Annotated in this window: 99 protein-coding genes, 3 tRNA genes and 1 pseudogene (1 of these 103 running past the window's edge); 93 read left to right on the top strand and 10 right to left on the bottom strand. The window is 47.1% G+C overall.

All coding sequences use genetic code 11. From position 1 onward, the window contains the following. Positions 1 to 4 precede the first annotated feature (4 nt). Both DWY63_RS10065 and DWY63_RS10070 read left to right on the top strand, forming a co-directional pair. Positions 5 to 78 (top strand) — tRNA-Ile (locus tag DWY63_RS10065). Positions 79 to 112: 34 nt separating this feature from the next. Continuing rightward, a tRNA-Asp gene (locus tag DWY63_RS10070) sits at positions 113 to 186 on the top strand. Positions 187 to 306: 120 nt separating this feature from the next. On the opposite strand, the gene DWY63_RS10075 is transcribed toward DWY63_RS10070, so the two are convergent. Further along, on the bottom strand, positions 307 to 924 hold the full coding sequence (locus tag DWY63_RS10075; RefSeq protein WP_022461984.1) for a flavodoxin family protein: 618 nt from the start codon (positions 922 to 924) through the stop codon (positions 307 to 309). Positions 925 to 1083: 159 nt separating this feature from the next. On the opposite strand from DWY63_RS10075, the gene DWY63_RS10080 reads away from it, so the two are divergent. After that, entirely contained in the window at positions 1084 to 4416 is a 3333-nt protein-coding gene (locus DWY63_RS10080) for an alpha-L-rhamnosidase (RefSeq protein ID WP_158568344.1), read from the top strand. A gap of 104 nt (positions 4417 to 4520) precedes the next feature. Here DWY63_RS10080 and DWY63_RS10085 read toward each other — a convergent pair whose 3' ends face one another. Next, a complete protein-coding gene (locus tag DWY63_RS10085) occupies positions 4521 to 4895 on the bottom strand; it encodes a metal-dependent transcriptional regulator (RefSeq protein WP_055221737.1) in 375 nt (124 codons plus the stop codon). Positions 4896 to 5113: 218 nt separating this feature from the next. Here DWY63_RS10085 and DWY63_RS10090 point away from each other — a divergent pair, with 218 nt between their 5' ends. From DWY63_RS10090 to DWY63_RS10125, 8 genes are all read left to right on the top strand, one after another. Next, the gene (locus tag DWY63_RS10090) at positions 5114 to 6322 is read left to right on the top strand and encodes a serine hydrolase domain-containing protein (protein WP_242856668.1); all 1209 of its coding nucleotides are present in this window, start codon (positions 5114 to 5116) and stop codon (positions 6320 to 6322) included. Between the two features lie 332 nt (positions 6323 to 6654). Then, complete coding sequence (locus tag DWY63_RS10095; protein WP_147326098.1) at positions 6655 to 6882, top strand: HPr family phosphocarrier protein; 228 nt, start codon at positions 6655 to 6657, stop codon at positions 6880 to 6882. 186 nt (positions 6883 to 7068) lie between these two features. Then, positions 7069 to 10335 carry a 3'-5' exonuclease gene (locus DWY63_RS10100; RefSeq protein WP_243001875.1) on the top strand — a complete coding sequence of 1089 codons (3267 nt, stop codon included), beginning with the start codon at positions 7069 to 7071 and terminating at the stop codon, positions 10333 to 10335. A gap of 16 nt (positions 10336 to 10351) precedes the next feature. Beyond that, complete coding sequence (locus DWY63_RS10105; RefSeq protein WP_117802013.1) at positions 10352 to 12541, top strand: DNA topoisomerase III; 2190 nt, start codon at positions 10352 to 10354, stop codon at positions 12539 to 12541. Positions 12542 to 12717: 176 nt separating this feature from the next. Beyond that, the gene (gene bglX, locus DWY63_RS10110) at positions 12718 to 14928 is read left to right on the top strand and encodes a beta-glucosidase BglX (protein WP_117802014.1); all 2211 of its coding nucleotides are present in this window, start codon (positions 12718 to 12720) and stop codon (positions 14926 to 14928) included. A gap of 26 nt (positions 14929 to 14954) precedes the next feature. After that, entirely contained in the window at positions 14955 to 17204 is a 2250-nt protein-coding gene (locus DWY63_RS10115) for a glycoside hydrolase family 3 protein (RefSeq protein WP_117802015.1), read from the top strand. 94 nt (positions 17205 to 17298) lie between these two features. Next, the gene (locus DWY63_RS10120) at positions 17299 to 20352 is read left to right on the top strand and encodes a glycoside hydrolase family 2 TIM barrel-domain containing protein (RefSeq protein ID WP_117802016.1); all 3054 of its coding nucleotides are present in this window, start codon (positions 17299 to 17301) and stop codon (positions 20350 to 20352) included. Positions 20353 to 20508: 156 nt separating this feature from the next. After that, the gene (locus DWY63_RS10125; protein ID WP_117802017.1) at positions 20509 to 21117 is read left to right on the top strand and encodes a hydrolase; all 609 of its coding nucleotides are present in this window, start codon (positions 20509 to 20511) and stop codon (positions 21115 to 21117) included. Positions 21118 to 21164: 47 nt separating this feature from the next. On the opposite strand, the gene DWY63_RS10130 is transcribed toward DWY63_RS10125, so the two are convergent. Next, positions 21165 to 21854: a DUF6198 family protein gene (locus DWY63_RS10130; RefSeq protein ID WP_117802018.1), complete on the bottom strand. Its 690-nt coding sequence runs from the start codon at positions 21852 to 21854 to the stop codon at positions 21165 to 21167. Between the two features lie 166 nt (positions 21855 to 22020). Here DWY63_RS10130 and DWY63_RS10135 point away from each other — a divergent pair, with 166 nt between their 5' ends. From DWY63_RS10135 to DWY63_RS10285, 31 genes are all read left to right on the top strand, one after another. Next, complete coding sequence (locus tag DWY63_RS10135; RefSeq protein WP_117802019.1) at positions 22021 to 22875, top strand: LysR family transcriptional regulator; 855 nt, start codon at positions 22021 to 22023, stop codon at positions 22873 to 22875. Between the two features lie 60 nt (positions 22876 to 22935). After that, positions 22936 to 23268 (top strand): helix-turn-helix domain-containing protein, encoded by a 333-nt coding sequence (locus DWY63_RS10140; protein ID WP_055221741.1) that lies wholly within the window; start codon positions 22936 to 22938, stop codon positions 23266 to 23268. Position 23269: 1 nt separating this feature from the next. Beyond that, a complete protein-coding gene (locus tag DWY63_RS18440; protein ID WP_022462416.1) occupies positions 23270 to 24358 on the top strand; it encodes a hypothetical protein in 1089 nt (362 codons plus the stop codon). Between the two features lie 179 nt (positions 24359 to 24537). Beyond that, entirely contained in the window at positions 24538 to 25527 is a 990-nt protein-coding gene (locus DWY63_RS10150) for a helix-turn-helix domain-containing protein (RefSeq protein ID WP_117802020.1), read from the top strand. A 93-nt stretch (positions 25528 to 25620) separates the two neighbouring features. Then, positions 25621 to 26907, top strand: coding sequence for an amidohydrolase family protein (locus DWY63_RS10155; protein WP_117802021.1), 1287 nt, complete (start codon positions 25621 to 25623; stop codon positions 26905 to 26907). A 26-nt stretch (positions 26908 to 26933) separates the two neighbouring features. Further along, a complete protein-coding gene (locus DWY63_RS10160; RefSeq protein WP_243001876.1) occupies positions 26934 to 27383 on the top strand; it encodes a hypothetical protein in 450 nt (149 codons plus the stop codon). Positions 27384 to 27780: 397 nt separating this feature from the next. Beyond that, positions 27781 to 29718: a threonine--tRNA ligase gene (gene thrS, locus DWY63_RS10165; RefSeq protein WP_022461745.1), complete on the top strand. Its 1938-nt coding sequence runs from the start codon at positions 27781 to 27783 to the stop codon at positions 29716 to 29718. Positions 29719 to 30011: 293 nt separating this feature from the next. Beyond that, positions 30012 to 30335 carry a DUF1540 domain-containing protein gene (locus tag DWY63_RS10170; protein WP_055221693.1) on the top strand — a complete coding sequence of 108 codons (324 nt, stop codon included), beginning with the start codon at positions 30012 to 30014 and terminating at the stop codon, positions 30333 to 30335. Between the two features lie 308 nt (positions 30336 to 30643). Continuing rightward, the gene (infC, locus tag DWY63_RS10175; protein WP_022461743.1) at positions 30644 to 31138 is read left to right on the top strand and encodes a translation initiation factor IF-3; all 495 of its coding nucleotides are present in this window, start codon (positions 30644 to 30646) and stop codon (positions 31136 to 31138) included. A 35-nt stretch (positions 31139 to 31173) separates the two neighbouring features. Next, a complete protein-coding gene (gene rpmI / locus DWY63_RS10180) occupies positions 31174 to 31371 on the top strand; it encodes a 50S ribosomal protein L35 (protein WP_022461742.1) in 198 nt (65 codons plus the stop codon). 49 nt (positions 31372 to 31420) lie between these two features. Continuing rightward, positions 31421 to 31777 (top strand): 50S ribosomal protein L20, encoded by a 357-nt coding sequence (gene rplT / locus DWY63_RS10185; RefSeq protein WP_022461741.1) that lies wholly within the window; start codon positions 31421 to 31423, stop codon positions 31775 to 31777. 95 nt (positions 31778 to 31872) lie between these two features. Then, the gene (locus DWY63_RS10190) at positions 31873 to 33024 is read left to right on the top strand and encodes a DUF362 domain-containing protein (protein ID WP_022461740.1); all 1152 of its coding nucleotides are present in this window, start codon (positions 31873 to 31875) and stop codon (positions 33022 to 33024) included. Positions 33025 to 33113: 89 nt separating this feature from the next. Further along, positions 33114 to 33551: a GatB/YqeY domain-containing protein gene (locus DWY63_RS10195; RefSeq protein WP_022461739.1), complete on the top strand. Its 438-nt coding sequence runs from the start codon at positions 33114 to 33116 to the stop codon at positions 33549 to 33551. Continuing rightward, entirely contained in the window at positions 33548 to 35362 is a 1815-nt protein-coding gene (locus DWY63_RS10200) for an ABC-F family ATP-binding cassette domain-containing protein (protein WP_117509409.1), read from the top strand. The genes DWY63_RS10195 and DWY63_RS10200 overlap by 4 nt, the downstream gene beginning before the upstream one ends. 305 nt (positions 35363 to 35667) lie before the next feature. After that, positions 35668 to 39219 carry a pyruvate:ferredoxin (flavodoxin) oxidoreductase gene (nifJ, locus tag DWY63_RS10205; RefSeq protein WP_117802022.1) on the top strand — a complete coding sequence of 1184 codons (3552 nt, stop codon included), beginning with the start codon at positions 35668 to 35670 and terminating at the stop codon, positions 39217 to 39219. Positions 39220 to 39457: 238 nt separating this feature from the next. Continuing rightward, on the top strand, positions 39458 to 39898 hold the full coding sequence (locus DWY63_RS10210) for a DUF4869 domain-containing protein (protein WP_055227895.1): 441 nt from the start codon (positions 39458 to 39460) through the stop codon (positions 39896 to 39898). 8 nt (positions 39899 to 39906) lie between these two features. Continuing rightward, on the top strand, positions 39907 to 40884 hold the full coding sequence (locus tag DWY63_RS10215) for a hypothetical protein (RefSeq protein ID WP_055227896.1): 978 nt from the start codon (positions 39907 to 39909) through the stop codon (positions 40882 to 40884). Between the two features lie 30 nt (positions 40885 to 40914). Then, a complete protein-coding gene (locus tag DWY63_RS10220) occupies positions 40915 to 42222 on the top strand; it encodes a putative ABC transporter permease (RefSeq protein ID WP_117802023.1) in 1308 nt (435 codons plus the stop codon). Positions 42223 to 42448: 226 nt separating this feature from the next. Continuing rightward, entirely contained in the window at positions 42449 to 43414 is a 966-nt protein-coding gene (locus DWY63_RS10225; RefSeq protein ID WP_158568345.1) for an SseB family protein, read from the top strand. A gap of 104 nt (positions 43415 to 43518) precedes the next feature. Then, positions 43519 to 46434 (top strand): insulinase family protein, encoded by a 2916-nt coding sequence (locus DWY63_RS10230; RefSeq protein ID WP_117802025.1) that lies wholly within the window; start codon positions 43519 to 43521, stop codon positions 46432 to 46434. A 19-nt stretch (positions 46435 to 46453) separates the two neighbouring features. Then, on the top strand, positions 46454 to 47371 hold the full coding sequence (era, locus tag DWY63_RS10235) for a GTPase Era (protein WP_055227900.1): 918 nt from the start codon (positions 46454 to 46456) through the stop codon (positions 47369 to 47371). 25 nt (positions 47372 to 47396) lie between these two features. Beyond that, on the top strand, positions 47397 to 48140 hold the full coding sequence (recO, locus tag DWY63_RS10240) for a DNA repair protein RecO (RefSeq protein ID WP_117802026.1): 744 nt from the start codon (positions 47397 to 47399) through the stop codon (positions 48138 to 48140). A 263-nt stretch (positions 48141 to 48403) separates the two neighbouring features. Continuing rightward, positions 48404 to 49846 (top strand): sugar transferase, encoded by a 1443-nt coding sequence (locus tag DWY63_RS10245; protein ID WP_117509402.1) that lies wholly within the window; start codon positions 48404 to 48406, stop codon positions 49844 to 49846. Positions 49847 to 50255: 409 nt separating this feature from the next. Next, entirely contained in the window at positions 50256 to 52034 is a 1779-nt protein-coding gene (locus DWY63_RS10250; RefSeq protein WP_117802027.1) for a phosphotransferase, read from the top strand. Then, positions 52022 to 52753 (top strand): NTP transferase domain-containing protein, encoded by a 732-nt coding sequence (locus tag DWY63_RS10255; RefSeq protein WP_117802028.1) that lies wholly within the window; start codon positions 52022 to 52024, stop codon positions 52751 to 52753. The genes DWY63_RS10250 and DWY63_RS10255 overlap by 13 nt, the downstream gene beginning before the upstream one ends. Then, positions 52743 to 54311, top strand: a complete 1569-nt coding sequence (locus DWY63_RS10260; RefSeq protein WP_199607218.1) for a BCCT family transporter — start codon at positions 52743 to 52745, stop codon at positions 54309 to 54311. The genes DWY63_RS10255 and DWY63_RS10260 overlap by 11 nt, the downstream gene beginning before the upstream one ends. After that, positions 54283 to 54630, top strand: a complete 348-nt coding sequence (locus DWY63_RS10265) for a hypothetical protein (RefSeq protein ID WP_117802030.1) — start codon at positions 54283 to 54285, stop codon at positions 54628 to 54630. Before DWY63_RS10260 ends, DWY63_RS10265 begins: the two co-directional genes overlap by 29 nt. A 128-nt stretch (positions 54631 to 54758) precedes the next feature. Next, positions 54759 to 56195 carry a lipopolysaccharide biosynthesis protein gene (locus DWY63_RS10270; protein ID WP_055220423.1) on the top strand — a complete coding sequence of 479 codons (1437 nt, stop codon included), beginning with the start codon at positions 54759 to 54761 and terminating at the stop codon, positions 56193 to 56195. Positions 56196 to 56333: 138 nt separating this feature from the next. Further along, complete coding sequence (locus tag DWY63_RS10275) at positions 56334 to 57533, top strand: ATP-binding protein (protein WP_117802032.1); 1200 nt, start codon at positions 56334 to 56336, stop codon at positions 57531 to 57533. Beyond that, entirely contained in the window at positions 57533 to 57787 is a 255-nt protein-coding gene (locus DWY63_RS10280) for a helix-turn-helix domain-containing protein (RefSeq protein WP_242991123.1), read from the top strand. The genes DWY63_RS10275 and DWY63_RS10280 overlap by 1 nt, the downstream gene beginning before the upstream one ends. Positions 57788 to 57792: 5 nt before the next feature. Beyond that, positions 57793 to 58365 (top strand): VanZ family protein, encoded by a 573-nt coding sequence (locus tag DWY63_RS10285; RefSeq protein WP_055220427.1) that lies wholly within the window; start codon positions 57793 to 57795, stop codon positions 58363 to 58365. A gap of 233 nt (positions 58366 to 58598) precedes the next feature. On the opposite strand, the gene DWY63_RS10290 is transcribed toward DWY63_RS10285, so the two are convergent. Further along, entirely contained in the window at positions 58599 to 59486 is an 888-nt protein-coding gene (locus DWY63_RS10290; protein WP_117802033.1) for a DegV family protein, read from the bottom strand. A 206-nt stretch (positions 59487 to 59692) separates the two neighbouring features. Here DWY63_RS10290 and udp point away from each other — a divergent pair, with 206 nt between their 5' ends. Both udp and DWY63_RS10300 read left to right on the top strand, forming a co-directional pair. Continuing rightward, the gene (udp, locus tag DWY63_RS10295; RefSeq protein WP_055220432.1) at positions 59693 to 60469 is read left to right on the top strand and encodes a uridine phosphorylase; all 777 of its coding nucleotides are present in this window, start codon (positions 59693 to 59695) and stop codon (positions 60467 to 60469) included. A gap of 41 nt (positions 60470 to 60510) precedes the next feature. Continuing rightward, positions 60511 to 60942 (top strand): cytidine deaminase, encoded by a 432-nt coding sequence (locus tag DWY63_RS10300; protein ID WP_117760908.1) that lies wholly within the window; start codon positions 60511 to 60513, stop codon positions 60940 to 60942. Between the two features lie 85 nt (positions 60943 to 61027). On the opposite strand, the gene DWY63_RS10305 is transcribed toward DWY63_RS10300, so the two are convergent. Next, positions 61028 to 62488: a DUF1846 domain-containing protein gene (locus DWY63_RS10305; RefSeq protein WP_117802108.1), complete on the bottom strand. Its 1461-nt coding sequence runs from the start codon at positions 62486 to 62488 to the stop codon at positions 61028 to 61030. Positions 62489 to 63062: 574 nt separating this feature from the next. Here DWY63_RS10305 and DWY63_RS10315 point away from each other — a divergent pair. From DWY63_RS10315 to DWY63_RS10330, 4 genes are all read left to right on the top strand, one after another. Further along, positions 63063 to 63797, top strand: a complete 735-nt coding sequence (locus DWY63_RS10315) for a DedA family protein (protein WP_319638341.1) — start codon at positions 63063 to 63065, stop codon at positions 63795 to 63797. A 307-nt stretch (positions 63798 to 64104) separates the two neighbouring features. Continuing rightward, positions 64105 to 64524: a hypothetical protein gene (locus tag DWY63_RS10320; protein ID WP_117509394.1), complete on the top strand. Its 420-nt coding sequence runs from the start codon at positions 64105 to 64107 to the stop codon at positions 64522 to 64524. A gap of 178 nt (positions 64525 to 64702) precedes the next feature. After that, complete coding sequence (tsaA, locus tag DWY63_RS10325) at positions 64703 to 65389, top strand: tRNA (N6-threonylcarbamoyladenosine(37)-N6)-methyltransferase TrmO (protein WP_117509440.1); 687 nt, start codon at positions 64703 to 64705, stop codon at positions 65387 to 65389. Positions 65390 to 65545: 156 nt separating this feature from the next. Beyond that, positions 65546 to 66208: a YkgJ family cysteine cluster protein gene (locus DWY63_RS10330; RefSeq protein ID WP_117802034.1), complete on the top strand. Its 663-nt coding sequence runs from the start codon at positions 65546 to 65548 to the stop codon at positions 66206 to 66208. A 103-nt stretch (positions 66209 to 66311) separates the two neighbouring features. On the opposite strand, the gene DWY63_RS10335 is transcribed toward DWY63_RS10330, so the two are convergent. Further along, positions 66312 to 66719 (bottom strand): LytTR family DNA-binding domain-containing protein, encoded by a 408-nt coding sequence (locus DWY63_RS10335; protein WP_022461016.1) that lies wholly within the window; start codon positions 66717 to 66719, stop codon positions 66312 to 66314. A 416-nt stretch (positions 66720 to 67135) separates the two neighbouring features. On the opposite strand from DWY63_RS10335, the gene DWY63_RS10340 reads away from it, so the two are divergent. The 27 genes and pseudogenes from DWY63_RS10340 to DWY63_RS10470 all read left to right on the top strand — a co-directional run bounded on the left by DWY63_RS10340 (position 67136) and on the right by DWY63_RS10470 (position 96407). Then, positions 67136 to 67588: a hypothetical protein gene (locus tag DWY63_RS10340; protein WP_022461015.1), complete on the top strand. Its 453-nt coding sequence runs from the start codon at positions 67136 to 67138 to the stop codon at positions 67586 to 67588. Between the two features lie 62 nt (positions 67589 to 67650). Next, positions 67651 to 68730, top strand: a pseudogene (locus tag DWY63_RS10345) (UDP-N-acetylglucosamine 4,6-dehydratase family protein); the annotation flags it as partial. Beyond that, positions 68727 to 69488 (top strand): tyrosine-protein phosphatase, encoded by a 762-nt coding sequence (locus DWY63_RS10350; RefSeq protein WP_117802036.1) that lies wholly within the window; start codon positions 68727 to 68729, stop codon positions 69486 to 69488. The pseudogene DWY63_RS10345 and the gene DWY63_RS10350, both read left to right, overlap by 4 nt. Positions 69489 to 69560: 72 nt before the next feature. Further along, the gene (locus DWY63_RS10355) at positions 69561 to 70436 is read left to right on the top strand and encodes a hypothetical protein (RefSeq protein ID WP_022461012.1); all 876 of its coding nucleotides are present in this window, start codon (positions 69561 to 69563) and stop codon (positions 70434 to 70436) included. Positions 70437 to 70448: 12 nt separating this feature from the next. Then, on the top strand, positions 70449 to 71852 hold the full coding sequence (locus DWY63_RS10360) for a polysaccharide biosynthesis tyrosine autokinase (RefSeq protein WP_022461011.1): 1404 nt from the start codon (positions 70449 to 70451) through the stop codon (positions 71850 to 71852). Between the two features lie 15 nt (positions 71853 to 71867). Further along, positions 71868 to 73349: a polysaccharide biosynthesis tyrosine autokinase gene (locus tag DWY63_RS10365; RefSeq protein WP_022461010.1), complete on the top strand. Its 1482-nt coding sequence runs from the start codon at positions 71868 to 71870 to the stop codon at positions 73347 to 73349. 12 nt (positions 73350 to 73361) lie between these two features. Continuing rightward, positions 73362 to 74012: a sugar transferase gene (locus tag DWY63_RS10370; protein ID WP_227093694.1), complete on the top strand. Its 651-nt coding sequence runs from the start codon at positions 73362 to 73364 to the stop codon at positions 74010 to 74012. Positions 74013 to 74303: 291 nt separating this feature from the next. Continuing rightward, complete coding sequence (locus tag DWY63_RS10375) at positions 74304 to 75383, top strand: glycosyltransferase family 4 protein (RefSeq protein ID WP_117509438.1); 1080 nt, start codon at positions 74304 to 74306, stop codon at positions 75381 to 75383. Positions 75384 to 75677: 294 nt separating this feature from the next. Continuing rightward, the gene (locus DWY63_RS10380; protein ID WP_117802037.1) at positions 75678 to 76769 is read left to right on the top strand and encodes an EpsG family protein; all 1092 of its coding nucleotides are present in this window, start codon (positions 75678 to 75680) and stop codon (positions 76767 to 76769) included. 33 nt (positions 76770 to 76802) lie between these two features. After that, positions 76803 to 77795 carry a glycosyltransferase family 2 protein gene (locus DWY63_RS10385; protein WP_158568346.1) on the top strand — a complete coding sequence of 331 codons (993 nt, stop codon included), beginning with the start codon at positions 76803 to 76805 and terminating at the stop codon, positions 77793 to 77795. Further along, complete coding sequence (locus tag DWY63_RS10390; protein WP_117802039.1) at positions 77792 to 78724, top strand: glycosyltransferase family 2 protein; 933 nt, start codon at positions 77792 to 77794, stop codon at positions 78722 to 78724. Before DWY63_RS10385 ends, DWY63_RS10390 begins: the two co-directional genes overlap by 4 nt. Then, a complete protein-coding gene (locus DWY63_RS10395; protein WP_117802040.1) occupies positions 78721 to 79692 on the top strand; it encodes a DUF6625 family protein in 972 nt (323 codons plus the stop codon). Before DWY63_RS10390 ends, DWY63_RS10395 begins: the two co-directional genes overlap by 4 nt. Positions 79693 to 79939: 247 nt before the next feature. Then, positions 79940 to 81082: a glycosyltransferase gene (locus DWY63_RS10400; protein ID WP_117802041.1), complete on the top strand. Its 1143-nt coding sequence runs from the start codon at positions 79940 to 79942 to the stop codon at positions 81080 to 81082. Position 81083: 1 nt separating this feature from the next. Beyond that, on the top strand, positions 81084 to 81626 hold the full coding sequence (locus DWY63_RS10405) for an acyltransferase (protein ID WP_117802042.1): 543 nt from the start codon (positions 81084 to 81086) through the stop codon (positions 81624 to 81626). Further along, positions 81626 to 82639, top strand: a complete 1014-nt coding sequence (locus DWY63_RS10410) for a glycosyltransferase family 2 protein (RefSeq protein ID WP_117802043.1) — start codon at positions 81626 to 81628, stop codon at positions 82637 to 82639. Before DWY63_RS10405 ends, DWY63_RS10410 begins: the two co-directional genes overlap by 1 nt. A 10-nt stretch (positions 82640 to 82649) precedes the next feature. After that, positions 82650 to 83618, top strand: a complete 969-nt coding sequence (locus tag DWY63_RS10415) for a glycosyltransferase family 2 protein (protein WP_117802044.1) — start codon at positions 82650 to 82652, stop codon at positions 83616 to 83618. Then, entirely contained in the window at positions 83615 to 84595 is a 981-nt protein-coding gene (locus DWY63_RS10420) for a capsular polysaccharide synthesis protein (protein WP_117802045.1), read from the top strand. The genes DWY63_RS10415 and DWY63_RS10420 overlap by 4 nt, the downstream gene beginning before the upstream one ends. Before the next feature lie 18 nt (positions 84596 to 84613). Continuing rightward, positions 84614 to 85417 carry a glycosyltransferase family 32 protein gene (locus DWY63_RS10425; protein WP_117802046.1) on the top strand — a complete coding sequence of 268 codons (804 nt, stop codon included), beginning with the start codon at positions 84614 to 84616 and terminating at the stop codon, positions 85415 to 85417. A 5-nt stretch (positions 85418 to 85422) separates the two neighbouring features. Next, positions 85423 to 86307 carry a glycosyltransferase family A protein gene (locus DWY63_RS10430; RefSeq protein ID WP_158568347.1) on the top strand — a complete coding sequence of 295 codons (885 nt, stop codon included), beginning with the start codon at positions 85423 to 85425 and terminating at the stop codon, positions 86305 to 86307. 75 nt (positions 86308 to 86382) lie between these two features. Next, the gene (locus tag DWY63_RS10435) at positions 86383 to 86727 is read left to right on the top strand and encodes a transposase (protein WP_117802048.1); all 345 of its coding nucleotides are present in this window, start codon (positions 86383 to 86385) and stop codon (positions 86725 to 86727) included. Positions 86728 to 87264: 537 nt separating this feature from the next. Further along, positions 87265 to 88422: a polysaccharide pyruvyl transferase family protein gene (locus DWY63_RS10440; RefSeq protein WP_117802049.1), complete on the top strand. Its 1158-nt coding sequence runs from the start codon at positions 87265 to 87267 to the stop codon at positions 88420 to 88422. 10 nt (positions 88423 to 88432) lie between these two features. After that, positions 88433 to 89956 carry an oligosaccharide flippase family protein gene (locus DWY63_RS10445; protein ID WP_117802050.1) on the top strand — a complete coding sequence of 508 codons (1524 nt, stop codon included), beginning with the start codon at positions 88433 to 88435 and terminating at the stop codon, positions 89954 to 89956. Positions 89957 to 89969: 13 nt separating this feature from the next. Then, a complete protein-coding gene (locus DWY63_RS10450; RefSeq protein WP_022461042.1) occupies positions 89970 to 91148 on the top strand; it encodes a Coenzyme F420 hydrogenase/dehydrogenase, beta subunit C-terminal domain in 1179 nt (392 codons plus the stop codon). A gap of 25 nt (positions 91149 to 91173) precedes the next feature. Next, positions 91174 to 92058: a metallophosphoesterase gene (locus DWY63_RS10455; protein ID WP_022461043.1), complete on the top strand. Its 885-nt coding sequence runs from the start codon at positions 91174 to 91176 to the stop codon at positions 92056 to 92058. A gap of 166 nt (positions 92059 to 92224) precedes the next feature. Then, complete coding sequence (locus DWY63_RS10460; protein ID WP_117760631.1) at positions 92225 to 93997, top strand: NTP transferase domain-containing protein; 1773 nt, start codon at positions 92225 to 92227, stop codon at positions 93995 to 93997. A 12-nt stretch (positions 93998 to 94009) separates the two neighbouring features. Further along, entirely contained in the window at positions 94010 to 94798 is a 789-nt protein-coding gene (locus DWY63_RS10465) for an NTP transferase domain-containing protein (RefSeq protein WP_243001878.1), read from the top strand. 37 nt (positions 94799 to 94835) lie between these two features. After that, positions 94836 to 96407, top strand: coding sequence for a BCCT family transporter (locus DWY63_RS10470; protein ID WP_022461560.1), 1572 nt, complete (start codon positions 94836 to 94838; stop codon positions 96405 to 96407). Positions 96408 to 96485: 78 nt separating this feature from the next. Here the strand turns inward: DWY63_RS10470 and DWY63_RS10475 are convergent, their stop codons facing one another. Together DWY63_RS10475 and DWY63_RS10480 are read right to left on the bottom strand one after the other, a co-directional pair. Then, complete coding sequence (locus tag DWY63_RS10475) at positions 96486 to 96677, bottom strand: hypothetical protein (protein ID WP_022461561.1); 192 nt, start codon at positions 96675 to 96677, stop codon at positions 96486 to 96488. After that, a complete protein-coding gene (locus DWY63_RS10480) occupies positions 96677 to 97807 on the bottom strand; it encodes a glycoside hydrolase family 27 protein (protein WP_117802051.1) in 1131 nt (376 codons plus the stop codon). Before DWY63_RS10480 ends, DWY63_RS10475 begins: the two co-directional genes overlap by 1 nt. Positions 97808 to 97937: 130 nt before the next feature. Between DWY63_RS10480 and DWY63_RS10485 the strand changes: the two genes are divergently transcribed. Next, complete coding sequence (locus DWY63_RS10485) at positions 97938 to 98741, top strand: AraC family transcriptional regulator (RefSeq protein WP_117509373.1); 804 nt, start codon at positions 97938 to 97940, stop codon at positions 98739 to 98741. Between the two features lie 10 nt (positions 98742 to 98751). Here the strand turns inward: DWY63_RS10485 and sigG are convergent, their stop codons facing one another. Then, a complete protein-coding gene (sigG, locus tag DWY63_RS10490; RefSeq protein WP_055220491.1) occupies positions 98752 to 99537 on the bottom strand; it encodes an RNA polymerase sporulation sigma factor SigG in 786 nt (261 codons plus the stop codon). 220 nt (positions 99538 to 99757) lie between these two features. Between sigG and DWY63_RS10495 the strand changes: the two genes are divergently transcribed. The 4 genes from DWY63_RS10495 (at position 99758) to DWY63_RS10510 (ending at position 102518) form a co-directional block, all read left to right on the top strand. Next, entirely contained in the window at positions 99758 to 100273 is a 516-nt protein-coding gene (locus DWY63_RS10495; RefSeq protein WP_055220692.1) for a transcription repressor NadR, read from the top strand. A gap of 153 nt (positions 100274 to 100426) precedes the next feature. Next, positions 100427 to 100500 (top strand) — tRNA-Arg (locus DWY63_RS10500). 200 nt (positions 100501 to 100700) lie between these two features. Next, a complete protein-coding gene (locus DWY63_RS10505) occupies positions 100701 to 102203 on the top strand; it encodes an alpha-N-arabinofuranosidase (protein WP_117802052.1) in 1503 nt (500 codons plus the stop codon). 60 nt (positions 102204 to 102263) lie between these two features. Further along, positions 102264 to 102518, top strand: a complete 255-nt coding sequence (locus DWY63_RS10510) for a DUF6171 family protein (protein ID WP_055220495.1) — start codon at positions 102264 to 102266, stop codon at positions 102516 to 102518. 83 nt (positions 102519 to 102601) lie between these two features. Here DWY63_RS10510 and DWY63_RS10515 read toward each other — a convergent pair whose 3' ends face one another. After that, a complete protein-coding gene (locus tag DWY63_RS10515; RefSeq protein WP_117802053.1) occupies positions 102602 to 103954 on the bottom strand; it encodes an MATE family efflux transporter in 1353 nt (450 codons plus the stop codon). A 184-nt stretch (positions 103955 to 104138) separates the two neighbouring features. Here DWY63_RS10515 and DWY63_RS10520 point away from each other — a divergent pair, with 184 nt between their 5' ends. The 13 genes from DWY63_RS10520 to DWY63_RS10580 form a co-directional block, all read left to right on the top strand. Then, complete coding sequence (locus DWY63_RS10520; RefSeq protein WP_117802054.1) at positions 104139 to 104978, top strand: MerR family transcriptional regulator; 840 nt, start codon at positions 104139 to 104141, stop codon at positions 104976 to 104978. Positions 104979 to 105126: 148 nt separating this feature from the next. Then, the gene (rfbB, locus tag DWY63_RS10525) at positions 105127 to 106149 is read left to right on the top strand and encodes a dTDP-glucose 4,6-dehydratase (protein ID WP_022461570.1); all 1023 of its coding nucleotides are present in this window, start codon (positions 105127 to 105129) and stop codon (positions 106147 to 106149) included. Positions 106150 to 106208: 59 nt separating this feature from the next. After that, positions 106209 to 107390, top strand: a complete 1182-nt coding sequence (locus DWY63_RS10530) for a MerR family transcriptional regulator (protein WP_117802055.1) — start codon at positions 106209 to 106211, stop codon at positions 107388 to 107390. 189 nt (positions 107391 to 107579) lie between these two features. Beyond that, on the top strand, positions 107580 to 108308 hold the full coding sequence (locus DWY63_RS10535; RefSeq protein ID WP_055227942.1) for a CpsB/CapC family capsule biosynthesis tyrosine phosphatase: 729 nt from the start codon (positions 107580 to 107582) through the stop codon (positions 108306 to 108308). Between the two features lie 19 nt (positions 108309 to 108327). After that, positions 108328 to 109071 (top strand): YveK family protein, encoded by a 744-nt coding sequence (locus DWY63_RS10540; protein ID WP_055228010.1) that lies wholly within the window; start codon positions 108328 to 108330, stop codon positions 109069 to 109071. 15 nt (positions 109072 to 109086) lie between these two features. Further along, positions 109087 to 109788, top strand: coding sequence for a polysaccharide biosynthesis tyrosine autokinase (locus DWY63_RS10545; protein ID WP_055227943.1), 702 nt, complete (start codon positions 109087 to 109089; stop codon positions 109786 to 109788). A gap of 5 nt (positions 109789 to 109793) precedes the next feature. Next, positions 109794 to 110528 carry an immunoglobulin-like domain-containing protein gene (locus tag DWY63_RS10550; protein WP_117802056.1) on the top strand — a complete coding sequence of 245 codons (735 nt, stop codon included), beginning with the start codon at positions 109794 to 109796 and terminating at the stop codon, positions 110526 to 110528. A 138-nt stretch (positions 110529 to 110666) separates the two neighbouring features. Continuing rightward, the gene (gene yqeC / locus DWY63_RS10555) at positions 110667 to 111503 is read left to right on the top strand and encodes a selenium cofactor biosynthesis protein YqeC (RefSeq protein WP_117802057.1); all 837 of its coding nucleotides are present in this window, start codon (positions 110667 to 110669) and stop codon (positions 111501 to 111503) included. A 25-nt stretch (positions 111504 to 111528) separates the two neighbouring features. Beyond that, entirely contained in the window at positions 111529 to 112017 is a 489-nt protein-coding gene (gene moaC / locus DWY63_RS10560; protein WP_117802058.1) for a cyclic pyranopterin monophosphate synthase MoaC, read from the top strand. Positions 112018 to 112020: 3 nt separating this feature from the next. Next, entirely contained in the window at positions 112021 to 112536 is a 516-nt protein-coding gene (locus tag DWY63_RS10565; protein ID WP_022462470.1) for a MogA/MoaB family molybdenum cofactor biosynthesis protein, read from the top strand. A gap of 21 nt (positions 112537 to 112557) precedes the next feature. Further along, positions 112558 to 113601: a selenide, water dikinase SelD gene (selD, locus tag DWY63_RS10570; protein WP_117802059.1), complete on the top strand. Its 1044-nt coding sequence runs from the start codon at positions 112558 to 112560 to the stop codon at positions 113599 to 113601. A 26-nt stretch (positions 113602 to 113627) separates the two neighbouring features. Further along, positions 113628 to 114242 (top strand): sulfurtransferase-like selenium metabolism protein YedF, encoded by a 615-nt coding sequence (gene yedF / locus DWY63_RS10575; RefSeq protein ID WP_082424948.1) that lies wholly within the window; start codon positions 113628 to 113630, stop codon positions 114240 to 114242. Further along, positions 114239 to 115343, top strand: the 5' portion of a protein-coding gene (locus tag DWY63_RS10580) for an aminotransferase class V-fold PLP-dependent enzyme (protein WP_117802060.1). Its footprint extends 44 nt past the window's final position; the window shows 1105 of its 1149 coding nt (coding positions 1–1105); the start codon lies at positions 114239 to 114241; its stop codon lies off the right edge, out of view. The genes yedF and DWY63_RS10580 overlap by 4 nt, the downstream gene beginning before the upstream one ends.

Genomic DNA, 115343 nt, shown 5'->3' on the forward strand with positions numbered 1-115343 from the left:
CTTTGGACCTTTAGCTCAGTTGGTTAGAGCAACCGGCTCATAACCGGTCGGTCCCGGGTTCGAGTCCCTGAAGGTCCACTTTAGTTCTATATTTTATATTCTGTATATGTCTGGCCCGGTGGCTCAGCTGGTTAGAGCGCCGCCCTGTCACGGCGGAGGTCGTCGGTTCGATCCCGATCCGGGTCGCTTTAAAAAGTCTGCGGAAGCAGGCTTTTTTCGTGTATAAAATTTTTTCCAGCTATAAAAGATGCCGTATTCCAGACATAGAAAAAAGTCTGAAAGACGGCATCTTGCTTAACAGATAAATTAACGGATAAAGTTTGTGCCGACGCGCGGTTCCTTTTCCGGAAGACCAAAGGATTCTTTTCCGAGCTGGATGCTCTTCATCAGAAAACTCATATTCCGTGCAAGGGTACGCATGATCTGCAGGCCTTCGAGATCTTGCTGCGCCTCGTCCGCATTATTTCCATGGATACTGTTCCAATACTGGCCGGAAGCAACCGGCATGCCGGAGATGGTGAAGTATTTGTTCAGCTCATCAAAGGTAGCGGAAAGACCGCCGCGGCGTGCAGAGACAACCGAAGCGCCGACTTTCATGGTCTTGTCAAAGTGTGTGCTGTAGAACAGACGGTCAAGAAAAGCAATAAGTGTTGCATTTGCAGATGCATAATAAACCGGACTTCCGACAACAAGGCCGTCAGCCTCTTCAAATTTCGGAGCAACCTCATTTACCATATCGGAAAAAGCACATTTTCCGAGCTTGGAACAGGCACCGCAGGCAACACAGCCGCGGATATCTTTATTTCCGATATGTACGATTTCCGCCTCAATACCATTTTCTGTAAAGACTTTTTCCATTTCGTGCAGGGCAGTATAAGTGCTGCCTTTTGCGTGAGGACTTCCGTTGATTAATAATACTTTCATTTGATGGTACCTCTCTTTCGTAATTTCCTTTATTATAACACCGGAAAAGATGCAAATAAAGACGCTTTTTTGGGCAAAAACTGATCTTAACAGAAATAGCTGCTGGACGGTATAATACAATCAGCAAAGAAGGCAAAACTTGCAATGGGAGGTTACCAAATGAAGATAGAGAGAATTCTGATTGAAGATCAGATGGCACCGATCGGGCTGGATGAGAAAAAACCGGCATTTTCCTGGCTGCTGACGGCAGAAGAAGGAGAACAGAATCTGATGCAGAGCGCATGCCGGATCGTTGTGCGCACCGGAGAAGATACTGTGTGGGACAGCGGAAAAATGGAAACCGGCGTATCAACAGGGATTGGTTATGAAGGAGAAGCACTGCAGCCCTGTACCAAATATGAGGTAAAAGCAGAGGTGTGGGATAACCACGGCGGAAAGGCAGAAGCAGAAAGTTCCTTCGAGACAGGCCTTATGGATTCTTTGTATGCAGCATGGGAGGGAGCTGAGTGGATCGGCGCACCGCATGCGACGGTATGCGCGGAAAACCGCGGTGTTTTTACGATCGAGAGTGAATTTCGGATGGAAGGCGGGAAGGGAGAAGCGGGTATCGTCTTTGGAGCCAATGACTTCCGTCTGAACGATCATACGAAAAATGAGCTTGGCATGGAGGGGGAGAACTATATCCGTTATGCTGTGTGCCTTGAGGATGGAGATGCACGCCTCGAAATTTACCGCGTGGGCTATGCGCCGGAGGATACAGCGGAAAAACCGTTTGCCGTTACGAAACTGGTCAACTGGAAAGAGAAAACACAGGAAATCCTGACACCAGAGAATGCCGATGCCTTTCATAAGCTGACCGTAGAGGTTGACGGCAATGTGGCATACGCCTATGTCGACGGCATCCTCGTGGATGCCATTGAAGAGCATGGATTTTTTGGAACGAAAGTATCAGGCCGCCAGCTGAATCCGAGAGGAAATAACGATGTGCTGCCGTATCCGAGACTGAATGAGATCGGGTTTTATGCAGGAAAAGGGACGACAGGATATTTTAAGAATCTGACCGTAAGAAACGTAAGAAAACCATCCGCGGAAATTGTTCGTGAGACGCCGGAAGGACGGCTGGATGGGGGAAAAAGTATCTTTGCGGACCAGATTCCGGTGGAAAACGGATACTTTAAAGTAGAAGACAGCCAGATTACGGCAGATCCGTCCCATCATTCAATTCCAATGCTGCGGTCGTGTATTTCCTGCCAGAAAGAGAAAAAACTGGTATCAGCACGCCTTTATATTACTGCGCGCGGTATCTACGACTGCCGGATCAACGGACAGGAGATCACGGAAGATCTGCTGCGTCCGGGTCTGACACAGTATGACCACAGAATGAACTATCAGACATACGATATCACAGGGCTGATGAAATCGGGCCGAAACGGAATCGGCGTGACGCTGGCATCGGGCTGGTGGAGCGAGGCACAGACCTTTGTGGTGAAGAACTTCAATTACTTTGGAGACAAGGAGAGTCTGCTTGCCAAGGTTGTCATGAAGTACGAGGACGGCAGCCGCGAGGTCTTTGGAACAAATACCGAGGATTGGAAGTATTTCGGAGAAGGTCCTTACCTGTTTTCCAGCTACTTTGCCGGAGAGCAGTACGATGCGCGCCGGGCAGAGGTTTACGAAACTTATTCTCTGCCGGAGTTTGATGACAGCACCTGGGAAAAGCCAGTTGTTGTGGATACCGTCATGATCGAAGAGTTCTGCACGATGCCGGGCTTTGGACGGTCCTGGCCGGCGGTTCATGAGCAGAAGCCGGAATATATCGGTGAGTACGATGCGCCGGTGCGGATTGTGGACCGGAGAACGGCAAAGACGAGAAAAGAGCTGTTCCCGGGTGTGTATCTCTACGATCTGGAACAGGAGATGGCTGGTGTACCGCGGATTACACTGCATGAGAAGGCGGGCACAAAGATCATCATCCGCTATGCGGAGGTGCTTTATCCGGATCTGCCGGAGTATGCCGGAAAAGAAGGCACGATGATGCTGGAAAATTACCGGGATGCGACGAGTACGGATGTTTATATCTGCCGCGGCGGGGAAGAGGTGTTCCAGCCGAAGTTTACCTTCCACGGCTACCGCTATATTGAGATCAGCGGTGTGGAGCATGCGCCGGAGCTGGAAGAAGTAGAGAGTCTTCAGTATTCTTCTGTGACGGAATTCCATGGAAGCCTTACGAGTAGCCATAAACTGCTGAACCGGTTTGCCGAGAATGTTTCCTGGTCACAGAAATGCAACTTTATCAACATTCCGACCGACTGCCCGCAGAGAAATGAGCGCATGGGCTGGGCGGGCGATACGCATATTTTTTGCCATACGGCGCTCAACAACAGCAGCCTGAAGAAATTCTATGAGCGGAACCTGCAGGCGATGTGTGATCTGCAGACACCGGAAGGCCAGTACCCGGAGATTGCACCGGTGGGCGGCGGATTCGGCGGCATTACGTATGAGTGTGCGAGTATTTTTATGGCGTGGGAACTGTATGGGCAGTATGGGGATATCCGCACACTGGAGAAATTTTATCCTGGCATGCAGAAATATATGGACTATATGAAGGATAAGGGTCTGCCGGGAACGAAGGTAAATCCGGCGATCGGACCGCTTGGCGACTGGCTGGCACCGGAAGAGACGGATCTGCTGCTTTTATGGAATGCATTCTATTATAAAGAAGCCGATCTGATGAGCCGGATTGCCGGTGCGCTCGGAAGAACAGAGGAGCAGCATCAGTATGAGGCGCTTGCTGCGAAGGTGAAGAAATTCTGGAATGAGACATTTGTACTTCCGGATTCCGGAAAGACCTGCAATGCGGACGGAACGCTGTGTGATACGCAGTGCTCGTATGCAATTGCACTGTCTTATGGTGTGGCAGAAGACAGAAAGAGAATAGGAGAGCATCTGATCCGAAAGACGAGAGCGATCGGCCATACGGTCGGAACGGGATTCTTTGGAACGGGTATTCTGAACCAGATGCTGACCGAGCAGGGCGCTGCGGAGGATGCCTGGAAGATGATGCTGCAGACGGCATTCCCGTCGTGGCTGTATCCGGTGACCCAGGGAGCGACGACGATCTGGGAGCACTGGGATTCCTACACGAAGGAAAAAGGCTTCGGCGGACAGAATGCGATGAACTCGTTCAATCATTATTCTCTCGGAAGCGTTCTTTCCTGGCTGTATCACACGGGACTTGGTATCCAGAGAGACGAGACAAAACCGGGTTATCAGCACATTCTGCTGAAACCGCAGCCGGGCCCGCTCGAGTTTATGAAAGGTTCCGTAGACAGCCCGTACGGCGTGATTTCTGCCGGATGGGAGCGGAAAGGTGACAAAATAGAGTATCAGGTTACGATTCCGGTCAATACAACGGCAACCCTGTTTAAAAACACGCAGGATCCGGCGGATACCGTGGAACTGGGAAGCGGAACGTATACTTTTATGCTGTAAAAAGAAAACCCGAAAGGCTCCGGCAAAGAAATGGGAGACTTTAGGGCGGAAAGAGAAACGCTGTCGGAGAGAAGAGAACTCCGGCAGCGTTTTCTTTGTCATGTTTATTTTTCGGCAGTCATGTGCAGATGACGTTTGATCGCTTCAAAGCTTTCCTGGCTGATGACATGCTCGATGCGGCAGGCATCTTCCGTGGCGGTCTGCTCATCAACACCAAGGCTCATCAGGCCGCGGGAGAGGAGCTGGTGGCGCTCATAGATCATCTCTGCGATCGCGCGTCCGCTGTCGGTCAGGTAGATGTAGCCTTCCGGCGTTACGCGGATCTGCTCTTTTTCTCTTAAGTTTTTCATGGCAACGCTGACACTTGATTTTTTAAAGCCAAGTTCTTCTGCAATATCAACACCGCGTACAACGGGTTTTTTCTGACTTAAGACTAAAATGGTTTCCAAATAATTTTCTGCGGATTCATTCGTTTTCAGCAAGATGTTCACCTCGTTTTTCTAAATAGCTGAAGATTCATAAATATATATACATATAGAATAGCATATTTTTCGGAATAGGGCAATGATGGTTTTTGATGGTTTTTCTTAATTTCAGAAAAGTTGTAAGATTTCAGAAAAAAAAGACAATGAGGATAGAAGAAAAGCAAGATAAAAGATGACGGGGGGCAAAAAGAGAGGTAAAATAGGAAAAAACAATGAAATTTAGATGGAGGTTAGAGCATACCATGGAACAGGTGATAAAGAAAAGACTGCAGCAGGTGATGGATGCGTCTGTTGCAAAAGGAGAGACACCGGGCTGTCTTCTGATGGTGATCAAAGACGGAGAGGAGCAGGTTTATCTGGAGAGCGGATATGCGGATATCGAAGCGAAAAAGCCGGTTTCCCGCGATAATATTTTCCGTCTCTACTCCATGAGCAAGCCGATTACCGCGACGGCCATGATGATTCTGGTAGAGCGCGGAATCGTCGATCTGGCGGATCCGGTCAGCAAGTATCTGCCGGGCTTCCGGAACCCGGTTGTATGTACAGCGGATGGGAAGATAGAAAAAGCGGAGCGGGAGATCCTTCTGGAGGATATTATGAATATGACATCCGGGCTGACGTACGGCGGAACGGATGAGACGGGACGGCAGACCGATGCACTTTTTCAGGAGGTGATCCACGGACTTAAGGAAGAAAACGGCGGAACGATCAGTACAGTAGAATTTGCAAACCGTCTTGGAAAAGTCCCGCTTCTGTATCAGCCGGGCCAGTCCTGGAGTTATGGAACGTCGGCGGATGTCGTAGGTGCGGTGATTGAGGTGGCAAGCGGCATGCGCTTTGGGGATTTTCTGAAAAAAGAAATTTTCGAGCCGCTCGGCATGAACGATACCGATTTCTGGGTTCCGGCAGAAAAGCAGGATCGTCTGGCGAAGGTGTATGACTGCAGGGAGGGACAGCCGTCCGTCCGTTATCTGGACAATAACCTTGGCATTCAGAACGATATGGCGTACCGCCCGGCATATGAGGCAGGCGGAGCAGGCCTTGCATCTACCATCGACGATTATGCGAAATTTACGCAGATGCTGCTGAACGGCGGCACCTACAACGGTGTACAGATTCTCCGTCCGGCGACGGTAAAATTTCTGGGAGGCCACACATTAAGCGCGGTACAGCAGGCAGGCTTTGATAACTGGATCGGTCTGGAAGGATTTTCCTACGGAAATCTGATGCGTGTTCTGGTAGATCCGACGCGTGCGGTAACGCTGGGAAGCAAGGGTGAGTTCGGCTGGGACGGCTGGCTTGGATGCTACATGGAAGTCGTGCCGGAGCAGAATATGACATTTCTGATGATGACCCAGAAAAAAGATGCCGGAACGTACACCCTGTCCCGGAAGATCCGAAATATTATTTTCAGCGAATAACTTTTCATGAGAGTGATTCTCAAGTAAGGCCTTCCGGCCCGTCAGATCAGACGAAAAAAGTGCCGGAAAAGAAACAACTTAACGAATCAGACGGAACATATGAGCAAATTGCTGTAAAACTACGTCGAATTTTGTCCAAAACGGATATTTGCAGTGAGACAGATGTATGCTATTTTAGTGTCAGTCGAAAAGGAAGGCGATTTCATTACTACTTTCAGAAAAAACAGCAAAAAAGGGATATCGTGTAAGTTTTTGACCGATTTTGAAGGAAATAAAAGAAAGAATTCAAAATCATGAAAAGAAGACTAAAAAGCAGAAAGGATGCAGAAAATATGATTTCGTTACCGTTAAAGTTTGATGAAGTAGAGAGTGTAGAAGAATTTGTAAATATGGTGAAACGCCTGGATTACGACGTTGACGTAAAAATAGGACGATGCGTCTTTGATGCGAAATCCCTGATGAGTGTCCTGATGATCGCCGGAAACCCGGATGCGGTTGTGGAAGCCCATACGAACGATATCGAAGCATTTAAAAAGAAATTTAAGGATTACCTTCAGTAAGAAAAAAAGTCGGAAAGGCACTGTGTGTAAGATGCATGGTGTCTTTTTTGATGCACGAAAAAGCGGGTGAAGTATCTTGCCGGGGAGACGTGTGCATGGTAAAATAAAGTCTATTGGGATGGAAATAAGAGAATCAAAAGAACGGGCTGATGTAGAAGAAGTTTTTCGTAAAAAAGGAGGTACAAAGTGGAAGAAGAGAAACTGGAAAGAAGCATCAGAAAATCAGAGATTCCCGGACTTACGAGGGAAGAGGAGGAAGCACAGCTTGCGAAGGTGATCGGGATTGCCGAGCAGAATCTGGAACAGGCGAAGGCAGATATCCGGTCGGCCAATGAGGACCTGGCGGATCTGATGGAGACGTACGACGCAAAAGAGGCGGAAGGCCTGGCGCTCTGGAACAACGCGACGGCGAAGCTGAATGCGTACCAGCACGGCATGGCGCGGCTGGAAAAAGCGAGAAAGAAGCCGTATTTCGGGCGGATTGATTTTCAGGATCCGCGGCTTTCGTTTTTAGAGTCCTATTACATCGGGCGCGTCGGCATTTCCGATGAGAAGGCGGAGCCGGTTGTGCTGGACTGGCGGGCGCCGATTTCCTCCGTCTATTATGAGAACAGCACCGGGCCGTGCAGCTATACGGTGAGTTCAGAGGGTACTTTTTCGATTGATCTGAAAAGAAAGCGGACGTATGAGATTGAAAATGACCATCTGAAAGACTTTTTTGATTCCGATGTGGTAGCGAACGATGAGCTGCTGACAAAGTATCTGGCGAAGAACAAAAAAGCGGTGCTCGGTGAGATCATTGCGACGATCCAGCAGGAGCAGAACCTCATTATCCGCAGATCCCCGAAGACGAATCTGATCGTACAGGGCGTGGCTGGCTCCGGAAAGACGACGGTGGCGATGCACAGGATTTCGTACATCCTCTATAATTACGAGGAGGACTTCCGGCCGGAGGATTTCTATATCATTGGAAGCAACCGTATTCTGCTGAACTACATTACCAGCGTTCTGCCGGAACTCGATGTATACGGCATCCGTCAGATGACGATGGAGCAGCTTTTCATCCGGCTTCTGTATGAGGACTGGGACGAAGAAAAGTACATGGTACACACCATCGACCGCGCGGATGAGAAAAACAGCATAAAGGGCGGAAGCGGCTGGTTTTTCGATCTGGAAAATTTCTGCCGTACGTACGAGGCAGAGCAGATTCCGCGGGAGCCGGTGCGGCTGGAAAAAACGGGAACATTGCTTCTGAACGCCGAGTATATTGATAACTATTGCAGGGAGCAGTCCACACTTTCCATGGAAGGAAAGATGTGCATGCTGAACGAGATCCTGCTGGCAAAATTTGAGAATGAGGTTTCGGGAAAAGAAGTGACGTTTCCGGCGCGCGAAAAAAAGGCGCTGAAGCGGAAATACGAGAAATATTTTGGAGATGGAAAATGGCGGGGATCCATTTTTGATCTCTATTTACAGTTTCTGGAGCAGCAGGCGGAGAAAGGAAAAGCGGTGGAAGTGCCGGAAAACTCCTTTGATGTCTATGATCTGGCGGCGCTGGCATACCTCTATAAGCGGATCAAGGAAAACGATCCCGTGCGCGAGGCGAGCCATGTGGTCATCGACGAGGCGCAGGATTTCGGGATGATGGCGTACCAGGTGCTTCATTACTGTCTGCGTGACTGTACGTATACCATTATGGGAGATACGTCGCAGAATATCCATTTTTTCTACGGCCTGAACGACTGGGAGGAGCTGAAAAAGCTGATTCTGACCGGTACGTACGATGCGTTCGGCGTTCTGCGGAAGAGTTACCGGAACACGGTGGAGATCTCCGATTTTGCAAATGAAATCATGCGGCACGGGGATTTTGCGATTTATCCGGTGGAGCCGGTGCTGCGGCATGGAACGGCGGTGCAAAAGGAAGCGTTTGTGGATGAGGCTGCGCTTCTGGCAGCTGGAGTGCAGAAGATCAAAGCGTGGCAGGAGCAGGGATATGAGACAATTGCCGTTGTATGCCGGGATGAGGCAGAAGCGGCTGCGACGGCGCGGAAGCTGAAAAAATATGTGCCGGTTGTGGAGGAGGATCTCGAGACGGCAGAATTTGGCGAGGGCGTGATGGTGCTTCCGGTTGCGTATACGAAGGGACTCGAGTTTGACGCGGTGCTGCTTCTTGATCCGACAGAAGAAAAATATCCGGAGAATGACGGACAGGTAAAGCTGCTTTATGTAGCGGCAACGCGTGCGCTGCATGAGCTGGCAGTGCTGTATACGGGAAAACTCACAGGAATCCTTGCAAAGAAAGCGCCAAAGGGCCGTCACAACCAGGAATTTGCCATGGAGACGCTGACGAAGGCGAAGGAGTATGAGAAGGTTTCGCTGACGCAAAAAGAGACGCGTGAGGAGAACCGCGCGATCGGCATCCAGGAGATGGACGAGCGGAACAGCCACGGACCAAAAAGGATTGTAATTAAGCCGGAGCAGATACCGGGAAGGGCGCCTGGAAATACAAGCACGACGGGAACAGCGGTGATGCCAAAAAGCAGTACGGGCATGCGGAAAGCAGCGGCAGAAACAGGAAAAGAAATTGCCGCAAAGACGATGCAGCAGCGTGCGCCGGAAGGAGTTTCTGCTGTCTTTGCCGGTGCCGCCTACCGTGGAAAGACAGGCGGCAAAGCACCGGGCAGCAGACCGGCGACTGCAGGAATACAGTCAGAAAAAGCTGAACAGCCAGAGCACATGAATACATCGCCCTACGCTTTTGGGGCAATTCCGGAAAATGAACTGCTGCGCATGAAGGGGCATTCGAGGATCAAGTGCGCGGTGAAATGGGCAAAGAAAGGAAAAGCAGCGGTTGAGATGGCGAGCATGTACGGCATTCTGCGCATCACGCCGATTACGCCGGAGGTCATCCGCATCAGCTTCGTAAAAGGTGTGACGGCAAAAGTCCAGGACACGTACTGGAAGCCAAAGGCGGATACCTTGTTCCCCTGGAGTGCAAAGGAATCGAAGACGGCGGTTCTTGTCGAGACAGAGAAGCTGCGTGTCATGGTGGAAAAAAAGGACGGCGCGGTGCAGTTCTTTACGCCGGATCACAAACTGGTTCTTTCCGAGAAACGAGACGAGCCGCGCATGATCGACGGCGGCATGACATGGACATTTTTTGACTGGAGCGGTTCCGAAAAGCTGAAAGCCAAGGGCATTCTCTCGACAGAGTGGCTGGATCTGACCGCGAAGGCGCGCTACGTCTCGTTTGGCGGAAAGCAGGCGCGGATGCCGCTTGTCGTCTCAAACCGCGGCTATGGTATTGCAGCCGCCGCTTCCAGAACGGCACTGCTGTGCAATGTGCGGACGTTTGGAACGTATCTTCATACCGCCGGGGACGGACAGATTGATTATTACTTTATTCTCGGAAAAGACCGGGATGAAATTATAAAACAGTATAAAGAGCTATAAAAGGAGCAGACATTTCATGAAAACTCTGGTAATTGCAGAAAAACCATCTGTGGCACGCGATATTGCACGCGTGCTCGGATGTGCGAAAAAAGAAAACGGAGCACTGGAAGGAAACCAGTACATTGTGACCTGGGCGCTCGGCCACCTTGTGACCTTAAAAGACCCGGAGGACTATGATAAAAAGTATAAGGAATGGAATATGGCAGTTCTGCCGATGATGCCGGAGAAACTGCAGATCAAGGTCATTCCGCAGACGGGAAAACAGTATCACGCTGTGACGACACAGCTTGCGCGGAAAGATGTCGGTGAGGTGGTCATTGCGACAGATGCCGGCCGTGAAGGCGAGCTGGTGGCGCGGTGGATTCTTGACAAGGCGCACAATCAGAAGCCGTGTAAGCGTCTCTGGATTTCGTCCGTTACCGACAAGGCAATCCGTGAGGGATTTGCCAGCCTGAAAGATGCGAAAGAGTACGATAATCTCTACCGGGCTGCTGTTTCCCGTGCAGAGGCGGACTGGCTTGTCGGCATTAACGCAACGCGGGCACTGACATGCAAATACAATGCACAGCTTTCCTGCGGCCGTGTGCAGACACCGACGCTCGCCATGATTGCACAGCGCGAGCAGGAAATCCGAGAATTTGTCCCGAAGCCGTACTACACCGTAATGGCAGCAGCAGGCGGCGCAGTATACACCTGGAAGGACGAAAAATCGGGCGGGACACGGATTTCTGATCCGGAAAAGGCAAAGCAGATCGCAGAAAAAGCAAAACGGTATCCGCTTATCCTGCAAAAAGTAGAAAAGAAGAAAAAACAGAAAGAGGCGCCGCTGCTCTACGATCTGACGGAGCTGCAGCGCGATGCCAGTGCACGGTTCGGTTATTCGGCAAAACAGACCCTGAATCTGATGCAGAGCCTCTATGAGACGCACAAAGTCCTCACGTATCCGCGGACGGATTCGCGGTATCTGACAAAGGATATTGTACCGACTTTAAAAGAGCGCCTCGATGCCGTGAGTATCGGACCGTACAAGACGCTGGCACAGCAGGCGAAGCGCCGTCCGCTGAAGGAAAAGCCAGGTTTTGTGAATGATGCAAAGGTTTCCGATCACCACGCCATTATCCCGACGGAGCAGTATGTGCAGCTTTCTGCACTTTCCAATGAGGAACGCCGCATTTATGATCTCGTGGTGCGCCGTTTTCTTGCGGTGCTGCTGCCGCCCTGCGTATACGAGGAGACTGTGATCCAGGCTTCCATCGAAAAAGAATGCTTTACGGCGCGTGGAAAGCGCATGGTCGAGAAAGGCTGGCAGGAGGCGTACGAGGATAACCGGTATGACGACGAGGACGAGGCGAAAGAAGAGGTGCGGGAGCAGAATCTGCCGCTTTTGCAGGCAGGCATGAAGTTCGACCAGCCAAAGATCAGCCTCCGGGAGGGAAAGACAAAGCCGCCGGCACGCTTTACGGAAGGAACGCTGCTTTCCGCGATGGAGAATCCGGTCCGTTACATGGAAAACCGCGACAGCAGTCTTGTGAAAACGATCGGCGAGGCGGGCGGCCTTGGAACGGTTGCGACCCGCGCAGATATCATTGAGAAGCTGTTCCGCAGCTTTCTGCTGGAGAAAAAGGGGAATGAGATCTATCTGACCTCGAAAGCACGCCAGCTTCTGAAGCTGGTGCCGGCGGATCTCAAAAAGCCGGAGCTGACGGCAAGCTGGGAGATGCAGTTAAACGAAATCGCAAAGGGAAAGAAGCGGCGCGATGCCTTTATGAAAGAGATCCGGAGCTACACGGTGGAACTGATTGAGGAAATCAAAACGGAAGAGGGAACATTCCGCCATGATAACCTGACAAACAAGAAGTGCCCGAACTGCGGAAAACGGCTGCTGGCAGTCAATGGAAAGAATGCAAAGATGCTCGTCTGCCAGGACAGAGAGTGCGGCTACCGTGAAACGGTTTCCCGTACGACGAATGCGAGATGCCCGGTCTGCCATAAGCGCATGGAGATGATCGGAAAAGGCGAGGATGCGACGTTTGTCTGCTCCTGCGGGCACAAGGAGCGCATGACAAAATTCCAGGAGCGCCGCAAAAAAGAGGGCGGAGGCGTGACGAAGCGGGATGTGGCAGCCTACCTGAAAAAACAGAAAAAAGAGGCCGAAGAGCCGGTAAACAATGCATTTGCCGCGGCATTAAAAGGAATCAAATTATAAAAAACGGAGCGTGTCTGCCAGAATGGAAAAAGCGATGGCAGGCGCGCTTCTTTTGTTAAAATCGTAGAGAAAAGAGTCAAAAAAATAGATTGTTTTATGCAGAGTTATGCCGTAAAATAGAAACAAATGGGATAGAAAACCAAAAATTCTGAAAATAAAAAACAGGAGGTTTTTCAATGAAACAGACAGATTTGGAAAAGCTGCTGGCGGATATGTCGCTGAAAGAGAAAGTGGACCAGATGCTTCAGTTAAGCGGAGCATTTTATCTGGGAGATGAAAACAGCGTTCTGACCGGTCCGGCAAACGATATGGGAATCGGAAAAGAGGATCTGGAGATGGCAGGCTCCATTCTGGGAGCAGCAGGCGCCGATACGATGAAAAAACTGCAGGACGACTATATGGCAAAACAGCCGCATCACATCCCGATGCTGTTTATGATGGATGTCATTCACGGCATGAAGACCATTTTCCCGGCGCCGCTGGCGCAGGGAGCCACTTTTGATCCGGAACTCTCCGGCGAGTGCGCGTCTGCAGCCGCAAAAGAAGCATCCGCGGCCGGACTTCACGTTACCTTTTCTCCGATGGTTGACCTTGTGCGCGATGCGAGATGGGGCCGCGTTGTGGAATCCACAGGCGAAGATCCGTACCTGAACAGCCGCTTTTCCGAGGCGATCGTAAAAGGCTTCCAGGGCGATGATTTAAAAACACCGGGAAAAGTTGCCTCCTGCATCAAACACTTTGCAGGCTACGGCGGAGCAGTCGCAGGAAGAGATTACAACACCGTAGAGCTCTCAGAGCATACCTTCCGTGAATTCTATCTTCCGGCATACAAAGCAGGCATTGATGCGGGCGCAGCGATGGTGATGACATCATTCAACACGATCAACGGCGTTCCGGCGAGCACCAACAAATGGCTGATGCGCGATATCCTGCGCGGCGAGATGGGATTTGACGGCGTGCTGATTTCTGACTTTGCAGCCATTCTGGAAACCGTTGCCCACAGAAGCTCGGAAGATGCCGCCGATGCAGCGAAAAAAGCGCTGGAGGCAGGCGTGGATATTGATATGATGACATCCGTTTACGCCGCAAACCTCTGCCGTCTCGTAGAAGAAGGTGAAGTGGACGAGCATCTGATTGACGAGTGCTGCCTGCGGATTCTGGAGCTGAAAAACAAACTGGGACTGTTTGAAAATCCATATAAAGATGCGGATGCCGAGAAAGAGAAAGCATACAACCTCTGCCCGGAGCATCGTGCACTGGCGAAAAAAGCAGCGGAGGAATCCTTCGTCCTGCTGAAAAACGACGGTGTACTGCCGCTCGACACTGCGAAAAAGATCGCATTTGTCGGCCCGTATACCAACAATCATGAAATCAAGAGCAGTTGGTCCTTCACCGGCGACAGCAAGGACTGCGTGACGATTCAGGAAGCAGCCGAGAAAGTATTCGACGCATCACGCACCACGTATGCGGAAGGATGCCCGGTTATCGGAAACGATGTGGAGCTGATCGGATTTACCGAGACGACACCGAAAAAATACAGTGAGGAAGAGCTTGCTGCCATGGAGCAGAGCGCACTACAGGCAGCAAAAGAGGCCGATCTCGTGGTCATGCCGATGGGTGAGCATTATCTGCAGAGCGGCGAGGCGACCAGCCGTGCCATGATCGATGTGCCGGAGATTCAGATGGAGCTGTTCCGAAAAGTGATGGCCGTTAACCCGAATGTTGTTGTTGTTCTGTTCAATGGCCGTCCGCTTGATCTGCGTGAGATCAGTGCAAAAGCAAAAGCCGTTCTCGAGGTATGGTTCCCGGGAACAGAGGGCGGAAGTGCCGTTGTGGATGTTCTGACCGGAAAGAAAAATCCATCCGGCCATCTGCCGATGAGCTTCCCGTACTGCGTGGGCCAGGCGCCGGTCAGCTACAACGAGTATTCCACCGGAAGACCGAATCTGCCGGGCATGAAAGAGCGGTTCCGCTCCAAATATCTCGATATTCCGAACGCACCGCTGTATCCGTTTGGTTACGGACTTTCCTATACCACGTTTGATATTTCCGCGGTAACACTGGATCAGAACGAGATGGATAAAAACGGCAGAATTGCAGCGCATGTGACCGTGAAAAATACAGGTGATACGGCTGGCTGTGATGTTGTACAGCTGTACATCCGTGATGATTATTCCGATGTGGTTCGTCCGGTGCGAGAGCTGAAAGGCTTCCGAAGAGTAGAGCTTGCTCCGGGCAAAGAGCAGGAAGTGACCTTCTATATTACCGAAGAAGATCTGCGCTACTACCGTCTCGACGGAACCTTTGGAAGCGAGCCTGGAACGTTTACCGTATTTGTCGGTGACAGCAGCACGACGGAAAACAGTGCGGTATTTACACTGAAATAAATGCAGCAGGAAAAAGGAGAAAACTTATGGAGAAAACAACGAAAAACGGAATCCACCGCATCACACAGGCAGACGGAAAAACGATTGCCTGGGCGGAGGAGTCCGGTGTAAAGGTATTGGAAAAAGATGGATATTACTTTAAAGATCTTGCAAAAACCGGCGAACTGCTGCCGTACGAGGACTGGCGTCTTTCCGATGAGGAGAGAGCGGCAGACCTTGCGGGTCGTCTTTCGATTGAAGAGATTGCAGGCCTTATGCTGTACTCGCCGCACCAGGCGGTACCGCCGATGCCGGGCGGACCATTCCAGGGAACGTTTGACGGAAAAACGTATCTCGAATCCGGCAAAGAGCCGTATGCCATTTCTGACCAGCAGAAGGAATTTCTGGAGGACGAGCACATCCGCCATATCCTGCTGACGAACGTAGAAAGCCCGGAGATTTCCGCAAAATGGAGCAATGAGCTGCAGAAACGGGCGGAGACACTGCCGTATGGTATTCCGATCAACCTCTCCTCTGATCCGCGGAACGGAGCAAAGGATTCCGGCGCAGAGTTCAAGAGCGGCGGAAGCGAGATCAGCAAATGGCCGGAGGGTGTCGGCTTTGCAGCATGCTTTGACCCGGAAGTAGCCGGACAGTTTGCAAAGGATGCCTCCCGTGAATACCGGGCACTCGGCATCACAACGGCACTCGGACCGCAGATCGACCTCTGCACCGAGCCGAGATGGATGCGCTTTGTCGATACGTTAGGCGAAGAAGTGGAGATGTCCAAAAAGCTTACCAAAGCGTACTGTGACGGTATGCAGACAACGGAAGGGGAAGCAGACGGCTGGGGAAAAGACAGCGTCAACACGATGGTCAAACACTGGCCGGGCGGCGGCACCGGAGAGGCCGGACGCGATGCACACTATGCATTCGGACAGTTTGCCGTTTATCCGACCGGAAATTTTGAGGAGCATTTAAAACCGTTTACCGAGGCAGCCTTCCACCTGGACGGACCGACCGACTGCGCATCCGCGGTTATGCCGTACTACACCGTATCCTACGGCGTGGACAAGAAAAACGGCAAGAACGTCGGAAACTCCTACAGCGAGTACCTGATCAAGGATCTGCTGCGCGGAAAATATGAATTCAAAGGCATTGTCTGCACCGACTGGGGCATCACCCAGGATCCGGAGAAGACGATTGAGGGATTTGGAAGCCGCTGCTACGGCGTGCAGGATATGACCGAGGCAGAACGGTGTCTGCTGGCGATCACAAACGGCGTTGACCAGTTCGGCGGAAACAGCGAGTCCGGTCCGATTGTCGAGGCGTATAAGATCGGCTGTGAGAAATACGGCGAGAAAGCGATGCGTGAGCGCATGGAGCTGTCCGCCAAACGTCTTCTGATCAACATTTTCCACTGCGGTTTGTTTGAGGACCCGTATCTTGATCCGGAAGAATCCGCAAAGATTGTAGGATGCGAAGAGTTCTGCCGCCATGGCTATGAGGCACAGCAGAAATCCATCGTCCTGCTGAAAAACAGTGCGAAACGCGCACCGGAAGGACAGAAGGGTGTGCTGCCGCTGAAGAAAGGTTTGAAGGTTTATATTCCGGAGAGAAAGATCGGACCGTCCAAAGCGTTCTTCCGCATCGATCTGCCGGCAAAAACCGAAGATCCGCTGCCGGATGGACTGCCGTCCAAGTACGGTACACGCGTGGCATCACCGGAGGAGGCCGATGTGGCGCTGGTATTTATCGAAAGCCCGGCATGCAACCCGTATTCCACCGAAGATCTTGCGAACGGCGGCAACGGCTATCTGCCGATTACACTGCAGTACCGCCCGTATACGGCGAAAAAAGCGCGTGAGGTGAGCATTGCCGGCGGTGATTTCCGCGAGAATTTCACGAATCGCAGCTATCTTGGAAAGACAAACACTGCCTACAACGAGGCTGATCTCGACAATATTCTCGAATGCCGCCGCGCGATGGGCGACAAGCCGGTGATCGTCTGCGCAACCGTCAACAACCCGATGGTGATGCATGAATTTGAAGCCGAAGCCGATGCGATCGTCGCAGAGTTCGGTGTTTCGAGAGCCGCTGTGCTCGACGTTGTCTTCGGCGGTTACAACCCGACCGGCCGTCTGCCGATCCAGATGCCGAAGGATATGGATGCGGTTGAGGAGCAGAGCGAGGACCGTGCGTTGGATATGGAAACCTATATTGACAGCGAAGGACATAACTATGACTACGGTTATGGCATGAATTACGAAGGCGTTCTTCCTGCATGGAAAAAGTAAAAGAATAACAGAAAACCTGATCGGCACCGGGACCGCGTGTGTTTCGGTGCTGATATTGGAAACAAAAGACAGAATAAGGAGGACTTAAAAAGAGATGATTGTTCCAAAATATTTCGAAGATTTCGATCACCTGCATGTGAATACCATGCCGAACCGTGCCTACTACATTCCGGCATCCCGCCGCATGGAGGATCTGGTGGAGAACCGGGAGGCGTCGGACCGCTTTTTTCTGCTTTCCGGTGACTGGAAATTCCGCTATTTTACCAGTGTTTACGATGTAAAAGAGGAGTTTTTCGCAGAAGGATACGACACTTCTGCATTCGAGACGATTCCGGTGCCGTCCGTCTGGCAGAATTATGGCCATGACCACCATCAGTATACGAACGTCCGCTACCCGTTCCCGGTGGATCCGCCGTATGTGCCGTATGAGAACCCGTGCGGTGCGTACGTGAGAACGTTCGAGTGGAAAAAACAGGAGGAAGCACCGAGGGCATTCCTGAATTTTGAGGGCGTGGATTCCTGTTTCTACGTGTGGATGAACGGCAGCTTCGTCGGCTACAGCCAGGTGTCTCATTCTACGAGTGAATTTGATGTAACAGACTTCTTAAAAGATGGCACCAACACCATCGCCGTACTGGTGCTGAAATGGTGCGATGGAAGCTATCTCGAGGATCAGGACAAATTCCGCATGAGCGGCATTTTCCGCGATGTCTATCTGCTTGCAAGACCAGAAAAAGGCATCCGCGATTACTTTGTAAAGGCAGCGCCGGACGCATCGTACCAGAATGGAGAAGTTTCGATTGCGATTACCTGGAATGACGGGGAACCGCAGGAAGGAACGGCAAAGCTGTTTGATACAGAAAATCATCTTGTGGCAGAGGCAGCGTTTGGCGGCGATACGGTTCAGATGCATGTAAAAGATGCACATCTGTGGAATGCCGAGGAGCCGTATCTGTATACGCTGGTGCTGGAGACGGCGGGTGAGGTGATCACGGATCATGTCGGCATCCGTGAGATCCACGCGAAGGACGGTGTGCTGTACCTGAACGGCGTGAAGATCAAATTCCACGGAACAAACCGCCACGACAGCGATCCGGTGACGGGATTTGCAATCAGCCTTGCACAGATCAAAAAAGATCTGAAGGTAATGAAAGAGCACAACATCAATGCGATCCGGACCAGCCATTACCCGAATGCGCCGTACTGTTATCAGCTTTATGACCGTCTCGGTTTTTATGTCATCGATGAGGCGGACAATGAGAGTCACGGCACAGAGGAAATTTATGCGAATTACACGAGCTGGGAAGAGTATGCGAAGAACTGGAATAAACTAATTGCGAACAATCCGGTATTTACCGAGGCAACCGTAGACCGCACACAGCGTTGCGTAGAGCGCGATAAAAACCGCCCGAGCGTTGTCATCTGGTCGATGGGAAATGAGTGCGCATACGGCTGTACCTTCGAGGCGGCCTTAAAGTGGACGAAGGAATTTGATCCGACGCGACTGACGCACTATGAGTCGGCACGGTATGTGGATGATCCGAAGAAATACGATTACAGCAACCTCGATCTCTACAGCCGCATGTATCCATCACTCGAGGAGATCAAAAAAGAGCTGGTGGAGTACGGGGATAAGCCGTATATCATGTGCGAATACTGCCATGCGATGGGCAACGGCCCGGGAGATCTTGAAGACTACTTTGAACTGATCCACAGCGAGGAGAAGATGTGCGGCGGCTTTATCTGGGAGTGGTGCGACCACGCGATTGATATGGGAAAAACGATCGAGGGAAAGAAGATGTACGCGTACGGCGGCGACCACAACGAGTATCCGCACGACGGCAACTTCTGCATGGACGGACTTGTTTATCCGGACCGCACACCGCATACGGGACTGATGGAATTTAAAAACGTGTATCGTCCGGTGCGCGTGACGGGATATGATGCCGAAAAGGGTACACTGACCATCAAAAACTATATGAATTTTGTGAATCTGAAAGATTACGCTGTGCTCGGCTATGAGGTGCTTGTGGACGGCGAAGTGACGGAGAGCGGCAAGATTACAGATGAAGCACTGCTGGAGCTTGCGGCAGGCTGTGAGAAGACGATTCCGCTTGCCATTTCCGTGCCGGAGCAGGGAAAATGTGCGCTGAAGGTTACCTGGTATCAGAAACAGGCCACTGAGGTGCTGCCGGAGCAGTTCGAACTGGGATTTGAAGAAGTTCCGGTGAAAACGAAAGACAATCAGAACCAGAAGGCAAAAGAGATGATGAAGCGCCCGGAGGGAACGGTTTCGTTTGGATGGAAAGAGGACGATCATTATCTGACGGTATCGACGGAACAGTTCAGCTATACCTATAATAAGTTCACCGGCCTGTTCGAGAAAATGTGCTATGCCAACCAGAATCTGCTCGACCGCCCGATGGAGCTGAACATCTGGCGTGCGCCGACAGACAATGACCGCAATATCAAGAATACCTGGATGCGTGCGCAGTATGACCGCACCGTGACGCGGGCGTATGAGACAACGGCAAAAGAAGAAAACGGCTGCGTGGAGATCGAGACAAGCTATTCGATTTCGTCTCCGGCTCTGCAGCGGATCCTTGCAGGTGTGATCAAATGGACAATTTACAGCGACGGAACGACCGATGTCCATGTGGAAGCAAAGAAAGACCCGGTATTCCCGGTTCTGCCGCGTTTTGGCCTGCGCCTGTTCCTGCCGGAATCGTTTGCAGAACTGACCTACTGCGGCCTCGGTCCGGTGGAGAGCTACGTGGATAAGCACCAGGCAAGCTATCACGGCGTTTTCCACAGCACACCGGCAGAACAGCAGGAAGACTATATCCGCCCGCAGGAGAACGGCAGCCACTACGACTGCGATTATGCAAGTCTTGCCAGTGATCGTGCGGTATTGACGGCAGTGGGCGAGAAAACCTTCTCATTCCAGGCATCTATTTACACGCAGGAGGAGCTGACCGCGAAAGCCCACAACTATGAGCTTCGGCCGTGCGGAAGCACTGTTTTCTGCATCGACTACCGCCAGGCCGGGATCGGATCGGCAAGCTGCGGACCGATGCTGCTGGAAAAATATCAGCTGAAAGAAACCGAAATCAGCTTCGATGTGCGGCTGAAACCGGAACTTCTGTAAAGTGTAGAATTTGAAAAATAAGAAAAGCGCTGTGCCCTCTCTCTGAAAGGTGAGGGAACGGCGCCTTTTTAAATACAGGATTATAATGGACGAAATTATAATTCAAATCCAATCCAGGTGATTCTGGAAAGAGAAAAGGGAAGGAGAAAATTAAGCATGAGTGAAATTACAAGAGATGAGGCATTTACTTTATTAAAAAAATACAACAAAGATCCCTTCCATATTCAGCATGCGCTTACCGTAGAGGCCGTGATGAAATGGTATGCAAGAGAGCTTGGATATGGGGCAGAAGAGGAGCACTGGGGTATTGTCGGACTGCTGCATGACATTGATTTTGAGCTGTATCCGGCAGAGCACTGCCTGAAAGCACCGGAGCTTCTGCGGGAAGGCGGCGTGTCGGAAGATATCATTCATGGTGTCGTTTCCCATGGCTGCGGCATTACCATTGAGTGCGGCGTCACACTGGATGTGGAGCCGGTGCATGAGATGGAAAAAGTTCTGTTTGCAGCAGATGAGCTGGCGGGACTGATCTGGGCAGCTGCGCTGATGCGGCCTTCGAAGAGCACAAAAGACATGGAACTGAAATCCCTGAAGAAAAAATATAAGAGCAAAGGCTTTGCGGCTGGATGTTCGCGGGAAGTCATTGAGCGGGGCGCCGAGCAGCTTGACTGGCCGCTGGAAAAACTGCTGACTATGACAATGCAGGCCATGGCTGACAGCGAGGATGAGATCAACCGGGAAGTAGAAGCGGAGCAGAACGCATAAAAAACTGCCCGAATTTCAACAGAAAAACTGGAATTCGGGCAGTTTTTTTATGCATGGCGCATCTTTTTCCCAGGCATTACCATTTCTTTTTTCGTCAGACGGTAAAATTCTACATGATTTCCAATGAATTTTTGAACCAGAGATACGGTTCGTCCCGTCATAAAAGCACAGAAGAAAGTTCCGATGCCGATTCCGTAAAGATGGTGAAGGATTACAAGGGACAGGATTACGGTCGTTGTCAGACAGGTGAGATCAAAGGTTGTCTTGATCTGGTTATACTTTTTATGCAGAAGTTCCGACAGATCCCGCGGAAAAATATCGGTCGGGACAATCGGCAGCAGGCAGTTGTTGGCGAGGCAGATGCCGAAGCACATCAGAAGAAATCCGGTGAAAAAGCAGACCACATTCAGCGACAGAACATTTGGCAGCAGGGTAACCCAGGTATTGTGTACATCGATCATTTTTCCGAATCCGATGCCGACAACAAAAGAAAACAGACAGCCGGGACAGAACGAACGCTTCAGGACCATCAGGGTGATGACAAGCAGCGTTTGAAAGATATAGTTCCACGTTCCGAAACTGAAAACTGGAAACGCTGTGCTGAGGATGAGCGGCACGGAGGAAATTGTTGAAATTCCAAATACGCTTTTTGACATCAGATCAATGGCAAGAGGGTTGATCAGAAGCACGATCAGAAGCGCCGCTTCGCCTGGAAGATGAAATTTTCTGGTATTCATGAGTAAAAATCCTTCTTTCCTGAGAATGAAATTACGTTAAGGTCTTGAAACTATGCTTATTATAGACACAGAAACCGATAAAAACAAATGATTATTTTGAATGAATTGATTCTAAAATTAAATGAAAAGTGGTATGATAGATGCAGAACAGGAAAAGAGGCTATCTATGAATATCGAGTATTTAAAATATTTTGCAGAGCTGGCAAAACTGCAGCACTACGGAAAAGCGGCAAAAGCGCTGAATATTTCCCAGCCGGGGCTCAGCCATGCGATCAAGACACTGGAGGACGAGTACGGTGTTCCGCTCTTCCAGAAAGAAGGACGAAACGTGAGCCTGAGCCGCTACGGAAAAGAATTGATGCAGGATGTCGAGGAGATTCTGGACGCATATCTTCGAATGGAGGAGCGGGCGGCAGGCCTTCGGACGGAAGAAAAGACAGTGCGGATCGGAACCGTATATCCGCTCGCGGCAGGAACAATACCACATATGCTGCGGGAATTCGGCGCGACCTTCCCGTTTATCATCTACAACCGCCTGACCCCAGAGATCGAGGAGGGTCTGCTGGATGGAAAATACGATATCGGCTTCTGCTCAGAACTGCTGAAATCCGAAGAACTCGAATATTATCCCCTCCGGGAATCTTACATCGCGGCCGCCGTCCCGGAAGGTCATCCGCTGGAGGGGAAAGAGAACATCACACTAAAAGAAGCAGCCAAGTATCCGCAGGTCATGTTTTCCAGGACGAGCGGCTTCCGCAGCCTCCAAGAGCAGATCTTCGCCGAACAGGGCATCCAGGTAAAACCCGTGTGTGAGGCCGAAGAAATCGAAGTCATCACCGGCCTTGTGGAAAATGGTTTTGGAATATCTATCCTCCCCTACATGGACATCGTCCGCCTCCATCACATCACCGCAATCCCGGTGCGGACCTCAAGCTGGAAATCAAAATTCTACATCGCCAGAAGAAAATACGGAATCCGCACAGCGCAGGAAGAGGCGTTTTTTCAGCATTGGAGGAAATGACGGGCAGGAAATTTTATGGTATAGTAAAACAAAATCTAAGTGAAAAAGGTGAGATACAAAATGATCAGTGAAAAAATTTTTGAGCTAATTCTTCGAAACGGCATGACCCAGAAAGAATTCTCCGAAGAAACCGGAATTTCCCAGAGCACCATCAGCGACTGGAAAAGAAAGGGCACGAATCCGTCGGCGGATAAAATACTGAAAATCTGCGAAGTGCTGAAGGTTACGCCGTATGAACTTCTGGGGGAGAATGAGACAGAGCGAAATGCGGGAAATCCGGAAATGAGCGCAGGAAATGAAACAGAAAAAATCATTCTGGAAGGCTTTCGGAATCTGTCAGACAGAAAAAAAGAACGAATCCTGGGATATCTGGCAGCATTGCAGGAGGATTAAGATGAAACAGAAACCATCATATCTGCCAAAGAAATATAAGTATTCTGCCCGTTCCGGCAATCTGAAAGCGGAGGCAGTGGGGGTTGTGAAAGGGGAGAAGCATTTTCCGGTTTTTGAAGGAGATGTTGTTTTTAAACCGCTTACAAAATCTAAACCGCTGTCTACGCCGCTGTTCGCCTATGCTGAGGTTTTCTGGTCATGGGTGATTGATGCGTATTTTATGCCGGCGCCGCAGTATCAGCTTGCGTTTTGCGAAGGGTATGAGGCGGAGGTGGAGAAATATTACGATTATGGAACAGTTTCACCGATGATTTACGGGGAAGGAGAACATCTGCTGAATCTGCTGGAGTTCTTTCGAAAATATCCTGACGACAAAGTCCATATTGATGACTACGTCAATTACTGCCAGATGTTCTACGACTACACCGAAATCCTCGAATCCGACTATTTCCAGACCCACCCGGCGATGGCGGAGGAGCTGGTACTGCAGATTCTCGTTTCGATTTTGAAAGGCGATCAGAACTACCATTACGAAAACATCGCATTTGTCTGCCGTGAAGACGATAAGATTCTGCGTCTGGCGCCGATGATTGATCATGAGTTTTCAACATATTTCATGTTCCCGGACAGTATGCCGCGGCAGATGTACTGGTTTGAACAGCTTGCGCGGTCCATTCAGGGGGATGAAGTACAGCTGGGAGAGTTTGATTATCTGACGAACGAAACAGAACGTCATCTGATGGAGAAAAGCGCAACATGTCTGCACAAAAATCTGATATACATCAGAGAACATTATCCTGAAGTCTGTCAGGTGTTTCTGGAAAAATTGAGCAGACTGGAAAAGAATCTAAAAGAAAAGAAAGAGCTGTTTGAACTGGAAAAAGGCCCGGGCTACCCCGAGACGGCCAATTCAGATGCTTATCTGATCGGCAAAGCACGGTACAAAGACCATGACGAAAAAAAAGCCAGAGAGTATGAAGTGAAATACAGCGGAAAAGAAAAGCAGATCAATTTTGAAGTCGTAAACAGCGTATCGGTTTATGAAATTAAAAAAATTATGCAGCAGATGCGGGAAATCCTTGAAAAATAAGCATCTGTAACCGCCAGTTGACACATTTCCAGCCCGATTTGGTAGAAGGCAACCGGAAAAAATGATAGGATTTGAAGCAGAAACAGCCAATCCATTTCCAAAACAGAAATGAATAGAATGGCTGTGAGCTGCAGCAAAAAGATTACTGAAAAAGAGCTGGAAAACAGAAGAAAACAAATATGATTTTGGCAGAAAAAATCACAGAAGCGAGAAAGAAAAATGGATGGTCACAGGAAGAGATGGCGGAGAAACTTTCCGTCTCGCGGCAGGCGGTATCCAAATGGGAGAGTGCACAGTCCACGCCGGATTTGCAGAAAGTGCTCCGTCTTGCTGAAATCTTTGGTGTCAGCACCGACTATCTGTTAAAAGACGAATTAAAATCAGAGACAGGAACAGAAATACTGGAATACGCCGCAGAGGAGTCATCCGTGCGGAGTGTATCGATGGAAGAAGCAAACGCGTTCATGGAATGGAGACGGAAAACAGGGCCGACACTCGCCGGAGCTGTTGCGCTCTGTATCATCAGCCCGGCGCTGCTGATCTTCCTTGCCGGACTTTCCGATTCCCATATAGAAAACATCAGCGAAAACATGGCAACGGGAGCAGGCATCTCCGTTTTGTTGTTGCTGGTTGCCGCTGCTGTTGTGATTTTCGTATCCTACAGTATTCACGGACAGCAGTATGAATATCTGGAAAAGGAGAGAATAGAAACTGCCTATGGTGTAACCGGCCTTGTTCAGGAACGGAAAAAGGACTACGAAAGCACCTTTACCAGAGGAATCGCCGCCGGTGTTACCCTCTGTATTCTGGCAGTTATCCCGATGTTCGCTGCCATTGCATTCAGCCAGCCGGACTACATCATCACAGCCACCGTATCCATCCTGCTGCTTCTGGTCGCCGTTGGTGTCTTTTTCATTGTGCGGGTCAGCACCATAAATGGAAGCTACGTCATCCTGCTGCAGGAAGGCGAATATACACCGGAAGAAAAACGATACAAAAAGAAAACAGAAGTTTTTACAACCGCCTACTGGTGTATTGTCACCGCCATCTATCTTGTATGGAGCTTCCAGACGAGAGAATGGGATAAAACCTGGATCCTATGGGCTGTTGCCGGTGTTCTGTTCGGCGGTGTGAGGGCAGTTATGCGGGGCAGAATAAAAGAAAAATAAAAAACAGAGAAAAACGATTTTTCTGTCGCAAAATCCCTCTCTGACGTGTTAAAATAAAACATAATACGTTTGGCAGAAAAGAGGGAATTGAGTATGAAATATGCCTACAAAAACGGAAAAATCCTAAACGGAACGAAAGATATGCAGGTTCAGACCGGTCTGATCATTCTGACGGAAGGAGAAAAAATCGCAGCGATTGTCCCGGAAGAAACCAGACTTTCCGGCTATACGGAGATAGATCTGCAGGGAAAATACATCATGCCCGGACTGATCAACATGCATGTCCATCTCGCAGGCAATGGAAAACCGCAGAAGAAGCAGCGCGACAACGCAAAACTCGTCAAAACCCTGATGAGCAACAGAATTTCCCGCGCGATCGCCTACCGCATGGTAGCAGGCTTCGCAAAAGATGAACTGCTAAGCGGCGTTACCACGATCCGCACGGTCGGTGGTCTTGGCACTTTCGATACACGGCTGCGCGATGAAATCAAAGCCGGTAAAAAGACCGGCCCGAGAATCCTTGCCGCAAACGAGGGAATCTCTGTACCGGGCGGGCACATGGCAGGTTCGGTAGCGATCGCAGCAGAGAGTATCGATGCGGCAGTCGCCCATGTAGATGAGGCAAAATGCGAAAATGTCAACCTGATCAAGCTGATGATCACCGGCGGTGTGCTGGATGCCAAAGAAAAAGGCGTTCCGGGAGAACTCAAAATGGCACCGGAAATGGTAAAAGCCGTCTGTAACCGGGCGCATGCACTCGGCTATCAAGTCGCCGCCCATGTCGAATCGCCGCAGGGTGTCCGCGTGGCACTGGAAAACGGTGTGGATTCGATCGAGCACGGTGCAAAAATGGATGACGATATGATTCGCCTGTTCAAAGAAAAGAATGCATTTCTATGTACGACACTGTCCCCGGCCCTGCCGTATGCGCTGTTCGACCGTTCCATCACCAACGCAACTGAGATAGAGCAGTTCAATGGTAACGTTGTTTTCGAAGGAATCATAGATTGTGCGAAAAAAGCCATCGCCAACGACATCCCCGTCGTCCTCGGAAACGATGTCGGCTGTCCGTGGATCACGCAGTACGACTTCTGGCGGGAACTCTTTTACATCCATAAATATGTCGGCGTCTCCAACGCCTTCGCGCTTTACACCGCAACCGCCCGCGCCGCCGAAATGGCCGGAATCGGAGCCGAAACCGGAACCATCGAGCCCGGCAAATCCGCCGATCTTATCGTGACCGTCGAAAACCCGCTTGAGGATCTTCGTGCTCTCCGCAAAGTAGAGATGGTCGTCACACAGGGAAGAAAAATCGATCATCCTCAGGTAAAAATCAATCCGGTGGTCGCGGCAGAGTTGGATCAATTTCTGGTGGAATAAAGGATACGACGGAGAAGACAAAAAAGATGGAAGAGAACAAAGAATCACAGGAAAATTTACAGGAAAAAAGAGAACAGGCTCTTTGGAGGCTTCATGAGGAACGGACAGAAGAAGCCCTGTGGGACTGCGTTGTCGCGTTCCAGGAGTTTGAATTCCATACGTATTCCGGTCTGCCGTATTCCTACCATATGAAATATGGAAGAAGCGGCACCTACACCAAAGAACTCTGGATCGACCGCCGGGAGAAAAGTAAAAGCCTTGTCTGGAGTTCCGTCCGGGCTGCGTATCATAAGGTGCTGGAACTGCAGGAAGAAAGTGCAAGACCAGTTGTCGATCGCCCGAAGGATCTGGGGGATATCCGCGGAATTACGTATATCTACGGGATTTTTTACGCGTTCGGGCTGCTGGAAATGCCGGAGAAGGCAAAAGAGAAACTCGCCATGCAGACGGAGGTACAAAAAACGCCGGAAAAATAAAGTTTCAGCCAATGCAGGACTTGACAACCACTAAATGGGTGGTATAATCTAAAAATATCGAGAGCCGAAAAAGCAATCGAAGCAAAAAAACAAAGCGTAGAAGAGACGAGTAAATCACAGCGAATGTGACAGAGAGAAACCCCGTTTTGTGGTGCAAGGGTTTTAACAGGAACGTGATCGAAGACCAGCTCTGAGCGGCCCCAATCCGGCCCGGTGATTCCGTTATCGTCAAATGAAGTGGTTTGAAAAAACAAAATGGGTGGAACCGCGGTGAATGAAAATACATCGTCCCTTTTGACAGCATAAGCGTGTCAGAAGGGACTTTTTTGTTGCTGTAAAAAGTATAAAAATTCTGAAACACGCTTGCGAAAAATATACAAAGAAAGAGGTAAAGCAAATGATCATCACACTGAAAGATGGAAGTACCAAAGAGTACTCCGAACCGAAATCCATCATTGAGATCGCAGCAGACATCAGCGAAGGCCTTGCAAGAATGGCCTGTGCAGGTGAAGTAAACGGTGAAGTAGAAGATCTTCGTACCGTCATCGACAAGGACTGCAATCTTTCCATTCTGACCTTCAACGATGAAGGCGGAAAAGCAGCATTCCGTCACACCACATCCCATATCATGGCACAGGCAATCAAGAGACTGTACCCGGATACCAAGCTTGCAATCGGACCGTCCATCGCAGACGGATTCTACTACGATGTAGACAGAGATACTCCACTCACCAGCGAAGACCTTGAAAAAATCGAAGCAGAAATGAAGAAAATTGTAAAAGAGGATCTGAAACTGGAGCGTTTTGAGCTGCCGAGAGCAGAAGCCATCGCTTTCATGAAAGAAAAAGAAGAGCCATATAAAGTAGAACTGATCGAAGATCTGCCGGAAGACGCAGTCATCAGCTTCTATCGCCAGGGTGAATTCACGGACCTGTGCGCAGGCCCTCATCTGATGAGCACAAAGCCGGTCAAAGCCTTCAAACTGACCAGCCTTGCAGGCGCATACTGGAGAGGCAGCGAGAAAAACAAGATGCTGCAGAGAATCTACGGAACTGCATTCACAAAGAAAGCAGAGCTTGAAGAGTACCTCCACATGATCGAGGAAGCAAAGAAGCGTGACCACAGAAAACTCGGAAAAGAGCTCGGCCTGTTTATGATGAGTGAGGACGGCCCGGGATTCCCGTTCTTCCTTCCAAAAGGAATGGATCTGAAAAATGCACTGATGGATTACTGGCGTGAAATCCACAGAAAAGCAGGATACGTAGAAATCTCCACACCGATCATCCTGAACCGTCGCCTGTGGGAGACCTCCGGTCATTGGGATCACTACAAAGAAAACATGTATACCACCGTCATCGACGATGAAGATTATGCAATCAAACCGATGAACTGCCCGGGCGGCGTTCTCGTTTACAAATCCGAGCCTCGTTCCTACCGTGATCTGCCGCTGCGTCTGGCAGAGGTTGGTCTGGTACATCGTCATGAGAAATCCGGCCAGCTGCACGGCCTGATGCGTGTACGCTGCTTCAACCAGGACGATGCCCATATCTTCATGACACCGGAGCAGATCAAAGACGAAATCAAAGGCGTTGCAAACCTGATTGACCAGGTTTACAAACTGTTCGGATTCAAATATCACGTAGAGCTGTCCACCCGTCCGGAAGACAGCATGGGAAGCGATGAGGACTGGGAGGTAGCAACCGAAGGTCTCCGCGGCGCACTCGATGATCTTGGCCTTGACTATGTAGTCAACGAAGGCGACGGCGCATTCTATGGCCCGAAGATCGACTTCCATCTGGAAGACTCCATCGGAAGAACGTGGCAGTGCGGTACCATCCAGCTTGACTTCCAGCTGCCGCAGAGATTCGAACTGGAATACACAGGAGCAGACGGCGAGAAACATCGTCCGATTATGATCCACCGTGTTGTTTACGGTTCTGTTGAGCGTTTCATCGGTATCCTGATCGAGCATTTTGCAGGTGCATTCCCAACCTGGCTTGCACCGGTACAGGTAAAGGTTCTGCCAATCTCCGACAAATACGCAGATTACGGCAAGAAGGTTCTGGACGCCCTTCACGAGGCAGGCATCCGCGCAGAGATGGATACCCGTTCCGAGAAGATCGGATATAAGATCCGTGAGGCACAGGGACAGAAGATTCCATACATGCTGATCGCCGGAGCAAAAGAGGAAGAGGCAGGTCTTGTATCTGTCAGAAGCCGTTTTGCAGGTGATGAAGGCCAGAGAAGCCTGGAGCAGTTTATCGCAGATATCAAAGAAGAAATCGCAGGCCGCGTTAACCGCCCGGTTACTGTTGAAACAAAAGAAAATAAATAAGGTAGGTGTCAAAAAAATTGACACCTATGATACCAGATTGCTCCGTACTTCGTACTCCCGCAATCTTCAAAACATTCGTACTCCGCTCATTTTTCTTCGAAAAATGGCTACTTACTCATGTTTTGGCGTGTCCAAAATTTAAAAATCCTCGTGCAAGCTTTGCTTGCGTCGGATTTCCAAACTTTGGACACTGGTATTATCAAATAAATAAAGCATAAAAAATTACCTCTTGGAAATAATGGTTTCTATGCGGGCGAAACCGCAGAAAACTAAATTTCAGGAGGTAATTTATTATGCCAGCATTAAGTTGTTCCGCTATGACCTGTGTTTACAACCAGAACGAGCTCTGTTCCAAAGGAGATATCCGCGTAGGCGGAAGCGGAGCCAAAAGCTCCATGGAAACGTGCTGCGAGAGCTTCAAGGAGCGCGGTGAGGGCACGATGTCCAACTCCACCGGCTGCGGCTGTACGAAAATCGGTGTCGACTGCAAGGCGCAGAACTGTACCTTTAACGACAACTGTAAATGCGAAGCCGGAGATATCCATATCGCCGGAGACAGCGCATGCAGCTGCCAGGAAACCGAGTGCAGCTCCTTCCGCTGTGGCTGCGGGAAATAAATACGAAAAAATGCGAAAATCAGTATTGACAACAGGATGGGAGAGTGCTATACTGCAATAGTCTGAGAAAAAGAAAGTAGAGTATCCACTCTCACCCTAGCGCAAACACGCGACTACGGTCCAATATTGATCTTAAGTTCTCTTTGTGTAGAGATTTATGTACAATGTTAAGTGGATAGTCTGTCTATCCACTTTTCTTGCGTTATCAGTCAAATCCGGTCCGGTGAGCCGAGTTTGATTTCGTTACACCGCAAAAGCGGGAACACAGTCTTTTATAATGATGGAGGTGCACTACAATTAGCGAATTAATGATTAATGAGCAGATCAGAGACAGAGAAATTCGTCTGATCGGTCAGAACGGAGAACAGCTTGGAATTATGTCTGCCAGAGATGCGTACCTGAAAGCACAGGAAGCAGGTCTGGATCTTGTGAAAATTGCTCCGACAGCGAAACCGCCGGTTTGCAAAATTATCGACTACGGAAAGTACAGATATGAACTGGCCCGCAAGGAAAAAGAAGCAAAGAAAAAACAGAAAACAATTGAAATCAAGGAAGTTCGCCTTTCTCCAAACATTGACACCAATGATCTTAATACCAAAGTAGGTGCAGCCCGCAAGTTCATTACAAAGGGCGACAAAGTAAAAGTAACACTTCGTTTCCGCGGCCGTGAGATGGCACATATGAACAGCAGCAAATACATCCTCGATGAATTTGCAGAGAGTCTGTCCGATATTGCAACGGTTGACAAAGCGCCGAAGGTGGAAGGCAGAAGCATGACCATGTTTTTGACGGCTAAACGTTAAAATACATTTGAATCAATATCAAGGAGGAAATTAAAATGCCAAAGGTAAAAACAAGCAGAGCAGCTGCAAAGCGTTTTAAAACAACAGGAACAGGAAAATTAGTAAGAAATAAAGCTTACAAGAGCCATATCTTAACCAAGAAATCTCAGAAGAGAAAAAGAAACCTGAGAAAACAGACTACTGTTGATGCAACAAACGTAAAGAACATGAAGAAAATCTTACCTTACATGTAATTTTTGCAAGGTAGAGTTACGCCCAACAGATCAAGGAGGAAAATAAGAAATGGCAAGAATTAAAGGCGGCATGAACGCTAAGAAAAAACATAACAGAGTATTAAAACTGGCTAAAGGTTACAGAGGAGCCAGAAGCAAACAGTATAGAGTAGCAAAACAGTCCGTAATGCGCGCACTGACCAGCTCCTACGCAGGAAGAAAACAGAAAAAACGTCAGTTCCGTCAGCTGTGGATCGCTCGTATCAACGCAGCAGCAAGAATGAACGGTCTGTCCTACAGCAAATTTATGTATGGTCTGAAACTGGCAGGCGTTGAGCTGAACCGTAAAGTTCTGGCTGACATGGCAGTTAACGATGCAGAAGGATTTGCAACACTGGCTGAGCTTGCAAAAAGCAAAGTAGCATAAGTAAAAACATATTCTGTGTGAATATACGAAGAAGCTGTGAGAACCGGTAAGGGGATCGCAGCTTCTTTTGAAATATAGAAAAACATGAGGTGAATATGAAAAAAAGCAAAGTGGCAGTGGTTGCCTGTCCCGACTATGAGCCGGCGCACGTAAAGGAAAGCCTGCAAAAGGGATTGGAAGCAATTGGCGGCCTGGAATCTCTGATCGGAAAAGAAGAGAATATCTTATTAAAACCAAACCTCGTCCGCTCCGCAAAACGCGAACGCGCCGTCGTGACCGACCCGGAAGTCATGGATGCCCTGATCACGATTTTGCAGGAAAATGGCTATGAGAATATTTCCTGCGGCGATTCCTGCGGCCTTGGCACCCCGGAGGGCATTGCAAAGGAAGCCGGGCTGAAAGAGGTGCTGGAAAAACACAACGTTCCGCTGAAGGATTTCCTTACGAGCGAGCGCGTAGAAACCGCCGATGGCAAATTTCTGATGATTGCGAAAGATGCACTCGACTGCGACGCCCTCATCAGCGTCAGCAAAATGAAAACCCACGCGCTGGAACGCATCACCGGAGCTGTCAAGAACCAGTACGGCTGCATCAGCGGCGTCTACAAAAAACTCGGCCACACGCAGTATCCGAACGCTGAGAGCTTCGCACACATGCTGATCGAGCTGAACCAGAAAGTCGCCCCGCGCCTCTATATCTGCGACGGCATCGTAGCAATGGAAGGCAATGGTCCGACTTCCGGCGACCCGGTTTCGATGGGAGTTCTTCTTATGTCCACCGATCCGATCGCACTGGATACCGTGTTCTGCCATCTGGTGAACCTCGATCCGTCGTATGTGCCGACAAATCTCTACGGGGAAACGCTCGGCCTTGGAACGTGGCACGACGACCGCATCGAAATCGTGACAGCGGATGGCACCATATCCGAGAAAGAACTGAAAAGAAAGTACGGAAATCCAAACTTCAACGTCGACCGCCGCAAAGCCCGCAAAAAAGGAGCCCTCGACCTGCTCGAGATCCTCGGGGTCTTCCAGAGCCGCCCCTATATCATAGAAGAAAAATGTAAAAAATGCGGCGTCTGCGTCGAGAGCTGCCCGGTGGAAGGGAAAGCCGTCCGCTTTGATAACGGCCGCAGAAATCCGCCGGTCTACGATTATAAAAAGTGCATCCGCTGTTTCTGCTGTCAGGAAATGTGCCCGCATCAGGCAATCCAGGTAAAGAAACACCGTCTGCCGTGGGAAAAATAAGGGAGCTATCCTACAAAGTGACTGGAAAAGCAAAAAGAGAAGTGTTATACTTGAAACCGGACAAAATTTAGTACAGGAGGAACAACACCATGGAATTAGAAACTTTAAGAAGTGATATGATAGCAGCAATGAAAGCCAAAGACAAAGCGAGAAAAGAGGCCATCTCTTCCCTGATCTCCGCAGCAAAGAAAGTAGCCATCGACGAGGGCTGCCGCGATGACATCAAACCGGAGCTGGTAGACCGCGTCATCTTAAAAGAGCTGAAGACCGTAAAAGAGCAGATCGATACCTGCCCGGCATCCCGTGAGGACTTAAAAGCAGAGTATCAGTTCCGCTATGACGTCATCAGCGAGTATGCACCGAAACAGATGAGTGCAGACGAAGTCAAAGCCTACATCAAGGAGAAATTCGCAGACGTTCTGGCAACCAAGAGCAAAGGTGCCATCATGAAGGCCGTTATGGCAGATATGAAAGGTAAAGCAGACGGAAAAGTCATCAACCAGACCGTTGCAGAACTGTGCAAATGAATATCATCAACATCGAACACATCAGCAAACTGTTCGGCGATAAACTGATTTTTGACGATGCTTCCTTCGGCCTGCAGGAGGGCGACAAGGTCGGCATCGTCGGAATCAACGGAACCGGAAAATCCACGCTGCTGCGCATAGTAGCAGGAGATGAGACCCCGGATTCCGGCCAGATTATCCGCCAGAACAACCTCAAAATGGCCTATCTTCCGCAGACACCGGAATTTCCAAAGGATGCCACCGTGCTGTCCTACGCCCTTTCCGGCGATGAGGAGGACTGGCAGGTGCAGAGCAACCTTGTACAGCTCGGTATCACCGAATACGACGCAAAAATCGACACCCTCTCGGGCGGCCAGCGCCGCAAGGTTGCCCTGGCAAAAGTGCTTGCGTCCGATTTTGACGTCCTGATCCTCGACGAGCCGACAAACCATCTCGACAATGCGATGCTCTCCTGGCTCGAGGATTACCTGAAAAATTACCGCGGAACCGTCTTTATGGTCACCCATGACCGTTATTTCCTGGATAAAGTGTCGAACCGCATCCTCGAAATCAGCCACGGAAAAATGTACAGCTACGATTCCAACTATTCCCGTTTTCTGGAACTGAAAGCTGAGCGCGAGGAGATGGAACTCGCCTCTGAACGGAAACGCCAGAGCATCCTGCGCATGGAACTCGAATGGGCGAAACGCGGCTGCCGCGCAAGAAGCACAAAACAGCGCGCAAGACTCGAACGTCTCGAAGTACTCAAAAATGGCACGGCACCGACCGCAGACGCTGTCGTGGAGATGGATGCTGTCGAGACCCGCATGGGAAAGAAAACGATTGAATTCCATAACGTCAGCAAAGCCTTCGGCGATAAAACGCTGATGAAAGATTTCGAATACATCTTCCTGCGGAACCAGAGTGTCGGCATCATTGGCCCGAACGGCTGCGGAAAATCCACAATGCTGCGGATGATCACCGGAGAAGTCCTGCCGGATGCGGGAACCATCGAAATCGGCGACACGATCCGCATCGGCTATCTGGCACAGGAAGAGCCGGACATGGATACGAATCAGCGCGTGATCGACTACGTGAAAGATATCGCTGAGTATGTCCAGACCCGTGACGGCCGCATCAGCGCATCGCAGATGCTCGAACGCTTCCTGTTCACACCGGATATGCAGTACACCCCGATTTCCAAACTCTCCGGAGGCGAAAAACGGAGACTGTATCTCTTATCCGTCTTAGTGAGCGGCGCCAATGTTCTGATCCTCGACGAGCCGTCCAACAACGTTGATATCCCGACCCTGACCGTGCTTGAGGATTTCCTGAACACGTTCGTCGGCATCGTCATCACCGTTTCCCACGACCGCTATTTCCTGGATAACGTCGTGGACCGCATCTTCGAATTCGACGGAAACGGAAATCTTCTGCAGTACGAGGGCGGCTACACCGATTACCTCGAAGCAAAAGAACGCCGTTTCGGCGGAAGTGCGGAAGAAACGGCAAAAGCAGCGCCGTCCAAAACGTCCGCGGACGAACCTGCAAAGCCAAAGAACAATGACTGGAAGCAGAACCGTCCGACCCGCCTGAAATTTACGTTCAAAGAACAGCGCGAGTACGAGACCATCGATGACGATATCGCCGCACTCGAGGAAAAGATTGCATCGCTTGACGATCAGATGCTCAAAAACGCCACCAACTCTGCAAAGCTCGCCGAACTGATGGCGGAAAAAGAGAAGACCGAAGCTGCTCTGGAAGAAAAAACCGAGAGATGGGTTTATCTCACCGACCTCGCAGAACAGATTGAGGCGCAGAATCAGAAATAAAACAAGCAAAGGAACTGTCCGCAGAAGAGAAAAAAATATGCGGGCCGTTCCTTCTTTTTTTATCAAGAAATTCGACGCGGAATTACCAGAAGTTGTAAAAAACTTGTATTTTTCCCTGAACACCCACAGAAAATCTGGACAGAATGCCCAATCAGTGTTATAATTCAAACACTGGACATAGTGGCATTGCCATGCCCTTATCCGGGTTTTTCGAAGCGCGGAGGCAACCGAAACCCGGCAGAACACCAACCTGAGAAAAGCCAAAGTAATTTTTGGTCATCATTTTTTAAGGAGGATAAAATCAAATGGCTAGAAAGATGAAAACCATGGATGGTAACCAGGCTGCAGCACATGCGTCTTATGCGTATACCGACGTAGCAGCTATTTACCCAATTACCCCTTCATCCGTTATGGCGGAGCATACCGATGAGTGGGCAACCCAGGGAAGAAAGAACATTTTCGGACAGGAAGTTCAGGTAACTGAGATGCAGTCTGAGGCAGGAGCAGCAGGTGCAGTACACGGATCACTGGCAGCCGGAGCTCTTACCACAACCTACACCGCATCCCAGGGACTTCTTCTTATGATCCCGAACCTTTATAAAATTGCCGGCGAGCAGCTCCCGGGCGTATTCAACGTATCCGCTCGTGCCCTTGCAAGCCACGCACTTTCCATCTTCGGAGATCATTCAGACGTTTACGCCTGTCGTCAGACCGGAGTCGCAATGCTCTGCGAATCCAGCGTACAGGAGGTTATGGACCTGACACCGGTTGCACACTGTGCAGCACTGAAAGGCAAAGTTCCATTCATCAACTTCTTCGACGGATTCCGTACCTCCCACGAGATTCAGAAAATCGAGACATGGGATTACGAAGATCTGAAAGACATGGTAGATATGGATGCAGTAGATGCATTCCGTAAACATGCCCTGAACCCGAACCATCCGTGCCAGAGAGGATCCGCACAGAACCCGGATATCTTCTTCCAGGCAAGAGAAGCATGTAACCCGTACTATGATGCTCTTCCGGCAATCGTACAGGAGTACATGGACAAAGTAAACGAGAAAATCGGAACCGATTACAAACTGTTCAACTATTATGGAGCAGCAGACGCTGAGCACGTAATCATCGCTATGGGTTCTGTCTGCGATACCATCGAGGAGACCATCGATTACCTCGTAGCAGCAGGCAAGAAAGTCGGCGTTGTAAAGGTACGTCTGTACCGTCCGTTCTCCGCAGAAGCACTCATCAATGCAATTCCGGAGACTGTAAAACAGATTTCCGTTCTGGACAGAACAAAAGAGCCGGGATCTCTTGGCGAGCCTCTGTACCTGGACGTAGTAGCAGCATTAAAAGGCAGCAGATTCGAGAGCACACCAGTATTCACAGGCCGTTACGGACTTGGTTCCAAGGACACCACACCGGCTCAGATCGTTGCTGTATATGAAAATACAGAGAAACAGAGATTTACCATTGGTATCGTAGACGATGTTACCAATCTGTCTCTGCCGGTTGGCGCTCCTCTGGTAACAACTCCGGAAGGAACCATCAACTGCAAATTCTGGGGACTTGGCGCAGACGGTACCGTAGGTGCAAACAAGAACTCCATCAAGATCATCGGTGACAACACAGACATGTACGCACAGGCTTACTTCGACTATGACTCCAAAAAGTCCGGCGGTGTAACCATGTCTCACCTGCGTTTCGGAAAGAAACCGATCAAATCTACATACCTGATCCACAAAGCAAACTTTGTTGCATGCCACAATCCTTCCTATGTGAACAAATATCACATGGTAGAAGAACTGGTAGACGGAGGAACCTTCCTTCTGAACTGCCCATGGGATGAAGCAGGCCTGGAAGAGCATCTGCCGGGACAGGTAAAAGCATTCATCGCAAACCACAACATCAAATTCTATGTGATCGACGGCGTTAAGATCGGTATCGAGACCGGCATGGGACCGACCCGTATCAACACCATTCTTCAGTCTGCATTCTTCAAGCTTGCGAAGATCATTCCGGAAGAAAAAGCCATCGAACTCATGAAAGCAGCAGCAAAAGCTACCTATGGCCGTAAAGGTGATGATGTCGTAGCAAAGAACTGGGCAGCAATTGATGAGGGTGCAAAACAGATCAAAGAAGTTGCAGTTCCGGAAAGCTGGAAAAATGCAGCAGACGAAGGTCTGACCACAACCCACGCAGAGAGCGGCCGCGCTGACGCTGTTAAATTCGTAAATACCATCCAGGCAAAAGTAACTTCCCAGGAAGGAAACAACCTGCCTGTATCCGCATTTGCAGACTATGTAGACGGAACAACTCCGTCCGGCACATCCGCATACGAGAAACGTGGTATTGCCGTAAACGTACCTGTATGGAATCCGGAAAACTGTATCCAGTGTAACAGATGTTCCTTCGTCTGCCCGCACGCTGTTATCCGTCCGGTTGCCATGACCGCAGAAGAAGTAGCAGCAGCTCCGGAAGGCATCCAGACCATGCCGATGACCGGTATGCCGGACTACACCTTCACAATGGCTATTTCACAGCTTGACTGTACCGGATGTGGTTCCTGTGCAAACGTATGCCCGGGCAAGAAGGGTGTGAAAGCACTGGCTATGGAAAGCCTTGCAGCACACGAAGCAGAGCAGAAATACTTCGATTATGCAGCAGCTCTTCCAGAGAAGACCGATGTTGTAGCAAAATTCAAAGAGAATACCGTAAAGGGCAGCCAGTTCAAGAAACCGCTGCTTGAGTTCTCCGGCGCATGCGCAGGCTGCGGCGAGACTCCTTACGCAAAACTGATCACCCAGCTGTTCGGTGACAGAATGTACATCGCAAACGCAACAGGATGCTCCTCTATCTGGGGCAACTCCTCACCGTCCACTCCTTACACCGTAAACGAGAAAGGACAGGGCCCGGCATGGTCCAACTCCCTGTTTGAGGACAACGCAGAGTTCGGTTATGGTATGCTTCTTGCTCAGAAAGCAATCCGCGGCGGCCTGAAAGCCAAAGTTGAAGCTGTTATGAACTCTGAGAAAGCTCCGGAAGAAGTAAAAGCAGCATGCAAAGAGTATCTGGATACCTTTGACTGCGGCGCAACCAACGGAACCGCAACCGATAAACTCGTAGAAGCAATCAAAGATGCTGACTGCGATACCTGCAGAGAAATCGTGAAGAACAAAGACTTCCTCGCTAAGAAATCCCAGTGGATCTTCGGTGGCGACGGATGGGCTTACGATATCGGATTCGGCGGCGTAGACCACGTACTTGCCAGCGGAAAAGATATCAACGTAATGGTATTCGATACCGAGGTTTACTCCAACACAGGCGGACAGTCCTCCAAAGCTACTCCGACCGGTGCAGTTGCACAGTTCGCAGCAGGCGGTAAAGAAACCAAGAAGAAAGATATGGCAAGCATCGCAATGAGCTATGGCTATGTATACGTAGCACAGATCGCTATGGGCGCTGATTACAATCAGGCAGTCAAAGCAATCGCAGAGGCAGAGGCATATCCGGGACCGTCCCTCATTATCGCTTACGCTCCATGTATCAACCATGGTATCAAGAAAGGTATGAGCAAAGCACAGACCGAGGAGCAGCTCGCTGTTCAGACCGGATACTGGCATTGCTTCCGCTTCAACCCGGCACTCGCTGCAGAAGGCAAGAGCGCATTCACACTGGATTCCAAGGCTCCGTCAGGAGATTATCAGGAATTCCTGAACGGCGAGGTACGTTACAACTCTCTGAAACGTGCAAACCCGGCGAAAGCAGAAAGACTGTTCGGCAAGAACGAGCAGGAAGCAAAAGACCGTTACACTTACCTGAACAAACTCGTAAAACTGTACGGCGCAGAAGAAGAGTAATTCTTTTTCCTTAAAAAGAATTTGAAAAAGGAGAGAAGTCATACTTGAGAGAGTATGGCTTCTTTCTTTTTGGGAGAAAAAATGAATTAGCGACATTTGGCAATAGTGTTGTATCGTTTGTCAACATTTTTATCCCGGAAAATGTTGACAAACGATACATTTTTGCGCAAGAAGGCTTTGAGATATGGTATAATGTGCGTATCACGATATAATGAGCGTTAGCGAGAGGAATTTTATTATGTTGAAAATATATCTTGGAGAAATGAAAGGTGCAATCTATCATCCGCCAACCTATTTTGATAATTGTTATGAAGATGAATGGCTGACCACGCCACTGGCAAAAGAAATGATCCGCGATGTGGATCGCTCGGAGGTAATCAGTGCGCATCTGATTGACAGCCCGGTGCTTGGTCCGATTCCACCGAAAGATTTATCCGGAGGAATCAAAACGTTGCTGCTGATGGCATACGATACAGACGGAAAGATCTTTAATGCCTCCGTATGTGGAGATAATTGTGCAAAATGGATTTTAAAATTAGGAGAGCAAAAGGATCTGACGATTAATCTGCGTCATGTGATGCGGTTTGGCAAAGATCCTTTTGAAATCCTGATTTTAAATACAGGGACTATTGTGCGGAATATGTCCGAATTTGTAGATGTTGCCGAGGCTTATGTATAGGTGGATGTATGAAGGGAAAGAAAAGAGTTATTATTCAAAATAACAGAGTTCATTATGAATTTGTGATAAAGCGTAATATTACAATCATCCAGGGGGATAGTGCATCAGGAAAAACAACACTGGTAAATATGATCCGGCAGGCAGAAAATTTAGGGGAGTCCAGCGGAATCAACGTTTCCTGTGAAGTACCGTGCAGAGTGCTGGAAGGTGTTAATTGGAAAATTATTTTGGAAAACAGCCGGGAAAGCATCTTTTTCATAGACGAGGAGAATTATTTTATAAAAACAGAAGAATTTGCTTCTGCCATACGGGGTTCAGAAAACTATTTTGTATTGATTACGAGAGAAAACTTATATAATTTGCCGTATAGTGTAGAAGAGATTTATGGATTGCATGTTTCCGGAAAATACAGAGATACCAGAAAAATATATCAGAAAATGTATCAGATCTATCCCAAAACAGCACGGCTTCCTGTTAGAGTACAAAAAATAATTACGGAAGATTCCAATTCTGGGTATCAATTTTTTGAAAATGTATGTGCAGAAAGGAATATTACATGTGAAAGCGCTGGTGGAAAAACAAAAATACCGGAAATGATTGGCAAGGCAGGAACAGAAGAAACCTGTATTATTGCGGACGGTGCTGCAATTGGAGCAGAAATGAATCTTCTCAGCAATAAAATAGAGGAAAAACAGAACGTACATTTATATTTACCGGAGTCTTTTGAATGGCTGATTTTAAATTCAGATCTTTTACAGGACAAAGAGGTTCGTAAAATTCTGGAAAATCCAGAAGATTATATCGACAGCACAGAGTTTTTTAGCTGGGAACAATATTTTACAAAATTGCTGATTCAGAAAACAGAAGGAACATATTTGCAGTATAAAAAAGCAAAATTAAATCCATCTTATTTGCAGGATAAAAATAAAAACAAAATACTGGAGAGTATACAAGGGATTCAGTGGAAAATAAAATCCTTAAAATAGCAAAAATAATGAAAGAATAGAGAGAAGAACATGAACTATACAATTTATGACTATCTCGGCCTGTTTTTCTTTTACGCCTTCCTTGGATGGCTTCTGGAAACTTCTGTGGCCGCGATCCGGAAAAAACATATGGTAAACAGAGGATTCTTAAATGGTCCGCTCTGCGCCATCTATGGAATCACAGCTGTCTTTATGACACGTTATCTGTATGAACTGCAGTCAAGCCCCGTCTTTTTGTTCCTTGGCTGTATGATTATCGCTACCGCAGTCGAGTGGCTGGCCGGTCACGCACTGGAACGCATTGGCCATGGCAAATGGTGGGACTATTCCAATAAAAAATGGAACATGGACGGCTATATCTGCCTTCAGTATTCTGTACTATGGGGAATTTTAGGACTGCTTGCCATGAAAATCGGCAATCGCCTCTGCTTTACAGTTCTTCATTCAATTCCGGCCGGTTTCCTGCATATCACATCCTGGATTCTCTTTGGTATATTGATAGTAGATGCCGTCGGTTCCTATGCTGTTCTGCACCACATCACGAAAAAAATGCCGCGGATCAGCGCTATGAACGATCAGATCGACGCCTTCACCAGACGCCTTTCTGTCCGTGTTTACCGCTATCTGGAGCGTCGTGTGGAACGTGCCTATCCGGCCGTACAGCCAGTTTCGGAGAAAAAAGAGAAAACAGAAACCGGCGTATTTGCCGAAGGATGCAGCTTTTACAAAATCGTTCTTCTCTTCATCATCGGCGCATTTTTGGGCGATATTACAGAAACCATATTCTGTCGCATCACCGCCGGTGTCTGGATGAGCCGCAGCAGCCTTGTATGGGGCCCGTTCAGCATCGTCTGGGGTCTGGCCATCGCCCTCGCTACCTGGTTCCTCTACAACTACCGCGACCGCTCCGATGGATTCCTGTTTGCCTTTGGTACCTTCCTCGGCGGAGCCTACGAATACATCTGCAGTGTGTTCACCGAAATCGTATTCGGAAAAGTCTTCTGGGACTACAGCGACATTCCCTTCAACCTCGGAGGCCGTATCAACCTCCTGTACTGTTTCTTCTGGGGAATAGCCGCCGTCGTCTGGCTCAAAAAATTCTATCCTGTCATTTCGCGCTGGATTGAAAAAATCCCGATGAAATTCGGAAAAATCATCACTTGGATCCTGATTGTGTTCATGGTGGCCAACATGCTCGTATCTACCCTTGCTCTCGCCCGATACGACGAACGCGCCCACCAAAAGCCCGCTGCTAATGCCATCGAGCAGACCATAGATGCCCATTTCCCGGACGCCCGAATGGAAAAAATCTACCCCAATGCCAAAGCGATTAACTAGAATGTGTTAAAAAACAATTCCGTAGTCTGCACGCCCCAATTACAGACTACGAAAAGCCCTCTCCCTCCGTCATGCAAAGTCAGGCCCCGTTTCGACAGCTTTGGTCTGCGCGGTCCGTTACCCCCAAAGAAAACCTTTGGCAACCCACCAAAAGTATGATATAATGTCACATAGATATTTTGGGGATACCATATCCTCTAAGAGCGAAGAAAGGACTCAACCACAAATGACAGTAGACAACAGCTTCACAATGAAGAAATTTCAGAGCATGGAAATCATCTATGTCACATTTTCCCAGATCACGAAGCTCCCATACGTAGAGTGCGATCCGGAAACCTTTGACGATCAGGTATATATGTTTACCGAAGAAGAAGCAGCTAAAGAATTTGCAAAATCCTATGTAGAGAAGAATACCCCGCTGCTTACCGTAAAAGTACTGCGCAAGCAGATGCCGAACTTCTATATGGGCCTCTACGCGGAAGGTGTCAACATGGTCATCTTCCACGAAGGCGATCAGACCCGCCGCATCGAGCTGGAGCAGATCTTCCCGAAACCGGACATGGAAAAAATGAACAAACAGCATCTTCCAGTCCTCAACCCTGGCGTACAGCTCACTGTAGTTTATTTCCTGCAGGAGCTCCGCAAACCAAATCAGAGAAGAGACGATGCCGAGCGCATGCAGCACCTGCGTGAACTCGAAGAAGAAATGCTTGTCAACCTGATGCGAAGCAAATTCATCCTTGCCATCGACATCTCCCAGGTACAGGGCGAATTCGATCCGGCCAACCCGGGACCAGACGTGCGCATCCCGTACATCAAAAACCAGAACGAAGACATCTTCCAGCCGCTGTTTTCCGATATTGGTGAATTCCAGAAATTCCGTCCGGATCCGCAGGCAAAACTCCGTCTGGCAGCCATCCCGTTCCAGCACCTTCTGCCGTACCTGATGAAACAGGCCAAAGGCTTCGTCATCAACCCGTCCGGCTTCAACCTTCTGTTGACCAGAGAACAGCTCCAGAGAATCATGGGAGCCCAGGCGCAGAGTGTCCGCCCGAATCTCGAGGCGATGATGGCACAGGCTGCCGCAGCTCAGGCGCAGAGAAATGCGCAGAATAATGCTGCAAATGACGAAGTAAAAGATCATGTGGATGAGGCGGAAACTACCGACGCAGAAACAGACCACGAAGAATAAAAACCGACAGGGCCGCAGAAAATCCCAGTAAACGGGCACTGCGGTCCGTTTTTGACTGCATAAAACCGGAAATAATAAAGAAAAACAAGAAAGGATATACAAAAATGAACGCAGAACATTGCAAAGCCTATACCCTGCTGCAGGAACAGCAGATTGATGATATCCACGCACATGGCTACCTCCTCCGCCACAACAAGAGCGGTGCCCGCGTGCTCCTTCTCGAAAACGAAGATGACAACAAAGTCTTCAACATCGCGTTCCGTACCCCGCCGGCCGACAGCACCGGCGTAGCCCACATCCTCGAGCACAGCGTCCTCTGCGGCTCCCGCGAATTCCCGTTAAAGGATCCCTTCGTAGAACTCGTCAAAGGATCCCTGAACACGTTCTTAAATGCTATGACCTACCCGGATAAAACCATGTACCCGGTAGCCAGCACCAACGATGCCGACTTCCAGAACCTGATGCATGTCTACATGGACGCCGTATTCTACCCAAACATTTACAAACACGACGAAATCTTCCGTCAGGAAGGCTGGAGCTATCATCTGGAAAGCGAAGACGGCCCGCTGACCTACAACGGTGTTGTATACAACGAGATGAAAGGAGCCTTCTCCTCCGCAGACGATGTCCTGGAGCGTGAAACCTTCAACACCCTGTTCCCGGACACTCCGTACGGCGTAGAATCCGGCGGAGATCCGTCCTGCATCCCGAACCTGACCTACGAAAACTTCCTGAAATTCCATCAGACCTATTACCATCCGTCCAACAGCTATATCTACCTGTACGGAAACATGGATATGGAAGAAAAACTGGCATGGATGGATGAAAAATACCTGTCCCATTTTGATGCAAAAGAAGTAAAATCCGAAATTCCGTATCAGAAACCATTTGCAGAGACACTCGACATTGTACACGAGTACCCGGTACTCGACGGCGATCCGCTTGAAAACAATGCGTACCTGTCCTACAACATGGTCATCGGCAGCGGTCTGGATGTAAAATTAAACGTGGCATTTTCTGTTCTGGAGTATGCACTCCTTGACGCACCGGGAGCCCCGGTCAAACAGGCACTCCTTGACGCACACATCGGAAAAGATGTTTACGGCTCCTACGAGGACGGCATCCTGCAGCCATTCTTCTCCATCGTAGCCAAGAACGCCGATGAAAATGAGAAAGAAAAATTCCTGTCCATCATCCGCGGCACCCTCGAGGATATCGTGAAAAACGGCATGGATCAGAAAGCCATCGAGGCAGGCATCAACTATTTCGAATTCCGTTTCCGTGAGGCGGACTTCTCCAGCTTCCCAAAGGGCCTGATGTACGGCATCGACGTCTTCGACAGCTGGCTGTACGACGAGAACAAACCGTTCGCCTACCTGCAGCAGCTTGCGATCTACGATGAGCTGAAAAAACTGGCAAAAGAAGGCTATTTCGAAAACCTGATCCAGACGTATCTGCTGGACAACACCCATGCCTCCATCGTGATCCTCATTCCAAAGACCGGTCTTGCCGCAGAAAATGATGCAAAGACCGCAGAAAAACTGCAGAAATACAAAGAGAGCCTGTCAAAAGAAGAGATCGAGAAAATCATTGCTGACACCAAAGAGCTGGCAGCATATCAGGAAGAAGAGGAGAGCGAGGAAGTACTCGAGACGATTCCGCTCCTGAAACGAAGCGATATCAAACGTGAGTCTATCAAACTTTACAATGACGAGCATGAAGTCGATGGAACGACAGTGCTTCATCACAACGTATTCACGAACGGCATCGGTTACTTAAGCTTGTTGTTTGATACGAAAAATGTGCCGAACGATCTGATCCCGTACATGGGCGTATTAAAATCCGTTCTCGGCTATGTGGACACCGAACACTACACCTACGGCGAACTGTTCAACGAGATCAATGCACAGACCGGCGGCATCAACTGTGGACTGCAGGTATTCCGCATTCCGGAAAATGATGACGACTGCCGCAGAATGTTCGGCATCCGCGCGAAATTCCTGTACGACAAACTGGATTTCGTCATGAAAATGATTGAGGAAATCCTGAACACCTCCCGCCTGGATGACGAGAAACGTCTTCACGAGATCATCTCCAGCATGAAATCCGGCCTGCAGAACCGCCTGTCTTCCGCCGGAAATGCAACGGCTGTGATGCGTGCAGCTTCCTATTACTCCCCGATGAGCAATTTCCAGGACCGCATCGCAGGCATCGGCTTCTACCAGCTCTTAAAAGATCTGGACGAGAACTTCGATGAGAAAAAAGCAGAACTGATTAAAAATCTGCAGACCCTGATGAAATACATCTTCCGCAAAGAGAATCTGACCGTCTCCTATACAGCAGACGAGACAGGCTACGCACCGCTGGAAGAAAAAATCGCAGCATTCAAAGAGAATCTGTACACTGACGAAGTGGAGCCGGGCAGCATTGTGTATGACTTTGAACAGAAAAACGAAGCCTTCCAGACCTCCGGCCAGGTACAGTACGTGGCACTCTGTGGAAACTTCGAGCGCGAAGGCTACGACTACACAGGAGCCCTGCGCATCCTGCGTGTCATGCTGAGCTATGACTATCTGTGGATCAACATCCGTGTCAAAGGCGGCGCTTACGGCTGCGGCGGAGCTTTCGGAAGAGGCGGAAACGCGTGCATTTCTTCCTACCGTGACCCGAACGTCGGAAGAACCCTTGAAGTATACCGCGGTATCGGCGATTACGTGCGCAATTTCGAAGCAGACGAGCGCCAGATGACCAAATACATCATCGGAACGATCAGCGAACTCGACGTCCCGATGAACCCGTCCGCAAAAGGCCAGACCTCCGAGAGCGCATGGTTCAACGGCATCACCGAAGCAGACTTCCAGCAGGAGAGAGATCAGATCCTCGATGCAACCCTGGACGACATTCATGCACTGGCAGACCTTGTAGATGCAGCCTTAAAACAGAACAACATCTGCGTTGTCGGAAGCGAAGCAGCCATTCAGAAAGAGAAAGAACTGTTTAAGAACGTAGAGAACTTATAAATGAGGAGAAGAGACAGCAATGGAAAACAATGCAAATTATAAATCCGGCTTTGTAGCCCTGATTGGCCGTCCGAACGTGGGAAAATCCACGCTGATGAACCACCTGATCGGACAGAAGATTGCGATTACATCCAAGAAACCGCAGACCACCCGCAACCGCATCCAGACCGTTTATACGTGTGACGAGGGACAGATCGTGTTCCTCGACACACCGGGTATCCACAAGGCGAAAAATAAGCTCGGCGAGTACATGGTCGATGTAGCCGAGAAAACGTTAAAAGAAGTCGATGTGATTCTCTGGCTGGTAGAGCCGAGCAACTTCATCGGAGCAGGAGAGCGCCATATCGCAGAGATCCTGGAGAAAGTCAATGCGCCGGTCATCCTCATTATCAACAAGACCGATACCGTGGAGAAAGATAAAATCCTGGAATTCATCGATACGTACCGCAAGCTGTTCCAGTTTGCCGAGATCATTCCGTGCTCGGCACTCCGCCATCAGAACACCGATGACATCATTCCGAGCATCTTCAAATATCTGCCGTACGGCCCGCAGTTCTACGATGAGGACACCATCACCGATCAGCCGATGCGCCAGATCGTGGCTGAGATCATCCGCGAGAAAGCACTGTACGCCTTAAACGAAGAGATCCCGCACGGCATCGCCGTTGTGATCGACCAGATGAAAGACCGCCCGAACGGAAAAATCGTTGATATTGATGCGACCATCATCTGCGAGCGCGATTCCCACAAGGGCATCATCATCGGAAAACAGGGCGCGATGCTCAAGAAGATCGGAAGCAACGCGCGGTATGAGCTGGAGCAGATGCTGGAGCAGAAAGTCAACCTGAAGCTCTGGGTCAAAGTCAAAAAAGACTGGAGAGACAGCGATTTCCTTGTGAAGAACTTCGGATATGATAAAAAGAAACTCGATTTATAATATTGCATTATAATAAGGAAGAAACATGCGAGAACCAATCAATGTAAGCGGAATGGTATTATCCGCCTCCCCGGTCGGAGAGTATGACAAGCGCGTCGTGATCCTGACCCGGGAGCTCGGCAAAATCACTGCCTTCGCGCGTGGCGCCCGCCGCATGAAAAGCCCGCTGATGGCCGTCTCCAATCCGTTCGTCTTCGGCGAGTTTCAGGTTTACGAGGGCCGTGACAGCTACACCCTCTCCGGCGCAAACATTAAAGAATACTTCCTCGACCTGGCGCAGATGCAGCCCGGCGTTTATTACGGCTTTTATTTTCTGGAACTGGCCGAATATTTCGGCCAGGAAGGAAACGATGAAACCCAGATGCTGAACCTTCTGTACGTGACGATGAACGCCATCCGCCGCGGAAAACAGGACCTCCGCCTGCTCCGGTGCATCTTCGAACTGCGGACGATCACAATCAGCGGAGAAGCACCGCAGATGTTCTCCTGCATGGAGTGCGGCACGAAAGAGAATCTGACCGTTTTCTCCCTGCGCGACAGCGCCATCTACTGCCCAAACTGTGGAAAAACCATCAGAGATCCATGGCCGCTGCAGCCGGGCACCGTGCTGGCATGCCGCTATATCATTGCGGCACCGCTCGCGAAGCTGTATGGTTTTACCGTAAATGAAGAGATCCTGGACGAACTGGAACGATTGCTGCGTGCATATCTCCATCGCTATGTCGAAAAGAAGATGAAAACATTACAGATTCTGGATGTGATGAAATAATATAAAATGTAATAATTTGCAAAAATGTGAAATAATTATGTCCAAAAGTGTGTCCACACCTTTACAAATAAGTAGAAATGGGATAGAATATTTGGAATAAAGAAAAAATGGTTCTGTATTCGTCACAGAAGATATTACAAATGCATAGTACCAGAAAAAATGAGAAGGTTTTAGTGAAAATGGTAATATAAAAGCTAGAAAAACTATGCGAAACAAGAGAATGTTACGAGTACGGCGAAAAAAATACGACAGGGGAGAAAGGTATGTACAAAAAATCATCCACAGGATGGCTGAAGCATCTGGATTTTATGGTTCTTGATATTATCTGTCTTCAGCTGGCTTTCGTCATGGGTTATTTCTTAAGACATCACAGTTTTAAGCCATATGGAAGCCCAATTTACCGAAATGAGGCTATCGTATTCGCTCTGATCCAGCTGATGATCATGTTTTTTGACGATTCCTTCAAAAACGTCATGAAGCGCGGATACCTCGTGGAAATCGGAATGACTGTAAAAAATATGGTATACATCATCGTTCTTGGTGTATTCTACCTGTTCCTGATTCAGGAGGGAGATCAGTTCTCCAGAGCAACCATTATGCTGACCGGTGCTCTGTACGGAATGCTTTCCTATCTGATGCGCATCGGATGGAAGGCTGTGGTAAAGAAACGCAGCAGCGGGGAACACAGCGGCCGTTCGCTTCTGATCATCACGACCGAAAAACAGTCACAGTCCGTTGTAAAGAGCATGCTGGATTTCGATTACATCGGCGTTCGTCCGACTGGCGTTGTTCTCGTAGACCAGGACAGAACCGGACACAAAATCCACGGCGTACCGGTGGTATCGAACCTTGCAGATGCAGCTGAGTATGTCTGCCGTGAGTGGTTCGACGAAGTGCTGATCGTTCTGCCGGAAGGCAGAGAAATCCCGCAGAAAGTATTCGACGCATTCGCCGAGATGGGCATTACGATCCACGTAAAAATTGCGGACGTGAACGAAATGCAGGGAAAAAATCAGACTGTAGAGCGCATGGGCAACTATACCGTGGTCACCACCTGCATCAATATGGCAAGCGCAGGACAGCTTGTGCTGAAACGAATCATGGACATCTGCGGCGGTCTTGCCGGATGTATTCTGACCGGAATCATCTTCCTGTTCGTTGCCCCTGCGATTTATATCAAGTCTCCGGGCCCGATCTTCTTCTCACAGTACCGTGTCGGAAAGAACGGAAGAAAATTCAAAATTTACAAGTTCCGTAGCATGTACATGGATGCGGAAGAGCGGAAAAAAGAACTGATGAAACAGAACCGCGTCAGCGATGGTCTGATGTTCAAAATGGAGAATGACCCGCGTGTCATCGGAAGCGAAAAAGGACCAGGCAAAGGAATCGGAAACTTTATCCGCAAAACCTCGCTGGATGAATTCCCGCAGTTCTTCAATGTGTTAAAAGGCGACATGAGCCTTGTAGGAACCCGTCCGCCGACAGTGGATGAGTGGGAGAAATATGAGCTCCATCACAGAGCAAGACTGGCAATCAAGCCGGGACTGACTGGTATGTGGCAGGTAAGCGGACGAAGCGAGATTACAGATTTTGAAGAGGTTGTAAAACTGGATACGAAGTACATTTCAGAATGGTCCTTTATGTTGGATATTAAGATTTTGTTTAAAACTGTACTGATTGTATTAGGCCAGAAAGGTTCTATGTAAAAAAAATGAAAAATGGAGATATATTGTAGTTTTGGGAGTAGTGTGGTAAAATAAAGGTAAATTTTAAGAAAAATTTATGAATGGAAGCGCAAAGAAGTCCTGATGACGGCGAAAAGGAAAAAGGCTTCCTTTGACAGGTGGTCCAAATAATGTTAATTATTTGGACCTTTTTATGTGAACTTCCTGAAATATTAACTCTCGTTTCGACATGTTCTTGCTTTAAGCCAGTTGTAGCATACTTTAAAAGGAATTTTATGAGAGTTAATTTTATAGGAAGTTCACATATATACTACCACAAAAGTAATTATCTTTCACTGACAACTATCCTAACACACAGGGGATTGAAAAATCTATAAAGTTATAGTATAATCGAAAACAAAAGTTCATGAAAAATGAAAGAAGGAAGTATATGAACAACTCGAAACAAGATATATTGAACAACCTGATAAAAGAACCCTTCATCAATCAGCGTATCCTTGCCGCGCAGACCGGCCATTCGCTTGGTATTGTTAATCGTTCGCTTAAGGAGCTGATTTCAGAAGGTTACCTGGATGAAGAGATCCGTCCGACAGAAAAGGCACTGCGTGAAGCAAAAGAAAAAGCGCCGAAAAACGCCATTATTCTTGCCGCTGGATTTGGTATGCGGATGGTTCCGATTAATACAGAGACACCGAAAGGACTTCTGGAAATCAAAGGAGAGCGGCTGATTGAGTGCACAATCCGTCAGCTTCATGAAGTCGGCATTACAGAGATTTACATCGTTGTCGGATTTATGAAAGAGCAGTATGAATATCTGATCGATGAATACGGCGTAGACCTGATCGTTGCTCCGGATTATACGTCGAAAAACAATCTGCATTCCCTGAAAACGGCGGCAGATCATTTATCAAACAGCTACATCATTCCCTGTGATATCTGGTGTGAAAAGAATCCATACAGCAGAAACGAATTATATTCCTGGTACATGGTCAGCGATCTGGTGGATGATGACAGTACCGTCCGCGTAAACCGGAAGCAGGAGCTGGTCGTACAGAAAGAACAGGCAGGCGGAAACGCGATGATCGGCATCTGTTATCTGCTGGAAGCAGAAGCGGAGACCGTGCGGGAGCGTCTGGAAGAACTGGGAAGAGATTCCCGATACGACGGAGCGTTCTGGGAGGAAACCTTATACCGGAAAGACAGAATGATTGTGACCGCCCGTGTTGTACATGCAGCAGATGCCGTAGAAATTAATACTTATGAGCAGCTGCGTGAGATCGACAGCGATTCCAGCCAGCTGCAGACGGATGCCATTCAGGCGATCTGTGAAGCACTTGGAGCACAGCAGGACGAAGTAACAAACATTACAGTTCTGAAAAAGGGAATGACAAATCGATCCTTTTTATTCTCCTGCAAAGATAAAAAATACATTATGCGTATCCCGGGAGAGGGAACAGATCAGCTGATCAACCGCCGCCAGGAAGCAGCCGTCTATCAGACGATCGCCGGACGGAAGATCTGCGATGAGATTGCCTATATTAATCCGGAGAACGGCTATAAAATCACAGAATATCTCGACGGTGCGAGGGTCTGCGATGCAGAAAAGGAAGAAGATCTTCAGAAATGCATGAAGAAACTGCGGGAGTTTCACGGGCAGAAATTAAGAGTAGACCATTCCTTCGACCTGTTCGGACAGATGGAATACTATGAAAGCCTCTGGGAAGGAACTCCGTCAGCATATAAAGATTACGAAAAGACGAAAGCGCATGTGCTTCAGTTAAAGGATTACATCGAAGCAAATGCCGGAGAGCGGGTGCTCACCCACATTGATGCCGTGCCGGACAATTTTCTGTTTGTGGAAGAAAACGGAAAAGAGGAGATCCGCCTGATCGACTGGGAATACGCCGGAATGCAGGATCCGCATGTGGATATTGCAATGTTCTGTATCTATTCTCTCTACAAAAAAGAGCAGGTGGACCATCTGATTGATCTTTATTTTGAGGGAAGCTGCGATGATAAAACACGCATCAAAATCTACTGTTATATCGCAGTCTGCGGTCTGCTCTGGAGCAACTGGTGCGAATATAAACGGAAATTAGGCGTGGAGTTCGGAGAATATTCCCTGCGGCAGTACCGCTATGCAAAAGATTATTACAAAATAGTCCAGCAGGAACTGGGAGAGGAAGGAAAAGAAACATGTACAAAGTAGAGCGTGCCATTATTATGGCGGCAGGTTTCGGAAACCGGATGAAGCCGGTAACGTTAAAAACACCAAAACCGCTGGTCCGGGTAAACGGTGTGCGGATGATTGATACCGTCATCGACGGGCTGCATAAAAACGGAATTACAGAGATTTACGTGGTAATCGGTTACCTCAAAGAACAGTTCCAGACACTGGAAGAGGAGTACCCGGGTCTGAAGCTGATCGACAATCCGTGGTACGATACCTGCAACAACATCGCATCGCTGTATGTGGCGCGGGAACATCTGGAAAATGCCATTATTCTCGACGGCGACCAGATCATTTATCACCCGGAAATTCTGTCTCCGGAGTTTGAGCGGTCCGGTTACAACAGCGTGTGGACAGATGAGGAGACCGACGAGTGGCTGCAGACCGTGGAAAACGGCATCGTAACAGGATGCAGCAGAACCGGCGGAAAGGGCGGCTGGCAGCTCTACAGTATTTCCCGATGGACAGCGGAAGATGGAAAGCGGTTAAAAGGCCATCTGGAGCAGGAGTTTGAGGAAAAGAAAAACCGCCAGATTTACTGGGATGATGTGGCAATGTTCTGTTACCCCAAAGAGTATCAGCTTGGCATCCGGCCAATGAAGGCGGATGATATCATAGAGGTAGATAATTTCAGCGAACTCGTTGCACTGGATGCATCGTATGCGGATTACGCAGAAAGGGAAGAAAATGAACAGTAAAAACCAACAGAAGAAAAAAGAAATCGACTGGATGATCACGCTGGTGCCTCTGGCGCTGATCGTTGCTCTATGTATCGTATTTTTCTTTGCACCGGAGCAGTCGAATCAGGTACTTGGCCAGATTCGATTTCTGTTTGGAGACACCTTTGGAACGTATTACCTGGTCATCGGACTTGGCATTTTCTTTCTGTCTCTGTTTCTGGCAGGCTCCAAATACGGAAATATTGTGCTTGGAAAGCCGGATGAGAAGCCAAAATATTCCTTTTTTGCATGGGGATGCATGATGTTTACCTGTGGTCTGGCAGCAGATATTCTGTTTTATTCGTTCTCTGAGTGGATTTTGTACGCAACAGATCCTCACATCGCAGAACTTGGCAGCATTCAGGACTGGGCAGGCGTATTTCCACTGTTTCACTGGAGCTTTATCCCGTGGGGATTCTATCTGGTACTGGCTGTCGCGTTTGGCTTTATGCTTCATGTAAGAAAACGAAACCGTCAGAAATACAGCGAAGCCTGCCGGCCGATTCTGGGAAAACAGACAGATGGAATTGGCGGCCGTCTGATTGACCTTCTGGCTGTCTTTGCACTGCTGGCCGGAACTGCTACCACTTTTAGTGTGGCGACTCCGCTGATGGCAGAAATCATCGGTGAACTGTTCCATATGGAAGTCAGCAGAACCGTGATTAATATCATCATTCTTCTGATTACCTGCTGTGTTTATACGTATTCTCTTCTGCATGGATTCAAAGGAATCAGCATTCTGGCCAAGGTGTGCATTTATCTGTTTTTTGGACTCCTTGCCTTCGTCCTGCTGTTTGGGGGAGAGACGCGGTATATTATTGAAACTGGATTTTCTTCTCTTGGAAAAATGATTCAGAACTTTATCGGCTTGTCGACGTATACGGACCCGATGCGTACGACAAACTTCCCACAGAACTGGACCATTTATTACTGGGCATACTGGATGGTATGGTGTGTGGCAGCACCGTTCTTCATTGGCAGCATTTCCCGCGGAAGAACCGTGCGCCAGACGATTCTCGGCGGATACGGTTTTGGTGTGGGTTCCACGCTTGTCAGCTTTATTATTCTTGGAAATTATTCGATGGGAAAGCAGATTTCAGGTGCAATTGATTTCATTTCGCAGTATAATGAAAGCGGAGATTTATATCATCTGATCGTGTCGATGATCAAAACCATGCCGTGTGCACCGCTGATTATGGTTGTTGTATTAGTTACGATGGTTGCATTTTATGCGACATCGTTCGACTCGATCGCATTGACAGCATCGTGCTACAGCTACCGGAAACTGGAAGACGGCGAAGAGCCGGCAAAAGGAATTCAGCTGATGTGGTGTATTCTGCTGATCCTGCTTCCGATTGCACTTCTCTTCGCAGAGAGTTCCATGAACAGTCTGCAGTCCGTCAGTATTGTAGCGGCATTTCCGATCGGCATTGTGATCGTAATGATTGCGGTCAGCTTCTTAAAAGATGCAGAACTGTATTTAGAAGAATTGCAGGGAGGAAAAGCGCATGGAGAGGAGAAAAAAGAGAATCGTTAAACTGACAGCATTTTTGTTTCTGCTTGAGGCATCCATTTTTGTGATGCCGCAAAAGGCGTTTGCGGACGAAAATGAGGATGTTACATTGCCGACGGGCGATATTAAACCCATGGAACCACAGCAGGATGAGTCCGGGATTGATACATACGGGGCCGATGAAGGCGATGAGTTCAGCGGAACGGAGTATGAATTGTATACGGTTCTGGAGAATCGTGTGAAAGAAGCGATGCTGGCTGGAAATGAATGGGTATCCATTAAAGATTTAAAAATAAGAAGGGATACCTATGACATTTGGGAATCGAAACACATAAAGCAGTGAGAATCCCCCATGGTTGAATGGAAGCGTTCAACCATGGGGGATTTTAATGGATGTTCCTCTTGCAGTCCCCCCCATTTTGTGTTAACATAAAACACGCAAATAACCAACAGCAAGGAGTTCTATTTTACATGAACATTACTTCAAAATACCGTTCTCTCTCCGTCCAGGCGAAGGCGGCGCTTTGGTTTACGATCTGCAGTTTCTTACAGAAGGGCATTTCGTTCATCACAGTTCCGATTTTCACGCGTCTGATGAGCACCGAGGAGTACGGAACCTATACGGTTTATCTGTCCTGGCTGCAGATTTTGACGATTATGACATCGCTGTACCTGTTCAATGGTGTTTATGACAATGCGATGGCAAAGTACGAGAAGCAGCGGGATGAATATACATCTGCAATGCAGGGACTGACGCTTGTGATTACGGGTGCGGTTTTTGCATTGTATTGTTTTACGTCGGGTTTCTGGGAGAAGATTTTAAATCTGCCGAAATCCATGATTTTGTTGATGTTTCTGGAAGCGCTGCTGAGTCCGGCGCTTTCTTACTGGTCGGGGCGGCAGCGGTTTGAGTATCGGTACCGGATTCTGGTCTGCGTGACGATTCTGCAGGCGCTGATGAACCCGATCGCGAGCCTGGTGCTGATCCGTATCAACGGCGGTACGGCCATGATGCGGATCTTAGGTATCGTCGGGGTGCAGGTCTGCATCTGTGTGCCGATTATTGTGTTCCAGTTCTGCAAAGGAAAAGAGTTCTTTTCGAAGGAATACTGGGGCTACGCACTGCGGATCGGAATTCCGATTGTGCCGCATTATCTGTCCGGTATTATCCTGAATCAGGGCGACCGCATCATGATCGACAAGATGGTTGGAAAGACGGAAGTTGCGCTGTACGGGCTGGCGTACAGCATTGGTATGCTGGTGCAGCTTTTCATCAGCGGTATGAACAGTGCATTGACACCGTGGATGTACAGCAAGATCAAAAAGGGCGACATCCGCTCGATGCGGAAGGTGCTGCAGCTGCTGAGCATTGTAGTGGTCGGCATAGCCGTGGCGCTGATGCTGATCAGCCCGGAGCTGGTGCTGATTTTCGGATCACCGAAGTACCGCGAGGCGGTGTACGTCATTCCGCCGGTGGCAGCGAGTGTGTTCTTTATCTTCATTTATAATATTCTCTCGATGCCGCAGTTTTATTATGAAAAAACACAGTTTCTGATGGCTGCATCCATGGCGGCGGCTGGAGCGAATGTGGTGCTGAACTTTATTTTTATCCGCCTGTTCGGTTACATCGCGGCCGGTTACACGACGCTGGCATGCTATATGCTGTATTCGGTCGGCCATTATATTGTGAGCAAACGGATTCTGGTGAACGAAGGAATCCAGGAAAATCTGATGAGTCCAGGATTTCTTGTGGCGTGCTCCGTTTTTCTGATTGGAGCAAGCATCATCTGCAATCTTATTTTCCCGTACAGAATCCTGCGTTACGCGATTCTGCTCGCAAGTGCAGGGCTGGTCTTCTGGAAGAAAGAACTTCTGCTGAAGACGATGGCGGATATTCGGAAAAAATAAAAAAGTGGGGGAGGATTTGAAACGAATGTTCAGAGACTCCCCGTTTTTGCGCGTTTTTTCTTGACAGCCACAGAAAAAACGATACAATGAAAGAATGAAGAAAAGTAAGGCATTTTAAATTAGAAAAGGAAAAATTACATGAGTACCAGTATTTCAATAAAAGAACTAAAAGAGCTCGATCCGTCAAGCTATCAGATCGTCGATATCCGCGATGCGGTAGAGATCTCCCACGGCGCGATTCCGGGAGCGCTTGGGATGAAGACAGAAGAAATCGAGACAAGTGATGCGATTGACCGGAGCAAAAAGACGATTATCTGCTGCAGCCGCGGCCGGTTCAGTGTGGCTGCTGCGGAAGAACTGCAGGAGAAGGGCTGGGACGCTGTGAGTCTGGAGGGCGGTTACATCGCCTGGCTGATGGACGTGATGAGCGCGCCGGAGGAGCAGGACAAGGCGGCGGATGTCGAGAAGAGTCTCCGCAAGAAGTTCAAAAAGTCGATCTGGTCCAAATTTACGAAAGCGATCAACACGTACGAGCTGGTAAAGCCGGGTGACAGAATTGCCGTCTGTATTTCCGGCGGAAAAGATTCGATGCTGATGGCGAAATGCTTTCAGGAGTTAAAGCTTCACAATAAATTTGATTTCGAAGTAAAATTCGTTGTCATGGATCCGGGATACAGCCCGGAGAACCGCAAAGTGATCGAGGACAACGCAAAGAGCCTCCACATTCCGATCACCATTTTCGAGACAGACATTTTCGATTCGGTCTACCATGTGGAAAATTCCCCGTGTTATCTCTGCGCGAGAATGCGCCGCGGCCATCTGTATCATTTTGCACAGCAGCTCGGCTGCAACAAGATTGCACTCGGCCATCATTACGATGATGTCATCGAGACGATCCTCATGGGAATGCTCTACGGTGCGCAGGTGCAGACGATGATGCCGAAGCTTCACAGCATCCACTTCGAGGGCATGGAGCTGATCCGCCCGCTGTATCTGGTGCGCGAGGATGATATCAAGGCGTGGAGAGATTATAACGGTCTGCATTTCATCCAGTGTGCCTGCAAGTTTACCGATACCTGCACGACCTGCAATAACGAGGAGAATCGTTCGAAACGCGTGGAGATTAAGGAACTGATCAAAAACCTGAAAAAGGAGAATCCGTTCGTGGAGAGCAATATTTTCCGCAGTGTCGAAAATGTCAACATTGACACCGTGGTCGGCTACAAGCAGCACGGCATCCGCCACAATTTCCTGGAAGGATACGACGACAATCCGGGGTATGTGCCGGAGGCAGAAAAAGCAGCGGCGGAAACGGAGCAGGAAAAAGAAGGAAAGTAATGCACAGAAAAATAGAAGAAACGCCGGGGCGGGAGAAAATGCTGATCCGGCTGAAAGAGCTCCGTCTGGAACGCGGTTACTCGATGACGCAGGCGGCGCGGAAGATTTTCAGTCACCCGGACACCTACAACCGGTATGAAAAAGGCATCCGTGAGATTCCATTGGACTGTCTGATTACGCTGGCAAAGCTGTATGACTGCAGTCTCGATTATCTCGCGGGTGTTTCCGATCAGCCGCGAAAATACGGAAGGTGATGTAAATGGCAATTCCTCTTTATCTGACGACGATAGAACAGGATATTTTTAATACATTCCGGTATCTGCCGCATGCCGTTGCAGTCGGTGTCGGCTTTGTGACGGTTGCAGCAGCGTGGAAAAATCAGCAGATCCAGAAGAAACGGAAACGGCTGGAGCAGTACCGTGCGCTGCACGGCGGGCAGCTTCTGGCGTGGTTTCTGGTAGCCGTCTATTTTGCCATGCTGATTTCGATTACACTGCTTTCGAGAGAACCGGGTTCGAGAACCGGTGTGGATTTGAAGCTGTTTGAAACCTGGGGAAACCAGTGTCTGCCGGACCGGTATTTTGTGGAAAATATTCTGATGTTTCTGCCGTTCGGTGTATTACTGCCAGCGGCGGTGCCGTTTCTTCGGAGATGGTGGTACTGTGTGTATGCGGCATTTGCCATGAGCATGATGTTGGAAACTGTGCAGCTTTTAACAGAGCGCGGCTTCTGCCAGTTAGATGATGTTGTGACGAATACGCTTGGAGCAGCCATCGGGTATCTGGTGTTTGCACTGGTGCGGAAATGTTGGAGAGGGAAGATAGAAGAATAGAAGGAAAACAAGAAGGCTCTGCCCAAATGGACAGAGCTTTTTTCTTCCCTGTTTTTATAGCAAGACCCGAAAATAATGCAAAAAATTCAGCACCGCAGAGCGTGAATTACTGCGTCACAGATTTTCGTCGTACCCCGGTACGCCTTCAAATCTGTTCCTTGCAATTCGCGCTCTGCAGCACTGCCTTTTTTGCATTATTTTCGGGTCTTGCTATAGATGGAAGTGCAGGAGAGTTAATCCACCCGTTCTTTTCCCCAGAAAAACAATGCCACGGTTCCTGGCCCTGTGTGGCTGCCGATGGTGGTTCCGATGTTGTTGATCTCGACTTTTCCGTTCAGATTGGGAAAGCGTTCCTCGATAAGATCCGCAACGGCCCGCGCATCGTCGTAGCAGGCGGACTGGGAAATGTAGCATTTGCCGGAGTAGGAGAGGCCGCCCTCGGCGTTTTCTTCCATCTGGTCGACGATTTTTTTGATGACTTTTTTCTTCGTACGGATTTTAAACCGCGGAATCAGACGGCCTTCGTTGTCCATGTTGAGCAGCGGGCAGATACCGAGGAGGCCGCCGATTGCGCCGGAGGCTTTGGAGATGCGGCCGCCGCGCACGTAGAAGGTGAGGTCCGTGGAGAAGAACCAGTGATGGACTTTGAGGCGGTTTTTCATCGCAAAATCGTAAACCTCTTCCAGCGGTTTTCCTTCATCGCGCAGGTCGGCAAGGCGGTCCATCAGAAGACCATAGCCGGAGGAAGCGCCGAGGGAATCCACGATGAGGATTTTCCGTTCCGGGTAGCGCTCTTCAAGGTCGGCTTTGGCGATCATCGCAGAATTCAGGACACCGGAAATGCCGGAGGAGAGGCAGACGTGGAGAATGTCTTTGCCGTCCTGCAGGAATGTTTCAAAATAGGCTTCAAATTCATCGGCATTCACCTGGGATGTTTTTGTGGAAGCGCCGGCGGCCATGGCGGCATAAAACTGATCGAACGGCATGGACTTGCCGAGATCGTCCGCGTACTCGGTGTCATTTAATTTGTAATGGAAACAGATGTATGAGATTTCCCGTTTGGAGAAATGTTCTTCGGTAAGGTCTGCTGTAGAGCAGCAGCTGATGACATAGGAACTCATAAAATAATCCCTCCTTGTAAAAATGAAAGTAAGAACTCTGGTTTCTGTGCCTATTGTAGCATCCCGAATGGGAAAAGGCAACTGCGGAACGTGATTATATCCGTAATGAAAGGGGCGGTGAAATGGTGTCAAGCCTTGTATTTGCGGTACGGCCTGTGGTAAAATAGAACTATGAGAATACGAAAATACAAAGGAGGTTTTTGCATATGCAGAATTATTCAGGAGAAGAAGGGCTGCAGTATCATCTGCAGATCCGAAAAGGCGATGTGGGACGGTACGTGATTCTGCCGGGAGATCCCAAACGGTGTAAAAAAATTGCAGCTTACTTTGAGAACCCGGTGCTCGTCGCAGACAGCCGGGAATTTGTGACTTATACGGGTACTTTGGACGGTGTAAAGGTTTCCGTTACATCTACCGGCATCGGCGGTCCGTCGGCTTCCATCGCGATGGAAGAGCTGATCCAGTGCGGCGCCGATACGTTTATCCGCGTCGGAACATGCGGCGGTATGGCACTCGATGTAGAGGGCGGCGATATCGTGGTGGCAACGGGAGCGATCCGTGCGGAGGGAACGTCAAAGGAATACGCACCGATCGAGTTCCCGGCAGTCGCAGACCTTACCGTGACGAATGCGCTGGTGCAGGCGGCAAAGAATCTTGGGAAAAAATGGCATGCGGGCGTGGTACAGTGCAAGGATTCCTTCTACGGCCAGCACGACCCGGAGCAGATGCCGGTCGGCGATGAGCTGCTGAAAAAATGGGATGCATGGATGAAGCTTGGATGCAAAGCGTCAGAGATGGAATCGGCGGCACTCTTTATCGTGGCAAGTGCCCGCGGCGTCCGTGCCGGATCGGATTTTCTTGTGATGGGAAATCAGGAGAGAGTGAAACGCGGCATGGAGAACCACATTACGCACGATACGGAAGGTGCGATTCAGGTAGCCATCGAGGCACTGCGGATTCTGATCCGGGAAGATCAGAAATAAGAAAGAAAAAATAAGGGGATACTGGAAAGGGGATGCTGGATATGAAACAGGAAATCAGTACAGAAATAAAACAGGAGCTGGTAAAACAGGCTCTGGCAGCGCGGAAATTTGCGTATGTGCCGTATTCGAAATTCCGCGTAGGCGCGGCGGTTCTGGCAAAGAATGGAGCGATTTATACCGGTTGCAACATTGAAAATGCGGCGTATACACCGACAAACTGCGCGGAGCGCACCGCGGTCTTCAAAGCCGTATCCGAGGGCATAACGGAATTTGACGCGATCGCCGTCTGCGGCGGCCCGGGAGAGGCAGAGCCGGAGGATTTCTGCACACCGTGCGGTGTCTGCCGTCAGGTGCTGCGGGAATTCGTTGATCCGAACGAATTTCTCGTCCTTCTCTGCAAGGGCGACGGTTCCTGGAAAGAAATGACACTCGAGGAGCTGCTGCCAATGGGATTCGGAAAAGAAAATTTATAAACAGAAGCCGGAAAAGAAAAAATCCAGGGCAGGTACGGAAAGTACCGTATGCCCTGGATTTTTATGTCCAAGATATAAAAATTATTTACTGAAATTTCGGCTCACAGGTCAGATCGCATCCCAGACGCTGGAACATTTTGCGGTCCACATCGGAGAGCATAACGCTGGAGTGCACCTGGCAGCCCTTTAACTGCGGCAGGCAGGAGAGTGCTTTCTGTGCATCCTCGCTCTGTGCAGCAGTAGCAGACAGCGCAATCAGAACCTCGTCGGTATGAAGACGCGGGTTCTTGCTTCCGAGGTATTTGGTTTTCAGGGTCTGGATCGGAGCGATGGATTCCGGTGAGAGAACATGTACGTCATGGTCGATGCCGGAGAGCTCTTTTAATGCATTCAGCAGAAGCGCCGCGCTCGATCCGAGCAGATCGCCGGTCTTTCCGGTGATGACGCGTCCGTCCGGAAGTTCCATGGCAGCGGCCGGTGCGCCGGTCGCCTCGGCACGAACAAGAGCCGGGGAAACGGTGGTACGGTCTGCGGCAACGATGTTTTCCTGTTTCATCAGAAGCTCGATTTTGTAAGCCTCAGTCTCGGAGCGGGAGCCGTCTGCGATACCGTCCACAGCAGTGTAGTAGCGGCGGATGATCTCCTGACGGGAAGCCTCGCGGCATGCCTCATCATCGATAATGCAGTTTCCGGCCATGTTGACACCCATGTCTGTCGGGGATTTGTACGGGCTCTCGCCGAAAATCTGCTGGAAGATCGCGCGCAGAACCGGGAAAATCTCAACATCACGGTTGTAGTTGACGGTTGTCACGCCGTATGCCTCGAGGTGGAACGGGTCGATCATGTTGACATCGTTCAGATCGGCGGTAGCAGCCTCGTAAGCCAGGTTGACCGGGTGCTTCAGCGGCAGATTCCAGATCGGGAAGGTCTCATATTTTGCATAGCCGGCGTTTACACCGCGTTTGTGCTCATGGTAAAGCTGGGAAAGGCAGGTTGCCATCTTTCCGCTTCCCGGTCCCGGTGCGGTAACGACAACGAGCGGGCGGGTTGTCTCGATGTACTCGTTCTTTCCGTATCCCTCATCGCTCACGATCAGCGGCACATTATGCGGGTAGCCCGGAATCGTGTAGTGAATGTAAACCGGGATGCCGAGCTTCTGCAGTCTCTTCTTGAAAGCGTCTGCACTGTGCTGTCCGGAATACTGCGTGATGACAACACTGCCGACATAGAGGCCGCGTCCGCGGAACTCATCAATCAGACGGAGCACGTCGCTGTCATAGGTGATGCCGAGGTCGCCGCGGATTTTGTTTTTCTCAATATCGGCTGCGGAAATCGCCATTACGATCTCAGCCTGGTCGGAGAGCTGCATCAGCATGCGCAGTTTGGCATCCGGTGCAAAGCCCGGAAGAACGCGGGATGCGTGGAAATCGTCGAACAGCTTTCCACCGAATTCCAGATACAGCTTGTTGTCAAACTGGTTGATGCGGTCGCGGATGTGCTCGGACTGCATTTTCAGGTATTTTTCATTGTCAAATCCAATTTTCATGGTATTTTTCTCCCTTTTTTCCATGGTATTTGTTTGAAAGAAACGGATCATTCCTGCAGGGATGATGCAAAGTTTTCCCCATTGGGTTCTGAAGAGTTACAAACAACTGATTTTATTTTACTATAGAGAAAAGTCACGTGCAAGAAAAAAATGCGGCAGGAATAGAAGCGATTCAGAAAAAGCACTCCTTCGCGCAAGCATGATTCGCGATTTTTCCGGAATTTCGCATGGATCTGAATCGTTACAAAAAAAATCTCCCCAAAAGGAGAGAGGCCGGGACTTGGTTGAAGCCCCGGCGGTATGAAAAAGAAATCTATCTATTAGAAAGGTTGGCGTTGGAGACGTGCTTCCAGAAATGCTTTGCCGTCTCCGGTTTATTTATAGAGAAACAATGGAGGTTGTTTTTTACTTCCTTTGTTGTTGATAAGATTAGTATACGGGAAAATTGTGACCAGAATGTGTACACGGGATAAAGCTTTTCTGAAGAGAACATGAAAACAAAAGGAAGAAAATCTGACGGAATTGTAAAGAAGTAGTCAAAAAGGATTCATGCACCGTGGAAAAGGCGCATAAAATGCAGGAGAAGAAAAAGAGCATTTCCGGCAGGAAAACCGATAAGACCGGAAAACCGGCTATCTGGCAGCTGCGGGGAAGAGGTTTCTATGCCGGAAATGAAAAGGAAGAGAAAAATTTGCAGAGCGTGATTCTGGATATGGTCAACCGTTTTGGCTATCTTGGTATTCTGATTCTGATTGCGGTGGAAAATGTATTTCCACCGATTCCCTCCGAGGTGATTCTGACCTTTGGCGGTTTTCTGACAACGTGTACTCGGCTGCACCCGGCGGGGGTTGTGCTGGCATCTACGGCGGGCTCACTGCTTGGCGCGCTGGTGCTGTACGGAGCCGGAACCCTCGTCAGCCCGGAAGGGCTTGCCGAGCTGCTCGAGAGCCGGCCGATGAAGCTTCTGGGGTTTCGGGCAGAGGATGCCTGGAAGACCATTGCCTGGTTTCAGAAAAAGGGGCAGCGGGCTGTGCTGCTCGGCCGATGCATTCCGATCATCCGAAGTCTCATCTCGGTTCCGGCCGGCATGGCGGGGATGAAGATGCCGGGATTTCTGCTATATACCATAGTCGGGAGTACGGTCTGGAATCTTCTTCTGGTTGGCATCGGTGCAGCGGTCGGCGCTGCATGGGAGCAGGCGGCAGAATATGTGAAGCTATATGCGGATGTGGTTTTCCTTATTTTAATGGTGGGAACCGTATGCTTTCCGGCATTCCATTTATATAGGAAGAAACACCGTCAAAAATAATAGGATGCATGAAATCATGCATGATATGCAAAAAATATGCTTGCAATTTAGCAATAAGTGTGCTAAGATTCATCTCAACAAATAAAAGGGAGTAGCGAAACGCCGCGGGATCTGAAATAAAAACATCCCGTGCGGGTTTGAAACCGTCAGCCGATGTTGAGAAACATCCGTATCAAATGAGAACGCAAGACTTTTATTGTGGCAGATGTCATGATAGGAGTCTTTTTTTATCCTTCGACTCCTGAATACCAAACATGAACTGCCATCCGTTGCCAGCGAAAGAAGCGTGGCGGAGAGAGAGGAATGTATGAGCAGCCAAAGAGTAAAAAAAGAATTGTACGAAACTGCAATGACAGGAGAAAAGGCACTGACCAGCCTGATGTATGTACAGATGACACTGTATGCAGCAAAAAGCCAGAAAACGTATGCCAGGGTGCGAAGCGAGGGGCGTGCAAGGATGCGCCACACGGGGCTTCATATGAATCAGTATTTAAGAGCGGCTGGAAAGGATCTGGAAAGCTTTCGAAACCGTCTGAAAGAGACACATCTGCCGGAAGAGCTTCAGTCAAAGGCAGAAACATTTCTGGTCCAGACGGTACATGCGCTGGATGTGACGGAGAAAAAACAGATGTACCGCAGGGAACTGATCGGGATGGAAGAGAAAGTAAAGGAAACAGCAGAACAGATCGAGGAGCTGCTGAAAAGCATGCGGGAGCTTGGAGTATAAGTCACCGTCTGGCAGGCTCTGCGTGACCCGTAACGTGTAGTATCCGCAGGGGAGTCGGCGAAGGGGAATGCGCATGGTGGACTTTTCAAAAACAAAATGTTAAGATAAAACATATGGTAATGATTCAGAGCCATGCGAAATAGAAGAGAAGATGCAGGAAAGAAAAGGAGTAAGAAACGTGGCAGAAGAAATTGCAATGAAGGTGATCGCCCGAATCCACACGGATTTCCCGGAAAAATTCGGGATTCCGAGGCAGAGCGGACTGATCGAAGAACTAAAGAGTACGATCGTTTTTGAACCGGAGTTCCGCGATGCAAATGCACTGAGGGGGCTGGAAGAATATTCCCATCTCTGGTTGATCTGGGAGTTTTCGGAAGCCGTGCGGGATACCTGGTCTCCGATGGTGCGGCCGCCGCGGCTTGGCGGAAATAAGCGTGTCGGCGTATTTGCTACGCGTTCGCCGTTCCGTCCGAATCCGATCGGTCTTTCTTCGGTAAAGCTGGAATATGTGGAGCAGCATCCGTCGCTTGGTCCGGTATTGCACCTTACGGGAGCAGATCTGATGGACGGCACACCGATTCTGGATATCAAACCGTATCTGCCGCATGTAGACAGTCACGTGGAGGCACTTGGCAGCTTTACGGAAAAGACGAAAGAATACTTTATTCCGGTTGAGATTCCGGACGAGCTGCTGGAAAAGGTTCCGGCAGACCACCGTGCGGCGCTGAAAAAAGTGCTGGAGCAGGATCCGCGTCCATCGTATCAGAACAGCGAAGAACGCGTCTACGGACTTTCCTTTGCGGGAATGGAAATCAAATTCCAGGTAAAGGACGAGGTACTGCATGTTGTGGGAGTAGAAATGTGAGGAAGAAATAAAGATCGGGAGAAAAGACCGAAAGCAAGGATCGAAAGCAAAGATCAAAAGCGAAGATCAAAAGCAAAGATCAAAAGCAAGGATTAAAAGCAAAGATCGAGAGAAGAGACCAAAAGCAAGGATTAAGAGAAAAGATAGGAAGAAAAAATGGAACGAAATGTAGAGATAGATAAAATTTCAGATGGAAAACGATACGGAGCTAATGATCTTGTAAAAGTGGGCTGCGACGACTGCCGCGGATGCTCCGCCTGCTGTCATGGGATGGGAGATTCGATTGTACTCGACCCGATGGATGTCTACCGCCTGGAGAAAAAGCTGGGAAAGACGATGGAAGAGATTTTGCTGGCTGGGAACGTGGCGCTTCGTGTCGTGGACGGTGTTATTCTGCCACATCTGAAGATGACAGAGCAGTCAGACCGGTGCAGCTTTTTAAATGAAGAAGGCCGCTGCAGCATCCACGATGCACGCCCGGGCTTCTGTCGGATGTTTCCGCTGGGTCGGCTGTATGAGGATGGAACATTTTCTTATTTCCTTCAGGTGAACGAATGTCCGAAGGAGAACAAGACAAAGGTCAAGGTCCGCCGCTGGCTCGATACGCCGGAGCTTGGGAAATACGAAGCCTTTACGACAAAATGGCATTATTATCTGAAGGAAAAACAGAATGCGGCGCGCGAAAGCGAGGACGATGCATTCCGGCAGCAGATCAGCATGAACATTCTGAAGCTGTTTTATCTGCTTCCGTATGACGGAAATACAGATTTTTATACACAGTTTGCAGATCGAATGGAGCTTGCAGCAGACAAGCATTAAGCAAAAACATATATTAACAGGAGAGGCTGTCGCACGAAGCGAAAACACTACAAAATCTATATTTTGTGGAAATTTTTCTTCGTGCGGCAGCCCTCCTGTTTTTTTATATCGTTTCGTAGGAAAACTTTCCTGCTCCGGCGTAGACCAGGAAGGCTTCCCGGGTCTCACGCCTCCGTCGACGGCTGCAGAAAATGATCTGCCCGTTTTTCAGCAGAATTTCGCCGGTTACCTGTACAAGGGAAACATGGGCAAAGTTGATCAGCAGACCTTTTCCGCCGTGGAAAAAACGATCACTTGGTGTAAGGCAGACCGTCAGGTCGGTAAACGTGCAGCGGGTTGTAAAATCTCCCTGAATGGTGTGGAGAATCAGTCGGTGCTGGCAGGCCTCAACGTAAATCAGGTCGTCGAGCGCCAGCCGGTATTTTTGGGAAACACCCTGTGAGATAATGACTGGAATTTCGAGCAGAACAGCATCGTTCGGATCGAGTGGGAATATTAATTTGGAATACAAGAAAACACCTCCTGGAAAGCATACCGTTTGCGTCGAAGTGCAGCCGTTCGAGTCGAAGCGGTTGTCCGGCGCAAAGAAACATGATAGGGTACAAAATAAAAGTAGGAGGGAGCATTACAGCAAACGTCATAAAATTACAAAATGTAGTTTAGCATAGTGGCAGGATCTCATTCAAGCCGAATTGCCGCACTTCTGTTAAAATCGTTCGACAGATAACGACGCCGGATGGCTTAAAGAGTCGAAAAAAGTAAAAAAAGGAACGATAGGCAGAAAAAACAGCAGAAAGATCAAAAGAAAATCGAAAGAAAAGGAGGCAGAGAAGATTGACGATGCGAGATTGATTTGGTATAATATTCCAAAAATAATTATTACATATAACATTACCGTAAAAGAATAAATATCATATGGAGAGAAATATGAACAGAGAAGTAGAAACAATCAGAGAAAAAGTACATACAACAGCAGATGCAGCATTATTTTTATGCTTTCAGGAAGTGAAGGGAAGCCATTCCAAAGGAGTGATCCGGCTGCCGCTGCTTCATTATGACATTCCGTTTGAGGGATACGGAGAAATGCTGCTTCGGATGAACCGCATTTATGACCTGCTCGGCATGCCGGATGCAGGAAGCTGTATGCGGAGCCTTTCAGAAGGGGAAAAAGAAGAGTGGGAATTTACAGATGAAATGAAGAACAATCAGGATACAACGCTTCCAGCCGGAACTGAGCGTATGGTCAGTATTCAGATTCAGTTCCGACAGCACTGTAGTCTGCAGGGATTTCTGATCTGCGGAAAACAGAAAGCAGGTTTTCGTTCAGCACTTGAAATGCTGTATTTACTGGAAGATTGTCTGCAGGAACAGGATAACTGAATACGGGAGAAAAACGCAACAGAATGAGAGTGGGAGCTATGAAGGAAGAAAAAAAGATCAGAAAGAAAATAAAAATTGAGGATTTGCTGCCAAGAGATCCCATCCAGGTGGATCTCGATGCAATCCTGGGCTATGTGAAGGGAAAAACAATCCTGGTAACAGGCGGAGGCGGTTCGATCGGAAGTGAGATCTGCCGCCAGCTGGCCGGACACGACGTCGGGCATCTGATCATTTTTGACATTTACGAAAACAATGCGTACCAGATCCAGAAATCTCTGGAATGGGAGTTCCCAGATCTCAAGTTGACAGTACTGATTGGTTCTGTGCGGGATGAGCGGAGGCTGGAATCAATTTTTTCGAAGTACCGGCCGGACATCGTCTTTCACGCAGCAGCCCACAAGCATGTGCCGCTGATGGAGGACAGCCCGAATGAAGCGATTAAAAACAATGTTATTGGAACCTTAAAAACGGCGCGCACAGCGAGCCATTATCAGGTAAAGAAGTTTATCCTGATATCAACAGACAAGGCAGTCAACCCGACCAACATCATGGGAGCGAGCAAGCGGCTCTGTGAGATGGTGATTCAGCTGATCGGAAGACACAGCACGACAGAGTTTGCAGCAGTGCGCTTTGGAAATGTACTGGGAAGCAACGGAAGTGTCATTCCGCTGTTCCGCCGTCAGATCGAACACGGCGGTCCGGTGACGGTTACGCATCCGGATATCATTCGATATTTTATGACGATTCCGGAGGCAGTCAGCCTGGTACTTGAGGCAGGCGCCTATGCGAAAAACGGTCAGATCTTTGTCCTGAATATGGGAGATCCGGTCAGAATCGCAGATCTGGCAAAAAATATGATCCGCCTTTCCGGATATGAGCCGGAAAAAGAAATCAAGATCAAATACATTGGCCTGCGACCCGGCGAAAAGCTGTATGAGGAACTTCTGATGAATGAAGAGGGCATGCAGACCACAGAAAACAGCCGGATTTTTATCGGCAGACAGATTGCATTTGACGAGAAGGTATTCCGGGAGCAGATAAAGGAACTCGCGAAGGAAGCGGAAAACGAATGTCCGGACATCTGTTATCTGGTAAAGAAAATGGTACCGGAATACCAGTACGAAGGAGAAAAACAGGGATGACGGACCTTCATGTACATATTCTGCCGGGAGTGGACGACGGATCCCCGAATTTGTCCACCTCCCTTGAAATGGCAGAAATGGCGGCACAAAGCGGGGTGCGTATCCTCGCGGTGACGCCGCATGCAAACCAGACGGGAATCGAAGGCGTGGAGGACGGATACGTCAACTACGAATCGGAACAGTTAGAAGAGCAATTTTACCGTCTGGAGAGGGAAATCAACAGAGAACACATTCCCATCAGCCTGGTGCGCGGTATGGAAATCATGAGCATCGGACCGCTGGGGAAAAAAATCAGAGAGAGAAAGCTGATACCGCTCCATGAGAGCCGCTATTATCTGATCGAGGTGCCGTTTGATATGGCGCCGGACGGAATCAGAAAGCGGCTGCTGGAATTTCCGGCGATGGGAAAAATCCCGGTGCTGGCGCATCCGGAGCGGTATTTCTGCGTGCAGGATACACCGGAGCTTCTATACGAATTCCGGGAAATGGGCGCGGTTTTGCAGATCAACAAAGGAAGCGTGTTTGGAAGATTTGGAGAAGAGGCGGAGCGGACAGCAAGGTTTCTACTGGAAAACCGCCTTGCGGGCTGTGTGGCAAGCGATGCCCACGGAGCTGATTACCGGACCACGGACATGCGGCCGGTCCGGCAGTTTCTGGAGGAGCGGTATGGAGAAGCGTATGCACAGCTTTTAGTGAAAGTGAATCCGAGAAGAATCCTGGAGGACCGTCAGATTTTCTATGAACCGTCCCCGGAATGAAAACGGAAAAGACGCTGGTTCCTCTAAAAACAGGAAGAATGGCGTTACAGAAACGAAAGGAGCATCTTTGATATGCACAAAACGAGAGCGGCAGTTCTCATTCTGTTTCTGGCTTCCACACTTGCCTTTGGCGGGTGTCTGGTGCGGCAGCAGACGGGAAAAGACGGAAAAGGGCCGGAAATTACGATGGACAACAGTGAGATTTCTGCCAGCATCCATGCAGAGGAGTCAGAACTTCTGGCCGGGGTAACTGCTTACGATAAAAAAGACGGCGATGTGACGAGTTCTCTTGCTGTGGAACATATTTCGAATTTTGTGGAAAAAGGGCGGCGGAAAATCAGTATCGTCGCCTTTGATTCCGATAACCACGTTACGCATGCGGAGCGGGAACTGGTGTATAATGATTACACCTCACCGGTCTTTTCCCTGGATCGCCCGCTGCGGTTCAGCCTGAATGCAGATGATCTGACAGAGGGACTTTCCGCGGAGGACTGCCTGGACGGAACGATTACCGACCGCATCCGGATTTCTTACGAGGATGAGATCAGCAGTACACCGGGACTGTACCACGTGACATATTCGGTTGCAAACCGCGCCGGAGATGTGACAAGTCTTCCGGTGACAGTAGAACTCTATGATCCGGCAGAGGAGAACGGAAAGCCGCAGATTACCCTGAGCGATTACCTGATTCATCTGGATCTGCAGCAGCCATTTGATCCGCAGGCATATCTGGAAAGCGTGAGTGTGGATCAGATGCTGTATGAAAAGAGAGAAGACGGTGCGCTTCATGCAGCTTCGTATGAAGAAGAGCTCCTGGGAGAAAACCAGTTTTCCATTGACAATCCGGTCGATACCGGAAGTGCGGGTGTTTATGAAGTGACATACACTGCGACAGCGGAGGATGGGCAGACTAGCTCCGTCCGCCTGATCGTCTGTGTAAACGAATAGGGGGGGATCCAGATGGGAGAATACGACAGAACAGGAAACGGGCAGAGCAGCAAAACAGACTGGGATCTCCGAAGTATCCTGTGCGACATTGCAAAAAACTGGTGGGTCATCCTTCTGATTGCCTGTTCGGCGGCGATGATAACCTATACTGTGATGGCGACTGTACACAAAGACCGGTATACGGTGAAAACCACATTTGCCGTTATGGGACGCGGGGTGGATGCCAATGCGGCATCGAGCCTGTCGGCCACATATGAGATGGCACAGAAATTTGAAGCAATTCTGGAAAATACGATTTTGAAGAAAAAAGTGATGGAGGAGCTTAGCTTGTCCTCGTTTCCGGCAAAAATGAATGATTCCATTGTGCCGGAATCCAATCTGATGGAGCTGTCTGTGACCGCAGATTCGCCGGAAATGGCATTTCGGATCTTAAAGTCGGTACTGAACAATTATACGAGCATTTCCGACTATATTATTCCGAATGTAGTGTTGGAGACACTGCAGCAGCCGCAGGTTTCCGGCGTGCCATCGAACCAGATTCCGACCAAAAAGTATGCCGCGACCGCATTTCTTGCGGCAGCCCTTGCTATGGCGGCACTCATCGGACTCTTTTCCTTTCTGCGGGATACCGTCAAAAATGAGGCAGAATTCACCCGCAAAATTGATGCGGACCTGCTGGGCGTTGTGTATCACGAAAAGAAGAAGAAAAACAGCTCCATGCTGATTACCAATCCGGCGCGGAGCTTTCTGTATGTGGAATCCTTAAAGCGTATTGCATCGCGTGTGCGGGGGCGTCTGGACCGAAAAGGCGGAAAAGTGCTGCTGGTGACCAGTGTGGCGGAAAATGAAGGAAAATCGACCCTTGCGGCAAATCTGGCGCTTGCCCTTGCAGAAGAGCAGAACCGTGTACTGCTTTTGGACTGCGATTTCCGACAGCCGGCGTTACATAAAATCTTTGAGATTCCGGAAAAAGACGGAAAGGATTTCGGAAAGGTTGTCCTCGGAAAAGAGTCGGCATCCGGCGTTTTTGAGAAACACAAGGATACCAACGTATATACCGGAATCTGCCGTAATCGTCTGGAAGAGCCGTCGCTTGCAATCGGCGGTGAGATTTTCCACCGGATTCTGGAGACATGCCGGACCAATATGGACTACATTATTCTGGATACGCCGCCGATGGGAATGACGGCGGATGCAGAAGAGCTTGCAGAGTATGCCGATGCGGCAGTTCTTTCCGTACGGCAGGACGGCGCACTGACGAGGGATATCAACGACGCGATTGATGCATTGAACCAGAAAGAGGAAAAAGTGATCGGCTGTGTATTTGGAAATGTTTATCCGGGATTCGGTGAGCGGATCGGCAACAGCTACGGTTATGGATATGGATACGGCACCTACAGCAGGGCAGAACGATAAGAGGGAGCAAAGAGCATGAGCAGAGAAACGTATGAAACCTATTCGGCGGAACCGGAGAAAATCGATCTGATCGCCTTTCTGGCAGAATATTTCCAGGCATTCCGAAAATTCTTTTTGGGCGTGCTGATTCTTGTGATCCTCATGGGAGGCGGCTCCTTTCTGACGGCAAAGCTGCGGTATCAGCCCATGTATGAGGCATACACCTCATTTGTGGTCGGATCAAACCGCGCGGTCGGCTATTCCTATTATGACAATGTGACGGCGCAGCAGCTTGGAAAAACCTTTCCTTATATCGTAACAAGCGGTGTATTAAAGGATGTTGTGGCACGGGATCTTCAGGTGGGAGCAGTGACATCCCAAATTGAGGCGAGTGTGATGGAAAACACCAACCTGTTCACGATTCGCGTCAAAGATTCTTCACCGGATACGGCATATCGCGTACTTCAGTCCGTCATAACCAATTATCCGGAGGTAGCAGAGTACATAATCGGTGCGACAACGCTGACGGTGGTAGACGACAGCGGCGTACCGGTATCCCCGATCAACAGCCAGGATGCGGTATATGCCGGAATGATCGGAGCAGCGGCGGGACTTGCCGTTGCACTGCTTTTGATTTTCATCTATGTGAGAACAAGAAAAACAATTCGCCAGGCAGAGGACGTGAAAAAGCTGACGAACGCAACGTTCCTTGGAAATCTGCCGGAGGCGAAAATTAAGAAACGAAGCAACGTAAAAGAACAGACCATCACGATCTGTAACCCCAAAGTGCCGGATTCCTTCAAAGAAGCGATGCAGCTCATCCGGACAAGAACAGAGGACGGGCTTGGAAAAGCCGACTGCCCGGTTCTGCTTGTGACAAGCTCTGTGCCGGGAGAGGGAAAGACAACCGTTGCCGTGAATCTCGCAGAAGCATTCGCAAAGAAAAAATACCGCGTAGTGCTGCTGGACGGAGATCTGCGAAATCCGTCGGTATTGAAGTGTATCGGACTTTCCGAGCGGAAGGGACGTGGAATCATAGGAGTGCTGAAAGGACAGATCAGCCTGGATGAGGCACTTACCGATTATCGGGATCTGTCGCTGAAAATTCTGCCGGGTGTCGGAAGTACACAAAATCCGGCCGGCCTGCTGCGTTCCGCGCGGATGAAAACGCTGATCGAAGAATTGAAAGAGGATGCGGATCTTCTGATTATTGATACGCCGCCGTGCGGAGTACTGTCGGATGCATCCCTTTTGGGCGGAATCGCAGATTCTGCAGTTCTTGTCGTACACCAGGGAACTACCAAGGACCGTGAAGTACAGCGGGCACTGGAATTCTTCGAGGATTCGCAAATTCCGGTCTGCGGCTATGTACTGAACGGCGTGCCGGAGGGTGCGACAGGCTACGGATACAGCACCTATGGCGGTTATGGCTACGGAAAATATGGTTATGGTTACGGAAAGTACGGCTATGGAAAAGAAAAAGAAGGCCGGAAAAGTAACCAGTCGGTGAAAGAATAGGGGGAAGAAAACATGAGGGAATCTGGAATTTATCAAATGTATCTGAAAAATCTGCTGGACCGGCTGCTTGCACTGGTTGGAACGGCAGCACTGTCGTGGTTGCTGATTTTGCTTGGCATAGCGATCCATCTCGATTCGCCGGGACCGATTTTCTTCCGGCAGAAGCGGGCAGGAAAGAACGGCACGTATTTTTACATATATAAATTCCGCACGATGCGTATCGATACCCCACATGATATGCCGACCCATATGCTGAATAATCCCGATCTTTTCATCACAAGAGTCGGACGGTTTCTCCGGAAAACATCCCTCGATGAGCTGCCACAGCTCTTTAATATCCTGAAGGGCGATATGGCGCTGGTTGGCCCGCGTCCGGCACTCTGGAATCAGTATGACCTCCTTGTGGAGCGTGAGCAGTACGGCGCAAACAGCGTCCGTCCGGGTCTTACCGGATGGGCACAGATCCATGGACGGGATGAGCTGCCGATCCGGCAAAAAGCTGAACTGGATGGATATTATGTGCACCATATCCAGCTCAAAATGGATCTGGAATGTCTCTGGAGAACAGCAGGAGCCGTACTGCGGCAGGATGGAATTCACGAAGGCAGACTGGAAAAACAGCAGATGAAGGGTGCAAAAGAGGTTGTGAAGGTTGGAAAATAGAAGAAGATAAAAAAGATAGAAAAAGACAGAGAAAGATAGAAAAACAGCAAAAGATAGAAAAAGTAGTAAAAGACAGCAAAAGATAGAAAAAATAGCAAAGATAGCAAAAGATAGGAAGAAACGGGCAGGATGTTTTTGGGAAGGAAAGCATGCTGCCTCGTTTTACATAGAAGCTGGAAAATAATGAGAAAAGTAATTGCATATTGATTGAAAGATGATATAATTTATAAAGAAAATAATGAAATTAGTAATGAAACAATGCGGAATATTACACCGAAACAGGAAAGAAAAATGAAAAAACGAATTCTAATTGTAACCAATCATTCGTATATGTTCTGGCAGTTTCGCAAAGAATTGGTGGAAGCCTTGCAGAAAGAGCATGAAGTGATTCTTGCCATGCCATTTGTCGGGCATGAAGAAGATTTTCGGAAAATGGGAATCGAGTGTATTCCCGTATCCATGAACCGACGTGGCGTGAATCCTTTTGCCGAGGCAAAGCTGTTGCGGGACTATAAGCGGCTTCTGCAAAAAATCAGCCCGGACTTTGTGCTTACATATTCCATTAAACCAAATATCTATATGGGTCTGCTCTGCAGTTGCAAAAAGATTCCCTATTATGCCAACGTACAGGGACTTGGAACTGCATTCCAAAAACCAGTACTGGCCGGATTTGTTACGGTACTGTATCGAATCGCTTTCCGAAAAGTAAAATATGTCTTTTTTGAAAATAAAGAAAACGCCCGCGAATTTGGCGAACGAAACATCGTATCGGCAGATCGTCAGGTTGTTCTGCCCGGTGCGGGAATTAACCTGGAAAAATACAAAATGGAACCTTACCCGAATCACAGCCGTGTCCATTTTCTGTATCTCGGACGAATCATGAAAGAAAAAGGAATAGAAGAACTCTTTTATGCCGTTCGGCGGCTGAAAGAAGAAAACGAAGACTTTGTCCTTGATCTGGCCGGATTCTTTGAAGATATCTACAAAAAGCAGGTAGAAGAACTGGAACAGCTTGGAATCGCCCATTTTTACGGCTTTCAGTCAGACCCGCGCCCATTTTATGCAGAAGCAGACTGTGTCGTTCTTCCCAGCTATCATGAAGGCATGAGCAACGTCCTCCTGGAAGCAGCGGCAACCGGCCGCCCTGTTATCACAAGCAATATCCCGGGCTGCCGGGAAAGCGTAGAAAATGGAAAAAGCGGTCTGCTGGTTGAAGTAAAAAACAAAGAGATGCTGTATCAGGCAATGAAAAAGATGCTGCATTGCAGCAGAGAAGAACGGGAAAAAATGGGTAAAGCAGGAAGAGAGAAGATGAAAAGAGAGTTTCGGAAGGAAGCTGTGGTGGAGAGAACGGTGAGGAGCCTGGAGTAAAAACAGGCAAAGACAAATCGGATCGGAAACTTACGAGGGAAATGGGAGTTGGAGAAAAGCTAAACGGATGATAGAGAGCAGCTTATAAATGCAGGTTCTTTGGGGAGGAGTAGTGCGAGGGATTGGACGTGTGCATATAAGCTGTTTTATATTTGAGGAATTGGGAAAGAGTAGGGACTTGAAAAAGAGTGAGGGGATTGGATTATAAAAGGGAACTGGAGAGAATGACATGACATTGACGAATTATCCCGTTAGCATTGCATAGTATAATTAAAACTATAAAGGAGAAATTGTATGTCACAATATATTTTTATATTGGTGTGGATTGCAGCAATGTTTTTTTTGAAGTCAGTAATGAGTGGTGGATATCGTGTAGAAAACATATTAGGTAAAAAAGAGTATAGGGTTTCGTGGGGATTTGCGGCGTTTGCTTTTTGTCCAGTTGTTATAATGGCAACATTTAGAGGGGATATGGGGGACAGCTATGCATATAAGACAATGTTTAGAAACTTGCCCAACACAATATCTGGTCTTTTAAACTATATCCCATCTGTAACAAAGGATAAAGGTTTTTCTGCATTAAGCGGTATTATAAAATGCATCTTTGGAAGTAATGATGTAGTATATTTCTGTGTGTTAGCAAGTATTCAAGCTATAATACTTGTTACGATTTATAGAAAGTATTCCACGAATTATTTGTTGTCTATTTTTTTGTTTATTGCGTCAACAGATTACTTATCATGGATGTTTAACGGTGTAAGACAGTTTGCCGCAGTAACGATAATTTTTGCATCAACAAAATTTATGTTAGAAAAAAAGTGGGTTCCTACTATTTTGATGATTTTACTTGCGTCTACAATGCATCAATCAGCGTTAGTGATGATACCTATTGTGATAATTGTGCAAGGTAAAGCATGGAATAAAAGGACGATTTTGTTTTTAAGTGCAGCATTAGTGGCGGTGACTTTTGTAAATCAGTTTACAAGTATACTGGATAATATGATGCAGGAAACGCAGTATGCAAACATGGTGAATGACTGGACCTTGTGGGGAGATGATGGAACTAATGTATTTAGGGTTTTAGTGTATTCTGTACCAACGATTTTGTCTCTTATTGGACTGAAATACATTCATTATGAAAATGATCCTGTAATCAATTTTTGTGCAAATATGTCAATTGTATCTACCGGATTATATATTATTTCCATGTTTACAAGTGGCATCTTTATTGGTCGTTTGCCAATTTATGCATCATTATATAATTATATTTTGTTGCCATGGGAAATAGATCATATGTTCACTAAAAAATCATCTAAAATCATGGGACTATTTATGGTGGTAGCGTATTTAGCGTTTTATTGGTATCAGGTTGTAATTACTTGGTGAAGAAAGATGAAATGCGATGAGAGGGATAAAGTTATGAATTATTGCCCCAAATTTACTGTTATTATACCTGTATATAATGTTGCTGCTTATTTAGCTAAATGCATTGATAGTGTTTTAAAACAGGAGTTCAAACAGTATGAAGTGATTTTGATTGATGATGGCTCAACAGATGAAAGTGGTACAATATGTGATAAATTTGCTGAACAAGATAAGAGAATAGTGGTCATTCATCAGAAAAACAAAGGATTATCTGCCGCAAGAAATATTGGAATAGAAAATGCGAAAGGAGAATACATATTATTTTTAGATAGCGATGATTATTGGCATGATAGTAGTGCGTTAAATATAATATATTCTCGATTGAACGTAAGTAATGCGGACATACTATCTTTTAATTACATGAAATTTTGTGATGATGTATTTGAAAAACCATATTTTAAACAAGATACTAATATGCCATTAGACAAACTGGAAAAGAATTCACTGGAATATCAAGTAGATCATGATTTATGGATTGCATGTGCTTGGAATAAAGTGATTAAAAGAGAATTATTTTATCAAGGGAAGCTATATTTTAATTTGGGAATTACATCCGAAGACATAGATTGGTGTTTGCGATTGGCGTTATATGCGGAAAAATTCGATTTTATCGCAAATGTGATTGTTTGCTACAGACAAAGAAAAACTTCAATTTCAAATAGTATTACAGTGCAAAAGATGGATATGCTTATTGATAATATTGAAGTTTGTTTGTCTTTGCTAGAAAAAGAACAAAAGATTCGAAAAATAGACATTTTAAAACCATATATAGGATATCAGTATGGAACTGCCATCTATTCAATGTCTTTTATTACCAATAAAAAAGAATACAATCGAATAATGAAAAGGTTGAACCAAAATAAGGATGTTTTAAGATGGTCAAAGAATCGAAAGGTTCAAATGCTTCAATTGGTAGATTATATAGGAGGAAATAAACTCTTAGTATTCTTATTAAGAATAAAAAACAGACTAAATAAGTTACAATGAAAGAATTAGAAAATATGAATTTAATTACAGTTTTTACACCTACATATAATAGAGCGTATTGCTTGAATAAATGTTATGAAAGTATGCAAAAACAATCTTGCAAAGCATTTGATTGGTTGATTGTTGATGATGGGTCAACAGATAATACAAAAGAACTTGTAGAAAAATGGATCAAACAAAAAACGGAGTTTAACATTCGATATATTTATAAAGAAAATGGAGGAATGCATACAGCGTATAATACAGCTTATGCGAACATAGATACAGAGCTTTCTGTGAATGTTGATTCAGATGATTATTTAACGGATACTGCTATTGAAGATATCTTATCATTCTGGAAAAAAAACAAGAGAGAGAATATTGGTGCAATATATGCATTAGATCAATATGAAGATGGTAATGTAGTAGGGACACCTTTTCCAAACGATTTAAAGGAATTCAAGGGGTGGGGATATAAAAATATAGTTTATTATAGTGGAGGAAAGAAAAAAGTCTTTCGAAATAGTGGTGATAAAAAGTTGATTGGTGTAACTTCTGTTATAAATAAATATCCGCCAATTCCAGTTTTTGAAGGTGAAAAATACCATAGTTTATATTATAAACAACATTTGTTGGAGAGAGATTACACTGTGTTAATTATGAATAAGCCGGTATGCGTGGTTGAATATATGAATGATGGAAGTTCAAAAAATATGTTTTATCAATATGTACGTAATCCTAAGGGATTTTGTAATGAACGTAGATATGTGATGAAATATGCACCTAGTTTTAAGCTAAAGATAGAGGCATGTATACATTATGTTGCAGAGAGTTTATTAGCAAAAGATTATTACTTCATAGGGCATTCAACAAATAGGCTTTTTACTTTAATTTCAGTAGTTCCAGGTGTGTTATTATATTTTATAATAAAAAGGAAAACAAAGAAATGAAAATTGCAATTATTATAGCATATTTTGGGAAATTGCCGGAGTATATACAATTGTTTTTGGATTCATGCAAACTTAATTATGGCTTTGAATGGCTGATTTTTTCAGATGATGATACAACTTATAACTATCCTAGTAATGTGCATCTGATTAAAATGAATTTCGGTGAGTGCAAAAAATTGATTCAGTCGAAGTTTGATTTTGAAATTACATTATCGAAACCGCAAAAGTTATGTGACTATAAATGTGCATATGGAGTGATATTTGAAGATTATATTCAGGACTACGATTGGTGGGGACATTGCGATTTAGACCAAATATTTGGGAATCTAAATATGTTTGTCACGGAGGATATGCTAAGAAAATATGATAAACTGTTTTCACTTGGACACTTGTCTTTATATAAAAACTCATATAAAAATAATAGAATTTTCATGGGAAAAATTGAAGGAAAGATCAGATATAAAGAAGTGTTTGTAACAGAACGAGGATGTGGATTCGATGAATGGCTGCCTGGAAATGTGAATGATATATATATGCAAACTAATAGTCCTATTATGCTAGAAAATATTGGTGCAGACATCAATCCTTATAAAACATCTTTCGAAACAGTTAGTTTTGATATTAATGAGCGATGCTACAAATCGAATCTTATTAGAAATTCTATATTTGAAGTAGCCAAGGGACATCTTTTTCAAATATATTCAGTTAATGGTGAGTTACATACAAGAGAGTTTCCATATGTTCATTTACAGAAAAGAAAGATGAGGGATTTGAGAAAAAATAAAAACTCTGATAATTACTATCTTATACCAAATTGCTTTATAGATAAGGATATTAATCCGAGTGTTTTATTGCGGGTATGTACGATATGGAGAGTATTCAATTATCAATTTTTTAGAGTGAAAATAAATAGTTTGAAATATAGATTTAAAAATTCTGATTGGAAGTTTACAAATGTATTTAAATAAGATCAAAACGGGATGAAATTTTTGAACTTTACAAACAAACATCTAAAGTGATTCATTTGTTTTGATTTGCTAAAGGCAGTAAGAAAAAAATAGAAATGGAAAATGAGATTGAAAAATCCAGCATATTTTGAATAGTATATAAAAATTTTAGTGACAAAGCGGAATATATCCATGAGTTTTTGCGTATGATCTGTTGGATATGGGAGTGCATATTATATAAATAAAAGTAAAGAGGAAGTAGAGGGTTATGAGTAACGACGGACATAGCAAAATTAAAATTTTGTTTGTGATTCATGATTTATCGGTTGGTGGCGCAGAAAAAGTACTAATTAACTTGGTAAACAATATGGATTATTTGAAATTTGATGTTACGGTACTTGCTTTGTTTGATGAAGGTGTTAATAAACAGTTTTTGAATTCTAAAATTAAATATCGTTACGCATTTAGACATGCGATTCGTGGAAATTCACATTATATGAAGTTGCTTTCTCCAAAACAACTTTACCGTTGGCTTGTATCGGATGAGTATGACATTGTGATTTCGTATTTAGAAGGGCCTTCGGCCAGAATTGTAGCAGGTTGTCCTAAAAACAAAACGAAGATTGTGTCTTGGATTCATTGTACATATCATAATAAAGAAGAATTGGCAAAATCATTTCGTGACATTAAAGAGGCGTACAAGTGTTACGAGAAGTCAGACAGAATGATTTTTGTGTCAGAGGAAGTAAAACAAGCTTTTATTAGATATTGTCCGATAAAATGTGAAACGCATGTATTATATAACACAAATGAATCTGAAAAAATCATTGTGAAAGCTGCTGAAAGGATAGAAGAAGACTTATTTAAAAAAAACACTTTTTTTTGGTGTGGCGTAGGAAAAATTGTTCCGAATAAAGGTTTTGATCGAATGATTAGGATTCAAAGACGTTTGCTCGAAGAAGGATATGACGTACAATTGTTGATTTTAGGCACTGGATGGCAACAAAAGGAATTAGAAAATTTGTGTGAGGAGAATGGTGTTTCAAATGCAGTTACTTTTTTGGGATATCAAACAAATCCATATAAATACGTTTCTAATTGTGATTTGTTTGTATGTGCTAGTTACGCAGAAGGTTTTTCTACTGCAACAACCGAAGCGTTAATTGTAGGAACACCAGTATGTACGGTGAATGTGTCAGGCATGAAAGAAATGCTTGGTGAAAATGATGAGTTTGGCGTTATAGTGGAGAATAATGAAGAAGCTTTGTATTCGGGAATTAAAAAATTAATGGATAATCCAGAGTTGTTAAAGCACTATAAAAATATGTCAATTCAACGCGGAAAAGCGTTTAGCACAGCAGAAACAGTAAATGCTGTACAAAATATGTTGATTCGACTAATGGAGGAATAAGGTGAATTATCTAAAAGAGTTAATATATCGAATACGTGGTGAATATACAACGGAAAAGCTTATAAAAATGGGAATGAGAGTAGGTGAAAATTTTACTCGTCTGAATGATGTCATTCTTGATCCAGCACATTGTTGGTTAATTGAAATTGGTAATAATGTGACAATGGCACCTAGAGTACATGTGCTTTGCCATGATGCAAGTACAAAACAGTTTATCGGTTACACTAAAATAGGTGGGGTGAAGGTTGGAAATAATGTATTTGTAGGTGCGGACACGGTTATTTTGCCTAGTGTAACTATCGGAAATAATGTGATAATTGGTGCTCATAGCACAGTTACACATGATATTACGGACAATTCAGTAGTAGTAGGTTCACCAGCCAAGATTATTTGTTCATTGGATGAGTATTTAGGAAAAGAAAAAAAACGAATGAAAAACAGTAAGTGTTATGGAGAGGAATATACTTTAAGAAAAAATGTTTCTATGGAAATGAGAATGAAACAGAACGAAGAGCTGAAAGGTAAAATAGGGTATATTGACTGATGAGCAGTGTTTTAATATCAATTATAGTACCTGCGTACAACATTGAATCACATATTGGTCGTTGTTTGGATAGCATCCTTGCGCAGACGCATAAGAGGATAGAAATAATAATTGTAGACGATGGTTCGACAGATGGTACAGGAATAATAATTGATCAATATGCATCAATAGATCAGCGTATTATTCCAATCCATAAAGAGAATGGTGGGGTAACTAGTGCAAGAATTGATGGAATAAAAAAAGCATCAGGTGAATATCTGGGATTTGTGGATGGAGATGATTATATTGAACCAGAAATGTTTGAGAAACTGCTGGATAATGCGATAAAGTATGACGCTGATATTTCACATTGTGGATATCAAATGGTCTTTCCAGGTCGCGTAGAGTATTACTATAATACAGGGCGAATTGTGCAGCAGGATAAAATAGCTGGTTTAAAAGATCTGTTGTCAGGTTCATTCATTGAGCCTGGTTTGTGGAACAAACTTTATCATAAGAAATTGTTTTATACTTTATTATATGAAAATGTTATGCCAATGGATATAAGAATAAATGAAGATGTATTAATGAATTATTGGCTATTTAAAGCTGCAGATTCAGCAGTGTATGAAGATTTTTGTCCATATCATTATATTCTACGTAAAGATTCAGCTGCTACATCAATACTAAATGAGCATAAATTAAAAGATCCTGTGCGTGTGATGAGAATAATTCAACAAGATTCAAAGGATATTCCAGAAGTCAAAGAAGTTGTTGAGGAAAGACTGACAAGGCAGTTAATTGCTATATCTATCTTATCAGTTAAGAAACAAGGGGAGCTAATCAGACCTTTCCGAAAAGAAATTCGTAATGAATTAAGAACAAAATTAAAGTTGATTTTATCAAACTCTTATATGAGTAAATCAGTAAAGATAAGGGCAGGATGGGTCGTTTTATTTCCGGATAGTTATTGTTGGTTTCATACGTTATATGCCAAAATTACCGGCTTGGATAAGAAGTATAAGATAGAATAAGGAGATAAGGATGAAAGACCTGATCAGTGTTATAGTTCCTGTCTACAATGTAGAATCATATTTAAATAGGTGCATTGAATCACTTGTTCGACAGACGTACAAATATTTGGAAATCATATTAGTAGATGATGGATCACTGGATGGATGTCCCCATATATGTGACAAATGGAGCGAAAGGGATAATAGAATCCATGTGATACATAAAACGAATGGAGGATTATCCTCAGCAAGAAATGCAGGCTTAAAGGTTGCTAAAGGTGAATATATTGCATTTTTGGATAGTGATGATTGGATTCATACAAAATTTATAGAACATTTATACATAACAATAAAAGATTATAAAGTGGATATCGCAGCATGTGATATTTGCCAGGTATATACTGAAAAACAGGATGAGAAGATAAACAAACTATCGGTAAAGATATATTCAACCGAGGAAGCATTAGAAACGTTGATTAATGGTGAAACATTTAGAGCTGTTGCATGGAATAAACTATATCATAAAAATATGCTGATTGGTGAGCAATTCGAAACTGGACGTTATCACGAAGATGAATTTTTCACGTATAGAATTATGGCAAAAACCAATAAACTGGCTTATGTAGATGAGAAATTATACTATTACTTTCAACGTAAAGGTAGCATTATGAACTCTATATCTTATAAACATCTAGATGCGTTGGATGCATATTTGGAGAGAATTGCATATTTCAAAGACCTGTATCCCAAATTATATAAAATCGACAAAATGAGGTTTTGCATAGCATGTATATATTTTTATCAAGAAACCTTCAAGCTAAATGATAAAGAAAAAAGAGAGTGCAAGAATAGAATTAAGTCTAGTAGACATAGCATAAGATTTAATTGTTCTGAGTTAAAACAATACTCTTTAAAAGAAAGTATCAGTATAGTTGGCAGTCGTGTATGTATTGGATTATTGAGTCAGTTAATGTCATTAAAAAGGAATAAATTAAAATGAAAACGTTAACGTCAAGAATAAAAAGACGAGTTTTATTGCTTATTAATAATTTTAAATCAGATTGTGCCTTTTCGATATTGTATGCGCTATTAAGAGTTATGGATGAACTTTGTGGACGAGTTCACTTGAATAAACTTTCAAATATAGCACACGAAAAAAAAGATAAATGGATATTAAATTATTTGGAAAGACAATTGAGTGACTTGATCCAAAAATATAAAAACATTGATGATATAGGCGTGTTTGAAGAAAATGCACCTGTATGGGTTTGTTGGTGGACTGGTGTAGAAATGGCACCTGATTTAGTAAAGCAGTGTATAAAAAGTATTAGAAAACAAACTGGTTCTCATCCAGTACATGTTATTGACCAAAATTCATATTCGGTTTATATAGACATACCTGATTATATGATGCACAAAGTAAAAAATGGACAAATGGGAATAGCACATTTATCGGATTACATACGTGTTTCGTTGCTTGAAAAGTACGGTGGCTTATGGTTAGATTCTACAATATTTTGTGCATCTTCTTTGCCAGAATCATATTTCGAGTTGCCTTTTTTTACTTGTAAAAGTAATCCGACCTCTTGTGGTTATTTGTCACAAATGAGATGGACAACGTTTGTATTAGGGGGATGGAGAGGAAATGTTTTCTATCGATTTATAAAAGAAGCATTTGAAGAATACTGGTCACAAGAGCAAGCAGCAGTTGATTATTTGTTTTTTGATTATTTGATAGAAGTAGCAAGATGTGAAATTCCGGCAATATCTATGTTCCTGAAGAAAGTGCCAAATAACAATTTGCATAGAGATGATTTACAGGCTGCAATGAATCAGGCAATTGGTAGCGAAAATTTTGAACAAGTTATCAAATCTGATACTGTATTATATAAATTATCTTGGAGAGAAACGTATAGATTAAGAACAATTGATGGTAGTGAAAGTATTTATCAATATTTTTTAAACTATCATTTTTAGACAATAGGAAGGAAAAAGTTGATACCAAAAATAATTCATTATTGCTGGTTTGGGGGAAATCCCAAATCAAATCTTATAAAACAGTGTATTGATAGTTGGAAAAAATATTGTCCTGATTATCAGCTTATCGAGTGGAATGAGAGCAATTTTGATATAAATTGTAATCCATATGTGAAAGCAGCGTATGAAGATAAGAAATGGGCTTTTGTGTCAGATTATGTCAGACTGTACATTGTGTATAACCAGGGAGGAGTATATCTTGACACGGATGTATTATTGCATAACGGGATTGATGAATTGTTGAAAAATAGCTGTTGGATGGCGTCTGATGATGTGAGATATATAAGTACGGGGCTTGGCTTTGGCGCAGAAAAGGGAAATTGGTTAATTAAAGCAATAATGGAGGCATATGAAGGATATGAGTATCCTTCGGGGACAAATGTTACTCGTGATACTGTGGTTATTGAAAAACAACTATCAGAGTGGAAAAAAACTGATAGAACTCAGTTAGTAAATGGTATTATGTTAATCGGATTAAAAGATTATGGTAAGTATGCAACACATTTATATACATATACATGGGCAGATGACGAAGTACGGAAAAAAAGAGAAGCTGATATTATGGCGGATAAAAAGAAATCTAGTAGAACAAAAGTGATCTGGAAGATAAAAACCATATTGAGAAATCCTCGCTTTATTTCTTTTTTTGATGGTGTGAGAGGAACTAAAATAGATAAAGTATATACATTCATTGCGTATGATTTGTTGGATTATGGATTATTATATTTTGTTCAGAGACTTTTGAGAAAAATAAGGAAGTGATGATTGTGAATGTAGAGATAACTGTATTTACACCGACGTATAATCGTGCTTATATTATTAATCGATTATACGAGTCATTGCAAAGACAGGAAATTCATAATTTTGAATGGCTGGTTGTGGATGATGGATCTGTGGATGAAACAGAGGAGCTATTTAGAACATGGATGAACAACGAAAGTAAATTTCCTATTCGTTATTACAAAAAAAAGAATGGTGGAAAATGTAGAGCAATTAATTTCGCATTGGATCTTGCAAAGGGAAAATTGTTTTTTGTTGTTGATTCAGATGATTATTTGACAGATGATGCGTTGAAGAAAATAATTGCATGGGAAAAGTCATTACCAAAAGATGAAAAATACTGTGGTGTAGCCGGAAATCTTGGTATGAGTTCCAATTTTACACCGAACACATTGTTTGAAACAGATTATTATGATGGGACATTGCTGGATCGATACCGGAATATTGACGGAGAGAGAGCGTTGGCTTTTTTTACGGAGATTCATAAAAAATATAGATATCCAGAGTATTCCGGAGAAAAATTTATGACTGAAGCAGTAATATATAACAGAATGGCTAATGATGGATATAAGATGCGATTCTACAATGATATAGTTTGGATATATGAATATCGAAGTGATGGACTAACCAAGGCGGGTAATTCACTTTTTTTGAATAATCCAAGAGGGTATGGACTTTGGTTAAAAGAAAAAGCACTTTTTATGAATTTTTCTCTAATAAAAAGAATTAAAATGTATTATACTTTTTCATGCGATTTGATAGGTAAATATAGCACTAAAGTCATTGCTGAGTGTATAGGAGCTCCAGTTGTAATGATTAGAGCATTGATTTCAATACATACGTTAGGTGCGTTAATTAGAAGAAAAAGATAGAGCAAAGCCCTGGTTGAAGTTGCGCACAACAGTGTTGGACTTAACGGAAAAATTGAAACAAAAAGTGAATTGTATATGCTGCTTGAAGAGCAGCGATTATGGACTTCGCAGTTGGAAGCCATCAAAAAAGTACTTGAGGAAATAATCCGAAGAGTATCGTATGTGGAGAAGTTATTCGCCATTAAAAGAGTAGGAAGCATCACAATAGCAGGATTCATAGCTGAGGTGGGTGATATCAGACGTTTTGATTCACCGAAACAGATCCAGCATAAAGGGAGAACCCGGATTAGCAAACGCGGGAGAAGAAAACACAGAAAGATCTGGTATCAGGTAATGGTATCGTTGCTTGCAAGAAACAAGGAGTTCCGTGGAATTTATGATCATTATGTAATCTGTGTAAAGAATCCGTTGAAACGGTGACAGGAAAAGGTTGCTGTCAGCGGTAAATTGATCCGTGTATTTTATGCGAAAATGATGTCAGATATCCATCAGGAAGGCAACTTTATAGCCGCTTGAGCAAGAAGTACTGTAAACAGGAAAGCGTCCGCCATCAATGGTGCTGTGAAACAGGAATGCAAAAAATATGAGAAAAAGTAGAGCCAGTAGCTGCATTGACATTTTTTATAGGGCAACGACCCTGCTAAAGGAGCATGAGCAGCACACAACTATGGATAAGGAGAACGAAGAAATTTAGGATCCGTCAGATGGCGGTGATTCTAGTAGACATGAGAGGTTAGTTACTGTAGGTGAAGGTGGGGAACAGGAAGGCCTTCATAAAAAGAAGCAAAGATGTTTTAGTTCTTGTATCTAAAATTATCAGAAATGGACTCCATGAAGTCACTTCATATCCAGAAAACTCTATTTTGGAGATATATGTAACTTATTAACTGTTCATCAAATCCAGTAAAATCAAGGCGTTTTGTTGAACGTGCACTAAAAAGAACAGAGAGAGATCAAATGATTAATTTATATCTTCATGCGGGAAGCGATAATCATGGATGTGAAGCTATTGTTCGTTCTACCGTAAGCATATTAAATGAAAAAAGTAGACTATACTCATTAAATGCGGATAAAGACTTGAAATATGGATTAGATACAATATGCGATATAAAGAGAGATACGGTAACGGTATATCCCAAGAAGAGTTTGAAATGGTTTATTTCTGCAGCCCAGACAAAAATTAGTGGAAAAATAGATTTAGCTGTCAAAATTCAAAGGAAAGAGTTGCTTAAAAATATTATATCCAAAGAAATTTTTCTTTCGATAGGTGGAGATAATTATTGCTACCCAGGAACAGATGTTTTGGCAGCGGTCAATAGAAATATAAAGAAAAAAGGTGCCAAGTTAGTTCTTTGGGGATGTAGTGTTGAACCAAAACTGCTTAAAAATCCAGAAATTGTAGCAGATTTAAAAGAATTTGATTTGATTACAGCAAGAGAGTCAATTTCTTATAATGCATTAAAAACAATTAATATTAACACTGTAAAGGTTGCAGATCCGGCATTTACACTTCCTAAGAAGTTGTTATCTCTACCAGATAATTGGTTAGAAAGAAACATGGTTGGAATAAATGCTAGTCCATTGATTCTTCAGAATGGAAAAGATTCAAATACTGTTTATATGGCATATAGAATGCTTATTCAAGAAATTCTTGATCATACAGATTGTGGAGTTGCACTGATCCCACATGTGGTATGTGATGGTAATAATGATTTGGAAGTGCTTGCGCAACTCTATGATGAATTTAAAGATAATGATAGAATCATGCTAATTGGAGATCATAACTGCATGGAACTGAAAGGATATATTGCACGTTGTCGATTTTTTGTTGGTGCAAGAACGCATGCTACTATTGCTGCATATTCTTCTTGTGTGCCCACACTGGTATTAGGATACTCAGTTAAATCGCGTGGCATTGCGAGAGATTTATTTGGCAATGAAGAAAACTACGTTTTACCAGTGCAATCGTTACAAGAACCAGATGAATTGACAAAGCATTTCAGATGGCTTGTAGGGCATGAAAAAGAAATAAAAGATCATTTAGAAAAAATTATGCCGGAATATATTTCGAAAGCATATTCAGGGAAAATGGCACTGGATAAATTAGTTCGATGAGGTGAATGCAGTGCAAAAAAATGAGTTGAAATCGGGAGTGATTTTGTCGTACATTAACTTGGGGCTTGGCACAGTTATTCCTTTTATATATACACCAATTATGCTCCGAATGTTAGGACAAGCAGAATATGGTTTATTTTCGCTTGCTTCGTCCGCCGTTTCTTACTTATCATTATTGAGTTTTGGATTCGGAAGTACTATTATTAGGTATATTTCTAAATATCGTGCAGAGAAAGATAAAAAATCAGAAGAAAAGGCATTTGGTTTTTTCTTAATTTTATACTGTGTATTAGCTTTGCTAGTTCTATTATGTGGGGCAATCATTGCAAATAATGTTGAAGCAATATTTCAAAAAGGATTATCAGCTAATGAATTGAAAAAAATGAAAGTTCTGGTAATGATAATGACATTTAACTCAGCATTATCATTTCCAAACAGTGTCTTTTCATCAATGATAACAGCGAATGAGAAGTATATCTTTAGAAAACTTGTTGATATGTTTTCAACTGTATTAGCTCCACTGGCAAATTTAGTTGCGTTGTATTTGGGGTACGCTTCTGTAGGAATGGCAACAGCGGCAACCGTGGTTCAATTTTTGATGCTCCCTGTGAATATTTATTATTGTCTTAGAAAGTTACATATTAAACCAGTTATAGAAAAACTTCCAATAGCACTAATTAAAGAAATGTTAGGATTTTCGGTGTTTGTTTTTATTGGTTCGATTGTAGATATGTTATTCTGGGCTACTGATAAAGTTATTTTAGGAATGTTATCCGGGAGTGTCGCTGTTGCAATTTATAATGTGGGCGGTACTTTTAATAATATGGTTATGAATTTGTCAACATCAATATCTGGAGTATTGACACCTAGAGTGACGGGGATGGTCGTAAAAGATGCATCCAAGGATGAATTAACGAATTTGTTTATTCGAGTTGGAAGATTACAGTTTATTGTAATTGCTTTGATAGTGTCTGGTTTTACTGCTTTTGGACAAGCTTTTATTACATTATGGGCTGGAAAGGATTATCATGACGCATATTGGGTTGCTATTTTGACAATGTTTCCTCTGTGCGTTCCGTTGATTCAAAACATTGGTTTAACGATTGTTACTGCTCAGAATAAGCATCAGTTTAGATCCATCATATACATGATTATTGCAATACTTAATGTAGTGACAACTTATATTGCGGTTCCATATTGTGGCATTTTGGGGGCGGCTACTTGTTCTTGTTTTGCATATATCCTAGGACAAGGTATTGTGATGAATATTTACTACTACAAAGTGACAGGATTGGATATTCCTTTGTTCTGGAAAAATATTTTAAAAATGGCCATTGTTCCAGGAATAATGATGTTTAGTGGTTTACTGATAAATAGAATATATGAAATTGATAACTGGATTATTTTTTTGATCGGGATAATTGTTTTTACTGGCATCTATATTGTGTTAATGTATGAAGTTTCATTTAATGAATATGAAAGAAGTATTTTTAGAGAACCATTGAAGAGGATAATCAAAAGAATCAAGGGATAAGAAGGTGAAAACTATGCCCAAACTTGCCGAGAAGAACCAATGCACAGGTTGCACTGCCTGTGTAAGCATTTGTCCACGGAACTGTATTCAGATGAAAAAAGATAATGCAGGATTTGAGTTTCCGGTAATTATGGAGCGGTCTGCGTGTATTGCTTGTGGGGCTTGTGAAAGAGTATGTCCCGTGTTAATGAAGAAAAAAGATGATGAAAACCTATCAACGTCTGCATATGCGGCATTCTCTAACAATAATGCACTTCGACTGGAGAGTTCCTCCGGTGGAATTTTCTCTGAGTTAGCAGCTACCATTTTACAGCGAGGCGGAGTGATCTATGGTGCAAGCTATGATGACGAAGGCGTAGTCAGACATATTGAGATAAAAGAGCAAACGGAACTCGGTAAACTACGAGGAGCGAAATATTCGCAAAGTATTTTAGGAGACAGCTTTTTAAGCATAAAAAAACAACTGGATTCCGGACGAATAGTGTTGTTTTCAGGTACACCTTGTCAGGTAGCCGGATTGAAAGCCTTTTTAAAACGAGATTATGAGAATTTGGTCTGCATAGATTTTGTATGTCATGGAGTACCGTCTCCGATGGTATGGGAAAAATATGTAAAGTATCGATCTCTAACGGATAATAGTGATTCATTTCCACAGCATATAAATTTGCGAAATAAGGAAAGTGGTTGGAGTCATTACGCATACTCGGTTAAATTTGCTTATGCAGACAAGAAACGCTATTTATGTAAAAATGGTGATGATCCCTTCATGCAATTATTTGTAAAAGATTATATTTTGCGGGAATCTTGTAGTAGCTGTCATTTTAAAGGATATCATCGTGTTAGTGATATAACATTAGGCGATTTCTGGGGAATATGGAATATTAATCCCAAAATGGACGATAATAAAGGAACATCTCTTATATTAACGCATACTGCAAAAGGCGAAAAAATGATGAACGCAGTTTCTGAAAACATAAAATGTGAACAAGTTTATTTGGAACAGGCGGCAAGAGAAAATCCATCGTTATTGAGATCATCAGTTCATAAACAAAATAGAGATATTGTTTTAAAAACTATTGAAAGCGAAAATTTTCAGGAAATATTGCCATTACTTCAAGTAAAACAACCACAAAGGCGAAGTAAGAAGGAAATAATTAAGCGTGTACTCAAAAAGCTGTGTGGGTTAGGATGAGTCACGATAACGGAGGACATTATCAATGAAATGGTTACGGCAGCACAAATGGACGCTCATTATCAGCGTACTTCTATTCCTCGGAATCACAACCTGCCAAAACCTCGATCAATCGAAACACTCCCTAAGCTACTCTTCCTATCAGATCCCCTCCGACAAAATCGACACCCAAATCCGGATTGTGCAGCTGACGGATCTGCACAACAGCGAGTTTGGAGAAGACAATCAGGAGCTGATTGACCGGATAGCAAGTCAGTCACCCGATCTGATTCTGCTTACGGGGGATCTGTTAAATTCCGGAGAGCCTGTCACAGAGATTGCTACCAATTTAATTTCTTCTCTCTGTGAGATTGCTCCCGTCTACCTGTCCCTGGGAAATCATGAGATAGAATACCAGGACAATTTTGGCACAGATATCACACAACTGTATCAGGACGCCGGTGCTATTGTTCTGGAGCACCAATACCGGGATATCACTGTAAAAGGCCAGTCTCTTCGCATCGGCGGCATTTACGGTTACTGTCTGCCGGACAAATACCTGGAAACGGAAGAAGCTGATCTTAGCGAATGCATGTTTTTATGGGATTTTGAGAATACCGACCGTTACAAGATTTTGCTTAGTCATCTTCCGATTGCCTGGCTGAAAAATGATGCCCTGGAGGAATGGAACGTGGACTGCGTGTTTTCCGGCCATCTTCACGGAGGGCAGGTCATTTTACCTGGGATCGGCGGTGTATATGCGCCGGATATGGGCTGGTTTCCGGGACGGCTGAAGGGTGTTTTTGATTCAGAGGATGGAAAACGGCATCTGGTTCTGTCCGCGGGGCTTGGAAATACGGAGGTGATTCCGCGGTTCAACAATATTCCGGAGATTGTCTGCGTGGATCTTGTACCGGAAGGAGGATGGTGAAAAAACTTGCACATGGATTAGGGCTGCGAATGTTACGGTTCGCGGGGAACCAGTGAACCGTAACTTAATCTGGGCATATTGGTTCACAGGATCGGCTGGCAGCTTGACATGCCGCCGGTCCTGTATTATAATAACGATGTTCACGAAAACGAAAGGAAAGATGTACATGAACAAACAGGAATCGGATATTTTGAACGTGATCCTGCAATACCACTGCCGGAACCAGCGTGCGCTGGCGGAGCGGTGTGGGTTTTCACTGGGAATGGTAAACCGTTCGGTGAAAGCGCTGCAGGGGCAGGGTTTTTTAACAACAGATATGGAGCTGACGGAAAAAGCCAGGCTTGAGATGGCAAAGCATCGCCCGAAAAACGCGGTGATTCTGGCTGCCGGATATGGAATGCGGATGGTGCCGATTAATATGGAAACGCCGAAAGGACTTTTGGAAGTAGAGGGGGAACCGCTGATCGAGCGGCTGATCCGTCAGCTTCATGCGGTAAAGGTGAAGGAAATTTATGTTGTCGTTGGTTTTAAAAAGGAACAGTACGATTATCTGGTTGACCGGTATGGCGTGAAGCTGGTTGTCAATATGGAGTATGCAGAGAAAAACAACCTGCATTCCCTGGCAAAGGTATTGCCGCAGCTTGGTGAAACGTATCTTATGCCGTGCGACCTCTGGTGCCGGGAAAATCCGTTTTCGGAGTATGAGTGGTATTCCTGGTATCTGGTGAGCGATGCAAAAGATCCAGACAGTACGGTTCGTGTGAGCCGGAAGTGGGAGCTTGTGCCCTCAGGCGGGGAAAAAGAAGGAAATCATATGATCGGCATCAGCTATCTGACGGATTCTGTGGCACAGTCGATGGCGCGGCGAATCGAAACGATGGTACAGGATCGCCGGTATGACCATGTTTTCTGGGAGGATGCCCTTTTTGCGGAAAACGGAATGCCGGTGCAGGCAAAGCTTGTCCCGGAAGGAGCTGTGGTGGAGATCAATACCTACGAGCAGCTGCGGGAACTGGATGAAAATTCGGATCAGCTGAAGTCGGATGCGATGGCAGAAATTGAACGGGTGCTTTCGGTTTCCGGTGAGGAGATTACGGGAATTGAGGTCCTGAAAAAGGGAATGACAAACCGTTCGTTTTTATTCCGCTGTCGCGGCGGGCGGTATATTATGAGAATTCCGGGGGAAGGCACGAGTCTTCTGATCAACCGCAGGCAGGAGGCGGCGGTATATCGGACACTGGACGGAAAGGGCATCTGCGATGAAATCGTGTCGATCAATCCGGAAAACGGCTATAAGATTACGAAATACCTGGAGGGTGCGCGTGTCTGCGATCCGGAAAACCCTGAGGATGTGCAGGCCTGTATGAAAAAGCTCCGTTCCTTCCATGAGGAGCATCTGAGCGTGGAGCATACGTTTTCGCTGTTTGACCAGATCGCATACTATGAAAGTCTGTGGGAGGGAGAACCGTCTGTTTATCGGGATTACAGCACGACGAAAGCGCATGTGCTGGAGCTTGAGGCTTATCTGGAAGCGCAGCCGAAGGTGTGGACGCTGACGCATATTGATGCGGTGCCGGACAATTTTCTGTTTGTGGAGAAAAACGGCGGAACGGAAATTCGTCTGATTGACTGGGAATATGCGGGCATGCAGGATGCACATGTGGATCTGGCGATGTTCTGCATTTACGCCATGTATGACCGTCCGCAGGTGGATGCGCTGATCGACAGTTATTTTACGGAAGGCTGTCCGCAGGAGGTGCGCACGAAAATTTATGCATACATTGCGGTGTGCGGGCTTTTATGGAGCAACTGGTGTGAGTACAAGAGCCGGTTAGGCGTGGAGTTTGGCGAGTATTCGCTGAAACAGTACCGATATGCTAAGGATTACTATAAACTTGTTAAGCAGGAGCTTGCCAAAAGCAAAGGTCAGGAAGAATAAGAGGGTGGAAGAATGAAAGCGATGGATGTGGGGCAGAGACCGGGAAGTGAAATTCAGCAGAAAAATCATGTAGAACGTGCAATTATCATGGCGGCGGGAACGGGAACGCGGATGCGGCCGGTAACGCTTACTACGCCGAAACCGCTGATCCGTGTGAAGGGTGTCCGCATGATTGATACGGTGATTCAGGCGCTGCATGAAAATGGAATTTATGAGATTTATGTAGTAGTGGGATATCGGAAAGAGCAGTTTGCGTGCCTTACCGCAGAATATAAAGGTGTGACACTGATCGAAAATCCATACTGGGATTCCTGCAATAATATTGCATCGCTCTATGTGGCGCGGGAACAGTTGGAAAATGCAATGATTCTGGATGGGGATCAGATTATATACAAAAAAGAAATTCTTGCACCGGAATTTACGCATTCTGGCTACAATGCTGTCTGGACGGACGAAAAGACTGATGAATGGCTGATGCAGGTGAAGGATGGAATCGTGTGTTCCTGTAGCCGGACCGGCGGTAAGGGCGGCTGGCAGCTCTTCAGTGTATCACGTTGGAACCGGGAGGACGGAAAGCGGCTGAAACGCCACCTGGAACTGGAATTTGAAAAAAAACAGAACCGCCAGATTTACTGGGATGATGTGGCGATGTTCTGTCATTTTGAAGAATATGAGCTTGGCATTTATCCTATGCAGGAAGGCGATCTGATTGAGATTGATGATTTCTCGGAACTCTGCGATCTGGATCCGTCTTACTGCGGATATGAGGCACAGGGGCAGGAAAAATCAGAAGAAAAATAAGCTGGATCGGGCAGTATAGCAGAAAGGAACAGAAAACATGAATACAGTTGATGAAAACAGAGTGGCGAAAAAGAAACAGAGCGGAAAAATACGGAAAAAAGGTCAGATTGACTGGATGATCACGCTGCTGCCGCTGGGACTGATTGCAGCGCTCAGCATTTTGTTTTTCCTCCTGCCGGAACAGTCCAACACAGTTCTTGCGAAGGTACGCTTCTTCTTGGGAGATACCTTTGGAGTCTATTATCTTGCAATTGGCCTTGGCGTTTTTCTGCTCTCTTTGTATCTGGCATTTTCAAAATATGGCGATATTGTGTTAGGAGAGCAGGATGAGAAACCGAAATATTCTTTTTTTGCCTGGGGATCCATGATGTTTACGTGCGGCCTTGCGGCAGACATTCTGTTTTATTCTTTTGCAGAATGGGTGATGTATGCTGCTGATCCGCAGATTGAAAAGATGGGCGGAATCCAGGAGTGGGCGGGCGTGTACCCGCTGTTTCACTGGAGTCTGATTCCGTGGGGCTTTTATCTCGTTCTCGCTGCCGCATTTGGGTTTATGCTGCACGTGCGGAAACGGAACCGGCAGCGGTATTCAGAAGCCTGCCGTCCGATTATGGGAAAACAGACGGACGGCATCGGCGGACGGCTGATTGATCTGCTGGCGGTATTTGCACTCCTTGCAGGAACGGCAACGACATTCAGCGTGGCAACGCCGCTGATGGCAAGTGCAATCAATGCATTGTTTCATATCAATCTGGACCGGAACGCAGTGACAATTGTGATTCTGCTGATTACGTGTTTTGTGTACACGTATTCGCTGCTTCACGGCTTCCGCGGAATCGGTTTTCTGGCAAAGCTCTGCATCTATCTGTTTTTCGGGCTACTGGCGTACGTGCTGCTGTTCGGCGGACAGACGCGGTATATTATCGAGACGGGATTTTCATCGCTGGGACGGATGATTCAGTATTTCCCGACGTTGGCGACCGATACCGATCCGCTGCGCGAGACGCATTTTCCGCAGAACTGGACTATTTATTACTGGGCATACTGGATGGTATGGTGCGTGGCGGCGCCATTTTTTATCGGAAGTATTTCCCGGGGAAGAACGGTGCGGCAGACAATCCTTGGCGGATATGGATTCGGCGTTGGCTCCACGATTTTAAGCTTTATCATCCTGGGAAATGAATCGATGGGGATGCAGATGGCGGGAAAAGCGGATTTTATCGCGCGGTATGCCAAAGACGGTGATCTCTATGGAATGATTATCGCCATGATCCAGAAGATCCCGTGTGCATCGCTGGTTCTTGTCGTTCTGCTGCTCACGATGATTGCCTTTTATGCGACCTCGTTTGATTCGATTGCGCTGACGGTTTCCTGCTACAGCTACCGCCGTCTGGAAGAGGGACAGCAGCCATCGAAAGCGATTCAGCTTATGTGGTGCCTTCTGCTGATTCTGCTTCCGATTGCACTGGTCTTTTCCGAAAGCTCTATGAGCAATCTGCAGTCGGTCAGTATCGTGGCAGCGTTTCCGATCGGAATGGTAATTCTTCTGATTGTGGCGGGATTCCTAAAGGATGCCGGAGCATATCTGAAAGAAATAAAGAAGAAATGATTTTTTATGCAGCATGAAAATAGAGCCGGATTTCTATTTGGCGGAAATCCGGCTGTGTGCATTTCAGACAGTGTAGGTCTATACAAACAGTGTACACCCCTGCCGCTTGAACTGTTCGATCTTTTCGTCAATGAGCTCCGGCGTTACACCGAGATGCTCGGCAAGACACTGCTTGCAGAAAAACTGTTCTGCGCCGCGGTTGATAAATTTACGGTGGGCGCCGATCTCGTTATGTGTGAGTTCTTTGCCGCACTGCATACAGCGTGCCATCAGAGTTTTACGACCTTTGCACGGTATACTTTTGATGCAAACGGCTCGAGCTCTGTGACAAGGGATGCATTGTTTGCACACAGGTTCTCGCAGGTCCAGACCTCAGTAAGTTCCAGAGTACGGCCAGTGGAGAACGGAAGGCCGATCTCATCCAGATTCATGGCTGCACGCGATTTTTCATCACTGAGATTGAACATGCCGATAGCAAGATTTCCGTTTGCGAGCGCTTTTACATAAATCAGAACGTTGTCATTCCATGCATGGTTTTTCACTTTATACGGCTGACGGCAGAGCGGATCCTGATTGATGCGGATCATTTCATCATTCATGAGAATGCGGCGGGTTTCGTCGCTCATCTCGCGGATGTCGCAGCCGATCATCAGCGGGGAGCCAAGGAATGCCCACAGTGCATAGTGTGTCTGATACTGGACATCGCTGCAGCCGGCCAGTCCAACATTTCCTTTTCCATGCATGCCGACGATCAGCATGTCCATATCGTTGAAGCAGCCGACGCCGTTGTACGGATGCAGTTTTTCCTGCTGTGCCACGAGATCTTTGACAGAATCCCAGGTATCAAAGATGTCGCCGGTGGAACGCCACATGGAAGCGCCGGTTTCTTTGATCCACTCATGCGTTTCATCAGCACCCCAGGAGCAGGCAGAGAAGAGAATGTCGCGGCCGCAGTTCTCGAGTGCCAGTCCCATGCGGCGGTACAGATATTTTCCGTGCAGGATCGGGCTGTGGTAGCAGTAGTCGTATTTTAAGAAATCAACATCCCAGGATGCGAAAGTTTCCGCATCGACAAATTCGTGCTCATAGCTGCCAGGGTAGCCGGCACACGTCATGTTTCCGGCGCAGGAATACATACCGAATTTCAGCCCTTTGGAATGAACGTAATCGGCAACGGCTTTCATACCATGCGGAAATTTTTCCGGATCCGGCACAAGACGGCCGTTTTCATCGCGTTCACGTAAGGACCAGCAGTCGTCGATGACAAGATATTCGTATCCTTTATCGCGCAGGCCGCTCTCGGCCATGACATCAGCAGTTTCAAAAATCATTTTTTCATTGATATTTTCTCCGAAGGTGTTCCAGGAATTCCAGCCCATCGGCGGTGTAAGTTTGATCATAGTATTGACCTCCCGTAAGTTTTGATGTACTTTGAGTATAGATGGATTTCCAGAGCAAAACCATGGAATTTTAAGACAAAAGCATGGATTTTTGCTTCATAAAGAATAAAATACGGGAAAAGGAAAGAATATGCTTGTATCAGAAATGAACGGGATCCGGCCTGTCGATGCCGGGCGGCAGGACTGCCATGATCTGCATTCCTGGGGGCCGGGTGTACGGCAGTGCTATATTATACATTATATTATAAGCGGAAAGGGAACGTTTACCTGCGGGAAAAAGACGTACACACTTACCGCCGGACAGAGCTTTTTAATCTGTCCAGAGCAGGTGGTGCAGTACGCGCCGGATGAGAACGAGCCGTGGGAATATGTGTGGGTTGATTTTGTCGGGGAACAATGCCGGCAGATTCTGGCACGGTCGGTACTGAACCCACAGCAGCCGGCGGCGCCGCCTCTCCGTCAGGAAAGGCTTCTGCCGTATTTTGAGCGTCTCTGCCAGATGGAACTCTATCGCCGGAACAGCCAGGAGGCCGTCGGTGTGCTGCTTGCGCTTCTGGGCGTGTACCAGGATCTGGCGGAGCCGCAGCGGGAGGAGAGAAAGAAGGAGGATCCGCGGATTATGGAAGCGATGGCTCTGATTGCCGCAGGGTATCACAGGAGTGAGTTCTGCGCGGAGACAATTGCGCGGAAAATGGCGGTCAGCCGCACAACGCTGAACCGTCTGTTTCAGAAGAAAATCGGCTGGTCACCAGGACAGTATCTGCTGGAATATCGGCTGCAGCAGTCAGAAAAGCTGCTGCAGATGGGGATGACGGTCAAACAGACGGCGCTGTCGTGCGGATTTGAAGATCCCTTTTACTATTCCCGTGTGTTCCGGAAACACTATGGAATGCCGCCGTCGGATTACCGGCTGGAGTTTGCAGAAATTCAGTGAACGGCGGGCGTTACCGCTCGTCGGAGAGATAATTCCGCATAGAGCGCAGGGCGGACTTTTCCAGCCGGCTGACCTGCGCCTGCGAGATGCCGATTTCCCGGGCAACCTCCATCTGGGTCTGCCCCTCATAGAAACGCATGCGGATGATCTGGCGTTCGCGCTCATTGAGACGGGCGACCGCGTCCTGCAGGGCGAGGTTCTGCACCCAGTTTTCTTCTTTATTTTTCTTATCACTTAACTGATCCATGACATACAGGGTATCGCCGCCTTCCGTGTAGACGGGCTCATACAGACTCATTGGGCTTTGGATTGCATCGAGGGCATAGACGATATCCTCTTTTCCAATGCCGATTTCAGCGGCGATTTCCTCGATCGAAGGCTCTTTCTGGTTCTGCTTGAGATAAAGTTCGCGGGCGCAGATGGCGCGGTAGGCAGTATCCCTGAGGGAACGGCTGACGCGGATCGCATTGTTGTCACGCAGATACCGCCGGATTTCACCGATGATCATCGGCACGGCATAGGTGGAGAAACGGACGTTTAAGGTCGTGTCGAAGTTATCAATCGCCTTAATCAGGCCGATACAGCCGATCTGAAAGAGATCGTCGGCGTTTTCACTGCTGTTGGAGAAGCGCTTGATCACGCTTAAGACAAGGCGCAGATTGCCCTGAATGTAGCGTTCGCGGGCAGCAGCATCTCCTTCGCGGGCCTTTTTCAGCAGAGTCTCTTTTTCTTCGGCATTCAGTACGGGAAGGCGTGATGTATTGACTCCGCACAGTTCAACTTTATTGATCGCCATGGTATGCATCCTCCTGAAACATGGAACGTATGGTTACCGTTCGTTACTGTTATACGTTCATGATTGGCAGTTGGCGGGACGAATATACGAGAGCCCGGAAAATTTCATAAAGTTTTAGTCCTTGACAAAGCTTTTGGAAAATGATTTCCTGCTATTGTAGAAACGGCGGAAAGTGTGATAAGATAAGGGAAGTGTACGAAATGCGAGGTCTTGTTTTATGATGAGTGGAAAGGAACGAAGAGAAGAGATTCTTCAAAGAATAACAAACAGTAAGACGCCGGTCTCCGGTGCAGCGCTGGCGAAGAGCTGTGAAGTCAGCCGTCAGGTGATTGTCCAGGACATTGCCCTGATCCGCGCTGCCGGATACGATGTGATTGCGACAAACCGCGGCTACATCTGCAGCAGCCCGGTGAGAGAGACGCGGGTCTTTGAGGTGAATCACACGGATGAGCAGATGCAGGACGAGCTGAATACAATTGTGGATTTCGGCGGCGTTGTGCTGGATGTGATTGTGCGTCACGAGGTTTACGGAGAACTGCGGGCGGAACTTAATATCAGTTCACGAAATAAGGTGGCACTGTTTATGGAAGAAATCCGGCAGGGAAAATCACGGCCGCTGAAGAATATCACATCAGGGGAACATTTTCATACCGTATCGGCAGACTCTGCGCAGACCCTGGATCTGATTGAAGAGGAACTGCGAAAGAAAGACTACCTGGTGCGGACTGTGAAATAGGGGAAAAAGCCCTTATTTTCACAAAAAACTGTTATTCGAAAAAATTTTAAATTTTTTTCAAAAAGGTGTTGACTTTTCTCTTAGGATAGTGTAATATACATGATGTCAGCGGGAACGAGTGATAAACAAAGAGTTCTAAAGCGACAAAGAAATGTGCGTTTAGCTCAGCTGGATAGAGCGTTTGGCTACGGACCAAAAGGTCGGGGGTTCGAATCCTCTAACGCACGGACGGTAACCGTCCTGGTGAAAACCAGGGCGGTTTTTTCGTATGCAGAATGAAAAATAAAACAAGCGGCCTTTTGGTCAGCAGCCAGACGGCCGCACTTTTTGAAAAAATCATGGGGAAACAACTTGTACGCTCATTGACACAAGTGAGATACATCTCCTATAATAAAGCCAAATTTAAGATCTCGAAAGGGGACAAGTTATGGCTAAGTTAGTAATTGATGCGAACAGAAAGCTTTCAAAAATCAATAAGGAAATCCAGGGACAGTTTTCGGAGCATCTGGGAAGATGTATTTATGAAGGACTCTATGTAGGAGAAAATTCCGATATTCCGAACGTGAACGGAATGCGTACCGATGTTGTTGAAGCACTGAAAAATATCAAAGTTCCGGTATTGCGCTGGCCGGGCGGATGTTTTGCAGATGAATATCACTGGAAAGACGGTATCGGACCGAAAGAAAGCCGCAAAAAAATGATCAACACCAACTGGGGCGGTGTTGTCGAGGACAACAGCTTCGGTACCCACGAGTTTTTTGAACTCTGCCGTCAGATCGGATGTGAAACCTATATCAACGGAAATATGGGAAGCGGTACTGTACAGGAGATGTCGGAGTGGGTTGAATATATGACATTTGACGGGGTATCTCCGATGGCAGACCTTCGTGCGGAAAATGGCCACGAAAAGCCGTGGACCGTCGATTTCTTCGGCATCGGCAATGAGAACTGGGGCTGTGGCGGAAATATGAATCCGGAATTCTACGGAAATATGTACCGCAGATATCAGACCTTTGTGCGTGATTACGATGGAAACAAAAAGATCCGGAAGATTGCCTGCGGCGCCAATTCGGATGATTATGAGTGGACGCAGGAAGTGATGAAAGCATGCTTCCGCAGAATCTCCCCACAGCAGCATGGCATGATGGATGGCCTGTCGCTTCATTACTATACGGTGCCGGAAACCTGGGATCACAAGGGAAGTGCAACGGAGTTTGCGGAAAAAGACTGGTATAAGACCATGAAAAAGACGATGTACATGGAAGAGCTGATCCGCCGCCACAGCGCCATTATGGATCAGTATGACCCGGACAAAAAGGTCGGTATGATCGTGGATGAGTGGGGTACCTGGTATGATGTAGAGCCTGGAACAAATCCGGGATTTCTGTATCAGCAGAATACCATGCGTGACGCACTGGTCGCAGGGATCAACCTGAATCTCTTCAACAAACACAGCGACCGCGTCAAGATGGCAAATATCGCACAGATGGTCAATGTTCTGCAGTCGATGATCCTGACCGAGGGGGAAAAGATGGTCAAAACTCCGACGTATCATGTTTTCGATCTGTATCAGGTACATCAGGAAAATGATCTTCTGGCAAGCTCTCTGGAAACGGAGCAGGTTGGTCTGGAAGATGAATACATGGTTCCGAATCTGACGGAATCTGTTTCGGTAGATGCCAACGGTGTACTTCATATTACGATGACGAATGTGGATCTGGAGAAAGCATATCCGGTAGAAGCGGTACTTCTTGGAAAAAAAGCCGACGAGATCAAAGCCGAGATCGTAACCGGCCATATGCAGGATAAGAACACCTTTGAAGCGCCGGAGACGGTTGGCGTTCAGGGCTTTGACGGTGTGCAGGCAACAAAAGAGGGAATTTCCTTTACCATTCCGGCATGCAGTGTGCTTCATATCGCCGTAAAATAGGGAAACCATAAAAACCAGAAGATATTTGGGATGAAAAAGATTCGGTTCCGGAGGAGTTTGATGGACGGAAATACCAGGATCTGTAAAAAATGCCTGCTTCGTGAGATGGACGAGGCAGGCTTTTTTCAGAATATGTATGATTATATTGCAAGAATTCCGGCGGACGATAAAACGCCGGAGGAGGAATACGAGCGGCGGCTTTCCATCTGTAAGGAGTGTGAAAAGCTGCTGTCCGGCATGTGCCGCATGTGCGGCTGCTACGTGGAGATGCGGGCAGCGATTGCACTGCGGGACTGCCCGGGGAAAAAGTGGTAGCAAAAGAGAAACCCCGCACAGCGGATCCTGTGAAAACAACGGATCCCTGTGCGGGGTTTTGAGAATCAGCGAAGTCGGTAAGATCAGTTGGGACTTGTTTGCGTCTCCGTTGCGACTTTCGGATCCTTGAAATAGCGGGACAGCTTCGGCACGGAGATGAACAGCGTCAGAAATTCGGCGACCGGAATCGACAGCCACACACCGTTGGTGCCAAGCACGAGCGGCAGAAGCAGCGCGGAGAGAACGATAAAGACGAAGGTTCGCAAAAAAGAAATCAAAGCAGAGGTCTTTCCGTCTGACAGTGCCGTAAAAATGCCGGAGGCGACGATATTCGTACCGCAGAACAGGTAAGCGATGGAGAACAGATATCCGCCGTGGCGTGTCAGTTCAAAGCCGTACGTGCCTTTCTGCATGAAAACGGCGGAAATGACCGGAGAGCCGAAGGCGGCCACAAGTGCGATGATCACAGAGCTTACCACAACGAAGCGGATACTGATGCGGTAAAGCCGGATCAGCCGCTGTTTGTTCCGGCTGCCGTAGTTGAAGCTGAACACAGGTGCAACGCCGATACTGTAGCCGAGGTACAGCGCAACAAAGAGAAACTGTCCGTACAGAATCGCCGTGATGGCGGCAACACCGATTTCGCCCTCAAATTTCAGCATCAGCATGTTGAAAAGGTAAGTGACAACGGCTGCAGAAAGATTGCTGACCATCTCGGAGGAACCGTTGAAGCAGCTTGTGGAGAGCAGGCCTTTGGAAAATTCCGGACGGGTGAAGCGAAGGCCTTTGCGGGCGAAGGTAAAGTATAAAATGCCGGCAACGGCCGGAATGCACTGGCCAAGGCCGGTGGCAAGGGCAGCTCCGGCAACACCAAGATGGAGCGGAACGACAAACAGATAGTCCAGAAGCATGTTGGTAATGCCGGCGGACACCGTAAGGGAAAGTCCGAGTCCCGGGCGTCCTGCTGTTACAAAGAAGGACTGGAATAGCGCCTGGAGAAGACAGACCGGGGCAAAGGAAAGGATCGTCCGCAGATAGGCGGTACCGTAATCCATCAGCACCGGCGTTGCACCGAGCAGACTGCAGATCTGACGGCAAAACAGGTTGCCGAGCACTGCGCCCAGAATACCGATGATCAGTGTGGTAAGGGTAAGGGCCGAAAAGTTGCGGTTGGCTTCCGCCTGTTTTCCCTGTCCGATCTTTGCAGCGACGACGGCGCTGCCTCCGGTACCGAACATGATGCCGACGGCAAGAAGAATGCTGACGGCAGGATAGACGATATTGGCGGCGGAAAGCGCCATGCTGTCCACGTACTGTGCGATGAAAAAGCCATCCACAATACTGTAGAGAGACATAAAGATCATCATGATGATCGATGGAAACGCAAACTTCAGCAGAGAGCGGAAGTTGAAATCCTTGGCGAGTGACTGGCTCATAATCAAAAACCTCCTTTTTATGTGTGAAAAGCCTTTTTCAGACACGCTTTAGATGGGAAAGATTTCTTGTGAAAATTTGAATCGTTTGCTATTATAAAGGATAGGGTAACCCTATAGTCAAGTGCAAAAAAGGTGAAAAACAGGAAAAATTCCGAGAGCACATATTCAGGAAAAGGAGTCAGAAATGGGAAAACAGGAGTATTTAAGCGCGGGGCGATTTGCAGCGCTGGTAGGCACGACAAAGGAAACGCTCTTCCATTATGATGAGATTGGGCTGTTCGTACCAAAAAGAAGAGGGACAAACGGCTACCGGTATTATGCGATGGATCAGATGGAAACGTTTGATGTGATCGGAATGCTGCGGGAGCTGGGCATGCCGCTGGCAGAGATTCGAAATTATCTGGAACAGCGAAGTCCTGAAAAATTCGGAGTACTGCTGGAACAGGAGGAGAAGGTGGTGCGCGAAAAAATGCAGCGGCTCCGCGAGATGCAGCGCTGGATTGGGGAAAAGAAGCGGTTTTTGGCACAGGCATCGGTGGAATGCCGTGAGGCGTTTGAAAAAGATCCCTTCTGTCCTGTGGGAATTCATACCCTGCCGTTGCAGTATCTTGTCACAAACCACAGCGAGTCAGCGGATAATCTGGCAGTCAATCAGAAAATCGGAGAGCTCTATGCTTACTGTGGGCAATACGGAAATCGAAGTTCGTATAATGTTGGGTTTGTTCAGAAACGGGAAACACTGGAAACGGGGAATTTTCTGGATTACCGTGATTTTTATCTGATTTTTGATCGTGTGCCGGCGAAAGTGCGATACACGGTTCGGCCGGAGGGAGAGTATCTTTGCTATTATTATAAAGGACCATGGCAGGGAATTGAAGCGGCGTACCGGAAGCTGTTCTGGTATGCCACGGAACAGAGACTTTTGCTGGACGACCGCTTTTATGAGGAATATATGGTGGACGCGCTGACCAGTAAGAAAATGGAACAGTATATTACGAGAATCGCCGTAAAAATTCTAAGATAGACAGGGAGGAGGGGAAAAAACAAGATTTTCACAAACTTTTTTCATTCTCCTCTTGACCATGACGCAACGTCACCCATTATAGTGAGAGTACAACAAGTTGAATTGACATAAAACTGAGAAGATAAACACACCAAAAAGGAGAAAAAGCATGAAAGTATTAGTAACAGGCGGAGCCGGATTTATCGGCGGAAACTTCGTACATCATATGGTAAACAAATACCCGGATTATCAGATCGTAAACCTGGACCTGCTGACCTATGCAGGAAACCTGGAGACTCTGAAACCGGTTGAGGACAAACCAAACTACAAATTTGTAAAAGGTGATATCGCAGACGAAGCTTTCATCATGGATCTGTTTGAAAAAGAGAAATTTGACGTTGTTGTCAACTTCGCAGCAGAGAGCCATGTAGACCGTTCCATTGAGGATCCTGGCATCTTTGTTCAGACCAACGTAATGGGAACCCGTGTACTGCTGGATGCTTCCAGAAAATTCGGCGTAAAGAGATATCATCAGGTATCTACCGATGAGGTTTACGGAGACCTTCCGCTGGATCGCCCGGACCTGTTCTTTACAGAGAATACTCCGATCCACACCTCCAGTCCGTACTCTGCATCCAAAGCAAGCGCAGACCTGTTTGTACTGGCTTACCACAGAACCTTCGGTACCCCGGTTACCGTTTCCAGATGCTCCAACAACTACGGCCCGTATCACTTCCCGGAAAAGCTGATTCCGCTTATGATCAGCCGCGCACTGGCAGACGAAGAGCTTCCGGTATACGGAAACGGTGAGAATGTCAGAGACTGGCTGCACGTATCCGATCATTGCGAAGCAATCGACCTGATTATCCATAAAGGTAAAGTAGGCGAGGTTTACAACATTGGCGGACACAACGAGAGAACAAACCTTCAGGTAGTACAGACTATCCTGAAAGCTCTGGACAAACCGGAATCTCTGATCAAATACGTAAAAGACCGCCCGGGCCATGACAGAAGATATGCAATCGACCCGACCAAGATCGAGACTGAGCTTGGATGGAAACCAAAATACAACTTCGATACAGGAATTGCACAGACAATTCAGTGGTATCTGGATAACGAAGACTGGTGGAAACACATCATCAGCGGTGAGTATCAGAACTACTTCGCTGAGATGTACAAAGACCGTCTGTAAGAGAGAAAAGTGAAATGCAAAGGCCGCAAAAAAGCGGCTTTTGCGAAGGAGTGGTGGATATGGATCAATATTATACCACTGGTGAATTTGCCCGGATGGCCCATGTGACCATTCGGACAATTCGCTATTACGACAAAAAAGGGCTGCTGAAGCCAAGCTTTATCAACGAGTCCGGTTATCGGATGTATTCGGATGAGGATTTTCTGAAGCTGCAGAAAATTTTATCGCTGAAATATCTCGGATTTTCCCTGAATGAGATCGGAAATATGACGATTCACGATACGAGTGCGGATATTCTGAAATCATTGAAAATGCAGATCGGACTTGTGCACAAGAAGATGGAAAATCTGGAGCAGATGGAAAAGGCACTGCAGAATACGACACAGATTCTGGAGGAGACGAACCAGATCGACTGGACCGGCATTCTGAACCTGATTCATCTGACCGATATGGAAAAGATGCTGGTGGAGCAGTACAAAAACGGGGAAAACCTGAATATCCGTATTTCGCTGCACGAGCAGTATTCCCAAAATAAAAAGGGATGGTTCCCGTGGCTTCTGGAACAGATGGATTTTGACGGTGCGCGCCGGATTCTGGAGATTGGCTGCGGAAACGGACAGCTCTGGAAAAAAGCGGAGCCATCCGTGCTGAAAGGAAAGTATATCTGTCTGTCTGACCTGTCAGACGGCATGATCCGGGATGCGGCGGAAAATCTGGGAGAAGAAAAGGCATCCTGTTTTGATTTCCGGACACTGGACTGCCAGAAGCTTCCGTTTCCGGATGCGGAATACGACCGGATTATTGCAAATCATGTTTTGTTCTATGTCCAGAATCTGTCCCGCGGTCTGCAGGAAATCAGCCGTGTGCTTTCAGATGACGGCGTGTTCTACTGCAGTACGTATGGAAAAGGCCATATGAAAGAGATTACCGATCTGGTACAGGAGTTTGATCCGCAGATCAATCTTTCGGAGGTGGCGCTGTATACTATTTTTGGTCTGGATCACGGAGAAAAGCAGTTAAAGCCTTATTTTGGCAGCGTAGAGAAAAGAATCTACGAGGACAGTCTTTGGGTCGACCGGCCGGAGCCGCTTCTGGACTATATCCTTTCCTGCCATGGAAATCAGAATGAGTATCTGTATCCGAGACAGCGGGAATTCAAAGAATTTCTGGAAAAGAAAATTCAGAAACACGGCGGAATTGCGATCACAAAAGAGGCAGGGGTTTTCATCTGCAGAAAATAACGGGAGAGGCCGACATGAAAATGGAGGTCTCTTTTTTATCCCTCATTTTAGGCAAGTTTGACAAAAATGTTAAAAAATAAATACAGAGTATGTTTTTTGTATTGCCAGAGATCACAAAAGGATGTATACTAAAGTAGAATGTCTAAGTATGCGTGACTTGAAGAAAGAACACAAAAAGAGGGATAAGGTATGAAGGAATTATTTGATGTACACTGCCATATGGTCCCGGGGGTAGACGACGGTGCAGCTGACCTGGAAGAGTCGCTGGCGATGCTGAAAATGCAGCACGAGGACGGGGTCAGGAAGATTATCATCACACCGCATTATCGGCGGCGGATGTTTGAAACACCGGCAAAAAAGGTACATGAGCAGTTTCTGAAACTGCAGGAAGCGGCAAAAAAGGAATATCCGGATATGTCGCTTTATCTCGGGTGTGAACTTCACTCGAACATGGATCTTCAGGATATCCTGGAAAAACGGAAATATGTGACCATGGCCGGTTCATCCTATGTTCTGTTGGAATTTTCCGAGGGAGATTCCGCACAGCATATCCGTGAGAGAGTCTACAATGTACTGTCCTGCGGTTACGAACCGATTATCGCGCATGTGGAGCGCTATCAGGCAACGGTAAAGAGCGTCGGATTTTCCAGCGATCTGGTGGATATGGGCGCAAGACTGCAGGTGAATGTGGAAAGTATACTTGGAAAGTATACGTGGGGGGCAAAACGCTACTGCAGAAAACTGATGAAGGAAGATCTGCTCGGTTTTGTCGGCAGCGATTCCCACAACACAAAAACACGTATTCCCAACATAGGAGCAGGCGCTGCCTATGTTTCAAAAAAAATGGGAGAGGCATATGCCGAAAGGATTTTCCACGATAATCCGATGGAAATCTTAAGGGATGCCGGAGAAATCTAAAAAAAGTCAGGAGAAGAAGATGGAAACGAATCAACAGAATCAGGATGAAATTGAAATCGATTTACTGGAACTGCTTCGTGTGCTCTGGAGCAAAATTGGCTATGTGATTTTAGCTGCATTGGCACTTGGCCTTCTGATGGTACTGGTCAGCAAAGTATTTATGAAGCCGCAGTATGAATCGACGACAAAAATGTATGTACTGTCAAAACAGGACAGCAGCAGTACTGTAACAAGTGGAGATCTGCAGGCAAGTTCTCTTTTAACCAAAGACTATGCGGAGCTGATTCAGAGCCGTCAGGTTGTTGAAACCGTTATTGCACAGTTAAATCTGGATCTTACCTATGAGGAGTTTTTGAACAAAATTACTGTTACTACACAGAACGATACGCGTATCCTTTCGATTACAGTAAAAGACGAAGATCCGTATGTAGCAAGCCAGATGGCGGATGCAATCCGTGTAGCAGCATCAGATCATATTCAGAACGTTATGAACACAGAAGCTGTAAATGTGGTAGATGAGGCGAATATTCCAGATGAGCCGGTAAGCCCAAGTATTAAGAAAAACGGGCTGATCGGTGCAATAGCAGGGGCATTTATCGCGATTGTCATCATCATTATTGTTTATCTGACAAATGACACCATCCAGACCTCCGAAGATGTAGAACGTTATCTGGGTGTCAGTACACTCGGCATAATTCCTCTTGCAGAAGGACAGAAAAAGAGCAAGAAGAAAAACAAAAACGGCCGTGGAAGAAAGAAATAAGGGAGGATACGGAACGTGAATCAGGTAGTAGTAAAACAGGAAAAATCAGGCTATCAGATTGTGGAAGCCTACAAATCTCTTCGGACCAACCTTCAGTTCTGCGGAGAAGATAAGAAAGTAATCGCGGTTACAAGCTGTACACCAAATGAGGGAAAGAGCAGTGTTTCTATGCAGCTCGGCATTTCTCTTGCAGAGAGCGGAAAAAGAGTGATTTTGATCGATGCCGATCTTCGGAAATCGGTTCTTCTTGGAAGAACGAAAACACAGAAATCTGTTCGCGGACTGGCACACTTCCTGTCCGGTCAGGCAACTCTGGAGGATGTCATCTGTTCTACCAATGTAAAGAACTTTTACATGATTTATTCCGGCCCGTTTCCGCCGAATCCGGCAGAGCTTCTGGGGGGAAAGAACTTCCGAAGTCTTTTAAATGCACTTCGTAAAGTTTACGATTATGTGATTGTGGATACTCCTCCGCTTGGAAGCGTTATCGACAGTGCAATCGTTGCAGAAATCTGTGATGGTTCAATCATGGTCATTGAGTCCGGTGTGATCAGCTATCGTTTTGCACAGGAAGTAAAGAGCCAGCTCGAGAGAAGTAACTGCCCGCTGCTTGGCGTTGTCCTGAACAAGGTGGATATGCAGAAACAGGCGTATGGTAAATACGGAAAATACGGTCAGTACAAATATGGAGATTACGGCCAGGAGGAGGACGATTAACTGCCATGAAAAAAGGAATTGTTGCAGGTTTGATTGTCCTGTGCGTGGCGCTAGGAGCCGGTACAGCAGCTGTCGTAGTGACGGACGACCGAAAAGGCCCGGAAATCGAGCTTCCAGCTGATGGGGATGTAACGTATGAGGAAGGCAGTGATACAGCGCCTTTGCTGGAAGGCGTTACTGCAACGGATGAGAAAGACGGAGATGTGACAGATTCGCTGATGATTGAAAACATTTTCCCGAACGATGACCATACCAGTGCATCGGTTGTCTATGCGGCAAAGGACAGTCACAATAATGTATCAAAAGCAACACGCCGCGTGAATTATAAAGCTGCAGCGGAAGATACCCCGGCGGAAAATGAGGCTACGCAGGAAACGGATAACAGTGGGGCGGCAGATGAGTCTGCACCGGCAGCAGAGGAGCCGCAGCAGAATGACACAGAGGGCACAAAAAATGAGACAGATGCGCAGATGGAAATCGAAGCACTGCCGGCGGAAAGCCCAAAACTGTACCTGAATACGTATGAAGTAACAGTGGAAGCCGGAAACGATCTGGACAAAACCAGCTATATCAAAGAGATGACCGATGATGCAGACAGCCAGGAGTCACTCTTTAACCAGATTGAGATCGACGGCGATGTGGATACTGCAGTGCCGGGAGATTACACGCTGACGTATCATGTGACGGACAGCGATGGAAACAGATCAAATGCAGCGGTGCTTACCGTACACGTTCAGTAAGAATAGAAGAACTGCTCTGATGGGGATGCCCGATCGGGGCAGTTCTTTTTTCAAGTTTTTACGGCGCGAGTAAAATTTGACAGCCCAAAATGAGTATGGTAGAGTGAGAAAGAAAGACGGCAGAAGGGGGCAGAGGAGATGCTTCGAATCTGGCAGAAAACAGAAAAACAGAAGCTGGAGCCGGTAGGAATGGGAACGGCGTTCCCCTTTTTAAAGGAAAAGAACCATGTAGTTTCTATCATCGGCGGCGGCGGAAAAACGACGCTGCTGTACGAGATGGCAGGCTTTTGTGTAAAAAACGATCAGAAGGTACTGGTGACAACTTCGACGCACATTTACCGTCCGCCGAAGGAATGGCATGACCAGAGTCTGGAAGCGGTCGAAAGAAAATTTCGCACAGGCCGCGCAGCGATTATCGGGAGTGCCTGCCGGGATCCGGAAAAGCTTTCCATGCCGGAAACGGAACTATTTGAAGCGGCACGCAAAAAGGCCGATCTGACGCTGATCGAGGCGGACGGCGCGAGGCACCTGCCGTGCAAGGCACCGGCGGAACATGAACCGGCGCTGCTTTCCTCTTCAGATCTTGTGATTGGTGTGACAGGTCTTTCGGCACTGGGACAGCCGCTTGGCAAGGACTGCTTTCGGGCAGAACGGGCGGCGGAACTGCTTGGCTGTACGATGGAACACCATATCACGGAAGAAGATCTGGCACGGCTGATCGCATCGGAACAGGGACAGCAGAAGGATTTGAAAGGCAGAACGTTTTATGCGGTACTGCACCAGTATGAGGAAAAAGAACACCGGGCGGCCGCAGAGAAACTTGTGGAGCTGCTGCGCAGGCAGGGGATCGAGCATGTTCTGGTTACGTGCGCGACAGGAAACAGAAGACAAAGCGGTGAGAACACGAATCCCTGGTATGGGAGAGCAGAGCTTCCCGTGCGTGAAGCGGAAGAAGAGTGGGAACCCGGAGAATAAAACGGAAATAGAACGGAGGAGACAGATGGCGGAATTTACCCATTTTAAGAAAGACGGAAGCGCCGTCATGGTCGATGTCCATGAGAAGCCGGACACGTACCGGGCAGCATCGGCGACGGGAACCATACAGGTAAGCCCGGAGGTATTTGCAGCCGTGCGGGACCATACGGCGAAAAAAGGCGATGTGCTCGGCGTTGCACGGCTGGCAGGCATCATGGGGGCGAAGAAGAATGCGGAGTTGATTCCGCTGTGCCACATTGTGCCGCTGACGAACTGCGAAGTGACATTTACCACGGACGAGAATACAAATTCTATTACGGCCGTGTGCACCACATCATGTGTCGGAAAGACCGGCGTGGAGATGGAGGCGCTGACTGGTGTTTCCACAGCGCTGCTCACGATCTACGATATGTGCAAGGCGATGGACCGCGGCATGGTGATTCGTGATATCCACATTCTGGAAAAGAACGGCGGAAAGAGCGGTCATTATATCTATCAGAAAGAGGAAAAATAAAGCATGGCAGAAAAGAAAGATTTCCCGGTTTTCCGGGTGGGAATTGTAACGTTAAGTGACAAAGGCTATCAGGGCGAGCGCGAGGATAAGAGCGGCCCAAAGATCAAAGAGCTGCTTCCGGCGGAGCAGTATGAGGTCGTTTCGATGCGCCTTCTGCCGGATGAGCGGGCGATGATCGAGGAGGAACTGATCCGGCTTGCCGATCTGGAGCAGTGCGATCTTGTCCTCACGACAGGCGGTACGGGATTTTCCATGCGGGATGTGACACCGGAGGCAACTCTGGCGGTATCCGGCCGTGTGGCACCTGGCATCGCGGAGGCGATCCGCGCGGGCAGCATGGCGATCACAAAACGGGCGATGCTGAGCCGGGCAGTGAGTGCAATCCGTCATCGGACGCTGATTATCAATCTGCCGGGAAGCCCGAAGGCGGTGGAAGAGAGTCTTGGATTTGTACTTGATACCCTGCCGCATGCGCTGGGACTTCTGCGCGGAACGGACGGAGAGTGCGGAAGAAGCTGAAAAAAGAGGGAACAGGTAACGATGGAAGAAAAAAAAATTATTTTCTGTAAGAGCGGCGGCTGTACGGCAAAGCTCGGGGCAGGCGTGCTCGAACATATTCTGGAGAAGCTGCCGAAAGGGGAAAAGGATCCGAATCTGCTGGTGGGCTATGACAGCAAAGACGATGCATCCGTCTACCGGCTGACGGACGACCTTGCGATGGTCCAGACGCTGGATTTCTTTCCGCCGGTGGTGGAGGATCCGTACACGTTTGGAAAAATTGCGGCGGCGAATGCCTTAAGCGACATCTATGCGATGGGCGGAGAGGTGCGGACAGCCCTGAATATCGTCTGCTTTCCGGAACAGATGGATCTGAATGTCCTCGGAGAAATCATGCGCGGCGGCGCGGAAAAGGTGCAGGAGGCGGGCGGATCGCTCTCCGGCGGTCATTCGATTGCGGATGACAGTGTAAAATACGGCCTTTCTGTCACGGGAACCGTGCATCCGGACCGGATCTGGCAGAACAATACGGGCCGCGTGGGTGATCTGCTCATTCTGACGAAACCGCTCGGAACCGGCATTCTCTGTGCGGCGCACCGCGTCGGGGAGGAAAACCCGGGGGGATTTCAAAAGGCAGTGGAATCGATGATGATGCTGAATAAGTACGCCTCGGAGACGGCACGGAAGTATAACATTCATGCCTGTACCGATGTAACGGGCTTTAGTTTCCTAGGGCATCTGCATGAGATGATGGAGTCGGGCGTGTCCTGCCATATCTGGGCGGATCAGATTCCGGTGTTCCCGGGGGCTGTGGAAGCGGCGGAGGAGTTTCTGATCACTGCGGCAGGCCAGCGGAACCGGAATCATCTGGAGCAGCATGTGATCTTTAAGGATATACCGTTCGGCATGCAGGAGGTGCTGTTTGACCCGCAGACATCGGGAGGGCTTCTGATGGCCGTGGATGCCGTGGATGCAGAAAAAATGCAGAGAAAACTGCTGGAGCAGGGGATTCCGGCAGCAATCGTTGGAAAAATCACAGAGCCGGCAGGAACCGAAATTTATGTGACACAGAGCAGGAAATGGTAAGGCAGGGAGGATGAAAAATGGCAGAGATGGAGAAAAAGACAGTAAACGCAATGGGTGATGTGTGCCCGGTACCGCTGGTAAAGGCAAAAAATGCGATTGCAGAACTTGCGGGAAGCGGAAAAGTGGAGGTTCTGGTGGATAATGAAATCGCCGTGCAGAACCTGGAAAAAATGGCGCAGCAGAAAGGATATGGCTTTCTGGTAAAAGAGAAGAAAGAAAAAGAGTATCATGTGGAGTTCACCGTATCGGAAACAGAGCCGGCTGAAACAGAAGAGAAAACCGTATGCCTCGTACCGGCGGCAAAGAAAACAAAACTCGTCGTTCTTTCTGCAGACCATATGGGCGAAGGAGCCGAGGAGCTGGGTAAAATTCTGATGAAGAGCTTCCTTTATGCACTGACCCAGCAGGATGAGCTGCCGGATACGATTCTGTGCTACAACGGCGGTGCAAAGCTGACCTGCGAGGGTTCCGAGTCCCTGGAGGATCTGAAAGATCTGGCAGCGCGCGGCGTTGAAATTCTGACCTGTGGAACATGCCTGAACTTCTACGGCATCACTGAAAAGCTGCAGGTCGGCAGTGTGACCAACATGTATGACATCGTGGAGCGCATGAGCAGCGCAGACCGCGTGATTAAGCCATGATTTACCTCGATTCGGCGGCAACGTCGCTGTGGCATCCAAAAGAAGCAGAGGAGCGTATGATCCAGGCACTGCACGGCTGTGGAAATGCAGGCCGCGGTGCACACGATGCGACACTGGATGCGGGCCGCATCGTCTTTGAGACGAGAATGCGGCTGGCAGAGTTGTTTCACGCGGAGAGTCCGGAGCGGATTGCATTTACGTGCAACGATACGGAGGCACTGAACACGGCAATTTTCGGACTCTTCGGGCCGGGGGATCATGTGATCACGACAGTCTGCGAGCATAATTCCGTTCTGCGCCCGCTGTATGCACTGGAAAAACAGGGACTGGAGCTTTCCGTGATTCCGGCGGATGTATCTGGAAGGATCGATTACGATCAGATGGAAGCGGCAGTGCGGAAAAACACGAAAGCGTTTGTCGTTACGCATGCCTCCAACCTGACCGGAAATATCACGGATCTTGCGCGGGTGTGCGAAATTGCGGAACGCCATTCCCTGCGTCTGATCGTCGATGCGGCGCAGACAGCGGGGATTCTGCCGATTGATGTACAGAAAAGCGGGATTGACGTGCTCTGTTTTTCCGGCCACAAGGGACTATTAGGGCCGCAGGGAACCGGCGGAATCTACGTCCGTCCCGAACTTTCGATCCGGCCGCTCAAAATGGGCGGAAGCGGAATCCGAAGCTATGAAAAAGAACAGCCTGCGGCGATGCCGGAGCACCTGGAAGCGGGAACTTTAAATGTCCACGGAATTGCGGGACTTCTGGGAGCGCTGGAATATCTGGAGAAGACGGGGATTGAAATGATTTACAAAAGAGAGAGGGAGCTGATGCACCTCTTTCTGGAGAAAATTCAGGGAATCCCGGGACTTACTTTATATGGAACAGACGATCTGCAGCAGCGGGTACCAACGGCGGCATTAAACATCGGCTCCTGTGATTCGGGATATGTCAGCGACTGGCTGTATGAGAACTATGGTATTGCAGTCCGAAGCGGAGCACACTGCGCGCCGCTGATGCACGAAGCACTCGGGACACGGGAGCAGGGAGCCGTGAGGTTCAGCTTTTCCCATGTACTGACGGAAGAAGAAGTCCGGATTGCCG

This window comes from Blautia sp. AF26-2 (assembly GCF_003460955.1).
GTDB classification, from domain to species: domain Bacteria; phylum Bacillota; class Clostridia; order Lachnospirales; family Lachnospiraceae; genus Fusicatenibacter; species Fusicatenibacter saccharivorans.

What these genes read in the sequence shown, in the direction of transcription:
- DWY63_RS10075 (WP_022461984.1), bottom strand. Translation starts at nt 924, where the DNA reads ATGAAAGTATTATTAATCAACGGAAGTCCTCACGCAAAAGGCAGCACT.
- DWY63_RS10080 (WP_158568344.1), top strand. Translation starts at nt 1,084, where the DNA reads ATGAAGATAGAGAGAATTCTGATTGAAGATCAGATGGCACCGATCGGG.
- DWY63_RS10090 (WP_242856668.1), top strand. Translation starts at nt 5,114, where the DNA reads ATGAAATTTAGATGGAGGTTAGAGCATACCATGGAACAGGTGATAAAG.
- DWY63_RS10095 (WP_147326098.1), top strand. Translation starts at nt 6,655, where the DNA reads ATGATTTCGTTACCGTTAAAGTTTGATGAAGTAGAGAGTGTAGAAGAA.
- DWY63_RS10105 (WP_117802013.1), top strand. Translation starts at nt 10,352, where the DNA reads ATGAAAACTCTGGTAATTGCAGAAAAACCATCTGTGGCACGCGATATT.
- bglX (WP_117802014.1), top strand. Translation starts at nt 12,718, where the DNA reads ATGAAACAGACAGATTTGGAAAAGCTGCTGGCGGATATGTCGCTGAAA.
- DWY63_RS10115 (WP_117802015.1), top strand. Translation starts at nt 14,955, where the DNA reads ATGGAGAAAACAACGAAAAACGGAATCCACCGCATCACACAGGCAGAC.
- DWY63_RS10120 (WP_117802016.1), top strand. Translation starts at nt 17,299, where the DNA reads ATGATTGTTCCAAAATATTTCGAAGATTTCGATCACCTGCATGTGAAT.
- DWY63_RS10125 (WP_117802017.1), top strand. Translation starts at nt 20,509, where the DNA reads ATGAGTGAAATTACAAGAGATGAGGCATTTACTTTATTAAAAAAATAC.
- DWY63_RS10130 (WP_117802018.1), bottom strand. Translation starts at nt 21,854, where the DNA reads ATGAATACCAGAAAATTTCATCTTCCAGGCGAAGCGGCGCTTCTGATC.
- DWY63_RS10135 (WP_117802019.1), top strand. Translation starts at nt 22,021, where the DNA reads ATGAATATCGAGTATTTAAAATATTTTGCAGAGCTGGCAAAACTGCAG.
- DWY63_RS10140 (WP_055221741.1), top strand. Translation starts at nt 22,936, where the DNA reads ATGATCAGTGAAAAAATTTTTGAGCTAATTCTTCGAAACGGCATGACC.
- DWY63_RS18440 (WP_022462416.1), top strand. Translation starts at nt 23,270, where the DNA reads ATGAAACAGAAACCATCATATCTGCCAAAGAAATATAAGTATTCTGCC.
- DWY63_RS10150 (WP_117802020.1), top strand. Translation starts at nt 24,538, where the DNA reads ATGATTTTGGCAGAAAAAATCACAGAAGCGAGAAAGAAAAATGGATGG.
- DWY63_RS10155 (WP_117802021.1), top strand. Translation starts at nt 25,621, where the DNA reads ATGAAATATGCCTACAAAAACGGAAAAATCCTAAACGGAACGAAAGAT.
- DWY63_RS10160 (WP_243001876.1), top strand. Translation starts at nt 26,934, where the DNA reads ATGGAAGAGAACAAAGAATCACAGGAAAATTTACAGGAAAAAAGAGAA.
- thrS (WP_022461745.1), top strand. Translation starts at nt 27,781, where the DNA reads ATGATCATCACACTGAAAGATGGAAGTACCAAAGAGTACTCCGAACCG.
- DWY63_RS10170 (WP_055221693.1), top strand. Translation starts at nt 30,012, where the DNA reads ATGCCAGCATTAAGTTGTTCCGCTATGACCTGTGTTTACAACCAGAAC.
- infC (WP_022461743.1), top strand. Translation starts at nt 30,644, where the DNA reads ATGATTAATGAGCAGATCAGAGACAGAGAAATTCGTCTGATCGGTCAG.
- rpmI (WP_022461742.1), top strand. Translation starts at nt 31,174, where the DNA reads ATGCCAAAGGTAAAAACAAGCAGAGCAGCTGCAAAGCGTTTTAAAACA.
- rplT (WP_022461741.1), top strand. Translation starts at nt 31,421, where the DNA reads ATGGCAAGAATTAAAGGCGGCATGAACGCTAAGAAAAAACATAACAGA.
- DWY63_RS10190 (WP_022461740.1), top strand. Translation starts at nt 31,873, where the DNA reads ATGAAAAAAAGCAAAGTGGCAGTGGTTGCCTGTCCCGACTATGAGCCG.
- DWY63_RS10195 (WP_022461739.1), top strand. Translation starts at nt 33,114, where the DNA reads ATGGAATTAGAAACTTTAAGAAGTGATATGATAGCAGCAATGAAAGCC.
- DWY63_RS10200 (WP_117509409.1), top strand. Translation starts at nt 33,548, where the DNA reads ATGAATATCATCAACATCGAACACATCAGCAAACTGTTCGGCGATAAA.
- nifJ (WP_117802022.1), top strand. Translation starts at nt 35,668, where the DNA reads ATGGCTAGAAAGATGAAAACCATGGATGGTAACCAGGCTGCAGCACAT.
- DWY63_RS10210 (WP_055227895.1), top strand. Translation starts at nt 39,458, where the DNA reads ATGTTGAAAATATATCTTGGAGAAATGAAAGGTGCAATCTATCATCCG.
- DWY63_RS10215 (WP_055227896.1), top strand. Translation starts at nt 39,907, where the DNA reads ATGAAGGGAAAGAAAAGAGTTATTATTCAAAATAACAGAGTTCATTAT.
- DWY63_RS10220 (WP_117802023.1), top strand. Translation starts at nt 40,915, where the DNA reads ATGAACTATACAATTTATGACTATCTCGGCCTGTTTTTCTTTTACGCC.
- DWY63_RS10225 (WP_158568345.1), top strand. Translation starts at nt 42,449, where the DNA reads ATGACAGTAGACAACAGCTTCACAATGAAGAAATTTCAGAGCATGGAA.
- DWY63_RS10230 (WP_117802025.1), top strand. Translation starts at nt 43,519, where the DNA reads ATGAACGCAGAACATTGCAAAGCCTATACCCTGCTGCAGGAACAGCAG.
- era (WP_055227900.1), top strand. Translation starts at nt 46,454, where the DNA reads ATGGAAAACAATGCAAATTATAAATCCGGCTTTGTAGCCCTGATTGGC.
- recO (WP_117802026.1), top strand. Translation starts at nt 47,397, where the DNA reads ATGCGAGAACCAATCAATGTAAGCGGAATGGTATTATCCGCCTCCCCG.
- DWY63_RS10245 (WP_117509402.1), top strand. Translation starts at nt 48,404, where the DNA reads ATGTACAAAAAATCATCCACAGGATGGCTGAAGCATCTGGATTTTATG.
- DWY63_RS10250 (WP_117802027.1), top strand. Translation starts at nt 50,256, where the DNA reads ATGAACAACTCGAAACAAGATATATTGAACAACCTGATAAAAGAACCC.
- DWY63_RS10255 (WP_117802028.1), top strand. Translation starts at nt 52,022, where the DNA reads ATGTACAAAGTAGAGCGTGCCATTATTATGGCGGCAGGTTTCGGAAAC.
- DWY63_RS10260 (WP_199607218.1), top strand. Translation starts at nt 52,743, where the DNA reads ATGAACAGTAAAAACCAACAGAAGAAAAAAGAAATCGACTGGATGATC.
- DWY63_RS10265 (WP_117802030.1), top strand. Translation starts at nt 54,283, where the DNA reads ATGGAGAGGAGAAAAAAGAGAATCGTTAAACTGACAGCATTTTTGTTT.
- DWY63_RS10270 (WP_055220423.1), top strand. Translation starts at nt 54,759, where the DNA reads ATGAACATTACTTCAAAATACCGTTCTCTCTCCGTCCAGGCGAAGGCG.
- DWY63_RS10275 (WP_117802032.1), top strand. Translation starts at nt 56,334, where the DNA reads ATGAGTACCAGTATTTCAATAAAAGAACTAAAAGAGCTCGATCCGTCA.
- DWY63_RS10280 (WP_242991123.1), top strand. Translation starts at nt 57,533, where the DNA reads ATGCACAGAAAAATAGAAGAAACGCCGGGGCGGGAGAAAATGCTGATC.
- DWY63_RS10285 (WP_055220427.1), top strand. Translation starts at nt 57,793, where the DNA reads ATGGCAATTCCTCTTTATCTGACGACGATAGAACAGGATATTTTTAAT.
- DWY63_RS10290 (WP_117802033.1), bottom strand. Translation starts at nt 59,486, where the DNA reads ATGAGTTCCTATGTCATCAGCTGCTGCTCTACAGCAGACCTTACCGAA.
- udp (WP_055220432.1), top strand. Translation starts at nt 59,693, where the DNA reads ATGCAGAATTATTCAGGAGAAGAAGGGCTGCAGTATCATCTGCAGATC.
- DWY63_RS10300 (WP_117760908.1), top strand. Translation starts at nt 60,511, where the DNA reads ATGAAACAGGAAATCAGTACAGAAATAAAACAGGAGCTGGTAAAACAG.
- DWY63_RS10305 (WP_117802108.1), bottom strand. Translation starts at nt 62,488, where the DNA reads ATGAAAATTGGATTTGACAATGAAAAATACCTGAAAATGCAGTCCGAG.
- DWY63_RS10315 (WP_319638341.1), top strand. Translation starts at nt 63,063, where the DNA reads ATGCAGGAGAAGAAAAAGAGCATTTCCGGCAGGAAAACCGATAAGACC.
- DWY63_RS10320 (WP_117509394.1), top strand. Translation starts at nt 64,105, where the DNA reads ATGAGCAGCCAAAGAGTAAAAAAAGAATTGTACGAAACTGCAATGACA.
- DWY63_RS10330 (WP_117802034.1), top strand. Translation starts at nt 65,546, where the DNA reads ATGGAACGAAATGTAGAGATAGATAAAATTTCAGATGGAAAACGATAC.
- DWY63_RS10340 (WP_022461015.1), top strand. Translation starts at nt 67,136, where the DNA reads ATGAACAGAGAAGTAGAAACAATCAGAGAAAAAGTACATACAACAGCA.
- DWY63_RS10350 (WP_117802036.1), top strand. Translation starts at nt 68,727, where the DNA reads ATGACGGACCTTCATGTACATATTCTGCCGGGAGTGGACGACGGATCC.
- DWY63_RS10355 (WP_022461012.1), top strand. Translation starts at nt 69,561, where the DNA reads ATGCACAAAACGAGAGCGGCAGTTCTCATTCTGTTTCTGGCTTCCACA.
- DWY63_RS10360 (WP_022461011.1), top strand. Translation starts at nt 70,449, where the DNA reads ATGGGAGAATACGACAGAACAGGAAACGGGCAGAGCAGCAAAACAGAC.
- DWY63_RS10365 (WP_022461010.1), top strand. Translation starts at nt 71,868, where the DNA reads ATGAGCAGAGAAACGTATGAAACCTATTCGGCGGAACCGGAGAAAATC.
- DWY63_RS10370 (WP_227093694.1), top strand. Translation starts at nt 73,362, where the DNA reads ATGAGGGAATCTGGAATTTATCAAATGTATCTGAAAAATCTGCTGGAC.
- DWY63_RS10375 (WP_117509438.1), top strand. Translation starts at nt 74,304, where the DNA reads ATGAAAAAACGAATTCTAATTGTAACCAATCATTCGTATATGTTCTGG.
- DWY63_RS10380 (WP_117802037.1), top strand. Translation starts at nt 75,678, where the DNA reads ATGTCACAATATATTTTTATATTGGTGTGGATTGCAGCAATGTTTTTT.
- DWY63_RS10385 (WP_158568346.1), top strand. Translation starts at nt 76,803, where the DNA reads ATGAATTATTGCCCCAAATTTACTGTTATTATACCTGTATATAATGTT.
- DWY63_RS10390 (WP_117802039.1), top strand. Translation starts at nt 77,792, where the DNA reads ATGAAAGAATTAGAAAATATGAATTTAATTACAGTTTTTACACCTACA.
- DWY63_RS10395 (WP_117802040.1), top strand. Translation starts at nt 78,721, where the DNA reads ATGAAAATTGCAATTATTATAGCATATTTTGGGAAATTGCCGGAGTAT.
- DWY63_RS10400 (WP_117802041.1), top strand. Translation starts at nt 79,940, where the DNA reads ATGAGTAACGACGGACATAGCAAAATTAAAATTTTGTTTGTGATTCAT.
- DWY63_RS10410 (WP_117802043.1), top strand. Translation starts at nt 81,626, where the DNA reads ATGAGCAGTGTTTTAATATCAATTATAGTACCTGCGTACAACATTGAA.
- DWY63_RS10415 (WP_117802044.1), top strand. Translation starts at nt 82,650, where the DNA reads ATGAAAGACCTGATCAGTGTTATAGTTCCTGTCTACAATGTAGAATCA.
- DWY63_RS10420 (WP_117802045.1), top strand. Translation starts at nt 83,615, where the DNA reads ATGAAAACGTTAACGTCAAGAATAAAAAGACGAGTTTTATTGCTTATT.
- DWY63_RS10435 (WP_117802048.1), top strand. Translation starts at nt 86,383, where the DNA reads ATGCTGCTTGAAGAGCAGCGATTATGGACTTCGCAGTTGGAAGCCATC.
- DWY63_RS10440 (WP_117802049.1), top strand. Translation starts at nt 87,265, where the DNA reads ATGATTAATTTATATCTTCATGCGGGAAGCGATAATCATGGATGTGAA.
- DWY63_RS10450 (WP_022461042.1), top strand. Translation starts at nt 89,970, where the DNA reads ATGCCCAAACTTGCCGAGAAGAACCAATGCACAGGTTGCACTGCCTGT.
- DWY63_RS10455 (WP_022461043.1), top strand. Translation starts at nt 91,174, where the DNA reads ATGAAATGGTTACGGCAGCACAAATGGACGCTCATTATCAGCGTACTT.
- DWY63_RS10460 (WP_117760631.1), top strand. Translation starts at nt 92,225, where the DNA reads ATGAACAAACAGGAATCGGATATTTTGAACGTGATCCTGCAATACCAC.
- DWY63_RS10465 (WP_243001878.1), top strand. Translation starts at nt 94,010, where the DNA reads ATGAAAGCGATGGATGTGGGGCAGAGACCGGGAAGTGAAATTCAGCAG.
- DWY63_RS10470 (WP_022461560.1), top strand. Translation starts at nt 94,836, where the DNA reads ATGAATACAGTTGATGAAAACAGAGTGGCGAAAAAGAAACAGAGCGGA.
- DWY63_RS10475 (WP_022461561.1), bottom strand. Translation starts at nt 96,677, where the DNA reads ATGGCACGCTGTATGCAGTGCGGCAAAGAACTCACACATAACGAGATC.
- DWY63_RS10480 (WP_117802051.1), bottom strand. Translation starts at nt 97,807, where the DNA reads ATGATCAAACTTACACCGCCGATGGGCTGGAATTCCTGGAACACCTTC.
- DWY63_RS10485 (WP_117509373.1), top strand. Translation starts at nt 97,938, where the DNA reads ATGCTTGTATCAGAAATGAACGGGATCCGGCCTGTCGATGCCGGGCGG.
- sigG (WP_055220491.1), bottom strand. Translation starts at nt 99,537, where the DNA reads ATGGCGATCAATAAAGTTGAACTGTGCGGAGTCAATACATCACGCCTT.
- DWY63_RS10495 (WP_055220692.1), top strand. Translation starts at nt 99,758, where the DNA reads ATGAGTGGAAAGGAACGAAGAGAAGAGATTCTTCAAAGAATAACAAAC.
- DWY63_RS10505 (WP_117802052.1), top strand. Translation starts at nt 100,701, where the DNA reads ATGGCTAAGTTAGTAATTGATGCGAACAGAAAGCTTTCAAAAATCAAT.
- DWY63_RS10510 (WP_055220495.1), top strand. Translation starts at nt 102,264, where the DNA reads ATGGACGGAAATACCAGGATCTGTAAAAAATGCCTGCTTCGTGAGATG.
- DWY63_RS10515 (WP_117802053.1), bottom strand. Translation starts at nt 103,954, where the DNA reads ATGAGCCAGTCACTCGCCAAGGATTTCAACTTCCGCTCTCTGCTGAAG.
- DWY63_RS10520 (WP_117802054.1), top strand. Translation starts at nt 104,139, where the DNA reads ATGGGAAAACAGGAGTATTTAAGCGCGGGGCGATTTGCAGCGCTGGTA.
- rfbB (WP_022461570.1), top strand. Translation starts at nt 105,127, where the DNA reads ATGAAAGTATTAGTAACAGGCGGAGCCGGATTTATCGGCGGAAACTTC.
- DWY63_RS10530 (WP_117802055.1), top strand. Translation starts at nt 106,209, where the DNA reads ATGGATCAATATTATACCACTGGTGAATTTGCCCGGATGGCCCATGTG.
- DWY63_RS10535 (WP_055227942.1), top strand. Translation starts at nt 107,580, where the DNA reads ATGAAGGAATTATTTGATGTACACTGCCATATGGTCCCGGGGGTAGAC.
- DWY63_RS10540 (WP_055228010.1), top strand. Translation starts at nt 108,328, where the DNA reads ATGGAAACGAATCAACAGAATCAGGATGAAATTGAAATCGATTTACTG.
- DWY63_RS10550 (WP_117802056.1), top strand. Translation starts at nt 109,794, where the DNA reads ATGAAAAAAGGAATTGTTGCAGGTTTGATTGTCCTGTGCGTGGCGCTA.
- yqeC (WP_117802057.1), top strand. Translation starts at nt 110,667, where the DNA reads ATGCTTCGAATCTGGCAGAAAACAGAAAAACAGAAGCTGGAGCCGGTA.
- moaC (WP_117802058.1), top strand. Translation starts at nt 111,529, where the DNA reads ATGGCGGAATTTACCCATTTTAAGAAAGACGGAAGCGCCGTCATGGTC.
- DWY63_RS10565 (WP_022462470.1), top strand. Translation starts at nt 112,021, where the DNA reads ATGGCAGAAAAGAAAGATTTCCCGGTTTTCCGGGTGGGAATTGTAACG.
- selD (WP_117802059.1), top strand. Translation starts at nt 112,558, where the DNA reads ATGGAAGAAAAAAAAATTATTTTCTGTAAGAGCGGCGGCTGTACGGCA.
- yedF (WP_082424948.1), top strand. Translation starts at nt 113,628, where the DNA reads ATGGAGAAAAAGACAGTAAACGCAATGGGTGATGTGTGCCCGGTACCG.